We start from the raw sequence: 115343 nt of genomic DNA, 5'->3' as shown, positions 1-115343 counted from the left end.
AGTCGGTTTGTGTCGTTGAATTTTGCGAAACACTTGCGGTTGATGCACTTTGACTGCTGGCAGCACTGGTGACCGAGCTCGAATTAGTATTGCTTTGAGAACTGGTATTTGATACTGAAGTACTTGAGGCACTTGACAGTGAGTCATCATTGTTAGACGAGCTAGCACTAGATGAGTTAGCGCTTTCATTTTGCTGTTTTAAAAAATCGCTTTGACTGGCTGTATTTGCGGCCGAACTGGGGATATTACTAGATGATGATTGTGTTGCTTGATCATCTGTTTCATTTAAACTACTAGAAGCTGATTGGAATTGGGGAGTATCTGTGGCTGTACTACCGGATGCTGCCGCTGAAGAATTGATGGTTTGAACAACTGAACTTTCTGCGGCACTTGTAGTGTCAGCAGAAACGGGAGGGCCCGAAACAAACAAAATACCGCCAGATAATAGGGTGATTCCGGCTGTAAACCAAAATTTTCCCGCTTTATAGGCTTTGTAATGTAATTTTCTTTCCACACTATCTTGATATACCGCTACTTTCTTTCGACTTTCCATAGTTATCTCCTCCATATGACACATGTCTTATAATCCGCGAATATAAAAACATGATTGAATAATCAACTATTAAAAAAGCTTATTGGCGTGCAAGCAAACAAAATTTAATATAGATGTAGGAATAATTACCAACTTTTGGTGACATATCAACTGGATTATAACATGGTTAAGTAGAAAGATAGGTGTGAAAAGACTTTATGGAATTTTATGGTTGATGGTCAAAGTGCAACGCCTGATGATGATAAATATCAGATGGTGATTTCCGGCTTAACCATTTATACAAGACGACTGACTTGATTGTAAAATTGGGGATGGATAACATTATTTTGCTAACGATCAATTTTGTGGCACAAAAAAGAGTACGTTTCTTTTTACAAGCCTAGAAACGTACTCTTGTAATTTTATTTTTTAATGGAATCGCATGCCACCATCAACTTGTAGAGATTGTCCTGTTACATAGCCAGCAGCGTCAGAGGCAAACCAGGCAACAACTTCAGCTATATCAGCAGGTGTTGCTTCCCGACCAATAGCGATTTCACTTAAACAATTAGCCTGTTGTTGAGCAACGGTCTCATGTTTGATACTAGCAGTTTTTTTATCAATTGCATCGCGCATCTTGGTACGCACAATGCCGGGATTATAAGCATTAACCGTAATTTTATCTTCGGCCAGTTCTTTAGCGGCCGACTGTGTTAAGCCACGGATTCCAAATTTTGAAGCAGAATAAGCACTTTGTAAGGCAGAAGCTTCATAGCCAGCAAGGGATGCGGCATTGATAATGCGGCCGCCATGTCCCTGCCTTTTAAATTGTGTGGCGGCAGCTTGAATTCCCCAATAAGTTCCCTTGAGATTGACGTCTAATAACCGTTCGACATCTTTGGGATCGGAGTCGATAAATGAATCAATAAATGCAATACCGGCGTTGTTCACATATACGGCAAGTTCACCTAAGTCAGCAACTGCATCAGCAACTAATTGGAAAACTTGTTTGCGATTTGCGACGTCTACTAAGTAGGCTTTAGCAGAATAACCCGCGTCCTGTAAACTTTGCGCCACTTTTTTTGCGGTGGTTTGATTGATATCGGCAACAGCGATCGCATAACCATCTTTGGCTAAACGATGCGCGATGCCTTCACCAATACCTTGACCGGAACCTGTAATAATAGCTAATTTACTCATATTTTTTCCTCTTTTTCTCTAATTTGAGATATTCATCTAGTGATAATATTTTTTAACAGAATTTATTTCAGCACTATATGGCAGTTAAATTGGTAACACTGAGCTTTATGATTCGTAGTTTCACCTCTATTTTGTAATTCAAAAATAAAAAGCAATTTCACTCTTAATCTTTCAATAGATTAAGGACGAAATTGCTTTTCGCGGTACCACCTTATTTTAAATAACTTTCACAAGTTATTTCTTTTCGAGTACTACTTAATTTTGAATACTCTAGCGTGCTATCGGGCGTGTCCGCTGTCACCTAACTGATTAGCTCAGTGACAAAAAACATTAATTTAGACCATCTTCAATTATTAGTTCCTACTGTCTTACACCAAAATGACAGTTCTCTGTGAAGTCATAATAATCTACTCATCTATTTGTTTGCTTATTTATTAACTTAATACAGCATATTATTATACGGAATAATGTGTGTGTCAAGCACTTGATTATAATTTGATTAGGAACATGTGCGAACTATTTAATTGAAAAAATACACTCTGGAAATAAACTTTAGGTATTTTTGACACTACAGCACTTAAGAAAAAAGTCTATTACTCAATCGTGATGACTATTGACGCAAGTACAAATAAGTATGCAAAAGTAACACTATTGATTCAGACAAGTTTAAAGATGTGTAAGTAGATATTTTGAAAATCATATAAATTTCGTACATTGAAATAGTTCAAAATTAAAAAGTAACCGATATTAGATAACAATTGACGTTGGGTCCTTTACCATGAATACTTCAGGCTTATTTATACTAAATAAAGTAAACCTTTTTAGTTTACGAATTTTTATTATGAACTTTTTTGTAAAATCGCAATATTTTTTGCCAATTTTTCGATTAAAAAAATTGCGGGTACATGACTAGTAATATCGGCTGTTAAGTTCATTTCGATAGATACATAAATTGGAATGTTTACATCGGAAATGTTGGAAATCGAGTTTTTATCACTATTAGTGATAGATACTATGGTTGTTCCTAGGTCTGTAAAATATTCTAAGTTTCTAATTACTTTTGGTGATTCTCCAGACATTGACATGGCAATTATTCCAACTTTTTTTGCTGTTTCTCCAGAAATATTACTGATGGGATTAGCAAGTGGATTGGCTACACTAAGGGAAAAATTAAATATACTTGAGAAATAATATGCACCGTAGTCGGCGATAATTTTTGAAGCTCCCCATCCCAGAAAAATAATGATTTCTTTATCAATAAGTTCTTTACTTGCCTCCTGAATTCTATTTCCAATAAATTCTTCAGTTGTTTGATGCAAAAAACTTATTAAAGCAGTTTCGTCAATTGCTTCACTTATAGCACGTTTTTTCTTTTCTTTGACATATTGTCTCAACTTAAATCTAAAATCAGAATAACCCTCACATTCAAACTTCTTACAAAATCTCCATATACTTGTTTGTCCAATATGCATTTCTTCGGATAATTCCCTTATTGTCATAAAACAAACTTTACTTGAATTCTTAGAGATATAGTGAAATATATCGATTTCTGTAGTATTTAATTTTGGCGAATAATCTAAAAACAGCATAATATCTCCTTTATTTTTGTGAACACTCTGTTTCAATTACGAAATATATTACAAAGTGTGTGATTATATATTCAATAACTAATATCGTATAGACTTTTTAGTTAAGCTATATATAATTGCAGTTGAAGTAAGCGCTTAATTCAAAAGTAGTGTACCAGATTTAACCAAAAATCGGAAGTGAAATAATGCAAAAGAATTCTGAAAATACCGGAGGTGTATTAACTTTTCTCTCAACTTTAATTATTGGAATATTAAATGCGTACTCTGTAGTTTTTAATCAGTCCACTTTAATTAGTGCTCAGACAGGTAATTTAATAAATTTGGGTATAAAACTTTCGCGAGGAGATTTGAAATTGGCATATTCAAATTTTGATTTATTAATTGGCTTTGCTATGGGGTGTATTTTTGCTTCTTTGATGATTAAGAAAAATGCACAAAATTATTTGTATGGTTGGAGTGTGTTTTCTTTGATTATTTGGGTGAATACGTTATTTCAAAACAGTATAGATATCAACTTAAGTATTCTTTCTTTTAGTTTCATTTCTGGTCTTGCGTTGACCTTATTTAGAAATTTTGGTGAAAGTAATCTGAATAATGGGATTATGACTGGAAATCTAAAAAATATGTATGTTAACGCTACGTTGAGTTTTAAAAAAAGAGAAAAGCAAAGCAAAGGTACTTTGAAAGATATTTTCGTAATTGTTTTCACCTTTTTTTCAGGAGGTGTGATAGGCGGATTTGTTTGTAGTTTTGGTAAATTGGCCATTTTGACCTTAACATCAATTTTATGTGTGATTCCTTTCGCTTTGAAAATACAGCAAGGAATCATTCGAAGATAGAAAGGGACAATATTATATGTTGATTAAAAGTAGCAAAGTTTTAATAAAAGATAAACTTCAACCTGCTGTACTAGAAATAGAAAATAGAAAAGTGAAATTTGTGCACAATTCAAAATACAAATGCGATATTGATTATGGTGATTCATTTATAGTCCCAGGATTCATTGATCTGCATATTCATGGTGGATATGATGCAGATGTACTTGACGATAACGCAAATTCATTTGAAAGAGTTAGACAACATTTATTGTCAGAAGGAACAACATCTTTTTTGGCTACCTCGACTACGTTAAAAAAAGATGAATTAATTAAGCGATTAAAAACATTAGGGCATAAAATTAGAGATCAAAATATTGATTCTGGATCCAACTGTCTCGGAATTCATTTGGAGGGCCCATTCATTAACCCTCAATATGCTGGTGCGCAAAATAGAGAGAGTATAATTACGCCAACTATTGAAGACTTTAAATCGTTCAATGATGCAAGTAGTAACACAATTAAACGTGTGACAATTGCTCCCGAAAAAGATAGTAATCTACTCCTTATTCGATATCTTCATGATCATAAAATTTTAGTGAGCATGGGACATTCAGGTGCGAGTTTTCAGGATGCCAAAAATGGAGAGACAGCCGGTGCAAAACTAGTTACACATATGTTTAATGGAATGCCACAGATTCATCACAGAGAACTTGCGTTGTCAGGATATGCATTGTTAAGTGATAGCTTAGTTTGTGAGTTTATTGCTGACGGAATTCATATAAATTTCAACACTGTTAATTTATTAAATAAGATTAAAACTTCCAAAAAATTGATTTTAATCACTGATTCAAATCGTACGAAAGGACTTCCATTAGGCGAATATGAACTACATGGTCGACAAGTGCAATTAAATGTTGATGGTAGTGTTCGTCTCAAAAAAGCCGGGACCTTGGCCGGTAGCATTTTAAAAATGAATCATGCAGTTAAAAACGTGATTCAAAATTCGTCTATTGAACAAGTTGAGGCATTCAAAATGGCCTCTTTATACCCGGCACAGCTGCTAAATATATCAAATTCAAAAGGAAGACTTGATCAAGGTTATGATGCGGATATTACCATTTTGGATTCTAATTATGAAGTGACTGAAACGTTTATACATGGTAAAAGGATGGAACAGAATAAATGAGAAATATACTTGTACTTACACATGGAGAATTTGCAAATGGTATAAAGGATTCACTTAAATTAATTACTGGTGTCTCAAGTCTAAATACATTAACAATCTCAGAAGATGACACTCCTAAAACTATAAAAGAACAAATAGAATTATTTCTAGAAAATAACAAAAATTCTGGAGAAATGATAATTCTAACGGATATACCAGGTGGAAGTTCAACACAATTTGCTTTTCCGTATTTAAAGAATTATCAAAATTTGTATGTAGTTTCGGAACTTAATTTGGCCCTTTTGCTTGAGATAGTTCTAAGTAATGAAGAAAATACTGATAAACTGTTGCACACGGCTATAGATAATGCAAAGGCCTCTCTCACATATTTAAATGATTTAGTAAAAGATAAATAAAAGGAGAAAAATTATGATTTCACTATTGCGTGTGGATGATAGATTAATACATGGTCAAGTTGCTGTGACTTGGACGTCATATCTCAGTGCAGATACCATAGTAGTTTCAAATGATAGGAATGCTAAAGATCCCTTTTTACAAATGGCCTTGACTTTAGCGAAACCACCAAGTGTAGATTTAGAAATTCTGACTACTGAAGACACAATTAAATTTTGTAATGATACTTCAAATAAACAAAGAAAAATGTTTTTGGTGGTTGAAAGTACAGATGATGCGCTAGTATTGACAAAAAGTATTCCCGATATAAAAAAAGTGATTCTTGGTGGTATTCGTAAAGCAGAAAATAGATATCGAATTGATAGACAAGTGTTTCTTTCTCAGAATGATCTTAGTAATTGCGACTCAATGATTAGTTTGGGAAAGCACGTTAGTGTTCAGGTAATTCCTTCGGAAAAGGAATTCTCAATTACTGAGGCTAAAAAAATTTATGCACAAAAACAATAATATCTTGATTGAAGGGGGATAACGTAATGTTTTTTCAAGCTTTAGCGTTGGGGATACTTGCTGGCCTTGCTCAATGGGATTCTCGCATGTTTGGTCAGAATATGTTAGACAGGCCCTTAGTTGTGGGCCCAATTGTTGGATTAATTTTAGGAGACTTTCAGACGGGAATTATTATGGGTGGCTCGCTTGAATTAGTTTGGATGGGTCTTGTAAATATCGGTGGTGCTACACCACCTGATATGGTTACCGGAGGTATCTTAGGGACGGCGTATGCAATTCTTTCGGGATTAGATACAAAAACGGCAATTGCCGTAGCTTTACCAATTGCAATTTTAGCTCAAAGCCTTGGTATCATTGCACGTGTCATTAATACTACTTTAAATAGTAAAGCCGACACATATGCCAAAAATGGAAATGATAAGGGTATCGAACATTTGCTTTGGTTTGGAGCGGCTGTGTTTTTCATATTATCATTTATTCCGGTTTTTTTAGGTATATTCTTCGGAGCAGATTTGGTTCGAGAAGTAGTTAAAGCAATCCCACAAAATATTTTAACTGGTCTTCAGATGTCAGCTGGCATATTACCTGCTTTAGGAATTGCCGTTTTGATGAGATTTATTTACGATAAGGATAGTGCTCCGTATTTATTTATTGGTTTTATTCTAGCTGCAGTTTTAAAAATGAGCATGGTTTCTGTATCCATTATTGGTGCATCCGTTGCGTACGTCACCTATCGAAATGCTGCTAGAGAAAATAAAATTTCATTTTCGTCGAACAGCGAAAGTAGCAGTGAGAAACCATTACGAGTTTTGGACAGAAGGACTTTTTATAAAACTATTTTTCGCTCTCTTGCCTTACAAGGCGCATTTAATTATGAGCGAATGCAGGGTATAGGTTTTTGTTTCACAGTATTGCCAGCGTTAAGGAAAATATATCCTGATAAAAAAGATTTAGCAGAAGCACTAAAACGACATGTTGTTTTTTTTAACACATCACCACAATTTGTTACTTTTATTGTCGGAATCGTTGTTGCTATGGAGGAAGAGAACGCGGCAAAGGAAGATTTTGATCCTTCGGCTATTGGAGCAATCAAAGCTGCTTTAATGGGACCATTAGCAGGAATTGGAGATTCATTTTTCTGGGGAACAATAAGAATAATTGGAGCAGGTATAGGTGTGGGACTTGCTTTGAAAGGAAATATTTTAGGTGCAATACTATTTATATTAATCTACAATATTCCACATTATATTTTACGGTTTGGTGGCTTGAAACTAGGGTACACAGGAGGAATGCAATTTATTCAAAAAGCATACGCAACTGGACTATTTGAAAAATTGACTGCCTCAGCCAAGTTATTAGGTACGTTTGTAGTTGGAGCAATGATTGCAACAATGGTTCAGATATCTACACCTCTTGTTTTCACTTCAAACGGTGCAAAAACAGTATTACAAGATACTTTCAACAATGTTTTACCAGCAATGCTACCATTAGGACTAACTTTTTTGGTATATTGGTTAGTCAAAAGAGGAATCAAGGTAGATTATATTATGCTTGGTCTAATGGTATTCGGTGTAGTGGGTGTACTAGTAGGGGTGTTATAAAAGATGATAAAAATGATTAAATATGTTAAAGAAACACCTGACATTCTGATTAGCATTCTTGAGAATAATGAAAGAATGTTGTCTGTAGTAAATCAGTACCTACACAAAACTACGATTCAACGAATTTATATTGTTGGTTCCGGGACTAGTTGCCATGCCGGAATTTCTGCGAAAAAATTCCTGGAGCATATACTAAAAGTTCAAGTTACACCTTTATTTCCAAATGAGTTTATTAATGAAATAACTGAGGATGGTCCACAAACCTTATTTATTGGGATCTCGCAAAGTGGAGCAAGTGTGTCTACTATTAATGCGTTGAAAGAAGCAAAGGCGAGAGGCGATATGTGTATAACAGTTGTTGGAGAAAAAAATACAGATGTTGAAGAAGTTGGAGACGTAAATGTATTTATGGATTGTGGTATAGAAACATCCTCTGCAAAAACTAAAGGATACGAAGCAACTGTTCTGACTCTCTTTCTTTTGGGATTAAGTTACGGTTTTCAAAACGAATATTTTAGTATTGATGTGTATCACAACTATATCAGAAATATCAGACGTATGATTATTAATTTACAATCGGTTATTGACGAAAGTATTCTGTGGGCTAAAGACACTGCAGTGGAGCTGTTAGATAAAAAAAGCTTTAGAGTGATTGGAGACCAAAATTGTATGGGTACCGTCATGGAGGGCACCCTAAAACTTTTAGAAACGGTCAGAGTAGGAGTAAGTGGTTACGAACTTGAGGAGTTTATGCATGGAGGATATAATGCTATTGATAAGTCAAGTGTCTTGTTAATAATCGAGAATACGCAGGATCAATATTATAAACGACAACTAAAATTAGTGAATTATTTGGCTACCAAAACAGACTATCAGTATTCTGTTAGTTCCGATAAAAACCAAAATGTACGTAGTTTAGTTTTACCGTTTATTAATGATTTGTACTTTTCTGCATTAGAATATATTATTCCATTTCAGTGTTTAGCCTATTATATTTCCACCGAAAAGGGAATTAATCCTGATATTGCGAGTGATCCTGAGTTTCATATGAAAATGGGTAGTAAAAATTTAAAGAAATAATAGAATTGAAAAGCTTCTGAATTATCCTGAAACTGAAAAGATCTTTAAAATGAATTAGTTAATTTAGAACTGGATTATAAATTTATTAATGTAAAAATTTTTACAAAGTGTAAAAAATTAACGTAAGTGTTGAATCGTACAGCGCTAAATTTGATAGTAAAAATAAATAGTCAACTTTCACTGCATTTTTGGGTGAAGGTTGGCTATTTATCAACATTTTGATCGAATACCGTATTATAGTTTATGTTTTTGAATTCTTCGAAAAATAAGAACGTAAATAATCGTTATTCTCACATGTTCTTCTTGTGTTTAAATTTGGAATTGAGTGTTTAAAACAATTTTGTTATGCTTTAATAAGTATTTAAGGAATGCTGATTCAAAATGGCTTAATAAACAGGGGGAGCAAAATGAATATAGAAAAAAGAATTATTTCAAAGCTACATGAAACTTTAGAAAAGCAGAACAAGGAAAGAATAACAACCTCTGATTTCGCTGAGGCAACAGGTCTTTCGAGATCTGTGTGTAGTAATTATCTAAATAAATTATTTAAAGCTGAATTGGTACAAAAGACAAAGAACAGACCGGTTGAATGGTATTTTTCTGAAGTTACTGGTGAGTCAGATAATAATATTGATTATTTTGATAATTACATTGGCAAATACGGCAGTCAAAAAGATATACTTGCAAACTGTATAGCAGCTGTGAAGTATCCACCAAAAGGTTTGAATATTTTAATAACTGGACCAAGTGGAACGGGGAAAAGCTATTTAGCAGAGAATATCTATGAATACACTAAAAATACGCATATTATTAGTGATTCTGCTAAATTTTTAACTTTGAATTGTGCTGACTATGCAAATAATCCTGAATTACTATCGTCGGTTCTTTTTGGCTATAAAAAAGGTGCGTTTACCGGAGCAGTGTCTGATTATGATGGCTTTTTAAAGAATGCTAATGGCGGCATTTTATTTCTAGATGAGGTGCATAGACTTTCTGGAGAAAATCAGGAAAAGTTATTTCAATTTTTGGATACCGGTAATTTTTATCCTGTAGGTGAGAACACAGTTTTAGAACATTCTGAGGTTCGTTTAATTTTTGCAACTACAGAAAATACCGATAATACGTTACTGACAACTTTTATGAGAAGAGTGCCAGTACATGTAAGGCTGTTAAAATATTCGGAGCGACCTTTAATTGAAAGAAATGAATTATTAGAATACTTATTCTTAGCTGAAGCTAGGCGATTAAATAAGTCAATAAGTATTGATGAGGCAACCTGGAAATGGTTTTTGAACAAGGATTTCGAGGGAAACGTTGGAAAAATAAAAAATGAAATTAGAATGATGTGTGCGATTTCTTATAGTCAAATTGCACAGAACATTAAAAAAATAGAAATTGGGCCACAAAAAACACATACCATTCAAATTGATGTTAACGCTAATTTTCTGAATAATATTGAACTGCTAAATTCTTTTTCCTTTTTAGTTGATAAAGCTATAAAGAAAAGTGATGAGATTGATACTGCACGTAATAATTTAATGGAATGTGTTCAAAAAAACATTACGTGTGATCTACTAGATCCAATAATTTATGCGGAAACAAAAGCAATTCTAGAGAAAAATTTACATCAAAAATTTGGCATAAAAATTCAAAAATATTTCAGCGTTCTTCTTGCTTTCATGACTTTAAAAAATGTGATTTTAGATACCGAAACTTTGAAGAAATGGCAAGAGATTTTAAGAACAAAGTGTCCACGAACAATGCACATTGCAAAATATGCGACTAAAAGTCTGCAACCTGATAATCAAGCCGCACAATTAAGTTTGACTATCATTTTGGCAATAATGATCTCTGATCAAACAGATGAGAATATCGGACTTCAAATTTTACTGATTTCACATGGTAGTCAAACAGCCAGTAGTATTCAGGCGGTGGTAAATCAACTAGGAGGTAATTATTTAGTTGATGCAATAGATATGCCTATTGATATATCTATTAATAAAATAGTAGAGAGCACGCTTAAGTTAATTACGGAATTTCAACGTATGACAGGTTTCATTTTAATGATTGACATGGGCTCGTTAAGTCAGCTGTATAATATGATTTCTGGAGAATTAGATAGTGATTTGTTGGTTATTAATAATTTGACGACCGCAACGGCATTAGATGTTGCACTTAAAGTACAAAGCCATCAAGACTTTAAAGAAATATCAAAATATGCAAAAGAAAACTATACTATTGAAAGTCAATACTACAGTGGCTTTTCACAGAAGAAAAATATTATTATATCTTGTATGTCAGGATTGGGTATTTCAGAAAAAATAAAAGATATCATGGAACCATTTATGCCTGAAAAAATTGAATTAAATGTTTTAGAGTATAAAGACTTGAAAGAACTGATTGCAGGAAATGAGGAAAATTATTTTGCTAATACTATTTTTATATTAACAACTTCTTCATTGCCTAAGAAATTTGCAATTCCTAATCTCAATGTTTATGACATTTTGGATCAAAGTGGTAAGGACTTTATTCACAGAGTTATGAATAAATACTTGTCAAAGAAACAACTTTATAGTCTTGATGAAGAATTATTAAGATTCTTTTCGTTAGAGGGAATTGCCGAGAGACTAATGTTTCTGAATCCTAACATCATTATGAATGATGTTGAAACAATTATTTTTAAGTATGAAAATTATTATGAATTTAATTTGGATGGAAAAATCAAACTGAATCTTTATATGCATATTGCATTAATGATCGAACGATTAATGTCAAATAGAACACGATTATCTATAGACAATGTTCCACTTTCTGCAGAGGCAAAGGAATTTTATAAAGTTACAAAAGATATTTTTAAGCCGATAGCTCTTAAGTATAATGTCGTTATTGATGATTACGAAATATCTCTATTATTTGAGATCTTTAAACTCTATATTAAAAAAGATTGAACACAAATTAAATAATTAAACATTAGTATTCAAAAGCCTAAATTCATGGGCTTTTTTTATTTGGCACGGAATTTGCTTTATAAAAGACAGAAGGGATGAGTTAAGGATGAATAGAATACTTGTAGCATCACATGGAAAGTTGGCAAGTGGATTGAAAAGCTCGATTGAATTGCTGTCTGGTTTGGGAGAAAAATTATCAGTAATCGATGCGTATATTGATGATACTGATTATACGGATCAAATAGATTATTTTATCAAACAATTGAAACACGAACCAGGAGTTATCTTAACTGATATAAAAGGAGGAAGTGTAAATCAGCGAGTTGTGCAGAGATTATTAGGACAAGAAAATAAAAATGTATTTGTGATTACGGGAGTAAATTTGCCATTAGTCATGTCTTTTGTTCTTAATAAAGATCCTGTAGATCGCAACCTAGTAGACAAAATTGTTGCAGAAAGCAAACTTGAAGTAATTGATTGGCAAATTCCAGATAATACAGATAAAAGTGAAGAATCAAATAGTGATTTTTTTAATTAAGGAGAGATAAAAATGATTGTACAGTTAAGAGTCGATGATCGTCTAATTCACGGACAAGTAGCACTTGTTTGGACGAAAGAATTAAATACACCAGGAATAGTTGTTGCGAATGATAATGCCTCAACAAGTGCACCGGTGCAAATGACGTTAAAAATGGCTACACCAACAGGCAAAAAATTACTAATTCGATCAGTTGATGAATCAATTAAAGTCTTTAACAATCCTAAAGGAAAGGATATGAGAATGTTTGCTCTAACAAATAATATAAAGGATGCCTTGAAAATTGCACAGAATGTAGACAATATTTTAGGCATTAATGTTGCAAACGTAGGTCGATTTGCAGATAAGTCAGAAGGAGAACCAGAGAAACTTACTAATACAATTATGGTTTCACCATCTGAAAAAAAGGCTTTAGAGGAATTAGTAAAAGTTGGGAAACCTACGTTTACGCAGGTCATTCCAAGTAACAATAAAGTATCTATTAGCAGTTTACTCAAGTAGTTAATTAGATTGGAGGAATAGAAATGTTAAAAGTGGCATTGCTAGCTGCATTAACAGTATTTATTTGTTATGGTGGCAATTGGCTTTTTGGTCAAACGATGATTGAGCGACCATTAGTTGTGGGTATGGTTACTGGTTTCATAATGGGCGATCTACATACTGGTATTATTATGGGTGCCTCTCTTGAAGCAATCTTTATGGGCGCTGTCGATATTGGAGGTGCACTTTCTGCAGAACCTGTTACCGCAACGGTTCTTGCAACAACTTTTTCGATAATTATGAATGTTAATCAAAAGGCAGCTCTAGCGTTGGCGGTTCCAATTGGTGTGTTTGCAGCGTTTATTTCCATGTTTTTAAAGAATGTTGTGATGAATATCTTTGTTCCTATTATCAATAAACAGGCCAGAGAAAATAATCAAAAAGGATTAACTTTCACACATTTCTTTATGTGGTTCTTAAATTATTTTATATTTTCTCTAGTAACCTTCTTTGGCGTACTTGAAGGAGCGCAACCAGTACAAGCATTAATTAAAGAAATACCTGATAATTTAATGGCCGGATTATCTGCAACCGGTGGACTTCTACCAGCAGTTGGATTTGCTATTCTTATGAGAATGTTGTGGAGTAAAGAATTATCTCCATATTATTTTTTGGGATTTGTTATGGTGGCATATTTGAACCTCCCTTCAATAGCTGTAGCGGTTATTGGCGTAATTATTGTGATATTGAATGCCTATAGAGATAGACAGCTTTTGCAAATTGAAAATAATCAGAAGAAAGTAAGCGTAGTTAATACAGAAGATTCGTTAGCTAACTCAGAAGATAAAGAAGAGGAGGATTTCTTCGAATGAAATTAACTAAAGATGTATCAAAAGAAGATAAAAAAATGTTAAACTCTATATTTTGGCGTTCATTTACAGTTTTTGGAAGTCGTGCGGGTGCTTCAATGGCACATGCTCCTGGTTTTATTTATTCGATAATGCCTGCAATTAGAAGGTATTATAAAAATCCAGAAGATCAGGCTGAAGCATTGTCTCGACATACGACATGGTATAACATAACGCAAAATGTGGGTACATTTGTTATGGGACTTGTTGCATCAATGGAAAAAAAGAATAGTGAAGAAAAAGATTTCGATCCTGATTCAATTGTTGCTTTAAAAACTTCTTTAATGGGACCATTATCAGGGATTGGAGATTCAATTTTTTGGGGTGTTCTACGTGTAATTGCAGCGGGTGTCGGTATCAGCTTAGCTGCACAGGGATCAATTCTTGGCCCTATTCTATTTTTGATAATTTACAATGTTCCTTCAATCTTAACTAGATATTATTTGACGTATATGGGTTTTACGTTAGGATCAACATTTATTGAAAATATTTACGAGAGCGGCAGTATGAAACTCTTGACTAAGGCAGCTAGCACACTTGGTTTGTTAATGATTGGTAGTATGACGGCAAGTATGGTTATTTTTAAATCAAAACTTTCCATTCCTATTTCAGATGGTAAACCAATCTTAATTCAGACATATATGGATCAGCTGTTTAAAGGGTTAATTCCACTTTTAGTAACACTTGGATGCTATTGGTTATTGAGCAAAAAAGTTAACGTTAACTGGGTGTTATTAGGCGTACTAGTATTAGCAATTACTTTAGGACTTCTTGGAGTTGTTTAAAATGACGACAACTGTTGGATACGTGGATATAATAGCTCGTTTAGCAGTGAGTATAATTGTTTCGGGAATGATTGGATATGATAGAGAACATAAAAATAGACCAGCAGGTATTAAGACTCATATACTTGTTTGTGTGGGCGCATGTATAATAGCAATGATTCAACGAGAAATTGGATTTCAAGCAATCGTTGCTGCACAACAGTATCCGAAGTTTTCAGGAGTTATTCGTGCTGATGAGGCAAGACTTATAGCACAAGTTGTTAGTGGTGTCGGCTTTCTTGGAGCAGGAACAATTATTGTGACTCATCATAGCATTAGAGGGCTGACAACGGCAGCTTCATTATGGGCAACCGCTGGTTTAGGAATAGCGGTGGGTATGGGATATTATAAAATTGCACTTATAAGTGCTGTCTCTGTAATTTTAGTATTAACATTGATTAGTCGAATTATACGTGTTAATTCGTTTAAGAAAATTGAGATAAAATATCAACACAAAGAGGAAACAAAAGAATTCATACAAGAATATTTTGAAAAAAAAGCTATAAAAATAACTGATGTTAATTTTAGTGCTTCTAAATCAGAATACGATTCTGTTATATATAAGAATATTTACACGATCGAATTACCGAAGAAAGTAAGTTATGCTGAAATTATTGAAGATATTTCAATGAATAAAAATATATTAATGATTCAAACAATCAGTGTATAGAAAATTAAGCCGTCAAATAAGGAAGTAATTCTTATTTGACAGTTTTTTTATCTATTTCCACATTAATCTGGTAATACGATTCGTTGTAAGCGCTTAATAATCCTTTATACTAAAATTGTAGGGATGAAATGGAGGTGAAGTAATGGTTAACTTAAATGCTCGTCAATTAACACTCGTTAAAATTTTATTGAATGTTCGTCGAACTACGGCAGGTGAGTTGGCCAAAAAGGTAGGTGTTTCGGAGAAAACCGTGTACAACGATCTAGAAGTTATTGAACCATTTTTACAGGAATATGATGTCATGGTTGAGCGACAACCGCGAATTGGTATCACAGTACAAGGAAATGTAACTAATCCTCAAGAGTTGTTAAACAAGATTTCCAGAAAACGTTCGGTGCCGGACAATGATAAGGAACGGGTGACGTATATACTAACTCAATTACTTAAAGCAAATAGTTTTCTTACAGTTGAACAACTGTCGGATGAATTATTTATAAGTCCTAAAACCATTGAGCGAAATTTAAAGCAATTAGAATCTCAAATTAAGTCACAAGGTGTTCAACTTGAGAGACATCAAAAAAAAGGTGTGCGTTTAGTTGGTAGTGAGCCACAGAAACGTAAGATACTTTTTAAAACTTTAAATTCATTCTGGGATAATCATTGGGTAGCAAATCACAATCCCTCAGAGAACTTTATGAGCTATCAACAAATTACAAAAGATTCATTGATATCCAGTGAAATGACCGGTAAGTTAGTCAAAATTGTCACACAATTTGTTGAACAACAAAATGTCAAAATGTCAGATTATGCTTTTCAGTCATTAGTAATTCATTTAGCTATCGCAGTTCAACGTGTTACGGATGGAAATGCAATTCCTAAAAGTTTTCAGTTCTTTAAAAAATTAGGTAACCAAGAACGAGATAAAGCCATAATTTTGGCAAATATGATTCAGAAACAGTTAAATATTACGTTACCTAAAGAAGAACTTGGTTATATTCAGTTACATTTGATTTCGGCAACTACGGGTGTTACTAATCTGACACTCAAAAGTTCTCAATCGCCAGTTAAGGATAGATTAAGACTTTTACTTAAAGAATTTGGAATGGATGAGGAATTGTTGGCAGGGCTGACGTTACATTTGGAATCGGCATTAAATCGATTACAAGTGGGTGCTAGTATAAGTAATCCTTACACAAGTATTATTAAACGCAATTATACACAGGCATTTGATGAAGCGTTAAAAATTGCCAAAGACTACGAGAAAAATGAACAGGTTCAGATGAATGATGATGAAGTTGCGTATCTGGCACTTTACTTAGAGGCATTTTTGGAAAGGCAACGAACAAATCATAGCCGGTTACGAGTGATTATTGTTTGCAGTACTGGTCTAGGATCCGCGCAGTTGCTGGCGGCAAAGGTTAGAAAAGAATTTCCTGAGTTGCAGATTGTTGGTGTGTTATCAATTCAAGAACTACAAACAAAATCGTTACAAGATGTTGATCTAGTTATTAGTACAATTCAAATTCAGTTAAGTGGGATTCCAACGGTTGTGGTTTCACCACTATTAGAAAGTGGAGAACTTCAATCAATTAAAAATATGATTCAGCAATCCAAACATGCACAAAAAACTAAAAACTCAGAATTTAAGAAGCTAATTTATCCAGAATTGACTTTTGCTAATAAACAGTTAAACAGTTGGCAAGAAGTTATTCAATTTATTGGTGAAAAATTGATAAAACATGGTTTTGCTCTAAAAGGCGTCACAGAAAGTGCGATTCAACGAGAGCAACTATCCTTCACTAGCTTTGGTAGTTATGCAGTACCACATGCTAATCCAAGTTTTGTTCAAAAACCAGTCATTGCAATTTGTTCATTGGCGCATCCAATAAAATGGGGTAACCAGAATACTTCAATAGTTTTTTTCATTGCAATGACTAAAAAGTTAACGCAACCACAAATTGATAGTGTATTTGATGATTTTTATGATCTGGTTAGTAATAGTCGATCACTAGAAAAGTTAGTTGATAGTTCAACAAATACAGAACTATTTAATAAATTAATTGAGAAGGAGAATTGAGGCAATGGCACTTACAAAGATTATTCAACCGAAATTGGTAAAATTTAATTTGATTGCCAGTGATCGAGATGCAGTTATAGATCAGTTGGCTGATTTATATTTAAAAAACGGAGTGATTACAGATAAAGAACGGTACATTGAAGCTGTTAACGAGCGTGAAACAGAAGGAACTACTGGTATTGGTGGAGGAATTGCCATTCCACATGGAAAATCTGAAGTGGTTAAATCCTCTGCAGTTGCCATCGCGAAACTAGCTAAGCCAGTTGAATGGCAGGCCTTAGACGATAAACCGGTAGAATATGTTTTTCTATTGGCCATTCCGGATGATGGTGATAATGAACACTTGCAACTTTTATCGGAATTAGCTGGAACTTTAATGGATGATGATGTACGTGAGAAATTAGAGTTAGCGGATTCAAAAGAAGATTTAGAAAAAATATTTATGAAATGAGGGAATTATTATGGCAAGAAAATTATTAGCAGTTACGGCTTGTGCAACAGGTGTTGCTCATACGTATATGGCAGAAAAAGCTTTAATCAAAGCAGCTAAAAAAATGGGTGTTTTAATCAAAGTAGAAACACAGGGAGCGACCGGGATTGGACATAAATTAACAGCTAAGGATGTTCAAATTGGAGAAGCTGTTATTTTTGCAACAGACACCAAAGTGAGAGATGCAGAACGATTTGAAAATAAAAAAGTTATGCAGATCAATGTAAGCGATCCCATAAAAGACGCAGAAAAGGTAATTAATGATGCTTTAGCGTTGGCAGATAAAAAGTGAGGAGCTGAGTAAAATGACGTGGAAGAAATTTGGTAAGCAGTTAGAAACACATATTATGACTGGTATTTCTTATATGATTCCGGTTGTAATCTCTGGTGCGGTATTAATGGCAATTAGTCGTGTTGGGGCATCTTTCTTTGGTATTTCAGATATTTGGGATCCGAAGTGGGCAAAAAGTGCCAACATGATCATTAGGTTTTTAAATGTAGATGATGGTTGGGGTGGTATTGCCTTAGGACTGATGTTCCCAATCATTTCGGCGTATATTGCCTATTCAATCGCAGATAAAGGTGGTATTGCACCAGGTATTATTGGAGGTCTCTTGGTAGCCAATATGAATGCCGGATTCTTAGGTGCATTAGCTTCTGGTCTTATTGCCGGATATACAGTTAAGTTCTTAATTGATCATATTCATCTTCCAGAAGCTGCAAAGTCAGTGCTACCTGTATTTATTGTTCCAGTGGTCGGGGCGTTTGTGACGTTATTTCTAATTCAGTATGTAATTGGTATTCCATTTGCCAGTTTGAATACAGGATTAGCTGCCTGGTTGAAAGGAATGACGGGTACAAATAGAATTTTGTTAGCCGCAATCGTTGGTGGCATGGTTGGATTTGATTTAGGTGGACCTGTTAATAAAGCCGCTGTTACAACTGCAATGGCACTTTTAACAAGTGGTGTTTATGATCCTAATAAAGCTGCTCAAGTTGCTATTATTATTCCGCCACTAGGTTTAGGACTAGCAACAGTTTTAGGCAAACGTAAATTCAATAACGAATTAAAAGAAGCCGGAAATGCTTCACTAGTTATGGGACTGATTGGTGTTAGTGAAGGTGCAATTCCTTTTGCCGTTGAATCACCATTGAAGGTTATTCCAGCAAATGTGATTGGTTCAGCAGTAGGTAGTGCGATTGCGCTTGGACTGGGAGCTGTTAACCGAGCACCAATTTCAGGATTTTATGGTTGGTTTGCTGTTGAAAAATGGTGGGTTTATATCTTTGCAATTTTAGTTGGAACCTTAATTGTTACAGGGTTAACACTCTTATTCCGTAAGGATATTAAGGAAGAACAACCAGAAGAAACTGAAGAAAAAAGTGATGATAACGATAGTGAGTACTTTTCTGAAGATCAGTGGGAGAATTAGTTAAAATGTCTAAGAATATATCAACAGTTTACCTTGTTAATCATACTCATTGGGATCGCGAATGGTATTTTTCTGGTCAAGATTCGATAATTTTAAGTGATCTACTTTTTACCAGTGCGATTAAAGAATTAGAGGCACATCCCAAGATGAAGTTTGTACTCGATGGTCAAATTTCTATTCTTGATGACTATCTGAATGTACGACCAGAGCTGCTGTCCAAAATCAAACAATTAGTTGCGGATGATCAGTTACAAATTGGGCCTTGGTATACGCAATCCGATGCACTGCATGTAAAAGGAGAATCCTTACTTCGAAACGGTATTATTGGTCAATTAAAAACTCAAAAATATGGTTCGCGAATGAAAGTAGGCTACTTACCTGATACATTTGGATTTAATAGTCAGTTACCGGTGATTTTGAACGAGTTGGGGATTGATAATTTCGTTTTTTGGCGGGGAATCGATCCAAATAAAACCGATGGCTTCTATTTTAATTGGCAAAGTCTGAGTGGTTCGAAAAATGTGACCGCAATTAATATGCCACAGGGATACGGAACGGGGATGTTGTTAGAACCTAGTCATCATTATGTGGATTATCGATTAGACCCGGCAGTCAATTTTATTGAAAAACATTCAGCTAATTTTGAAAAAGATGTCTTAATTCCAACTGGCAACGATCAAATGGATATTATTCATGATTTTGAGTCTAAAGTAGCCCAAATCAATGAAATCGGTAAGTATAAATATAAAATTGATGACTATGCCGGATTTGTCAAAAAAATTCAGCGTAAAGATCTTTCAAACTATGTTGGTGAATTTCTAGATCCAATTTTTGCACGTATTCACCGTAGTTGTGGATCAAGTCGCATGAATATTAAATTAGCCGTAAGTCATTTAGAAACTAAACTCATTCATGAAGTGGAACCAGTTATGGTGATTGGCAAAGCTTGCGGTATTGATTTGAGTAATGGTGTTTTAGTAGCAGCTTGGGAAAAACTATTAAAAAGTCAAGCACATGATAGTTTAGCAGGTAGTGTGGTTGATTCAGTTGCTGATGACATTATGCACCGTTTAAAAGAAGGCGAGGAGCTTGCTGACAGTATTATTAATACAGTGCAGCGAATGATTAGTCGTCAATTAAAATTAACCACTAACCAAGTTTTATTACTAAATCCTTTGCCCGAAAAAAGAGTGGACTTTCAAAAAATACACGTAATTGCTTCTCAAAAATATATAGAGTTTGATGACGTTCAAGAGTGTTATCAATTGAAACAAAGCTATGTAAAAGAGCGCAAAAATGTGCTAAAAGAAGTTCCAGGAGGTACAGAAGAAGTTACAGAAGCTGGCTATTACGTGACGGATTATTTAATTAAAACGGAACTGCCATCAATGGGATATAAGATTATTAGCTTTCATAGTGTAGAAAATGAATTAAAACCCGAAATTCAGGATGAATTAAAGATTAGTGATTCGAAAGTTGAAATTTCATTTAGAAATCAAAATCTAGTTTTCAGTCGATCGCACGGAGAAAAAATTGAAAACTTCCTGTTCTTAGAAGATCGAGGTAATGCGGGTGATACCTATGATTTTTCGCCTTTACCTGAAGATAAAAAAATCACTTTACATTTTGAATCAGGAAAAGTGGTTAAAAATAAGCATTTTCAACAGTTGATTCTAAAGGGGAGTACATTGTTACCTTTCTCGTTAGAAGATCGTCGTTTACACAAATACAATAAACAATTTAGTTACACGGTTAAGTTAACGTTGCTTGAACTAGGGCAAATTGATGTTCAAATTAATTTTGATAATACAATCGAAGATCATCAACTTACGTTAGGAATTAACACAGGTGCGAAGGAAAATGCTAGAGCCTCTGTACCATTTGGATATTTGACGCGTAATTCTGAGAAAAATGTAAGTTGGCAAAAGAAATATGCAGAGCGTCCTATAAATTACTGGCCACTAGATAATAATGTTTCGGTAACTGATGGATCAAACCAAAACATATCGATTTTTACGGATGATGTGAAAGAATACCGACAACAGAATGAAAAATTATTGTTTACATTGTTAGCCACAACTGATCAACTAGGAAAACCAAATTTAGTTAATCGGCCTGGTCGCGCATCGGGTGATACAACTAAATTGGGACATCCGTTAATTGCAACGCCAAAAGCGGAACTGTTCCAAAAATTTCAATTTAATTTTCATATTTGTTTGACCGATCATTTTGATGAACTAGCGACTGCTAAAAAGTCAGTTCAGTTTTTAAGTAGCGTGTTGAGTTATCAAGTTCAAGAATTAAACCTTTTTGAAAATCGATTAGATAATAAATTACAAGACAGTTTAGTTCCAGATAAAAAATTACCTGTAAAACTTAGCTTGTTAAAAATTCCAAACGACTTAGTGATAAGTGCTTGTTATCCTGATTATTTCGATGAGGATGCAGTAATTGTGCGAGTAACCAATCCAACTAAAGGTACGGTATCTTTTAATTTACCTAGAGGAGTAAAAGTCGTTGATGCGGTTGATGAACCAAAAAAATTTGAAGGAAAAGTAGACCCATATGATATTTTAACTTTGAAATATGCTAGTACAAATAAGTTGATGAATATGGAATAGAAGCATAAATTTTATCAAGATATCGTTGAGTTATTTTGACGCAACGATATCTTTTTTTGTGAGGTTTTTATGATGACAATACTTATTGGATTAATTCCAGCTATTATTTGGGGAATAATGCCAACAATTTTATATTATGTCAAGGGTAGTGCAATCGAACAGTTACTTGGAACTACATTTGGAACGTTGATCGTATCGATTTTAGTGTTTATTTACTTTAAACCACAAATAAATTTGACGACAGGGATGTTCAGCTTAGTTTCTGGAATAGGATGGAGCATTGGTCAGTATGGTCAGTATTGGGCTTATCAACGGATCGGTGTGAGTAGAACCTTTCCTATTTCGGCAGGATTACAGATTATTGGGAATACTTTAATTGGCGGTTTGGTGTTTGGCGAATGGCAAGGTAGTGAGCAATTTGTATTCGGCGTTATCGGTATAACTACTATTGTTGTAGGATTGATTATTGGTAATATGACGCGATCTAATAAATTGGAAACAGACGGCAGTTCCCATAAGATCGACTATTTAATTTTAATTCTCACAACCGTTGGTTATTGGAGTTATTCAGCTTTTCCCAAATTAATTCAAAATGGCAATGCAGTTGCAGAGCTGTTACCTCAAGCAGTTGGGATGACATTAATGGCAAGCGTCCTTGCGGTAATGTTTAATCGAAATACCAACTTACATTTCAATAGAGTGCGATTGAATACACTAGTAGGAACATTGTTTGGTGTTGCTGCAGGGACTTATCTTTGGTCAATGTCGTTGAATGGGTTGGTTAATGCTTTTTTACTGTCTCAAATTTGCCACTATACTGGGAATTGTTTGGCTTAAAGAAAAGCCGGTAGTGGGGATGCTGCGTGTTTTTATGGGATTGGTGTTTATTTTTGTTGGGAGTGTTGTGGTGATTGTTATGACAAATTGATCAATATTTGCAACTTGTTTTAAATAGCTTATACTAAAATAAAACTTTTGGAGGAAGATAATGGCACGTGAACAAGTTACTAATTTGGTTATTATTGGAAATGGATTTGATTTGGCATGTAATATTGAAACATCTTTTAGTAATTTTATTTCTTCAAAATACAATGAACTTAAAAATGAATTTAAAACAGCGTATATTGACTTTCTAAATTTTTCTAAAAACAGCCGAATACATTCAAATACTGAAGAAAATATGATTAAAGAGTTTGAGGAACGTTTTTTAAAATTAAATGGAACGGAAAATTTCTGGATGATTCTTTTGTTACTTAACATGCAAATTCATGCAATACCTAATTGGTGTGATATTGAAGCAGTAATAAGAGATTTTTTGTTAAATAATTCAGAAATAAATATACAAAAACTGATTTTTTATATCACAAAAGAACAAAAAGAAAATAATCAAAACTTTACTATTGGATACTCGAGTGAGAGTTCTCTAAATTTTTTAGAAATATGTGCATTAATTTTGTTGAAAGAAAATCAAAAAATAGATCAATTTATGAAGAGCCCATATCGATATTTGATGTGTCAACTGAAAGATTTTGAGTCGAATTTTCGTTTATATCTTAATGAAGTGGTAAAAGCGAAGGCTACAGAATATAATTTAAAATCCGGAAAGTTATTTGACTTAATAGTTCAAGATGATTTTTCTGCTGTTAATAATGAAGTTGAAAACATTGTGGATTTTAATTATACGATGCCAGCAGTTTTTGACAATCCAACTCAGATTGGCGGAGTAATGACAAAAATTGCACGCGTGGATCATGTTCATGGAGATCTTAAGGATAATAATTTGATTTTGGGAATTGATAGCTCAAATATTAGTGTTGATGACGAAAAATATAAGTTTACAAAAACTTATCGAGAACTTTCATTGCATATTAATCGTACAAAAAATCGACTACTTCCCAATACAGTTAAAAGAATTAATATTTTTGGACACTCCTTGGATGAACAGGATTATTCTTATTTTCAAGCAATTTTTGATAGATACGATCTTTATAGTTCGGAAGTAGTCATCGAATTTGATTACTCAATTTATAATTTAGATTTAAAGAGTCAAATTAAGGGCCAAGTTTACCAAGGTATTATTGACCTAATACAAAAGTATGCAGACACATTAACAAATGTTGCTCATGGTAAGAACCTTTTACATAAATTGTTACTTGAGGAAAGACTGATTATGAGAGAAATTGATATTAATGATTTATAACGATTTGTTTTAAAAAAATAAGTCATCGCAAATTTAAAGTTTTCATTAATTTTATAATTCAAGATTGATTGTATGTACTAGTCTCGATCAAGCTGACAGATGAAATAATACAAAAGTTGAATCTTTTCTAAACGGCTTCATTCCATTAAGGCATTATCAAATAGAATTCTTGATTAATAAACCACTGACAGTTTTCCATTTTGATTCTTTAGAATAGTGTTTGTTACGGTGAACTTAGAAGAGTTTTATGATTACATTAAAATGATACCTAACTTGCCAATCTCTTGTGATAGGGTTTGAAACCAGATGATGTTTGGCAAACTTTTTTAATGATAAGTTTGACTGCTTGAATTTCCCTAATATCTCTAGCTTTCATTTTCTGTGTACTTAGATCTAGGCATAGAATGATAATCAAATGAATTATATTACTTTATCTGACAACTATAAGAGAGATATTACAAAACGCTCAAAAGATACCAAGTGAAAAGCTTTGGTATCTTTTTCTTTCTAAATCGTCACAAACCTCACTTTATAATGTAAAATTGATACTATGGTAATTATCGTATTTGAGTAGGTCTATGAACTATAAAAAATCATCTTAAAAACTTTGGAGAGTGTGATAAAAATGTCACTTTATAAAACCAAGGGAGAAATCCCTTTCGAAAATGAATTTATTGAAACACTATGTCACAATGGATGGACGTATCTTCAAGAATTAGATGAAGCTACTCCGCAGCAATTGGAAAACCATTTTAGAGAAATTCTTAATCAAAATAATCGTGAAGTGCTTTCTGGTGTGGATATTACAGACAGAGAAATGCAAGATATTATGCGTTTTATTGAAGGAATGACACCAATTGATGTTAATCGGTTCTTAACTAAGGGCTATGTAGCTGAAATCAATTTAACACGTGAGAATCCTGACTTAGGCAGAATTCAATTGCGTGCTTTTTGGCGTGATGATGTCGCTGGAGGTCAAATGCGCTATGAGGTAATCAAACAGGCAATTCGTCCGGGAATGGAAAATAAGCCAGATGATCCTAACCGCCGCTTTGACGTTACCTTGTTATTTAATGGGATGCCACTGATTCAAGTTGAGGAGAAGAAGGTAGACGTTAGTCTTAAAACTGCCACTAATCAGATTGCTAAATATAAATCAGAACATAAATACGACGGATTATATACTTTAGTTCAAATCTTTGTTGCTCTTAAAGAAGATGCTAGTCGTTATTTTGCTAATCAAAAATCAGCTGATAGTTTTAACGATAAATTCTTCTTTGAATGGTTAGATGCCTCTAACAAGGCTGTTCGTAATTGGAAGCAATTTACAGAAGAATTTTTAATGATTCCGATGGCACATAACATTGTTAGCAATTTCACTCTTGTGAATAGTGAAAACTTAGTTGTGTTACGGCCATATCAGATTCATGCAGTTAAAGCCATTCGTGAGGCCTTTGCACAACATAAAGACGGTTACGTTTGGCATGCAACCGGTTCAGGAAAAACGATGACGGCATACAAAACTGCAACTTTATTACAACGTGATCCTGCCAATCAGGTGATTTTTTTATCTGATCGAAAAGAGTTAGATTCGCAATCCGGCAAGAATTTTGCAATGTTTTCTAGTGGTAGTGACGATAATGTTTTCGAAATCAATAATACCAATGATTTGATTCGACATCTTAAATCAAATAAAACAGGTGTTATTGTGACTACGATTAACAAAATGAAAATTGCAGTTGACCGTCATAATGCACAGATTGCAGCAGGTAAAAAAGGTTTTCTTGATAAAGTGATGCAACGAAGAATGGTGTTCATTGTTGATGAGGCGCATCGTTCGCAATTTGGTGAAATGCAACGCACAATCAAACAAGCTTTTCCAAAGCAAAATTGGTATGGTTTCACTGGGACGCCAATTTTTGAATTTAATAAAACTTCTGAGGATCAGACAACTGAAACTCAATTTGGGCCAGAGTTACATCGTTACAATATTGGAAATGCTTTAAATGATGGTGCAATTCTTAAATTTAATTCTGAGTATGTAAATTTGGCACAGGTTACGGATCAAAATGGTGATGACATTCAGGAACCTGATTTACCTGACTCATTTTATGACGGAGATTCAGAAGAATCAGATCAGTACAGAAATAAGGTAGTTAAATGGATTATCAAAAATTGGCAGAAAAAATCAGAGCATGGTAGCTTTAATGCAATTCTTGCAACGAGCTCAATTCAACAAGCTCAACGTTTTTACGATATTTTCAAAAAGAAATATGAAAATGGTGAATCCAAACTTAAAGTAGCAATTACTTATTCGTTAAATGAAAATGGCGATAACAATCAAAGTCAACGTAACGGCTTGGTAGAAGCCATGAAAGACTACTCTCAGCGATATACAGACAATAACTCGACATTTAATTTGGATAATATTAATGCTTATATTGAAGATGTGGCTAAAAGAGCTGCGCGTATGGAAGGCCAATACCGTCATCTGAAGCCAGAACAATCAATTGATTTAACAATCGTTGTTGCACGGCTTCTCACTGGGTTTGATGCTCAGCGACTAAATACGCTCTATTTAGATAAATTGTTGGAATATCAAGGATTGATTCAAGCATATGCTCGAACTAACCGAATTTTTGATAAAAACAAATCTCAAGGAAACATTGTTATTTTTCGAAGACCAAAACTGATGGAAGAAAGAACTAAAGATGCATTTGAAAAATATGCTGGTGAAGGTTCTTTTAAAAAAGTATTCCGTCCCGATTTTGATCAAATGCAAAATGAATTTCGTGAAGAAGTGTCGGATTTAAGACGTTACGTGCCACAACCAGAGGATGCTAACGATTTACAAGATGAAACTCAGGATGATCAAATAGAGTTTTTGAATCGGTTTAGAAGTCTTGCTAAAAAGTTACAGTATATTGCTTCTTACTCTGAATTTAATTGGAATGAACAAGCTAATGATTATGGCATAACACAAGAAGAATATGGCTATTATCAGGGAGCTTTTGAAAACATTAAAATAGTTGTGACAGCAGCTCAAGAAGATGAAATTGAAGATCCTAAACAACAAGAGTTGCTAAACTTTGACTTTGATGACGTGGTCATCCATGAGTTAGTCATCGATAAGGAGTATGTCCTTACTTTAGCAACGAAGGCCATACGAGCACAGCATGAGTTTATGAAGTCCCAAACTGAAAGAGATCGACAACTGACAGAAGATACACAAAAAGAATTAGAAACTGCCTTAAATAAATACGCTAAATCGGGACATTCAGCAACTGCTGAGCAAATAAAATCTTTTATTAGTGAAACTGATATAATGCAAGGAGACAAAGATTTTGATGCGATTAGCGCCTTTGCAAGTAGACAAAGTCGAGCTAAACAGCGTGCTATTCTTGATTTTTGTGATGAATGGGGACTTGATCCTAATCAGTTGACACGTTTAAACACGGAATATGTTGCAAGCGGTAAGTTTGACCATGAACGTGATCTACGACAAACAGCAGATCGACAAACGGCAGCTGCAAACGGTCATGTTTTTAAAAATGTCTTGCAATATAAGGCGGCAGCGTCAAATGCGTGGGAAACGTTTATTAAAGAAGATTTAACTAAATACTTGTAGAAAAGGAAGTTTACTATGAAGGACAGCAGTCAAACATTAGAGCAATCACTGTGGAATGCGGCTAATGTGTTACGTGGAAAAATGGATGCCAATGAGTATAAAAACTATCTGCTTGGATTAATCTTTTATCGATTCTTAAGTGAGCGAACATTACAAACAGTTATTGCTGAAACTGAAGAAGATGGTGATCCATTAACAGTGTATAAACGTTACTGGACAGATCAGCATGAAGATATTGTTGAAGTCCTATATGATTCACTAGGATTTATTATTAAGCCAGATGAATTATTTGATAGCATGGTTACTCGAATTCAAAATCATCAGTTTCAAGTATCAGATCTAAAGAATGCGCTGTTTAATTTGGAACAATCAGTTAAAGGTCATGAATCAGAAGAAGATTTTGATGGACTATTCTCAGATATTGATCTGGACTCAACACGTTTGGGTAAGAATCCTAGTCAAGTTATGAATGATACAATTATGGCGCTTAAAGATATTAATTTTAATGAAGGACGCGATGTTTTAGGAGATGCGTACGAATATTTAATTAGTGAATTTGCGATGAGTGCTGGTAAAAAGGCCGGTGAGTTCTATACTCCTAGAACAGTTAGTGAAATTATTTCTAAAATTGTGACTATTGGGCATAAAGCTGGTAAAGAACAAATTCGAAGCGTGTATGATCCTGCTTTAGGTTCAGGTTCTCTGTTATTGACCGTTGCAAGTCAAGTTACGGGTGATCTTCATATTAGTTATCATGGACAAGAATTAAATACCACTACCTTTAACTTGGCACGTATGAATCTGATGTTACATGGTGTTCATTATGAAGATATTTATGTTCGTAACGGTGATACGCTCGATGCTGATTGGCCAACTACTGAACCTTACCAATTCGATGCAGTGGTTATGAATCCACCATATTCAGCGCATTGGGACAATAATGAAAAAAGATTGAGCGATCCGCGCTTCCGTGATTATGGGGCCCTAGCTCCTAAGTCGAAGGCGGATTATGCCTTCCTGTTGCATGGCTTATATCATTTAAAGCCTACTGGAACAATGGGAATTGTCTTACCTCATGGTGTGCTTTTCCGAGGAGCTAAGGAGGGTAAGATTCGCCAACAATTAATTGATAAAAATATGATTGATGCGGTGATTGGCTTACCTGCAAACATTTTCTATTCAACTTCGATTCCAACTTTGATTATGATTTTGAAGAAAAACCGAGAAAATAAAGATGTATTGTTTATTGATGCCTCTAATGAATTTTCGAAAGAGAAAAATCAAAACGTACTTACTGAAGACAATATTAATAAAATTGTGGATACCTACAAAGCACGAAAAAACGTGGATAAATATGCACATGTTGCGAATATAGATGAGATAAAAGAAAATGAATATAATCTCAATATTCCACGTTATGTGGATACTTTTGAAGAAGAGCCACCGGTCGATGTAGACAAATTAAGTGCAGAAATGCAAGAAACAGATACTCAAATTTCTAAGCTAGAAACTGATATTAGCGGGATGTTGGACGATTTAGTTGGCCAAAATGCTGACGCTCAACAGCAGCTTACGAAAATTAAGGAGCTGTTCAAAAAATGAGTGAAAAAATACAACCCAAAGTCCGTTTTTCTGGTTTTACTGATGCTTGGGAACAGCGTAAGTTATCTGATATAGTATCGAGACTAAGTAAATCATCAAACAATAGTGAATTGCCTAGGGTGGAATTTGAAGATATTGTTTCTGGAGAAGGTCGCCTTAATAAAGATGTATCTCATAAATTTGATGATAGAAAAGGTATTTTATTTTCCTCACAAAATATTTTATATGGAAAATTGCGTCCTTATTTGAAAAACTGGTTATTAGCTGATTTTAAAGGAATAGCGCTAGGCGATTTTTGGGTGTTTAAATCAATAAATTCTGATCCTAAATTTGTTTATAGTTTAATTCAATCTAATCATTATCAAAAAGTTGCTAATGATACTTCGGGTACAAAAATGCCTAGATCAGATTGGAAAAAAGTTTCATCAACTGAATTTCAAATTCCCAGTTCCCTTGAAGAGCAGAAAAAAATAGGTTCATTATTCAAACAACTCGATAACACCATCGCTCTTCATCAGCGTAAGTTAGCTAAGCTTAAGGAACTTAAACAGGGCTATTTACAGAAATTGTTTCCCCAAAATGGTAGCAAGTTCCCACAATTAAGATTTGCAGGGTTTGCTGACGCTTGGGAACAGTGTAAGTTAGGCAAATTAGGAAGTTTTATACGTAATAGCATTTTTCCACAAAAATTTTCAAATGATGAATTTGTTGAATACAGCATGCCCGCGTTTGATGATAGAAAAAGACCAAAGGCCGTGTCTGGTATCATGATGCAAAGCGGACGACTAAAAATTTCCGGTGAAGTACTTTTGATTAACAAATTAAATGTGCGCCAACGAAGAATTTGGTTAGTTGAGAATGCAAATCATAATGCTGTAGCATCAGGTGAATTTATGCCTTTTATTTCCGATAAGGTAGTGCTTAGCTTTCTGGAACAGCTATTACTTTCGGATCGGACAACTCGTGATTTAGAGTCCATTTCATCCGGTACTTCAAATAGTCAAAAAAGAGTTACCCCATCTGACCTTTTAGGATACAAAATTCAAATTTCGAGTAGTAAGACGGAACAAACTCAAATCGCTACTCTTCTCAAAGATCTTGATAGCCTTATCGCTGCCAATCAACAAAAGTATAATCAACTTAAAAAAGTCAAAAAGTGGTGTATGCAAAATTTGTTTGTCTAAAATTATCAATATATCCGTGATTACGCAGCGGATGAGCGAAAGCAGAAAAAATATTTTTGCATTAAACCTAGTAAATATGTGCATAAATCTGTATGAATAGATAGGGGATTATTTTCCTAAATATTCATATGGAGGTGTCGTTATGACACAAGAACTAAAATTGCACAAATATTTTCACCAATGGATGAAATTATATAAGCTAGATGCGGTACGACCGGTAACTTACCGAAAATATGAGATGACACATAGACAGCTAATTGGACTTGTACCAGATCTAATTATGTCTGACTTGTCACGTTTAACCTACCAACAACTGTTAAACGACTATGCTGAAACACATGAACGTCAAACAGTTATGGATTTTCATCGACACATCAAAAGTGCACTGATAGATGCACTCGAAGAAGGTTTAATTGATCGTGATCCAACACGTAAAGCCATTATTAAAGGTGTTCAACACCGAAAACACAAAATAAAATTTTTGAGCCAGCATGAAGTTCAAGATTTATTAAATATTTTGGTGTTAGACGAAGGTGTTAACTGGGATTATTTCATTCTATTAATTACGAAGACTGGTTTGCGTTTTGCGGAAGCATTGGCAGTCACACCAAAGGATTTTGACTTTGCACATCAATATCTAAATATAAATAAAACCTGGGATTACAAGTCTGTAAAGTCTGGTTTTGCACCAACAAAGAACAAATCATCAGTTCGTAAAGTACAATTAGACTGGCAAACGGTTATACAGTTTTCACAATTAACGAAAAATCTGCCAGAAGACAAACCTATTTTTGTACAATCAAAAGTCTATAACGACACGGTAAATCATTATCTCGAAAGACTGTGTAAAAAAGCTAAAATTCCAGTCATATCAATACATGGATTGCGGCATACACATGCGTCATTATTGTTGTATGCAGGTGTTAGTATTGCGTCGGTGGCAAGACGATTAGGCCATTCAAATATGACAACAACACAACAAACATACTTGCATATTATTCAAGAACTAGAAAACCAAGATAATGATAAAGTGATGAAGCATTTGGCAAGCTTGATATAAGATAATACTAATGAGTCATGGAGGACCACGAATCCATGGCTTTTTTTGCTGTCGTTGATTGGCAGCGATAAGGCTATCTATGGAAATTAACAATTTAGAAATTTCTAATTCTTCTGCTTTCTTGGTACCATGGACTATCAACTTCGATAATGAGTTGGCGTTAATATGACGAATTGTTGTTCCTGTTACATATCTTAGTATTTGCCCTTTATTTTTATTTATTTCATAAGACAAAAATGAGCCAAAGTCTTTTTGAGGAGAAGCAATTAAAATATCTCCACCAGCAAGAATTCCATTAGTTATCACTGACACAACTCTTGCCAAGCCCTTAGGCGTAACATCTGACATTGGAAAAAGCAGATCACCTTCTTTTAAAACCTTGCCAGTATGTGAGTTAGTGAAATGTAACGTCTGACGCATGATTGGTCCAAATTTATATAAGTCAGCATAATGAATAGCTGGAATTCCGTTCTTCTTTGTATTCAAATATTTCTTAGAAAGGCCTTCACCTCTGGACCAATCAACAACATCTCCCAATTTACGCTGTTCCCAAGGGTCAGTGAACCCCCGGAATCGCCATTCTTGGTCAAAAACCTTTTGCATAGCAAGCTTTTTCACTGTTTTTAGTTCTTCTAACTTACTCTGATTGGCAGCGATAAGGCTATCAAGTTTGGCAAAAATTGCTCCAATCTTCTGCTGTTCCGTCTTACAGGGTATGTTAATTTTTAAGGCCTCAATTGTTTTTTTTGATAGACTTGGCACTCCAGTGGATTCATCAAGTTTCTTCCAGTTAACCAATTGACAAAATGAATAAATAAAAAGTAATGCGAAACCAGGATCAGGGATTAAATAAAATAAAGTATCAACGGTCCAAAATGGAGCTTCTAGTAATTGTGGCGAATCAATAGTACCCTTTCTGCCAATTCCCACTCCATTTTGATCGGATAACCACTTATCGACACTTAGCATATATCCTCCTGTGCCATAAACAGGAACAGTACCATGATTTAAGCTCTTATAATCTTTACCTGAATTAACTTTTACAACTGTTTTGAACTTACGCTGTTCCCAAACGTTACCTGAGAATCAAGGATAAAATATTGAACTTTTGTCAAAGTACACTTGGGAACAGCGTAAGTTAGGAGATATAGGAGCAGTATCAATGAATAAGCGAATCTTTAAAGATCAAACGGCTTCCAGTGGGGATATACCTTTTTATAAAATTGGGACTTTTGGAAAAAAAGCAGATTCATATATCCCCAGAAAGTTATTTAATGAATACAGAAAAAAATTTTCTTATCCAGAGATTGGGGATACTTTGATATCTGCATCAGGAAGTATAGGTAGAACTGTCGAATATAAAGGAGAAGAAGCATATTTTCAAGATTCAAATATTGTATGGCTAAAACATTCCGATGAGGTGGAAAATTCTTTCTTAAGACAATTCTACAAAGTAGTAAAGTGGCCGGGTTTAGAAGGAAGCACAATTAAGCGATTATATAATAAAGATATATTAAAAACGCCTATTTGCTTACCAGTTATTCAAGAGCAACGTAAAGTTGGAGAACTTTTAACTAAACTAGATAGCCTTATCGCTGCCAATCAACGACAGCAAAAATCTGATCGATTCACCAGTAATTGGGACACCTCATGATTCATTAGCCATAACTTATGTACTATCATATAAGTGTTATCGAAAGCCTAAGTACTTTTAATGAATTTTTATAAATAGCAAAAATATACAAAAACTATAGTAAAATTAATAGTTGAGTAGAAAATAAAGGAGAAATCATGAAATTCAAAGAAGCCTCACAAAAAGAACGAGAAAGTATGTTGTTTCCTATTATTTTGAAAGCTTTAAAAAAATTGGGTGGGCAATCCAATATTAGTGATTTAAAAAAAGAAATAGCACTTTATTCAGATGATTTAGGGGAATTTATTACATTTGAAAAAATGAGTCGGGGGAATAACTTATACCGTCCATTTGACTATGTATTAAATTTTTCAATAGCCAGTTTAGCGTTTGCTGATTTTTTGTTTCATCCTGAACGTGGAGTTATAGAGCTAACCGAAAAGGGCCGTACATTTAATTTTGATCATCTTGATGTTGAAGAAGATATTCGAAAGTTATCAAACCCTAAATGGGAAGAACGAAAACAGCAAAAGAAAAATCATATAAAAGTCTCAGCTGACGATGTGGAAAATACTGATGTTGAAATTGAAGATGAACCAGAATCAGATTGGAAAGACGAATTAGCAAAATCCCTTGAAGCATTTACACCTGCAAAATTTGAGTTGTTTGCCAGATTGTTGGTTAAAAAAATGGGTGTGGATCTGGATGAAACCTTAGGAACAAAGCTAACGGGTGATGGCGGAATTGATGGGTTTGGTTATTTGACGACAGGTGATTTTCGAACGGCCAGGGTTGCAATTCAAGCCAAACGATGGAATGGTGCAGTATCTTCTCCAGAAATTGATAAGTTTCGAGGCGCAATGGATAAATATAATGCTGAATATGGTATTTTTATTACGACTTCAGATTATACAAAGGATGCTATTCGCGCATCTAGAGTTGGTACGCGTGTCATTACATTGATTAATGGTGATAAGATAGCAGACTTGGTTTCTAAGCTTGGAATACATGCAAAACCGGTTACCACATTTGTTCTGGATAATTTCTATGCTAGTGATAATTAAAATTTGCGTAGTTAAAATTTATTAAATTAAAAATAGCCTATCAAAGTTTTCTCATAAACTTTGATAGGCTATTAATTTTACAACAAAGCTTTGTCCTTCAGTGTGTCATTATAAACATCTTCCATGTCAAGAATGTCAAAGTGATGATCTTCTGGATTCATTGTACGAAAGACCTGATGAGCAATGCGAATAAGAATTTCACGACAATTTTGATACTCTGATCTTGGTGAATCAGGTGACCGTGGAATGCGTGTATCAAGATAATTATCACTTGGCACAATTCTGACTTCAGAATTGAACTGACCAGCAAGGTATCTAGCGAAATCTTGTTGAAAATCATAATATTTACGCACGGTCACAAGTTTGCGATAAAAATCCTTAAAGTCAATTCGAACATTGAGTCGATAACCACCATTGAAAATTAAAAATAAACGATTTTCATCTTTTGGATCTGGGTAAATATCTTTTAAATGGTGAACTGCAATCCAGTTTGTGTACTCCTTGCTTGGTCCACTAGTTGGTGCAAACTGTGTGTTGCCTAACACATAAGGCCAGCTATTGTTAACTGAAAGTTGTCTTCCCATGGCTTGCATTAATAAAAAGTTTGCCTCTTTTGATCGCGCGTATCTATTGATTAGAGCCTTCGTTGTTTTCTTGGTTTTATGAATACCTCGATGGGCATCAAAAACAATACTATTGTACTCTGTACTCCAATGCGAAGTGTCATGGATATAAAAGGTTGTCTCTTCGCAAATGTCTGTCTTATCGATTGTTTGGGCCATATCTGCGATTTGCTCAAATCGGCTAATGGTTCTTCTTTCGATAACTTCCTGCAATTCGTTTAGTTTCTCCAAATGTATCGTATCCACTCAAACACTCTCCTTATATAATTCATAACTATTTACAACAATTTATAACGTTCTTATGAGTATAACAGATTTATGTTTTTTGTGAACCCCGAAGTTTTATATTGAAAGTGCGAAGTATTTAATGATTAGTTGGAGAAATTACAATATTTGCGTTTTAAATTAGAAGTTTATGATAGAGTCGAATTCTAATTAACCATCAACTATATTATTTTACTCGAAAGGTGTTCTTTATAAATAGTTCGAAAACGTATGTCGTAAGAAATGTACATAAATGAACAACTATTTGTCAACGCGTTCAGAATTTTCCGATTTGAATCGTACTGCTAGGAAATCAATCAGTAGATGAAAAAATCCGGAAAAATAAGGTTCCAACTGTGAACTGTTTTGTAAATGAGATAGTGAGTAAACACAATTAGAATGAGTAGATAGCCAACTATCTAAACTATTTGTAAATGAAATAATTGGAGTTTGAATAAGCGTTGGCAACTTAAGAAAGTCCTTGACGACTGAATTCTCACCTGACGATGAGAATATAATTAGTAAATCATCTGAAGTTACACTTTCTGCAATTTGTTTGTTCAAGATACTACCACTGTTTGAAGGCAATAAAACCATGCTAATTCCTAACTGAAGAAACCGTTGTTGAAGATCTCTAGCCTGATACTGTTGATTTAGTCCGGTTGCTAAGATAAAGATTCGTCGCGCACTTTTAAAGTATTGAACAGTCGTTGTAACTGTTGGTTCACTTAGCGTTGCGATCATCTGAGTTACGCCATTTCCAATCATTTTTGAATTCAAGTTTTCTTGAACTTTTTTAGTATTTTCATTCCAAGATAAAAAATACTTAAAGTCGGAAAATCCGTGAAACCCTAACTTTTGTGCAAATCTCAATACTGAAGAAGTTGATACAAATGCTGCCTCTGCAAGGTTGTTAATACTCATAGCACACACTTTTTCTTGATTAACCAACACATATTTAGCAATCTGTTTGTCAACATTAGAAAAATTGGTTTCGTTTTTCTTGATTAATTCTTCGATTGTTTTATTCATTAAATTCACCTCTTATATACACAAGTAACGTTTATGTTCTCAGCATAAACGTTTTTTGTATTGTTGGAAACCATTTCATTGCCAAAGAAATGGTAAAATTCCCAAACAGAAATAATTGTAATAAAAGTGCGAATAAATACCGTATACTATGAATGTGGATTTCTGAAAGCGCTTTTAGAACCGACCACTAACATATTTGGGAGGCAACATTATGAATAATGCAGAAGTGGCAAATAAAATTATTGACCTTTGTGGAGGTAAAGATAATTTTATTAGTGTTGAAAATTGTATGACACGTCTAAGAATTAAGTTTAAAAATAAAGATCTTATTCAAATTGAAGAATTAAAAAGGGTACCTGGAGTTCTCGGAATCAATGATGCTGATACATTTCAAATTGTCGTTGGACCAGGGAAAAGCACCAAAATTCATGAAGCTATTATTGAAATTTTGGGTTGTGAATATGATGCAGGTGCACAAGAAGAAACAAACTCGCAGGATCAAAATCAGTCAATGGATCAAACGATTCAGGAAACAAAAACGAAAGCAAGAAGTCATACCAGTGGCAGGATGAAGGTCTTTTTAACCACCTTATCCAATATCTTTGTTCCAGTTATTCCAGCAATTATTGCTTCTGGTTTTGTGCAAGGTATTAATAACATTATGACTAGTAATGCTACAAACACAGCTATTAGAGAAGGTGTGAAAGCTTCTGGTCAACTAACCAACACACAAGTAGTACTTCAAAGTTGGCACTTACTTCAAGTTAGTACGGTTTTCGGCATCATCGGCACAGCTGTTTTTAGCTTTTTAGCCATTTATGTTGGAGTAACTTCAGCCATTCAATTCAAAACTGATAAATTACTGGGTGGAGCAATTGGTGCCATTACGTTATCAACAGCTTTACCAGTCCTAGGGCTTAAGGCTGGAGAAGGTGGACTGTTTGGAGTTATTTTGGGTGTTTGGATTTTAGCAGAATTTATGAAATTATTTCATAAAATTATTCCTGATATTTTAGATGTTGTTTTAACACCAACCTTTTCCTTACTTCTGACGGCAATTGTGTATTTTCTAACAGTAATGCCAATAATGGGTATTTTGTCAGATGGATTAATTAAAGGCATTTTATTCCTAATTAATGAATCCGGTGTTGTCGGTGGTTTTGTATTGTCAGCATTAGCACCCGCACTCATTTCAACTGGTTTGCATCAAGGATTAACACCAATTAATTTACAACTTATTGCTCAACATGGATCAACACAAATTAATGCATTTCAAATTATGAGTAATGCTGGTTTAGTTGGTGCGGGACTTGCACTTTGGATTATGTCCAAAAATCAACAAGTTAGAAATGTGGCTAAAGCTGCGTTGCCTGCGACATTTTTAGCAGTTGGTGAACCTACATTATTTGGATTAGTTATCCCTTCAGGTTTTGGTTTTATTACCGCATCAATTGGAGCTGGTTTCGGTGGCATGATGGTTAGTTTGCTGGGTGTTAAGTGTTCCGCTCTCGGTGCTGCCGGTATGTCGGCTATTCCATTAATTGCAGATGGTAAATATATTCAGTATTTAATCGCTTATGCTGTAGCATGTGCTGCTGGTTTTATTTTGACGTATGTCGTTGGCAAGATGCGTCATTATGCATAACAAGTTTTAAAGAGAGGGAGAGTTAGTATGCGAGCCATTATGATTATGTTTGATACTTTATCAAAAAGGTTTCTGTCCAATTTTGGTAATGAATGGATAAAAACTCCAAATTTTCAACGTCTTCAGAAAAAAATGATTACGTTCGATAATTTTTATGGTGGGAGTTTACCTTGTATCCCAGCCAGACGAGAATTGCACACGGGAATGTATAATTTCCCATTTAGATCGTGGGGACCACTAGAGGTTTTTGATCAATCAGCAATTGAAAAATTAAAGAACAACGGTGTCTATGCACATATCGTAACTGATCATTCTCACTACTGGGAAGATGGTGGAGCAACGTATTTGCCACGTTATTCTAGTTGGGAAGGCTTCCGCGGACAAGAAGGAGATCGATGGATTCCTCGAATGGAAGGTGAAGTTAATCAGAACCAGAATGCCTTAAATAAAAAAGGCGTTTCGGTTGAACAACATATGGCGAATATTACAAGAATTAATGATGAAAAGGATATTTCCAGTGTTCAAACTATTAACGCAGGAATTGATTTTCTAGAAAAAAATCGGGACAAAAAAGATTGGTTTCTTCAAATTGAGTCATTTGACCCCCATGAACCATTTTATGTACCGGATAAGTACCGTCAGATATACGACTGTATTAAGTCAGAAGATATTCCATATTGGCCAACTTATCAAAAATTAGTGGATGATCGATTTAAAGATGACATTGAGGACCTTAAAAAAGAGTACGCAGCTCTGATAACTATGTGCGATCACTATCTAGGAAAAATTCTAGATGTTCTAGATCAAAATGATATGTGGAAAGATACCTTGGTAATCGTGAACACTGATCATGGCTTTTTACTAGGTGAACACAATTGGATTGGAAAAAATATTTCTCCTGTTTATGACGAATTAGTTCATTTGCCATTCTTTATTCATGATCCATCGCATCCGGAACGGGACGGAAGTATTTGTGGCCAAATTGCCCAGACAATTGATTTACCAGAAACATTGCTAGATTACTTTAATATTCACGATGATACCGTTCGTGATGGGCAATCAATTTTAAAAGTCCTTGATGAAGCAGCTAAGAGTAATGAAAAACATGTTAAGGAACGTGACATTCTATTTGGTGTAAATGGTAGTTTTGCCTGTGTCTATGATGGCAAATATGTTTATATGCGCGCTTCACAAAATCCAGATAATGAGCCATTAGTGAATTATACATTGGCTTTTACAAAGATGCGTGGATTTTACAGTCCGGAAGATATGAAGAGCCTTGAATTAGTAAAAGGTAATCGATTTACTCAAGGAATGACTGTGGGTAAATTATCTTTACGTAATCATATGGACTCTTACGCTTTAGGAAACTATTTGTTTGATATTGTTAAGGATCCGAATCAAGAACATCCTTTGCATGATGAAGCAATTGAAGAAATTATGGTTGAAAAACTGACCAAATTATTAAAAAAAATTGAAGCACCAAAAGAAGAATTTATCAGACTGGGACTTAAGTGACTTTATGGTGCAAGGAAGGAATTGAGACAGAATTATGTTGAAAGTAAAGGATAAAACAGAATTTAAGATGATATCTGGTGGAAGGTTCGATATGGGAACTAACGATCAAATAGGTTTTCCGGTAGATAGGGAAGGACCGATTACTAGCGTTGAATTAGCTACTTATCAAATTAGTACGACAACCGTTACAATTCGTGAATTTAAAGAGTTTGTAGATGAAACTGGGTATGAAACACAGGCCGAAAAGCTTGGCTGGTCATATGTTTTTTTCAAACTTCTTGATCAAGAAGAGCTAGAAAAAACTAAAGCTACAAAAGATATGCCATGGTGGCGTGCTGTTAAAGGAGCTTGTTGGAATCATCCAGAAGGTCCACAAAGTAGTGTTTCAAACCGATTAGATTATCCAGTAACCCAGGTATCGTTAAATGATGCAATTGCTTATTGTGTATGGGCAGGATATCGCTTACCAACCGAAGCTGAATGGGAAAAGGCCGCACGCGGTGGCAAAGTTGGTCTTAAATATCCATGGGGTAATAATCTGACTAAGAATCACGAATTTCATGCTAATACCTGGCAGGGTAATTTTCCAAGTGAGAATTCGTTAGAAGATGGTTATTTAGGAACAGCTCCTGTAAAAAGTTTTCAACCTAACGACTTCGGTCTGTATCAAATGATTGGTAACGTCTGGGAATGGTGCAGTAATTCGCGCGGTATACCTTTATCAAGTTTTACTGATCATCAAAGTCAGGAGTTTTGGCAGGAAACCTTAAAAGTTCATGAACCACATCAAATGGCAATTCGTGGGGGGTCATTCTTATGTCATTGTAGTTTTTGTAATAGATATCGAGTTGGTGCAAGAAATGGTGAAGTCAGTGATTCAGCTAGTTCTAATCTTGGATTTAGAGTAGTTAAGGATATCTAAAAGAGAGGTAATAAAATGGGTTGGTTTTCAAAGAAAAAAGAAACGATTGAAATTGTGTCACCAGTTGAGGGAGATGTAATTCCGATTACGCAAGTACCAGACGAAGTATTTGCCGGTAAGATGATGGGCGATGGATTTGCTGTTAATCCAACTAATGGTGAAATTGTTGCTCCAGTAACAGGTAAAGTGACGTTCATTGCAGACACTAAACATGGAATTGGATTAACCAGTGATACTGGTGTGGAATTAATCATTCATATGGGAATTGATACGGTAAATTTAAAAGGTGAGCCATTTGATGTAAAAGTCAATTTGAACGAAAAAGTACAAGCAGGGACGCCATTAGTAAGCATTGATCTTAATGCAGTTAAGAAAGCTGATCTGAATCCAGTAATTATTATTGCCATTACTAATTTCACAGATTTAGGGAAAAAACTTGATCTTCAGACTGGATTAATTAAGGCCGGAAATAAAGTAGCCACATTAAGTTAATTCAAAGGAGGTTTGTGATGATCTATATCACGTATGCATTAGTCATCTTCTTTGCCAATGTAATTGGTGCTATTGCGGGGATGGGCGGAGGTGTCATCATCAAACCAATTCTAGATGTCATCGGGGCCCATCCATTAATACAAATAAACTTTTTTAGTAGTGTAGCAGTCTTTACAATGGCGATCACATCAACATATAAACAAATAAATTTAGGAATTCATCTTAAAAAGAAGTTTGTTTTTATAATTTCATTTGGAGCAATTATTGGTGGCTTGTTGGGAAATACGACGTTTAATTGGTTGGAGCAAGTTATAGCAAACGACCATATAATTAATCAAATACAAGTAATACTAACAATTTTGACACTTTTATTTGCTTTGGGTTATTCCATTGCCCCGTATTGGCATTTTAGAATTACCAATTTGTTGTTATTAATGTTAATTGGTATGTTCTTAGGATGGATTTCAACGTTACTTGGAATTGGTGGTGGACCGATCAATGTGGCATTATTAATGCTTTGTTGTAGTTTTCCAATTAAAGAAGCAACGGTTTATTCCATTATTACCATTCTATTTTCGCAATTTTCAAAAATATTGGCTGTTATTTTCTCAGGAATGATTTGGAGCTTCGACTTAAAAACATTATTATTTATTGTTCCAGCAGCAGCTATTGGTGGCATAATAGGTGCCAAATATAGCCATGTAGTTGATGCTCAAAAAGTTGAGTTAGTATATCGCATGGCAATTTTGTTAGTTATTTCGATTAATTTATTTAATAGTTATCAAGTGGTTATGGGGATTAGTTAGTAGAATAACAATAATACGGTACAGGTACTTTTACCTGTATTTTTTTGTCTAAAAAATTCAAATACACACATGATGGTGATTGCATTAATTTGATTTCTAGTTAAACATTAGATTAAATCTTAATCAAAGATATTAATAACACTGTGTTCAGTTATTTCTTTAAAACTGAACAATTTTTTTGGTCTTCTTAAAATGTATGCGCTTGCTTAGAATGAAAATGAAGGTGATAACTTGAATGCAAAAGAAATTCCGACAAGTAAAAAACGCAAATATTTCGTTTTAGTTAGATTACTGAATAATGAACATTTGAGCTACCAAAGATTAGCTGATGATTACTTTGTATCTAGAAGTAGCATTGCTAATGACATTGTATTTATCAAGCAGTTACTTGCAAAGGACAATGTTCCTTTAGTTTTTGATAATTCTGGAACGTACATTGGAGGAGGCGAAGGAAATAAGCAGAAGGTTTTAAAACGGGTTGTTACGAATTTGATGAGCACGGATCAAGCAGACAAATCTCTTTTGAAACTGTTTATTGATCCAGAACTACTGAAAAAAATTCGACACACACTTAAGAAAAAGGCTCGTCAGTGGTCGTTAGAAGTACCGGAGAACTATTTGAAAGATATTGTTGTGACCACCGCTGTTCTTGTTCAACGCGGGAATTCTGGACATCATATTCAACAAATGAAGAGAAATCAACTGGGAAAGTTATTTTTTCAGTTTGAAAAATATCCTTTAGTATACGAATTATTGAAAGCTGTGGAAGAAGAAAAAATCTATCAGTTTTCTCAAAGTGAATTACGCTATCTTTCATATGTTGTTTTAGGTAATGGATTTAAGTTTTTTATGCAAAATGTTTCTATACCAGATTTGTTTAAGAAAAAAGTAAAATCCTTTATAGCTAATGTCGGATACGACATTGGTATTGATCTAACTCAAGATACACGGTTAAATACAGATTTGTTATTGCACTTATATCAAATGATTTTACGCTTACAGTCTGATATGACCGTTATTAATCCGTTATTGAATGAAATCAAAACAAATTATCCCAATTTATTCGGAGTTGTTTGGTACTCATTGAGAGAGTTCGGTAGTGTGAACGATTTAACAATTTCGGATGATGAAGTTGCCTTTGTTACGATTCATTTTCAAGCAGCAATTGAACGATCAAAGGATGTTAAAAGAATTCTATTTGTTTGTCCAAATGGAATCGGAACCAGTTCTTTAATTTCTGCAAAAATGCATCAGATTTTACCTAACGTTTCAATGATTGAAGTCGTTTCTAGAGCGGAGTTAGCTAAACAAGATTTGACAAATGTGGATCTTATTATAACAACTGTTCCTCTTCAAAATGTTTCGGTTCCAATTGCAAAAATCTCACCAATGATGACATTAGAAGATATGAAAACGATTATGAATCAGTATATTGATTTAACGATGAATAATGTTCCGAAAAATGTAGCTATCCACACTGATATTAAACAAGTTTTTCAAATGTTAAAAAGACATGTTTTTTTCGAAAATATGCAAAATCGTGAAAAAGCGATTGATTACTTGCTTAGAACTAGAAAGTGGGAATCAAAAAAAACATTAAACGAATATCGCAAAACGGTTTATCAACGAGAAAATTTACAATCGACATTTCTTGGAAATGGATTTGCGATACCACATGGTGATCCAAAGATGTTAAAGAATAGTTCTATTTCGGTACTGATTCTGGATAAACCAATTGAGTGGGGAAACAACAAGGTAGATGTTATCTCGTTGTTAATGGTACGTGATAAAGACAAGAAAACTGTAGAGCCTTTTATGAATTTAATTATGGAAGGCATAAATAACAAAGAGTGGTTTATTTCTAAAATGATGGAGGTCAGGTAACGGTGGCTAATAAACTTTTAACAGAACAAAATATACAAGTTATAGACAATGCGTCAGATTGGCAAATGGCAGTAAAAAAAGCAAGTGAGCCACTAATAAAATCGAAGAAAATTACGGATCGTTATGTTCAAAGCATGATTACTAGTGTTAAGGAAAATGGTCCGTACATGGTACTTTCAGATTACTTCGCCTTAATGCATGCTCGTCCAGGGGATGGCGTCAATCAGGTAGGAATGAGTTTACTTGTGTCGAAGCAACCAATTGATCTTGCTGGAAAACCAGTTAAAATCTTTTTCATTATGGCAGCTGTGGACAATAACAGTCATTTAGAAAGTCTTCAAAAAATTATGACTATTTTTATGGATGATCAATCTTATAAAACAGTCTTAGACGGAAACAAAAAGCAGATAGTAAATCTATTCGCCAAAATGGAGGAATAAATATGAAAATTTTAGCAGTTTGTGGGTTTGGTGTGGGAAGTTCCATGGTTCTTAAAATGACTTTAGATAAAGTGATCAAGGATTTGGGAGTTACTGGTGCATCCGTGGAGAATACAGATATTGCATCAGCCAAGGCAACAGATGCTGATGTTTACTTTACGAGTGCTGAATTAGCTCCTGATTTGAAAGAATCAACTAGTAAACCCGTTTATACAATTAAGAGATATATGGATAAAAATGAAGTCGGTGAAAAATTGAAGGAATATTTAGCTGAACAGGAGGAAAAATAATGGATATTTTAAAAGGTATAATGGATTTTATTTTAAATAACGTTTTGCAAGATCCACCAGTACTTCTAGGGCTAATTGCAATGATTGGTTTAATTGTTCAGAAAAAACCAATTGCTGAAATAATTAAAGGCAGTGTTTCGGCAGCCTTTGGGATGGTGATATTGACTGAAGGAGTCAATATGTTGACTGGTGTAGTTTCTGCAATTAATACATCTGTTCAAGTAAAGATGGGTGTGGGGGTTGCTAAAGGCCTGTCAGATGTAACTTTCACGGCTGATTATGGTGGTGCTGTGGGAATGGCAATGTTTCTGGCCTTAGTAATTCACTTATTAATTGCACGCTTTACGCCAATTAAAACCATTTTTCTAACTGGACATATGCTTTGGTGGGTACCATTTGTTATTGTAGCTGGTGGAGTTGAAGGTGGATTACGTGGGCCAGTATTAATTGTTATTAGTGCTATTTTATCTGCCTTATACTTTTCAATTGCACCTTGGGTTATGAGAAAGTATGTCTGGGCAGCAACTGGGGATGATTCCTTCTTAATCGGACATCCAACGACAATTTTATCATTGATTTCAGGTTTTGTAGCTAAACGTGTTGGTAATAAAGCTCATTCAACAGAGGATATTAAGGTACCACAGGGACTTTCATTTTTTAGAGAAATCTCTATTAGTGGTGGTATGGTAATGTTCTTGGTTGATATTATTGTTGGATTTATTGCTCCAGCTTTGGTACCAAAGGGCGGTAATTTATTTATGGTTGCGTTAAATGCCGGTTTAACTTTTGGTGGTGGCCTGCTCATCTTATTATATGGTGTACGTTTGCTTGTAAATCAAATTATTCCAGCCTTCCAGGGTATTTCTGAAAAATTGGTTCCTGGAGCAAAGCCAGCATTTGATGTCCCAATTTTGTTTAATTATAAACCAAATGCAGTTATCATCGGATTTATTTCTGCCTTTGTTACTTCGACTATTTTAGTGTTAATAGCTAATACGACAAACATTTTTGGTGTTTTAATTGTGCCAATGGTTATTACTAGTTTCTTTGAATGTGGTGGTGCTGCAATTGTTGGTGAGGGTCAAGGCGGCATTCGTGGCGCAGTAATTGGTACTGCAGTTGCATCATTTGCTATGATTGCGCTTGTAGGAATTTCGTCAGCAATGATGGGCGATACAATTAAAAATTGGATGCTCATTTTTGGTGGTAATGACTTATCTCTATGGGCAATTATTAGTAAGTTTATCGCTTCATTGATTGGAGGATTTTAAATTGTATCAATATATTGATAAAGTAAGAGAACTGTTGAATATCGTAGAGACAACCGAAAAAGATAATATTAATGCGGCAATCAAGTTGATTGTGAATGCTAATGTTGAAAAAAATTCTATTTATTCTTTTGGTGCTAGTCATGCAGGAATTCTTTCTGAAGAAATGTATTACCGGGCAGGTGGAATGATTACAATTAATGCTATTTTTGGACGTGAAGTAATGTTGGATCGTAAACCTATTACGTTTACGAGCAAGATGGAACGTCTAGAGGGATATGGAACAGCATTAGCAAGTACAGTGCATTTTCAGAAAAATGATATTTTGATTCTTCATTCTGTTTCGGGTCGAAATCCGGTTATCATTGATCTTGCATTAGCAGCAAAAAAACAAGGTGTCAAAATAATTGGTTTAACCAACGTGAAATATTCTAAATCAATTGCTAGTCGTCATTCTTCTGGAAAACATCTTTTTGAAGTTGCCGATGTTGTGATTGATAATCATGGTGATATCGGTGATGCAGCTTGTCAATTAAAGGGTGCCCCACAGAAAGTGGGACCCACATCAACAGTAATAGGAGCGTCTATTCTAAACACAATTATTGTGGAAGCAAGTCAACAGTTGGCTGATCGTGGTAAAGGGGATGCACCAGTATTTTACTCAGCTAACCTTGACGGTGGAGATGAAAAGAACAAGAAACTATTTAATGAATATCGAGATATGATCCATTATGAATTTTAAAATTTTGAAAATAAATAAAATTACAAATTAAGATATTAAACGAAACATTCAGTTATTTGGAATGCTTCGTTTTTTGTAAACAATTATTCCATTAAACACTGTGTCATTTTAAAAGCATAGTGTGCATGATACAATGAAGCTGTATTTTGAAAGCGCTTAATAAATATGGAGGTAATAAAATGGATGATAGGGATAGAGAGGTACTTTCAATTGTCAAGAAACAAACAGATAAGTATTTAAAAGACTTACAGTTGAATATGATACCTACAACAGAGAATGTTGCTAACACATTAAAATTATCGCGGACGGTAGCAAGTAGAAAACTGAACCAACTTTATAGAGAAAATCAAATTATCAAAATAAATTCAAGACCAGTATGTTTTCTGCTACCTGATGAAAGAGCACATAAATATTTATTATCTGAGTATGCTAGTTTAACTGAATTTTTACGAGATCTTAAAGAAAAAAGAACTGAATTTAATTTGCATAAAATCATTGGGTGGAATCGCAGTTTACGTAAACAAGTTGAACAAATTAAAGCAAGTTTGATGTACCCGGATAATGGATTACCGGTAATGATTTTTGGGGAATCTGGAACCGGAAAAAGTTATTTTGTAAAATGTGCGCATGATTATGCAATTGCCAGCGGTATTTTAAAAAATAAGGCTCCTTTTGTTACGATAAATTGTGCACAATATGCAAATAATCCAGAATTACTTTCAAGCATACTATTTGGGTATGTAAAAGGGGCTTTTACAGGGGCAGATAAAGAAGTGACCGGTTCTCTTTCTAAAGCAAACGGAGGAATCTTTTTTCTTGATGAAGTGCATAGACTCAGTGCAGAAGGACAGGAAAAATTATTTACATTTATGGATTCAGGAACTTTTTCACCTTTAGGTGATGATGCTCGAAAAATTCGTAGTTCAGCAAGATTAATGTTTGCAACTACAGTAACAAAAAGCGAGTTTTTAGAAACATTTCTTAGAAGAGTTCCGATTAGAATTAATATGCCATCGCTTGAAAAACGAAGCTTTTTTGAGAAAAAACAGTTGATAAATAGTTTTTTCATTACGGAAAGCAAACGCATCCGAAAAACAATTGAAATAAGCAATAAGGCGCTCAATGTTTTATATCGCCATAATTATATAGCAAACGTTGGTGAAGCAAAAAATACAATTAAATCTATTGTAGCGACCGTCTATGCTAATCAGTTAAATGAAAAGAATATTAGAATTTCAATTCGTAATTTACCAACAATTTTTTATGAAGATGCTGAAGGAACAATTACTAATAAAATATTATCTTCAGGTGGAAACAACACATCTTTTTATGGGTACAAAGAGGGTCAATTAGTTGAAGAAATGTCCAATCCAATTGTAAAAAAAATACAACAGGCATGGAAATATATTGAAAAAATGGATAGGTCAAAAATTCGAAGTCGCAGTAAGTATGTTTTTATAGTAAAAAATTTAATGAACCATTTGTATTTTTCCGTTGTTCAGTCTGATGATGTAATTTTTAGACATACAATTACAGAAGTACGAGACATCTTAAAAATAATGCAATATGGTGAAGATTTTTATGATAATAATAATTTTGTTTATGGTATTTCAGTCTATGTTTATTATGTTTTAAATGCTGATATTAAAAAAGCAAATCAGGTTGAAGTATCAAAAGAACTTATTCAACTTTTTTCTAAACAATATGTTTTTATACGACAAATGCAAAGTTTACTTGAAAAAGAGTTTGAGATTAATTTTTCAGATAATGATATGTTATGGATTTCAATGATGATGTCAAGCGAAGAACTACCTATTTTACCTATCCCAGCGATAATAATGGCACACGGTTATGCTACGGCTTCTAGTATCGCCGAAACTGGGAATGAGATATTACATTACCCTGTATTTCATGGAATAGATATGTTACCCACTGCAACGGTGGAAGACATGGTAAGTTCACTACGTCAAACAATTCAGCATATTAGACCACGTGATGGAATTATAGTCATGATTGACATGGGTTCATTGTCTACAATTACTAAACATGTTATGAAGTTTTATTCGTACCCATTGCTTTTAGTTGACAAAGTTAGTACACCGATTGCTATCGAAATTGGAAATCAATTACAACAAGGTAAAGACTTGATTGATATTAAAAAAAACATTAAAAAAATTCAAATTGATTGCACTTATATAAATTCTGAATCTAGTCGACATAATGTTATTATTTCAACTTGTATGACAGGCGTTGGTACGGCTGAACAAATTCAAAAACTACTTGTAAAAAGTTTTGAAGGTGTAATAAAGGTTGAGATTATCACTAGTGAATTTGAAGGCTTGTCAAACGGTTTAACCGAATATGAGAAAGAACACTATAACATTCTAGGAATAATTGGAGTTGATGATCCTCATGTGCCAAATGTGCCTTATCTAGGTCTGGAAGATATAATTTCCGGAAATAAAATGCAAGAACTGAAAAGGATGCTTTTACCAATTAGTTCGGAAGAAGATGTTCAAATTGCAGAGCAGCAATTAATAAAAAACTTTTCATTAAATCGTGTTATGGATTCTTTAACAATTATTTCACCAGAAAAAGTTATGCCTGTATTGGAAAAATTCATAACAAGTATTATGAAAGATTTAGATCTGCCATTGTCAAATAAAAAACAAATTGCATTATATGTTCATCTTGGAAGTATGATTGAGCGATTGATTCGTAGCGAAGGTATTGCAAAGTATAAAGGGAATAACAAATTAATTAGTCGTGACAAGGTGTTTAGTGTGCTGAATAGACATATTAGTGTGATCGAGGAACCTTTCATGATTCAAGTTAGTGACCCCGAAATGGCTTATATTAGGGAGATTATTATTAATTAAAAATAAAAGCGTGTTGACCTTTTTAAGGTTGGCACACTTTTTGCTTATATTAATATGTAAACGCTTTAGGAGGTGTGAATGATGAAAGAAATAATTCTTGCAACACATGGTCGTTTGAGTGAGGAATTTAAAAGAACTGTGGAATTGATTGTTGGAGCTACAACCAATATTCGATGCTTTTGTATGACTAAGGAAAAATCCGAAGATTCAGCAAAGGAGGAATTAGAAAAACTTATTCAGGACAGTAATGAGGATAGATTGATCGTTTTAACAGATTTATTTGGTGGAAGTGCAGCTAATATTTGTGCCGAGTTATTAATGAGAGGACATCATTTTAGACTTTTAGCGGGTTTAAATTTACCCATGTTACTTACAATACTCACAATGGATAATGATGAAATTTCAACAAATAATTTGATTGAAGAATCCTTAAAGGCCGGATCTGAAGGTGTATTAAATGTAAATAATATTTTATTAAAAGGGAGTGATTAAATTGTTAAAGTTAGTACGTATTGATGATCGATTGATTCATGGTCAAGTTGCTGTGGGGTGGACGTCTTCTGCAGAGGCAAACACGATTTTTGTTGTAAATGATCAAGCTCAAAATGATCGAGTAAAGGCAATGGCCTTGGATTTGGCAAAACCAAATGGTGTGAAATTATATATTCGTGGTGTTTCTGAATCGGGGCCAATCGTAGAGAAATTTGCAAATGCAAAAAAAGCTCAGGTATTAGTACTTGTTCGAACTGTCAAAGACGCACTTGAGTTAGTTAAGACTTCGGGGAATGCTATCAAAGTTATTAACGTTGGTGGATTACGGTTTGAAGAAGGGAAAAGAAAATTAAATGACTTTATTTCGGTATCTGCTGAAGATCTAAAAGATTTGGAAGAAATAGAAAATCTGGGTGTTGAATTAGATTTTAGAATGTTACCAAGAGATAAAAAAACCACATTATCTGAGTTATTAAAGAAAGGATGATATCTGATGATTAATGCCTTGTTAATTGGACTTATAGCGGGTGTTGGAATTCTTGATGAACGAGTATTGGGATCTACATTATTTGGAAGGCCACTATTCTTAAGTGTTTTTGTTGGATTGGTGTTGGGAGATTTAAAACAGGGAATCATTATTGGTGCACAGCTTGAATTAGTTTGGATGGGAATTGCGGGAATTGGGGCTTCAACTCCACCAGATTATGTTACTGGAGGAGTAATTGGAACAGCATTAGCCATAATGTCAGGAAAAGGAATTGGAATTGCCTTGGCAATTGCCGTACCAGTGGCTGTTTTGGCTCAGTCATTAGGTGTTTTGGTGAGAGTTGTTAATCTTTACTTTTCACATAAGGCAGATAAATATGCTCAAAAAGCAGATTTTAAGGGAGTAGCATTAATGCTTTGGGTACCAACAACATTATTTTTCTTCAGTACTTTTATACCAACGTTTTTAGCTATGATTTTAGGAGCATCAAGAATTAATGACATTGTTAATGCAATTCCAAAAGTGATTCTAAATGGATTAACTGTTGCAGGTAATTTATTACCTGCAGTAGGGTTTGCACTGCTGTTAGACATGCTTTTCTCAAAGAAAATGATGGTATTCTTCTTTCTGGGATTTTTACTTGCCTCGTATTTAAAACTAGATATTACAGCAATTGCATTATTAGGAACCTGTGTAGCTATCATCATAAATTTATATATGAATCAAAATAATAGTGATAAAGATTTGATCAATGAAACACAAGAAGATAATGCTAACAGTAAGTTAACGAAAGGAGATATCAACATTGAATAAAACTATCGATAAAAAAACATTACACTCAGTGTTTTGGCGTTCTTTTGCGCTTCAAGGCGCGTTCAACTACGAGAAAATGCAAAATATTGGTTATGCTTATGCAATGACACCTGTTATAAAAAAACTTTATGATAAGGAAAATGATCAGGCTGAAGCTTTAAAGAGGCATCTTGCATTGTTTAACTCAACTCCTGCAGTAACTCCCGCAATTATGGGAATTAGCACAGCAATGGAGGAACAAAATGCGAACCATTCTGGTACTTTTGATGCTAGTTCTATAAATGCTGTTAAGGCTGCTTTGATGGCGCCATTAGCGGGTATAGGAGATTCACTGTTTTTTGGAACATTCAGAGTAATTGCAGCAGGAATTGGAATTTCCTTAGCTCAGAAGGGCAGCATACTTGGACCTATTTTATTCTTAGTTCTTTATAATATTCCGAATTTTGCTGCAAGGATTTGGGGATTGAAATATGGCTATAAAGTGGGTGTCAGTTCTTTAGAAAAACTGCAAAAAAATGGATTGATGGATCGAATTATGTCAATTGTTGGAATAATTGGAATGATGGTAGTTGGAGGAATGGTGGCCACAATGCTTGTTGTGCAAACAACAATCAAGTTTAGTATGGCCGGTGCAACTGTCAAGATTCAAAGCATTATTGATCAAATTATTCCTAATTTACTGCCGCTTTTAATTACTTTGTTTGTTTTTTACTTAATTCGAAAAAAAGTAAGTATTTCAAAGTTAACTGTTGGTATATTGATTATCGGGATTTTAGCACATGTTGTTGGAATTTTATAAAGTTTAAGAGGAGATCTAAAAATGAATTTAATTCAAAAGTATATAAAAGAAACACCAAATCAGTTAAATAAAATTATTAAGGAAAATTCAAGTTTGTTTTCAAATGTGATAAATAGAAATATTGACCGAATTATTATTACAGGTTCTGGAACCAGTTATCATTCAGGGGTACAAATGCAACAAATTATGCGAATTAAAAGTGGAGTTGAAGTTGATGCTTACTATCCTTTTTTTATTACACCTGAGTTTTTGCGTGGTAATAATCAAAGAACACTCTTTATTGGCATTTCACAAGGCGGGAGCAGCTTTACAACATATGATGCTATGAAAATTGCAAAAGAAAAAGGATGCATTATTGCCACAATGGCAGGTGAAAAAAATGCCTATATTGATGAATTGGCGGATGAAGTGTTAACGGTAGATATTGGAGAAGAAAAAGCCGGAGCAAAAACTAAAGGATTTTATGCCACAAAATTAAATCTGCTTTTATTGGCAGAACAAATTGGGCTTCATAATGGAACGTTAAATAACGAAATATTTAATCAAGATTTGCAAGAAATTAAACAAACTTTGAGTGTATTCCCACAAGCATACGAAAGAGCAAAAGAGTGGGTTGAGAAAAATAAGAGCAATTTGGCTAAACTAGATAATGTTCGGGTTGTTGGCCCTAGCTCATCTTATGGTGATGTTCTTGAAAGTGCTTTGAAAATTTTAGAAACTTGTCGTGTTCCAGTAACGGGGTATGAATTCAATGAATTTATTCATGGTGTTTATAATGCTATTGATGAGAAATCGACAGTTTTCTTTATGGACGATGGTACCGAACCCAGATTAACCAAGATGTTGGAGATTCTTGGTCAATGGTCAGACAAACTATATATAGTTAATTTTTCTGGAACTGGTGATTCGCATAGCATTGGATATGATGTGAAGGTACCAAAAGATATGCAAACATTTATATTTCCGTTACTATTTCAAATTATGGCATCAACCTTGCCAGAATTACGTGGAGTTGATCCAAGTAAACCCAAAGATCCTAAATTTCATATGGAATTAGGTAGTAAGCGATACAATCACTAAATTAAGATGAATATGAACTGTAAAACATCAAATAAATGTGTGGAGAGAAGAATTTCTTTCTGCATTTTTTTGTTGTTAGTAAACTCCTGCTCAAGAGTTTGTTTAATGACAAGATCAAGTGACACTCTTCAATAAAGCGCTGCCAATTTTAGGACATATACTTAATTCATAAAGAAAGTAGGTGATCAAATGTCACTTGGAGAAAATGAAAATAGAATTTTATCCCTGCTTGCAAGAAGAAACACTTATATGACCTCCAATGACATAGCAAGTGAACTAAAAATTTCTGCACGAACTGTTATCAGGTATGTCAAAGATATTAATGAAAGTAGTGGTCGACCAGTCATTATATCAAAAAGAGGTAAAGGTTATCTTTTAAGATATGAAACTTATTTGGAAAATGAAAATGATACAAAATGGGTTAGTGATTATTCACCAGTAGAACGAAGAAATGAAATTTTGTTAAAAATTTTATTTCATGCACCAAAACTGATATCAAGTGAATCGTTGTTTAGTCCATATTATGTGAGTGATCCAGTTATAAATAATGATTTGATGGACATTCGTAATAGGTTACAGGCATTTCATTTGAAGTTAATTCGAAGGCAACATTTAGTGGGGGCTTCAGGTTCAGAAATAGCTATTAGAGAAGCAATTTTAAAATCAGTAAACAAAATAAATACGATGGACTTGAATGATTTAGAAAATCAATTTCCGGATTCTAATTCATATGATATGAGATTTATCCATCGACAGATTCACCGAATTGAAAGTGAACTAGGATCTATCATCCCTTATCCATATAATATTAACATCTTTTCACATATTTATATTCTTGTTAATCGTTACCGGCAGGGTATTGTTTATAAGAAAAATGAAAATCTAAAACTGAATAAATCTGAATTAGAAATAATTGCGAACAACAAAGAACTTTATCAAATCGCGAGCAATTTTATTGAAAGTTTGTCTGGCTATTTAAATCTAAAAATTGAAGATGTTGAGAAATATTATATACTTCAATATTTGATTTCATCACGTTTGTTTTCGGATAACGACGAAAACAATGGATACTCGTCAGAAGTTAAGCAACTAACAAAAAAATTGATAGAAAAAATTAGTCAAGAGATTGGGATAAGTATTAATTCTGTTCAGATTGAAAAGGAACTTTTGGGGCATGTAAAGCCACTTATTAATCGCATCAATAATCAGATTGAAATAAAAAACAAATTATTACCAGATATTAAAAGAGAGTATCCAACTTTATATATCAACGTTAAAGCTGCGACCAATCAAATTTTTGAAAATCAATATGGTAAAAATCTTTCGGATGATGAGGTTGGTTTTCTTACACTGTATTTTGCAAAGTATTTGGAACAACATCCTAAAAGTGCCAGAGTGCTTATCATTTGTGCAAGTGGAATTGGAACTTCAGAGCTTCTCAAAGTAAAGGTACAGAAGGTGTTTCCACAAATTCATGTAATTGATGTACTGTCTCTTAGACAGTATGAAAATGATAAAGATGCATTTAATAAAAAAATTGATTTTATTATTACAACAATTAATTCGGGTAAAAGTATTGATTCTAAGTCAGTAATATTGGTCAATGCAATGTTTACAGAGAAAGATAGAGAAGCGGTTGAAGGAATGTTAGAGGAGATGAAGTAAGATGACAATCGATTTAAACAATTTTGATATTGGACAAGTTATTACTAAGGATTTAATATCTTTAAGTTTAAAATCAATGAACAAAAAAGATGTTATCAATGAATTAACAGACTTGCTGGTAAAACACGGAGATGTTGAGAATAAACAGAAATTTGTTGATGATGTTTTAGCACGTGAAAAAGAAGGAATGACTGGGTTAGGCGAAGGTGTGGCCATTCCACATGGCAAGTCTATTGCTGTAAAAAATACCACAATCGCAATTGGAATTAGTAAAAATGATATTCAGTGGGAATCACTGGATGATAAACCAGTTAATGTCATTATTCTGTTTGCAGTGAAGGATACCGATGCAAATACTTTACACATTAAACTATTACAAAAAGTTGCTATCTTACTTGCTAACGAAGATTTTATTAAAAATTTACACACAGTTCAAACAAAAGATGAATTAATTGATTTGTTTATCAATACATCAAAGGAGTGAGAAAAATGAAAATTGTTGGAATCGCAGCGTGTACATCAGGAATTGCTCATACCTATATTGCAAGAGAAAAAGTTATGAAAGCGGCCACAGAATTAGGCTATGAGATTCATATGGAAACGCAAGGAACTATTGGAACGGAAAATGAATTAACTAGTGATCAAATCAAAGAGGCCGACTTTGTTTTGTTAGTGGTTGATATCAAAATTGGTGGTCGAGACAGATTTAAGGGAAAAAGAGTTGTTGAAGTTTCTACTAATACAGCAATTAAAGCACCAAAGAAACTACTCGAAGCAGTGGTGACAAAAATTCAAAACGCATAATAATGAATAATTTTTCGAAAAGGAGTAGAAAAATGTTAAAAAAATTACAATTAAAAAAACATGCCATGACGGCTATTTCATACATGTTACCTTTGGTAGTTGCCGCAGGATTATTGATTGCAATTGGAAATTTGACGGGTGGACAAGTAATTACCAATTTTAAGAGTGGATATTCAATACCATCTGCGTTAACGACTTTAGGCGTTTGGGGAATGGGGTTATTAGCACCAGTTATTTCTGCTGCAATTGCATATTCCATTTCTGATAGACCAGGTATTGCTCCAGGTTTATTAAGCGGAATTATTTCTTATAATATCGGTGCTGGATTTTTGGGTGGAATGTTAGGCGGTTTTTTAACAGGTTGGTTAGTCGCATTTTTGGTTAAGTACATTAAAGTACCTAAATGGGCAGAAGGGCTCAAACCAATGATGGTTATTCCATTATTATCTTCATTAATTATGGGAGTTGTTATGTTCTTTGTAATTGGACAGCCAATCGTATGGGCCACAAATGCATTAACTTCATTCTTAAACAGTATGCAGGGTTCGGCAAGGTTTGTCTTTGGAGCGCTTTTAGGTGGTATGGCCTCGTTTGATTTTGGGGGTCCGGTTAACAAAGTAGCTTCGTTGTTTGCCGATGGTTTGCTTCTTCAAGGTGTTAAGCAACCAGAAGCAGTGAAGATTCTTGCGTCAATGGTTCCACCTTTTGGAGTCACAATCTCATGGGTACTTTCAAAAATATTTAAGCATAAAATTTATTCTCAAGAAGAGGAAGACAATATTAAGGTTGCATTTCCAATGGGAATTGTCATGATTACGGAAGGCGTTATTCCAATTGCGGCGGTAGATGTGATAAGAATGGTTGTTTCTTGTTCTTTAGGAGCAGCTGTTGGTGGTGGATTATCTATGACATGGGGAATTGAAAGCCCTGTTCCTTCCGGCGGATTGTTTATTGTGCCAGCGATGAACAAGCCATTACTCTTTTTACTAGCTCTTTTAATTGGATCAGTTGTGACGGGATTAATTCTGTTTGCTTGGAAGAAAAAACCTAGTGAGGAACCTAAGAAAGAGGAAGAATCCGAAGAAGATATCGATTTAGGAGATATTCGTATTAGTTAGGAGGAAAGTAAGTTTATGTATGTTTCGATGGAGAAGATGCTGCAAAAGGCAAATGAAGATAATTATGCAGTAATGGCTATTAACTGTTTTAATTTGGAAAGCTCATATGCAACTATTTCTGCGGCTGAAGAAAAGAAAGCTCCGATTATTATTGATTTGCTAATGGAACATTTGGAAAAACACATTCCTAGGGAGTATGTCTTGCCATCACTAATAAAGATGGCAAAGGATGCAAATGTTGAAGTGGCAATTAATTTAGATCACGGTAAGTCACCGGAATATGTGAAAGAGAGTCTAAAAGAGGGATTTTCAAGCGTCATGATTGATGCATCTGAAATGAATTTTAAAGAAAATGTTGCAACCACGAAAGAAATTGTTAATTTGGCTAAGCAATATCAGGCTACCGTAGAAGCAGAGGTTGGAAATATGGGAGCAGTTGTGGGAGATCACTTTACTAACGCGGATATGTACACTAATCCGGATGATGCAATCAAGTTTATTAATGCCACAAATGTAAACGCTTTATCTATCTCGTTTGGCTCAACTCATGGGGTTATGCCTAAAGATTTTGTACCGGTATTTGATTTCGCAATTGTTTCAAAAATCAAGAAAGCAACAGGAATTCCTCTTGTTTTGCATGGTGGATCAGGCTGTGGTGAAAAGAATATTCGCCAAGCAGTTGCGTGTGGCATTAACAAGGTAAATGTGGGATCTGATGTTATGAAGGCACAAGCAGATGCAGTATATATTTCACAAAATAAAAATAGAAATATGGAATATGTTGATTTGATGAATTCCACATTAATTCCAGCTAAGGAGATGGTTGAATACTATATAAATATTGTTGGTTCTGAAGGAAAATCGTTGGCAAATAAATAATAAAATTGAAGGAGAGATATTAATTATGTTATTAAATATGAATCAAATGTTGTCAGTTGCTAAGAAAAATCATTTTGCTGTTGGTGCTTATAATGTTTCTAATTCTGAATTGCTAAAGTCAGCTGTTGAACAATGTGAAGCAGATAATGCACCTGGTATTATTGCGGTACATCCAACTGAAATGGCATATGCAAAAGATGATTTCTTTGCCTATGTTTTACAACGAATTAAAAATAGTAAAGTACCCTTCGTTCTACATCTAGATCATGGCGATACTATTAATAATGTAGCTCGTGCTATTCATAACGGTTTTAGCTCTGTAATGATTGATGGCTCATTGGCTTCATGGGAAGATAATGTGGCTATTACTAAAAAAACGGTAGATATGTGTCATTTGGTTGGTGTTACAGTTGAAGGTGAATTGGGAACTATTGGACAAACTGGTAATCATATTAAGGAACATTTGCAAAATGGAATTTACACACAACCAGAAGATGCAAAACGATTTGTCGAAGAGACTGGGGTGGATACACTTGCAGTCGGAATTGGAACAGCTCATGGTATTTATCCTTCTGACGTAACACCAAAGATTCGTATTGATATTTTAAAGGAAATCTTATCAGTGGTAGATAATCCGCTTGTTTTACACGGTGGTTCATCTAATCCCGATGATCAAATTGCAGAGGCAGTTAAAACAGGAATTACAAAAGTTAATATCTCTTCTGATTATAAACATGCATTCTTTGTTCAGGCACGAAAGGTTTTAGCAGAAGACGACGGTTGGGATCCAAATAACTTATTCCCATCATGTATTGTTGAAGCCAAAAAAGTTGTGCATCACAAAAACGAACTTTTTGGTGCTGTTGGTAAAGCTGACTTGTATAAGAATACTGAGCCATGGCGTAATGAATTTCTATAAATTAAATAGTATCTAACTATAAACAGCAAAAAAGTTGTGTGAAAAAAATCACACAGCTTTTTTTGTAAAAATCGGATTATATCGTATCGAATTGTTAAAATAAGTTAAACAAGCAAATTGTTAGTAACAGAATGGAGGATTTTTATGAACTTTACGCATGAAATAATTACTTTAGAAGATAATATTCCAGTTAAGCTTTTTGATTTTATTGCAGATAATCCTAATCGTAAAATCCCTAAACACTGGCACAAAAGTCTCGAATTTCTGTATTGCATGAGTGGATCGTTACTTGTTTCAATTAATTCTAATATTTATGAGATGCAGAAAGGTGATTTAATTCTAATCAATTCTAATATTATTCATTCAACTTTTTCACCCGAAAAGAGTCATATTTTTGTTATGCAAATTCCACTTGACCTGATGGTTACATTTACAAAAAATTCTTATAACCATAATATGCTCCTACAACTAAATACTGTAAGATATGGAGAGACAGACTCGTGGCTAGATCAATTGAAGAGAATGTTGAATAAACTTTTGAATTACAGATCAAATCCACAATTAACTTCTACTATACATAGCTTGGGTCTAATATATGATAGCTTAGCATTATTGATTGATGAGTGTGCCATTTCAGCAGATCCCAAAACAATTGATTTAAATTTTAAAAAATTAATGCCATTAAATAATATTTTAAAGTATTTACAAATGAATATTTCTAGAAAAATAACTTTGAATGAAGTTGCGTCACAGTTTAGTTATTCGAATGCGTATTTTTCTAAGTATTTTAAAACTTATATCGGAATGAATTGGACGGAGTACTTGGATATCTTACGTTTGAATGAGGCAAAAAAAGAAATGCTTAATTCAAAGAAAACATTTACCGAAATTGCTTACAGTAATGGATTCGGCAGTTATCGAAATTTTTATAATGTTTTTAAAAAAGCTTATGGTATGTCGCCTAGAAGGTTTGTAGAAACAGAAATTCATGAATGACAATATTTTACATGTTTTTGCTTAATATTTGGAATGAATCATATTTTTTGCCGGTATACAATCAAAGATGAAAAGAAAACGTTTTCTAAAAATAAAAAGAGGAGTTTTTATTATGAAAGAGAAAGTACAAGGATTCTTTGATCGTATTACCCCAACTTTAAATAAGATTGCGGCTAATAAGTATTTGTTGACGATTATGAAATCAATGATGGCAACATTAGGGTTAACAATTATTGGTTCCATGTCAGTGTTACTGGTTGTTTTTCCAATAAAGGCAGTACCGGACTTTATTAACAAAATTGGTTTGACGCCAATTTTAAATTTGACAGATACTATTACTGTGGGCTGTTTGGCCGTTTATATTGTTTTTCTAATGGCTAAAAACCTAGTTCCACATTTTATTAGTGGTGATGATGGCACAATGGCCGGAATCATCGCGTTGATGAACTTCCTAATTTTAACACCCTTAAAGATGGTAACAGAAAAATCAGCTTCATTGAGCACGATACCTACAACATGGTTAGGAACTCAGGGAATTTTTTCTGCAATGTTAGTTGGTTTAATTAGTGCTCGTGTGTATGTGTATATCAAGCAGCATGGATGGACGATAAAAATGCCTGAAAGTGTTCCACCAATGGTATCGGAGGCATTTGAAGCTTTAATTCCATTACTCGTAGAAGGTGTCATTTTTATATTAATTTCTTGGTTATTTACATTTACTTCCTACGGTTGTTTACACCAAGCTATTTATTCGTTAATTCAAATTCCTTTAAAGCACGTCGGAGGATCTGTTCTAGCAATGATATTTATCAGTATTTTACAGCAAATTCTCTGGTTCTTTGGAATTCATGGTACTAATGTTTTATTGCCCTTAGTTACACCGATCTGGTTATCAATGGATATGGAGGATCTGCAAGCTATCAAGGCAGGAAAAGAAATTCCAAATATTATTGGACTGGGGTTCTTTAATATTATTACGTGGAGTGGACTGGCACTTGGATTAGTTTTATTGATGATTTTTGCTAAAAGTCAACAGTATAAAAAACTGGGTCGTTTAGCAGTTGTTCCAGCATTTTTTGGAATTACAGAACCGGTTATTTTTGGTACACCATTAGTTCTAAATTTTGATTTAGCAATTCCTTTCATTTTTAATAATACTATTGCCATCATTATTTCTTATACCTTAATCAAAATCGGTATTGTAGCAAAATTTATTGGTGCACAAGCGGTGTTTGGGCTACCACTTGGATTTCATGCAGCGGTAGAAGGAAGTGCCTCAATTATTATTCTACAGATTCTTATTCAGCTCGTACTCTCACCAATTCTTTGGTGGCCATGGTTCCGTCGTGTTGACCGAAAGGCATATGCCTTGGAACAAAAAAGCGAAGTTAAAAAATAGGAGATAACAAATGCAATTAAAAAAACTAAGAAAACTTTTGAATGAATTGACGGTTACAGAAAAGGTTGGACAACTGATTCAGTTATCAGGAGAGTTCTTTGAATCTAGCAACGATATTGTAGTTGGTCCAGAACAAAAATTAGGAATTTCTCCAAAAATAGTTAATTTGTCAGGTTCTGTTTTAAATGTGGCAGGTGCAAAAAAAACACGAGAAATTCAAGATAGATATATGGCAAAAAGTAAGCATCACATTCCGTTACTTTTTATGGCTGATATTATTTATGGATATAAAACAATTTATCCGATTCCACTTGGACTTGGTGCTACTTGGAATACAAAGTTAATACGTGATGCATATAAAAATACGGCTTCGGAGGCAAAAGCATCGGGAGTTCAAGTGGCGTTTGCGCCAATGGTTGATTTAGTGAGAGATCCGCGCTGGGGACGTGTTCTTGAATCAACTGGAGAAGACCCTTATTTAAATTCGCAGTTTTCTTCTTCAATGGTGGAGGGATTACAAAATGGATTAAATGAAGGACATGGAATGGCTTCATGTATTAAACATTTTGCTGCATATGGAGCTGCAGAATCTGGAAAAGAATACAATACAACGGATATGTCTGAATATCGATTACGTAATCAATATCTACCTTCGTATAAGGCGGCAGTCGATTCAGGGGTAAAAATGGTTATGACTTCCTTTAACTCCTTGAATGGAGTTCCAGCGACTGCAAATGAATGGTTAATGAAAAAAGTATTACGAGAAGAATGGGGATTTGAAGGTGTTTTAATTTCAGATTATGCTGCAGTAAGTGAATTGGTGGCTCATGGAATTGCTGAAGATAATCGTATGGCAACACAACAAGCACTAAAAGCAACTGTTGACATTGATATGAAGTCGCCATGTTACGCTAATGAATTGGAACCACTATTGGAGAATGGTTCGATTAGTGAAGAGAAGGTAAACGAGGCCGTGTGGCGAGTACTTAAGCTTAAGAATGAGTTAGGCTTATTTGAAGATCCATATCGTGGAGCAAGTGAGCAGGCTGAACGTCATGAGCTTGTTTCCAAAAAGCGACGAGAGCTAGCCAGAAAAGTTGCCGATCGTGCAATGGTTTTGCTTAAAAATCAAAATAATATTTTGCCTTTAAACAAAAATCAAAAAATAGCCTTAATTGGTCCATACGCTGATAGTCAAGAACTGATTGGACTATGGGCAGTTCATGGAAATACTAAAGATGTTATTTCGATTTCTCAGGCTTTCAGAGAACATGTGACAAAACAAAATTTGAAGATTGCCGAAGGAACAAATATATTAGAGAATAAAGAGATATTAAACAATACTGGAATTAGTTCAGATGAACAAAAATCATTTGTATTAACTCATGAGGAGGAATCTCAAAAAAATCAGGAGGCAATTGAAGCCGCCAAAAATGCGGATGTTGTTGTTATGGTTTTAGGTGAACATACTTTAGAGAGCGGCGAAGCAGGCAGTAAAACAAACTTAACTTTGCCAGATAATCAATTAAAATTACTCGAAAAAATTAGATCATTAAATAAAAAGATAGTTTTAGTAGTTATTAGTGGTAGACCATTGGTATTGAGTAATATTGAGCCACAAGTTGATGCCATAATTCAAGCTTGGTTTCCGGGTACAGAAGGAGGACATGCGGTTGCGGATGTGATTTTTGGAGGATTTAATCCTTCAGGAAGATTATCAATGAGCTTTCCTTATTCAGTGGGTCAACTTCCGATCTATTATAATCATTTTAGTACGGGAAGGTCTCCCGAAACATCAAAACACAGCACGAGATATACTGCAAAATACATTGATACTCCTGTAAAACCGTTATATCCCTTTGGGTTTGGTCTTTCTTATCATCATGCCATATATAGTAATTTAAGATTGAATAAAAAGACGATGAATAAAGAAGACAATATAAAAGTTTCAGTTGATATTCGAAATGATAGTGAAGTTGCGGGTGAGGAAACTGTTCAGCTGTACATTAGGGATGTTGTTGGAAGTATTGTGAGACCAGTTAAAGAATTGAAGTCTTTTAAGAAGGTAGCATTACCAGCAAATTCGACAATAACAGTAAGTTTTGAAGTAACTAATGATATGTTGAAATTTTATGGTAGAGATCTTAATTATGAATCAGAGCCTGGCAATTTTGAAATTTTTGTTGGGAACAATTCGGAAACAGATTTAAAAGAAAAATTCTCTCTTATAGATGAATAAATGTATGCTTAATAAGCACTGAAGTTTGAAAAGTACAATGAAATTCGTAAATTTCTGATTAAACAGGGATTTACGAATTTTTTTATAAAAATATCAAATGTATATTTAAGAAATGCTGAATAAGGTTGATCAGGCATACAAACTTATAAAAATAAAATATGACGAACGTATGAAGTGTCGTAATTTGTAAAACTGTTTTTTTGTCATGAATTCTAAAAGCAGTGAGCTTTTCACATTGTAAGCTAATCTTAATATAATTAATCATAATTTTTCGTTGACAAAAAATCGGGACGCTGATATCATTTAACTAATCTAATTTTAATTTTCATTTAATATGATTAGATTATAATTAAGGAGGAGATTTTATGGGAGCAAGGTTGAAAAATAAAATTACAGAAGAACCAAAAGAACATTACAAAATGTTTAAAGACGGTAAACAATGGGTAATTTCTGGAATTGTTGTGTTTTCTGCAGGTATGACATTTACAATGTCTCCAGCATCTGTTCATGGTGACACGGCAGTAAATAGTGACGAAACTGCAACTACGGTGGTAACCAGTAACAATGACTCTGCCCATAGTAAAGATGAAGTTAGTGAAGAAAAAACTGATGAAGTATCGAGTAAACAAGTAGTCAAATCAACGGATCAAAATGTTTCAATTGTTGTAGATAACACGACGGTATTGAATGAGGGAAACACGACTGATACAACTACAAACGGGGAACAAACTAGTACCATATCAAGTAAGGCTCAAACGGGTACGGAAGAAGTAACAAGTGGGGATACTACTAGTACAAAGCAATCCCAAAGTAGCGAGAATAGTGTACAACAGAGTAACGAAAATAATGCAGCTCAAACAACTCAGACAAATAAAAATGACGTATCATCTACCACACAGGATGTAAATCGTGCTCAGACAACATCTACTGAAAAAGGTACCCAAAGTGATCCAGAAACAGATGTAGTATCTGCCGACAAATCAACAACGGAACAAGATCATATTAAAGGCAATGTGTCAGCGGCTTGGGAAAAAGGGTATCAAGGCCAAGGTATGGTAGTTGCTGTTATTGATTCAGGGATGGATACAGCAGACAAGGACTTTCGTTTAAGTGATGACTCGACTGCAAAAATTACACAAGAGGATGCTGAAAACGCAATTTCACAACTGGGTTACGGTACATATGTATCATCTAAATTTCCTTTTGTTTATAACTATGTTAGTCATGATAACGAATGGATTGAAAATGATGATTCTCCCCACGGGGCTCATGTTTCCGGAATTATTGCTGCTAATGGACAGGCAAACTCAGAAGGCGATACCTTTACAATTGGGGTGGCACCAGAAGCACAGCTATTAGAGATGAGAGTATTTGCCCAATATGCTGATGAAAAGGCAGACGATATTGCCAAAGCTATTCATGATGCAGTTCTCTTGGGTGCTAATGTTATTCAAATGTCATTAGGAATTGGAACGCCAAATCAACAATTGTCAGATATTGAACAACGTGCGGTTCAATACGCTGTTGACCACGGGGTATTTGTTTCAATTTCTGCTAGTAATAATGGAAACTCTGGTTCTATTTTAACTGATGAGAATGGAAATCCTGGTTCTAATCAATTAGTGTATCAACCAGTTAATAGCAGTACAATCGCCGATCCAGGTGTTTCAAAAGGTGCAATGACAGTTGCGGCTGAGAACTCAGCAACTGGTGAGAATGACGATATGGCTAGTTTTAGTTCATGGGGACCGTTATCCGATTATTCTTTAAAACCTGATATTTCGGCACCAGGCGTTGACATTATTTCAACAGTTAATGACGATCAGTATGAATCAATGAGTGGAACTTCCATGGCCGGCCCATATAATGCTGGAGCAGCTGCTTTGGTGATGCAGGAATTACAAAGTACAACAACTTTACAAGGGGCTAACTTAGTAAAGGCAACGAAGTTAGCACTAATGAATACAGCCACACCAATGAAGGATAATGCATATGGAGCTCTTGTTTCACCAAGACGACAAGGCGCTGGTGAAATTAATGTAGGTAAAGCAGTAGAAAATCAGGTTGTGATTGAAGGTAATAATGAGACTGGTTCGGTTTCACTGTATTCGATTGGAGATCAAACAAAGTTTAGTGTGACATTTACAAATTTAAGTGATCATGAAAGAACGTATACTTTTAATGATTACGGTGGACCGATGACTGAATTGTTGGCAGATGATGGGACCACGTATGACGCATATTTAGCAGGAGCTTCTGTGGTACCCGAACAAACGATAATTACAGTAGCCGCTAATTCAACTCAAACTGTAGGTTTTACGCTTTCACTAGTTGGCTTGAAAGATAATGAGCCAGTTGAAGGCTTTTTAGGATTTACTAGTGATGATACAGAGACGCCTAATCTAGTTGTGCCATATTTGGGCTATTATGGTGATTTAACAGATGAACAGGTTTTTGATAGTTCTACAAATCAAGAAGATAGCATTTTCTCAGGCAGTTATTTTGTAAACGAAGAAAACTGTCCACGAGGAATTGCGGATGAAAACTCATTAAAGACATTAGTAAATCTTGAGGGAAATTATGATTGGTCCCAAGTTGCTAAGCTATATCAGGATGGTAAAGTAGCTTTTTCGCCAAATAATGATTTGCAAAGCGATATTTTAAAGCCATATGAATTTATTAAGCAGAATTTACAAGACTTAACTATTCAAATTTTGAATGACAAAGGTGAAATAGTACGAACGCTGGCAGATGAAAAAGGAATCGATAAATCATACTATCCAGATGGTGGAAGTGGTAACCAAGATATTACGCTTTCACCAAGTATGAGAAATGATTCAACTACCTTGAATTGGGACGGTACGTTATTTGATCAAACAACGGGTAAAAGTGTTGTTGCTCCAGATGGCGAATACCAGTACAGATTTGTTGGTACGTTGGTAACGGATGGAAAACAAAAAACACAAACTGCTACCTATCCTGTAATTATTGACACAACTGCACCAACTATTACGAATCTATCATATGATGCACAAACTCAAACATTGACTGCTAGCTATGCAGATACAGGTTCTGGTTTTACAGATTACTCTTATGCGACACTAACGATTAATGATCAATCGTTCCCTATTGAATTAAATGATACGGAAAATGGCAGTAGTTTCACAGATGCTGCCAAGTTGACGGGACAATTGGTTATAAAGTTAACACCTGACGAATTAAGTGCGTTCAGCGCATCAAAGACTCAGTTGGTATTAGCGTTGAGTGATGTTGCTGATAATACTCAAACTAGCCAATTGATTGTTGAAGGAAGAGAGAACGGCGCACCAATTGCTGTTTGGAATGCTACGAATGGGCTAGCATTTAGTACCCAATCACCAGATTATAACGTACAAGCACAGACATATTATCTTAAAGGATCTGCTCAAGGAGATTTCTATATAAATGGAAAGCTGGTCCAGGTTGTAAATGGTGAATATAGTGTTCCTGTTAATGCAGATTCTAGCGAACCACTAATTTTTTCAAAAGATGCTCAAGAAAATGAAGTGATTGTTAATTGGTCTACAAGTACACCAAAGGCAGAGTTTGCCTGGCAACACGTTAATGGAGCTGATCAGAATTGGGGATTAACTGTATATGGTGTAAGACCAAATTCAAGAACCTTTACCGTGCAAGCATTGGTAAGCAAAGGAGATAATGTAAAAGTATATGCACAAGATTACTTTACCGGTACAGAATATCAGGCTACCGTTAAAGATGGTATTGCTACTTTTACTGGAGAGCTTCCAGAAGATACTAATGAAGTTCTTTTGGTAGGATGGACCGAAGTTGATGGCCCTACTTATAATGATAAACAGGAGTCGGATACGAATAATATCAGTGATAAAAACTATTTTGGTGTGGTTTATAGTCCTAGTGCTGCTGACCTTCCAGTACTAACATCTGCTGATCAATTTGGCGTTACAATTACTAATCAGAGTGCAGATCCAGACACGATTGGTTCTCCTGGAGATTTACCAATGCACAGTACGGCAGATCTCACAACACGGGCAGATCCCAATACGAGTGAACTAACTTTTGATAATGTTAGTGACAATGACTTTATTCGTTATGGTTCAGATGCCATTGATAAAGGCTATTATAACCCGGAGACTAAACAGTTTACTGTGACTGGAAAAGTTACTGATAATGTGGACACCCTAACCATTCTAGGAGACGATTCAGATGCTAATGCTGTTGGCAATCAGGTTAAGATTAATACCGACAATACATTCCGATATAATTTTACTTTGAATAACACAGAGGATCGTGGGGTTTCTTATGTAGTTACAAACAAGGATGGCTCAACAACTCGTGGAATGTTTGATATCATTTTGGATACTCAACAACCCACGTTAACAGTTCCAGTACCTGAAGCTAATTTTTGGACGATAGATGGTAATGGTAATTATGATATTTATACAAATCAACCAAGTGTAACTATTACTGGACAAGGTGATGATAACTTAGATGGCTATCGGATGTTTGTAAATGATGATAATTTTTATCGAGAATATCATAATTCAGGCGTAAACTACATTGCCGATTTCTTTACACAAACAGACGGTACTGTTACACAAACTGACACTAACGGGTATCCTGCACACGATTTTTCTGAAACTTATGCTTTAAAAGTTGCAAATGATCAAGAAGATTTTGAATCATATGATGGGGACTCGGATAATGTATTCTATGTAACGTTAAAAGATCAGGTTGGGAATACCATTACAAAACGAATTATTGTTCACTACAGACCAGAAACTACGGATACGATTGATCTTAAGGTGGTTACACCAGAGTTCGCTGATGCTCAGTTTACGAATGATAGACTTGTTCACGATACAGTTAGTTTTTCGACAGACAATGGCGCAACTTGGCAATTATATGTTGGCAGTAAATCAACAGATGGCAACTATTATCAAGTTCATGATAAGTATGGTAATGAAGTAGCTGCTTATTTGGTTCAAAAACCCGTAATAGTAGTCACTCCTGGTGATGAAAATAATGAATCTAATACAACGTCAAACGAAACACAAGAACCGGGAGTTGTAAATGAAACACCAGATTCGAATAATTCATTAGATGGAGAAAATACTGAAAAAAACCCAGGAACAACGCCAACTGATACGAAGACAGTCGATGAGACAACAAGTGAAAATCCAAATAAACCAGTTAAAGATCCTAGTACAACAGCAAACAAAACTGAAATTTCTACGGATGTAGACAATTCATCTGAAAATTCTGAGTCGACTGTAGTTGAGTCAACAAATACGAATGATCAAACGAAAATTAAGGAAGAACCAGAAATAGTTGATAATTTATCTGATACATTGGTTAGTGATGAGGCATCTAAACACGATACAAGTAATTTAGATGTTGCAAAAGTAGAATCTTCCAAACAAGTATTAGTTGCAATGACGACTACAAATGTTTCGAGAGTTCAGAAGCGTCCTAATTCTGATATGGATGAACAACGAATCGGTAAGTTACCTCAGACTAATGAGCAAACAACTCATGGACTGATTGGATGGATTGGTTCAGTTATGTTAGCAGGTTTGGGCATTCTTGGGCTAAAACGTCGTAAACAAGAGTAACGTGCAAGTAAGAATAATAGAATTTAAGCATGAAAAATGAAAATATTCAAAAAGCAGGCCAAAACGATACAATGCGGCCTGTTTTTTGAATATCCGATTTATTTTCTATTCCGTGTATAATACCTAGTAAGACATCATACTGGTACATTAAAAAAAGGAAATTTTAATGTAAGCGCTGACATTTTAGGAGAGACGTTATATTATTGCGGTATGGTTGTTATATCAACATAACAAGTGGAGAGATTCTTGTGGAACAACATATGTTTACGCTTTATCAAAAGATGGTTAATGAAATTATTAAAAAGATCGAAGGAGGTCAATTAGAAGCAGGCTCAAAATTACCGTCAGAAATGCAACTTGGCCAACAATTTAATGTAAGTCGTATCACTGTGAGAAGGGCCCTGAGTGAATTAGAAGAAAAAGGCTATATATTAAAGCGTCAAGGTCAAGGAAGTTTCGTGCAGAGACGTTCAGATGATAATTCAGAGTTTGAATATGTTGATAATCCCAGTCAAGAGATTCGCAAATCGGGGTATAGAGTAACAATCAAATTAATTAGCTTTCAACTGATTGTTGATGGTTCTGAAGGAGATGTACGAACAGTCTTTGGTATAGATAAAAATGCGTACTTATACAAGATTAGTCAACTTTATTTAGCCAATGACAGACCAATTCTTTTTAAGGATACTTATCTACCGTTTAATAGTTTCCCTATGATTTCAGTCAATGAAATCCAGAATAAAGAAATTGTTATTTTTTTAGCAAATAAGTATAACCTTAATTCTAAACAATTACATCATGAAATTAATGCTAATGTTGCTTCAGAAGAGATGCCACATTATCAAGAGCTGCAACCAAATAAACGTGAACCATATGTTGATATTTTTACTAGAGGCATTCAAAACACTGAGACTGTGTATTACAGTCGCTCGATTGCTTTAAATGATTTACCGATGTTTTTGGTATCACATAAAGGAAGACCGATTATGACAAAACACATATTTTATTAACTAGAATAGATAACCGACTCGTTCATGGACAAGTTGGTGTTACATGGACAAAAACTTTGGGTGCAAATTTAATACTTGTCGCAAACGATGAAGTGGCATCGGATCCTTTGCAACAAAAATTAATGAAAGCTACAGCAGAATCGTCTGGAGCAGAAATTCGATTCTTTTCATTAGAGAAGACAATTCAAATTATTGGAAGGGCAGCAGACCGACAGAAAATATTTATCGTTGTGAAAACACCGAAAGATGTAAAAGTGTTAGTAGATGGTGGAGTACCAATTGATGAAATCAATGTGGGAAATATGCATTTTGCACCAGGTAAAAAAGAATTAACTAAAAAAGTATATGTAGATCAATCAGATAAGGATGATTTGCATTATCTAAAAACAAAAGGAATTAATGTTTATATTCAGGATGTTCCGGGAGATCATAAAACAGAAATTAATTTTTAAAGAAAAAGGGGGATAAAAGCAATGAGTGTAACTCTAACGCAAGGGCTACTATTATTGCTGGTTTGGATTCTTGGCTAGAGGTCTTTTATATTTTTCGACCAATTATTTCATGTACCATTGCTGGTTTTATTTTAGGCGATATCCAATTAGGTGTTATTGCTGGAGGTCTAACAGAATTGGCATTTGCCGGATTGACACCTGCTGGTGGCACACAGCCGCCTAATCCGGCAGTATGTGGAATTATGACTGTGGTAATTGCACATACGACTAGTGTCGCACCAGCTACAGCAATTGGTTTATCGTTACCATTTGCGATGCTCATGCAGTATGTTTTGTTAATCTTTTATTCATTATTTTCAGTATTTATGCCGGTAATGGATAAATATGCTGCTGCAGGAGATACTAAAAAATTTGCCAGAATTCCATATTTAACTATGACAATTGTTTGTATTTCATTCTTTCTTGTGATTTTCTTGTCTGCGTATGCCGCACAAGGACCAATGTCAGAGTTAGTTAAGGCAATGCCAACATGGTTAATTCATGGATTCGAGTTAGCTGGCGGTGCACTTCCAGCTGTGGGATTTTCAATGCTATTAAAAGTTTTATTACGAGTAGAGTATGTTCCATATCTTTTGTTGGGATTTGTTGTGGCTAGCTTTATAAACTTTTCCAACGTATTACCAGCTGCAGTTATTGGAGTAGTGTTTGCAATGATAGAATTCTTTAGAGACAAAAAGAATAGGGAGCTTCAAGAACAAATTAATGAAGCAAAGGCAGTTAATTCTACTCAAGAAGGTGAAGAAGATGGCATCTAAAAAAGATAAACAAGTAACGACGGATCACAAACTGAGTTCAAAAGATATCACGATGCTTGGAATTCGATCGTCACTGTTGCAATCAGCTTTTAGTTATGAACGAATGCAAGCTGGTGGTTGGGCATGGGCTCAAGTACCATTTTGGAAAAAGATTTTTGGTAATGATAAAAAGAGGTTAGGGGCGGCCATGACTGATAACATGGAGTTTATCAATACTTCGCCACCATTAGTTTCAATTTTGATGGGCTTGTTAATGAGTTTAGAAGAAAAAAACGTAGATCGTCAAACTATCAAGGGCTTGAAAAACGGATTGTTCGGTCCGATGGCAGGAATTGGAGATGCAATTTATTGGTTTACAATTATGCCAATTGTTGGAGGAATTGCAGCATCTTTTGCAACAAAAGGAAATCTTCTCGGACCAATTATCTTTTTCATTGTTTATCTTGGAATTTTCCTTTGTCGAATCCCATTTGCCCATTTAGGCTACAATCTCGGAACTCGGGCAATTGATGTTATTCAAGAAAACTCAGAAATTATTTCTAGAGTAGCTACTATCATGGGATTAACTGTTATTGGTGCTTTAATCAGTTCCTACGTTACGCTTTCATTAAAATTAAAGATTGGTAATGTTTCCTTACAAAAAGATTTTTTGGATAAAATTTTTCCAAATATATTGCCATTAGCTTTTACATTTTTCTTGTTCTGGTTACTGAAGAAAAAAGTTTCACCGATTGTTTTAATTGTTGTTGTTTTCTTCTTGGCTATTTTCTGTTCTTACTTTGGTATTATGTGAGGTTTGAAGAAATGACAAAAATAAAAACGATTATTACAGGGCATGGAAATTTCGCCAACGGAATTAAATCATCTTTGTTATTACTTGCCAGTTTACCTGAAAATTATTATTTCGTAGATTTTGAAGAATCAATGTCTCCAGATCAATTAAGTGAAACATTTGAACAAATTTTACAACCAAATGAAGAATTTGTGTTCTTTACTGACTTATTGGGTGGAACGCCGTTCAAGGAAGCCGCTAAGCTATCAGTGAATAATAGAAAAGTAGAAGTGGTTACTGGTTGTAACTTAGGGGCACTGTTAGAAACAATATACAATTCATATGAAAATGTAAGCGATTACGCAAATGACTTGATTAAAATTTCTAAGCAAGGTACACAGCTTCTAAAATTGGATAGCAGTCCTATTCAACCTGAAGACAATACTGAATTTGATGATGGCATTTAACCTATGTCATAAAAAATGACTGAAGTCATATTCTGATTTCTTGAACGTGATGGTTTACTGCTTTGATGTTATTAAAATCATGGCCCTAAATTATCGCGTTTTTATAAAAGAAAAGTAGAATTACGCAAATTTTTGAAATTGTTACGAATTATTACTGTATATATAAAGAAGTTGATTAAAAGTGAAACTTAGCAAAAAGCTACCATTGTATAAACAGTTAGCCGACGCTTTGGAATACAGGATTAAAACAGAACATTTTCATAATAATAAACTTCCTTCAGAACGTGAGTTAATGAAAACATATTCACTAAGCCGAAATACTGTTCGACAAGCTATAGAACAATTAGTAATAGCAGAAATAGTTTTTAGAAAACGAACGAGTGGAACCTTTATAAATACTGTTAAATCTTCAACTGACTCTTCAAAAACGGTGAGTAGGTCAAAAGATATAGAAAAAGATGATAAAGAACAAAAATTGAAATACCAAGCAGAGATATTAGATTACACATTGAAGAGAGCAAATGAGGATATCGCTAAAGATTTGGGTATTAAAAGTGACACTTACTTTATTCGAATTACTCGCGTTTATTTATTGCAAAATAAACCTGTAATGATTGAAAAAGTATATCGTCCCAGAAAAAAATCGTTTAACAACCTTTTTGATGAAAAAAGTAAATGGATAAATGATAAAAAATATAAGGAGGTTAATGCGTTAAGCGATGATTTAAGGATGAATATATACATCTTCACTGAAATGGCTGGTACAAAAGACGCTAAGATTTTACAAGTTACAGAAAAAACGTTTTGTACCGTCATTAAGCAAATAATTCAAACTAAATATGGTAAAACTGTAGAGATGTGTATACAGAAATTCAACGATACTAGCTATGTTTATCAGCTTCACTACAATAATAAATAATACGAAATTTTTAGAGGAGATAGAAAATGTTTTCAAAGAACGATACAGATTTAGAAAAAATTGGGGCCGTAATTACCACTCGTGAAATTCAACAACAACCGGTGTTATGGCAAGAGGTCTGGTCTGATTTTCAGAAAAATGAAGAAAAAATTAACGATTTTTTAGATGAGATCATTCGAAAAGTAAATGGTCCAGTTCGTGTTCTTTTTGTTGGTGCTGGGTCTTCGGCATATGTCGGAGATACAATTGTGCCTTATTTACAATTGAATGGTGATCGTAATAATTTTCGTTTTGAAGCAATTGATACAACTAAAATTGTGTCAACACCATTTGATTATTTAGAAAAAAACACACCAACTTTGCTAGTTTCGTTTGCTCGTAGTGGAAATAGTCCTGAGAGTGTTGCCACAGTTAATTTAGCTGAAAAGATAATTCAGAACTTATGGCAGTTGACTATTTCCTGTGCACCGGAGGGACAACTAGCTAAACATGCTGAAAATGATTCGAATAATCTAGTTTTACTGCAACCAGTTCGTTCAAATGATAAAGGTTTTGCAATGACAGGTAGTTTTAGCTGCATGATGCTGACGGCGTTACTTGTTTTTGATGTTCAACATACAAAACAGCAGAAAGATAACTATGTAAATGAAATTAGTAAAATGGGATCAGAGGTGTTCAAAAGAGAGCAGGAAATTCAGGCAATTGTTAATACGGACTTTAATCGTATTATCTATTTGGGATCTGGCGGTTTAACAGGTTTAACCAGAGAAGCGCAATTAAAAGTTTTAGAACTAACTGCTGGACAGAAAGAAACAATGTTTGATTCTTCTATGGGATTTCATCATGGGCCAAAATCGTTTGTGAATAATAAAGCTCTGGTTTTTGATTTTATAAGTAACAATAATTATACCCGTCATTATGATATTGATATCCTACAAGAAATTCAAAATGATCAGATTGCACCCGTAGTGTGGGGAATTGGTGTGTCTAGTCAGAAAAATTTCAGTGGAGAAGGTTTTACTTTTAAAAATGGGACTGATCAGATACCTGATGGTTACATGGCTTTACCAGATGTTGTTTTTGCGCAAACATTTGCATTGATGACTTCGTTAAAAGTGGGCAATACTCCAGATACGCCGTCAGCCACTGGTACTGTAAATCGTGTGGTTAAGGGTGTTACGATTCATAAACTAAATTGAGCTGAGCAATTAACAATCTAGTTTAATAAAGAACAGATTAAACGATGCAAATTATCGTTTAATCTGTTCTTTTAGTTGTTTCGTGGCTTTCCTGTTGTATCGCCAATTATTAAACTGGCAGTTTCTAATTTTTGAACGGAGTTGCTTCTTTTCTTTATTAATCCGTTCAGCATTTCAAATGCATCCTGTGCAATTTTTTCTTCATTTTGTTGAATATGAGTAAAGCGAACTACAGATTCGTTATAAAAAGTAGGAGAGTCATAGCAAACGATTGAGAAATCCCTAGGTATTTGATAACCCAATTCAGTTAAAATTTGGTAAAGAATTGTAGCTGGATAATATTCGGTTACAAAAAAAGCAGTAATATCTGGATTCTTTTTTAAAAGATTGACTACCTTTTCTTTGAGAGATTTCTTTTCGCTTTGTATCTCCTGTACGTTTCCATAATTAATACCATGTGTATAGAGAACAGAAGTCGAACTTTTTGGAAGACTGTTCAGAAATGATTTTGCATATAGTACTCGATCCTGAATGGAAGTATCTGCAATGTTTTGTTTAGGCACAATACAAATGTGTTGATGACCAAGCTGAACAAGGTGTTCCAAAGCTTTTTTTGTTGCTTCTTGATTATTAGTTACGATGTAACTGGCATTGACATCTTGTATATATCTATCCAATAACACAACGGGATATTCGTCAACGATGAGCTTTAAAATTTCTGTACCAATAACTCTGCCTGGAATTGGCCAAACGATTAGACCATCAGCATATTGTCTCATTCTTTGAATTGCACGTGATTCATCTTCAAATGAGTTATTTCTTGTTTCCGTGTAAAGAAAATTTACATTTTGTTCATCAGCAATATTGCTTAAACTTGATAAAATTTCCGTACCAAAAGAGGGGGCAAGTTTTGGAAAAATCGCACCAATAGTGAGTACTTTATCATTTTTATGGTTAATAGTCTTTGGTTTATCATTACTTAAAACAAATGAACCGCGACCAGGAAAACGCTCAATTAGTTTTTTATTGACTAACATATCTAAGGCTTTACGAGCGGTCATACGGCTAACACTAAATTGTTCCATCAATTCAGTTTCAGTAGGTACTTTATCTCCCCCCTTTAGATCTTTATTGTTAATTTTAGTTTCAAGCTCCTGTTCTATTTTTCCGTATAAAGTGGAACTTTTTCTACTTTCCATATTATTTACCTGATTTCCGAATCAAACTCTAAATGTACTGTTTATTATAACATATGTAACAGACTTTTGATATTTTTACATTTCATGTAAAGAAAAAATATTTCTAAAATTTTATGACCACCTAAAATATTCAATAATGTGTTGAAATAGCGGGCTTTTAACAATACGTTTATTTTGAAATATTAGTACAAACAATACGTTTTAAAAATATATATAGACAAGCAAAACAAATGGTGGTACTTTATACATGTAAGCGATTAACTGATGAGGAGGAATGAGTTGTGAAACGTGTATATATTGTGCCACATAGTCACTGGGATAGAGAATGGTATATGCCTTTTGAACAGCATCACATGAGACTAATCGAATTAATTGATAATTTGATAAAAATTTTTAAAACGGATCCAAATTATAAGTATTTTCATCTTGATGGGCAGACTATTATTTTGGATGACTATTTAAAAGTTAGACCTGAAAATAAGGCGATTATTCAAGATTTAATTAATCAAGGGAAACTGCAAATTGGGCCATTTTATATATTACAAGATGCATTTTTGACAAGTAGTGAATCGAATGCACGAGATATGCTAATAGGGCATCGTGAGTCAAAGCGATGGGGTAAAAATATGGTTCATGTTGGTTATTTTCCAGATACGTTTGGAAATATGGGGCAAACACCGCAGCTATTGAAACAAGTCGGATTACATACCGCTATGTTTGGTAGAGGTGTAAAGCCAACCGGATTTTCAAATGCATCCTCGCCGGATGATAAATTTTCATCCAAGTTTTCCGAAATGAATTGGATAGGACCGGATAAATCTTCAGTTTTAGGAATTTTGTTTGCAAATTGGTACGACAATGGTAAAGAAATTCCGGTTGATTCAGATAAAGCAAAAGTCTTTTGGGACAAAAAACTGAGTGATACCGAAAAGTACGCTGCAACAGATGATCTTTTGTTCTTGAATGGTAGCGATCATGAGCCTGTTCAAATGAATCTATCGCAGGCAATAAAGACTGCCAATACATTATATCCTGATGTTGAATTCATTCATGCCAATTATGATATGTATATTAAACAATTGAAAAAGGATTTACCTGCAAAACTGGATGAAGTTCATGGTGAGCTGACTTCACAAGAAACTAATGGATGGACAACTTTAGCTAACACGGCCTCTAATCGTATTTATATTAAACAATGGAATACGAAAGTATCTAAGCAACTTGAAAATGTAGCTGAGCCATTAGCAACAATTGCCAGTCAAAAAACGAATTTCGAATATCCTCATGATCAGCTACGATATGCATGGAAATGGCTGATGCAGAATCATCCTCACGATAGTATTTGTGCTTGTTCTGTGGATGATGTGGCAGACGAAATGATGACTAGATTTAAAAAGGCTAACCAGGTTGGTAAATTTGTTGCTGATTCAGCACTTGGAAAACTTAGTGAACAGTTAGATACTAATAAAATTACACATGAATCCGGAGAAATTCCATTTACTGTATTTAATACCGGTACTTCGACTAAAACTGGTGTTGTAAATATCGAAATTCCAATTGAAAAAGTGAAATTCAATCCAAATAAAGATGATTCCTCCAAAATATCGCAAAGATTAAAGGCAAAGAAAACACCAACCTATATTATACATGATAGTAGCGATAGAACTGTTTCAATGAAAATTCTTAATACACGAGTTAAGTTCAATTTTGATTTACCAAAGGATCAATTTAGAAGAGCGTTTATTGAAAAAGTTATTAATGTTCAAATGCTAGTAAAAGAAATGGCACCTATTTCTTGGCAAACCTTTAAATTAATGTCTGTAGGAAATCGTGAAGAAAAAGAAACACAAAAAATGATTCATGATAATGTTCTGGAAAATAAATATTTGACAGTAAAAATTGAAAAGAATGGTACTTTAAGTATCACTGATAAACAAACAAATCACATATATCGAAACCAATTACGGTACGAAGATACCGGTGATTTGGGTAATGAGTATGTATACCGAGCACCAGAGAATACGGAACCCATTTATTCAAGTGATTTTCCTAACGAGATTTCTGTAGAAGAAAATAATGATTTTATAGGAAAAGTGAAAATTAAGACGAACATGAAAGTACCCATTTCAATGGATAAAAGACTAAGAGTTGAACAAGAAGAGCATGTTGATTATCGTTTACGAAAAGCGCAACGGGACATTAAGCTTGTCGATTTTCCAATAGAAACTGAATTGACTTTGGATAAAGAGAGTAAACGACTTAGTATTCATACTAAATTTAATAACCAAAGTAAAGATCATCGAATTCGCGTACTATTTTCAAGTGATTTACAGACGACGAATCATTATGCAGACAGTATTTTCGAAGTAGTTAAACGACCAAATAAGGTAAGCAATCGTTGGCAGAATCCTGAAAATCCACAGCATACCCACAGTTTTGTGAATGTTCACGACTCAAATAGAGGAATAACAGTTTCAAATTTTGGTTTAAACGAGTACGAGGTAACTGAAAAAGGTGAGAAGATCGCTATAACTCTGTTGAGAAGTATTGGTGAAATGGGAGATTGGGGGTATTTTCCAACGCCAGGCGCCCAATGCTTGGGAAAACAAGAAGTTGATTTTGGAGTTGAGTTCAGTGATAGTAGTGAAACATCAAAATTACAAACACTCCATGATGCATTTGCCGCACAGGTACCTTTTACAGTATTAACCAATACTTGGCATACCGGATCCATAGAACCTAATGATAAGTTTTTGAAAATTACGTCTAATAAATCTAAAATTACCGCGTTAAAGGTGCAAGAAGATGGTAACGATACAGTAGTAAGACAGTATAACTTAACCAGTCACGTAGCACAAAATAAAATTAGCCTGATGAACTATGTGCCTTATAGTAGCAATATTCTGGAAAAAGCAAGTAATACTGAAACAGAAGAACTTACTTTGCAACCATATGAAATTCATACAACAGTTTGGAGGAAAAAGTCTAATGAGTAAGTTTACTCAAGCGTTAATTAAAAGACAAAAGAGATCATATACGCGGAACCCATTTATAACTTCGCTATTTAATGCTGACCCAGCGGCACATGTGTGGAAAGATGGTCGTTTATATGTATATGCTTCCAGAGATATAGATAAATCAGGTAGTGATTTAACGATGGATTACATGGATCATTATCACGTCTTTTCAACAAGTGATATGGCAAACTGGGTGGATGAAGGTGAAATTTTTAGTTCTGATCGTTTAAGTTGGGGCATTGATGGATTTATGTGGGCTCCAGATGCGGCCTATCATAATGGTAAATATTATTTTTATTATCCGCATCCAAGTGCAAAACCGTGGAATGATAATTGGAAAGTTGGAGTTGCAGTAAGTAATCATCCCGCTTCTGGATTTAAAGATGTAGGTACAATTGATGGCCTTGGTGGACATGCTTTGATTGATCCGTCAGTATTTATTGATGATGGTCAAGCTTATATCTACTACGGAGGAGGTGCACATGCTTACCAAGGAAAATTGAATGAAGATATGGTTTCGCTGGCAGAGCCAATGCAGGTAGTTGAAGGACTTAAAGATTTTCATGAAGCTGCCTGGATTTTTAAAAGGCATAATACTTACTATTTTACGTATTCTGATAACCATCGCGGAGCTAATCATATGTGTTATGCCACTAGTAAGTCACCACTAGGTCCGTGGAATTATAAAGGCTATTATATGTTACCAGTTGGTTGTGAAACAACGCATGGATCTGTAACTGAATATAATGGAAAATGGTATGCGTTTTATCATAACAATGCAGTATCGAATGTGAATGAATTGAGATCAATATGTTGTGATCAGCTACTTTTTAATGAAGATGGCACGATACAAATGGTTGTTCAAACAAAAAATGGAATGTTGCCTACTCAAGAGAATGGATTTGAATCTCCAACAGAATTTCAACCGTATTCAGTGAAGGAAAATAATAATTTAATTGAACTGAGTATTGCAGCAGATGAACGTTCACCATTTAAAAATGTGGTAACTGGTTTTGATCATTTTGGTTCATCTATTCGGTTTGAAAGGGTAAATGGTTTCGGTAGTGGTCGAGTTTCAATAGGCATATATTATGCAACAGCAAATAGACTGTCAAAATTAAGACTAATTGTTAATGGTAAGGATTGGTCATTAATTAACTGCCCATATACCGGAAGTAAACACACATTTGACGGCTATTCAACAATTACAATTCAAATGAAACCTGGTGAAAATAACACAGTAGTTTTAACTGGTGGAGCTGGTGAGTTATCTCTAGAAGGAATTACTTCAGCTATGGTTAAAGAACGATAGAAAGGAAGAATGAATATGCCTGTTGTATTAGCAAGAGTTGACGAAAGATTAGTTCATGGTGTAGTGGTTACGGATTGGTTTGCGGAGTTAAATCCTAAGCGATTTATGATTGTTGATGATGATATTAGTCAAGATGATACGAGAAAAGAAACAATGCGCATGGCAAAGCCGGCTGGTACTGGTATGTCTATTATTAATACTGAAACAGCTATTGATCACTTTAAGAAAGGTCAATACGATGATCAACGTGTTTTTTTGATTGTTAAGGATCCGAAAACAATTATTAAATTAATTGATGCTGGTGTAGAAATTCCTAAAGTTGATGTTGGAATTATCTTTATGGCAGACGGACGGACAAAAGTATCGAGCTATGTTGCGCTTGGCAAAGAAGATGAACTTAAATTAAAAGAAATTCAAAAACGTGATGTACCAGTTGTTCTACAGTACGTTCCAAGAGATACAGAAGAACCGATTGAAAAGTATTATCAATTAATAAAATAGGGGATGAATACAATGCCAATAATGTTACAGAATATTTTAATCACCGTTTTTGCTTTTATTTGGGGAATTGACACGGTAGGTTTTCAAGTTATTAATGTTTTGACTCCGTTGGTTGTGGGTGCTATTACAGGAAATTGGACTGAAGCTATCACGATTAGTGGAACATTTACTTTAATGGGTCTAGGTGCCGTTTCAATTGGTGGCGCATCAGTTCCAAATTATGGATTAGCGGGAATGATTGGTTCGTATATTGCAATTAGATCAGGATCTGGTTTGAACACTGCTATTGCCATTGGGATTCCAGTTGGTTTGTTGGCTATCCAATTAGATATTCTTGTTAAGACTTTGATGAACTTTGTGGCTTCACATGCAGAACATCTAGCAGATAATAAAAAGTTTAAACAAATGAACCGTTTCTTGTATTTGGGTCCCGTTTTATATGGGTTGGAAATTGCGGTTCCAGTTGGAATTGTTGCGTTTCTTGGAACTGCAGTTGTTAAATCAATTTTGGCGGTATTTCCACAATGGTTTATGAATGGTTTATCTATTGCTGGGGCTATGTTACCAGTTGTCGGAATTGGAATTTTGATGCATTATATGCCGTTAAACAGATATATGAACTACCTTATTATTGGCTTTTTGGCAGCTTCATACTTGGAACTTCCAGTTCTGGCGGTTTCCTTACTTGGAGCAGCGTTTGCCTTTAAAGTATTTTTAGATAGTAATAAGAAAGTTACCGCTAATGGTACCGAAAACAAAGATCAGGGAGATGACTATGATGAGTGAAAATCAAACTGTAAAACTTACTAAACGAGACAAAGAAACAGTATTTTGGCGTTATACAGTTATTACAAACAGTCTTTTTAATTACGCATCAATGGAAGCGCCTTCTTTAGTATATGCGTTAAGTCCTGCGCTCCGTAAAATTTACAAAGATGATGATGATTATAAGGCCTCTTTGAAAAACCAATATAAATATTTTAATACGACTCCCATAATGGCTGAATCTTTAGTAGGTGCGTCTTTAGCCATGGAAGAAAAAGATGGTATTAAGGCACTAGAACCGGTTCAATCCTTGAAGACTTCATTGATGGGTCCTTTTGCAGGAATTGGCGATTCCGTATTTAATGTAATGATGAACACTATAATTGGTTCAATTACAGGCTCTCTAGCTTTGTCGGGTAACCTAATTGCTCCTCCATTGATTGGTTTTGTTTGGGCAATGATAATGCTTTTTGCTGTTAAACGTCCCTTATTCTGGGGTGGATATAATTCAGGGGTAGCAATTGTTGAAAAGTTTGGAGATCAATTAAGTCGTTTGACAAATGCGGCCTCAGTATTGGGAGTCACAGTTGTTGGTTCCTTAGTGCCAACGGTTATCAAAATTCAAACGGGACTTGTTATGAAAACAGGAAAAGTATCCACCAATGTACAAACAGATATGTTAGATAAAATTATGCCATCGTTATTACCAGTTCTTGCGACATATATTATTTATAAACTGTTAGATAGTAAAAAATGGACACCAACAAAATGTATTTTCTTAGTAATTGTTTTTGCATTGGTTTGTTCGTACTTTGGTATTTTAACCGTGCCAAAATAAAGGAGATTTATAATAAATGCGACAAATAGTAATAGCATCTCATGATAAACTCGCAAGTGGCATGAAGGATACTTTAAAATTTCTGGGAGTGTCATCTGACACTATTCATGTTTTATGTGCCTATCAAAATAATAAGCCTATTGACGATGAAATCAAACTTTTATTAAATAGTTTTGAAGAAAAGGATGAAATTATTGTCTTTACCGATATTCTGTCAGGGAGTGTTAATCAGGCGATATTTCCCTATATTAAAAGCAATGGAATTAAACTTATTACGGGAATGAATTTACCGTTACTCATGGCAGTCAGTTTGTATCCTCAAAACCAGGAAATAAGTGATAAACAATTTCAAAAAATGATCTCCGATGCGCGTACTCAGATTCAGTTTATGAACGATTATAAACCAGATTTGGATGAGGATGATGAATAAACTTAGAGGTGTCTTGTAGTGAACATTACGTTAATGTGTACTGATTTGGATGGCACATTGTTAGCTTCAAATGGCAAAATCTCTTTTCGGAATATTAAAGCCATCCAAGAACTGGCAAAAAGAAATGTAAAAATTGCTCTTGCATCAGGACGACCAGAAGACTCTTTAAAACAATTTACAGTAAGAGATTTACGTGTTCCAACGTACAAAATATGTTTTAATGGAGCGCTAATCGTATCACCTGAAGGCAAAGTGATTAATGAAACTTTAATTGATTCTGAATCGGTTTTGAAAATTGTTTCATTAGCCGAAAAAAATGCAATTTCAGTTAATTTTTCTACGTTAGATAAATGGATTAACTTTGATCCCATTTATGATATGAGAAAAATTGATAAATATAATGAAACGTTGACTGATATTCGAGTTCATACTTTCGATCAAATGCGACAACTGCTTTCAGATAGAAAAATTCAAATTCTAAAAGTTGGAATGCACATAAGTGATTCAAGTTTATTAAAAAAAATGGATAGCGAACTTAGCCAAATTGCAATCAATGTTTTTCATTCAGATCGTGAGTTTTTGGAAGCAACTGCTAAAAAAGCTTCAAAATTTATGGCAATCAAAGAAATAAGTAGTGTTAATAATTGGAATCTAAAAAATGTAATGGCATTTGGAGATTATGAAAATGATTTAGAGATGATTGCGAACGTTGGTCATGGAGTTGCAATGAAAAATGGCATTAAAAAAGTACAAAAGGCTGCCGAATTTGTGACAGATACGAATGACAAAAATGGTATTGCCTTAGTATTAAATTCAGTAATGAAAAATGGAAATTACCCTAAGTTATAAAAATGGATTTGAACACTTTGAATTTTTTTGAATTGAGGAGAAGTATGACTATGTATTATGGTGGTATTGAGGCAGGAGGAACAAAGTTTGTGTGTGCTGTTTCAGATGAAAATCAAAAAATTATAGCACGCATTAAATTTCCAACAAATTCTCCACAAGAAACTATAAAAAACATCAAACAATTTTTTGAAAAATATCAACTAGAAAAATTAGCTGTAGGTGCATTTGGACCAATTGGAATAAATAAGAAAAATCCAGATTACGGTTATGTTAAAGAAACTCCCAAAGCTGGTTGGCAGCATTTTAATTTTCTTGGAGAATTAAAGAAGTTTATTCACGTACCAATCGTTTGGACAACAGATGTTAATATTGCAAGTTATGGCGAGTATCGCAAAGGAGCGGCGATAAATAAGAGTAGCGCTGTTTATCTAACCGTTGGTACTGGAATTGGTGGTGGACTAATATACAAAGATGATGTATATCAAAATTGGAATCATCCAGAAATGGGACATATTAAAGTTGCTCCTATGAAAGGAGATAATTTTACTGGTGATTGTCCTTATCATAAAAATTGCTTGGAAGGAATGGCAGCTGGTCCTGCACTTGAAGCACGTGCTTGTAAAAAGGCTTTTGATCTAAATAAAGATGATCCAATATGGAGACTAGAAGCTTTTTATTTGGCGCAGGCTGCAATGACGTATACGTTATTATATGCTCCGGAAATTGTGATTTTTGGTGGTGGAGTTTCAAATCAACAGCAATTGTTTCCTTTAATTCGTAAATCATTTGCAAAGCAACTTAACCAATATGTAAATACACCACCATTAGACGAATATTTAGTGCATGCCCAATTGGGTGATGATGCTGGAATAACAGGTGCATTATTGCTAGCCCATGGTAAGTAGAATAAATTTATATGAATATTTAAAAACAAGTGATTGATTGGTTTCATTTAACTAATCTACCACTTGTTTTTGAATCTCTGTAATTTTGTGATGTTTTTTATGATAATATGGTATGCATATAAACCGGTTTCAAAAAATGGAGGGGAGTTCATGGCAAATAGGAGGCCAAAAACAAATCGCGAAAAGGTTATTGAAAGCTTATCTGTATTGAGTAAGCAAGTTATTGGAACGAATCAATTAGGTGTTTCTGCTAATGCAATTGCTAAAGAAATTAAGATTCAACGTAGTACGGTTAGTCTTTATTTAAATGAATTAGTTCGAAATGGCGAAGCAGTTAAAATAAATACACGACCAGTATATTTTTTAGATGCATCTTTCTATCGGAAAAATAAGAATAATATTCCGCAGATGGCTCAATACGTTGAGAATAAAGAACTTATACGGGATGAAATCGATCCATTTGAAGAATTGGTTGGAAGTGATGGTAGCCTAAAAGATGTAGTGGATCAAATTAAGTCTGCCGTGATTTATCCACCGCGTGGATTATCAACTTTATTGGTTGGAGAATCGGGAGTAGGGAAAAGTTTTATTGCAAATCTGGCTTATAAATTTGCTCAACAAGAAGGATTGGTTACTGGTAAATGGGTGGTTTTGAATTGTGCTGAATATGCCGATAATCCAGAACTACTATCGAGTATCTTGTTTGGTAATGTTAAAGGTGCGTTTACTGGTGCAGAGCAGGACAAAGATGGTTTATTGAAAGCTGCAGCTAACGGTTATCTTTTTTTAGATGAAGTTCATAGACTTAATCCAGAAAATCAAGAAAAACTTTTTCAATACATGGATAAGGGAACGTATCGTCGTGTTGGTGAAACAAATACTATCCAAAGATCAAATGCACGATTAATTTTTGCAACAACTGAAAAGCAAAATGCAGATTTTCTACAAACTTTTTTAAGACGAATTCCATTAGTAATTCAAATCCCAGACTTTCAGGAAAGAACAAGAAAAGAACGTATTGATTTAATTACAATGCTTTTCTTTAAAGAGTCACAAACAATTTTACGCGATTTTAAGATTTCTTCAGAAGTTGTACAAACACTGATTCAAAATATTGATAAGGGAAATGTTGGTAAATTAGCCAGTATTGTTAAGTTAACTTGTGCAGAGGCACTTTTAAAGACCAATTCTAAAGAAAAAACGATTCGTATTAAATTGGATAGCTTACCACGAGATTTCTTAAGGGAATCGGACATTAAAAATGTTTCACCTGACAAAAACTACGAAATACAAATCCATTTTGAGTCTGAACATATTAAGAGCCGTAATACAATTGAACGTGATCATTTATATAAATTCACAAACGAATTGATACAATTAGTATTAAAAATAAATATGGAATCATTGTCTGATAAGCAATTTTATAGTGAAATCGGAAAAATTGAAAATGATATTATTGATTATCTTTCTTTTGAGTTGAGAAAAACCAAATCAAATGCTTTTTCTGAATATGTTGAACAAACACTGAAAAGCATTTTATCTAATTTATATCTGAACATTGGTATTAGTCAGTTTAATAGCAGCGCTAATTTATTAACCAAATTGGTTATTTATATTAATGATTATGAAGATGACCAAGAGATTTCTAAGCTTAATGAATCAGTTTTGATTATCAAAAAAAAGTTTCCAGATGAAGCACAACTGGCTGATCGAATTGTTAGTGTAATTCAAAATCAGTTTGAAGTGCATAATGTGGCTTTATATCAAATTCTAGTATTCTCGTTCATTTATTCTCAAAATCAAAAAATGATAGATCGTGAAAATAATGCCATTATTATTACACATGGATATTCTACGGCTGAGAGTTTAGCATCGACAGTGAACCGTTTGCTAGGGAGTTATGTGTACGAGAGTTTCGATATGCCTCTAGACGCTAGTGTGGATGATATTGTGCGAGAAATTAAGACCTATTTCAAGACAATTGATATTGAAAAGCCGTTAATTATATTGGTAGATATGGGCTCATTGAAAGATTTAGATCAACGACTAAAAAAAATCTATCAGGGAACAATTGCCATAATTTCAGGAGTTTCAACAGAGATTACACTTGATATTGGAAATAAGATTGTTCAAAATAATATTAATAAAGCTGCATTGAGAAAGAGCGTTGAATTGGCTGCACCACAACTGACAATGGTAGAACCTCCAAAACGACAAAATGTTATATTAACAACTTGCATTACCGGAATTGGAGCAGCTACATATCTTCAAAAATTGATTCAGGATAATACGAACGGAAAAATTAAAGTAATCTCTAAGGATTTTTATGAACTTAAACAAAATGGATTAAAAGATCGGGTTTTCAATGAGTATCAGGTTCGAATCATTGTGGGTACAGATGATCCCAACATTCAGGAAATCCCATATTTATCAGTAGAAGGTTTGATTAATCGTGATATTGGTGATTCAGTGTTCATGAGTGCCTTTCCGAATAATTTCACCACTGATGGTTTAAAGAAAATGAATCAGCGAATAGTACGTGCATTCACAGTAGATAATATTGCTAGTAATATGACGGCTCTGAGCCCTAATGCTACTGTTCAACAGGTTGAAAATGGTGTAACTAAACTAGAAAGAAGTTTAGGAACTAAGCTGGATGTTTATTTGAAGATAAATTTATATATGCATTTGTGTTTTATGTTTGAGCGAGTAGTGCAAGAAGAACCAAATATGGATTATCAAAATGTCGGACAATTTATTCAACAACATCGACATTTTGTGGAAATCACGGAAGATGCACTTAGTGATATGCAACACTATTATAGTGTTAAGATTCCGGTCTCAGAAATTGGATTTATATATGATATTTTAAAAAATCGGGTTGATTTATCAACCATAGAATAGCTGGAAGCGTGGGATTGGTGCAGCTTTTTAGAAAAGGCTTACACTAGTTGGCACGCTTTTTGCTTATATAAAGGTGAGGACAAAAAAATGAGTGAACAACAAAAGAAGATAGTTTTTAGAGTAGATAATCGTTTGGTGCATGGTCAAATTGCGGTTAATTGGAAGCAGGCTTATCAGTTTAGTGCAATTATTGTTCCAGATAACCAATTAGCGCAAGACAAATTAAATCAGACTTTAATGAAAATGGCCATCAGAGCCGCTGATTTAAAAGGATATTTTGTTAGTGTTGAAGAAGCACCCGATGTCATAAGAAAGCTTTCAGTTGTTCATCAAGGCCTCTTAGCTGATAACAGGTCGAAGGATTCTGTTTTTGTTGTTTGTCGGACACCAGCGGTTGTTAGAAAAATAGTTGAAGGAGGGGTAAAGGCTGATTCGGTAACACTTTGGAATATGTTTAAGCAACCAAAGAAGGAAAAAATTTTCGGAGTAGTTTACATGGATGAATCAGATATTGAAGATGTAAGAGCAATTGAGAAAACTGGGGTATCTGTTGCAATTCAGGAAACTCCGTATTCGAAGAAAATCACCGTACCTCAAAAAATCTAAAGGAGTGAGAAAATTATGCCAGTAGTATTAGCAAGAGTTGATCAACGTTTAATTCATGGCTTGATTGTTAACCAATGGGCTCAATCTTTAAAGGCCAAAAGATTCATGGTCGTAGATGACGTTGTAAGTCAAAATGAAGACTTAAAAGCAAGTATGAGAATGTCCAAACCGTCTGGAACAGGAATGTCAATTATTAACACAGAAAAGGCAATCACAAATTTTAAAAATGGAAATTATGATGCTCAACGTGTGTTTGTACTTGTAAAAGAACCAAGTAAACTATTGGAACTAATAGATGCAGGAATTGAGATTCCAAAAGTTAATCTAGGAATTATGTTTGCTGAAAATGGTAGAACACCAGTTACTAAGTTCATTGCATTAAATGATGAGGAAAAAGCAGATATTAAAAAAATTCAGGAAAAAGGTATTCCGGTTACTGTTCAATATGTGCCCGCTGATCCTGAGGAAGACATTACTAAGTATCTTAAATAAAAGGAGTGGAGTTTTATGCAGTTACTTCAAGATTTATTAATTATCCTGTTAGCCGCTTGGATGTGTATTGACCAAAATGGTTTAGTTATAGTTTCCTACTTCCCCGTAATTGTTGGATTCATTACTGGACTGATTATGGGTGATATCACAACCGCCATGTATATTGCCGGTACTTTTGAATTAATGCAATTAGGTGTTGCTAATTTAGGCGGTTCATCAATGCCTAACTATGGATTAGCTACAATTATTGGAGCATTCTTAGCAATTCGTACAGGTACTGGTGTAAAAACTGGTATTGCAGTTGGATTACCTGTTGGAATGTTAGCTATTCAACTTGATGTATTAATCAAAATTATTAATCAGTTTATCCAACGTAGAATGGAACGTTTAAACCACGAACACAAATGGAAGGCAATGTTACGTCAACCTTGGTATGGAGTTGGATTCTTTGGTCTTGAAACAGGAATTCCAACCGCAATTTTGGTGTTCTTAGGTCCTACCGCTGTTAAAGAAATTTTGAAATGGTTACCAGCATGGTTTACGAATGGATTGACTATTGCAGGTGGACTATTACCTGTTGTCGGTGTCGCTATGTTGTTGCATTATATGCCAACAAAGAAGTTTTTCACTTTTCTTGTCATTGGATTCGTTCTTACTGCTTATCTGAAAGTACCAATTTTAGGTCTTGCTTTAATCGGTTTTGCATGCGCTTACTATTACTTTAATTCAGAAATGAAGAAAGCCGATGAAAAGCAAGAGGTAAAAGCTGCTGGTGCAACAAATGATCAGGGAGATGACTATGATGAGTGAAAATGAAAATAAAACTGTAATCACAAAACATGATTTACGTAAAATGGGTGTTCGTTGGTGTTTTATGGGTGTTAATGCTTTTAATTATGAAACGCAAGAAGGCCCTGGTTACACATATGCAGTTGCGCCTGCCCTTCGTAAAATTTATCCAAATGATGATGATTATGAACAGGCAATTGCTAATCATTTAAACTACTTTAACACCACAACTGCTATGGCAAACATTTTGATGGGTGCAACAACTGCTATGGAAGAAAAAGAAGGCACCAAATCACTTGATGCTGTTCAGGCTTTAAAGACTTCATTAATGGGTCCGTTAGCAGGAATTGGGGACACATTAATCTGGGTACTGTGGCCAACAATTATTGGATCCATTTCAGGATATATGGCTGTTAAAGGGAATCCGCTTGGAGCAATTATTTGGTTCTTATGCAACGTAGCCTTCTTCTTTGGCAAGGTTTGGTTGACTAGTTTAGGATATTTTTCTGGAACTAAATTAATTACTTCCTTAGGAGAAAGAATTTCTATTTTTACTGAATCAGCTTCAATAATGGGGCTAACAGTAGTTGGAGCTTTAGTTGCCAGTGTTGTAAAAGTAACAACTCCAATTACATTTAAGTTTGGTGCAGTTACAATGGGTCTGCAAACAGGCATTTTAGATAAAATTATGCCAGCATTGCTTCCCGTGTTACTTACATGGGTTGTATATAAGCTTATTGGAAATAAAAAATGGACAATGAACAGAATTATTTTACTCTTGATTGTGCTTGCAATGGTTTGTTCGTTTTTCAATATTTTGAAGTAAACTAAGAGTGGGACAAAGGTTTAACAAAGATTACTTTTGTAAAAGAGAAAAAGTGATCGATTGTTGAAATGGTTAATTTGTTGAACTAACCAGTCTTTGTCTCATTTTTTGATATAATAATTGGTTAATCTATAAGAGAAAGAGGATATTACTTATGAAAAGAAATATAGTGATTGCTTCACACGGAAAACTAGCAGAAGGTATGAAAAAAACACTCGAATTTATCGCAGGAAAACAGACGCAATTAACTGTTCTAACTGCATACACAGATAATCAGCCAATTGAAAAACAGGTTGAAAATTTAATGTCACAATTTGTACCAGAGGATGAAGTCGTTATTTTTACTGATATGTTAGCAGGAAGCGTTAATCAAAAATTTTTCCCTTATAGATCAAGACCACACACACAGCTTGTTACTGGTATGAACTTACCCGTTATTTTGGCGGTCACGATGGAACCAACTGACAAGTATTTAACTTCAGAAAAGATGCGCGAATTAATTAAACAAGGTAGAGAACAACTTGCGTATGTAAATGACATAAGTGTTGAGGACGATGACGATGATGAGTGATTCATTGAAATGGTGGCAAAAAAGCGTTGTGTATCAGGTGTATCCGAAAAGCTTTAATGATTCAAATGATGATGGCGTTGGAGACTTAAATGGAATTACAGAGAAACTGAATTACATCAAAGAACTAGGAGCAGATATTATTTGGTTAAATCCAATTTATGATTCTCCTCATATTGATAATGGTTATGATATTTCAAATTATCGTACTATTGATTCAAGTTTAGGTACAATGACCGATTTTGATCAATTGTTAAAAAAAGCTCATGAACTGGGTTTGAAAATAATTCTGGATCTAGTGGTAAATCATACTTCAGATCAGCATCCTTGGTTCAAAGAAAGTCAAAAATCTAAAAATAATCCTTATCATGATTATTATATATGGAAGGATCCTGTGAATAATCATGAACCAAACAACTGGGGATCTAGCTTTGGCGGATCTTCATGGGAATACGTCAACACTGTTGGACAATATTATTTACACTTATTTGCCAAACAACAGCCAGACTTAAATTGGGAGAATTCAAAAGTAAGGCAAGAAGTGTTTGACATCATGCGTTTTTGGTTGAACAAAGGAATTGATGGTTTCCGAATGGACGTAATCAACTTAATTTCAAAAAAAGCAGATTTCCCTGATGGACCAGTTGTTCAGCAGAAAAAGTTTGGTGATTATTATTATGGAGCAGCAAATGGTCCCAAAGTTCACGATTATTTAAAAGAAATGAATAGTCAAGTTTTGAGACATTATGATGTGGTGACTGTAGGAGAAACACCTCATACTAATATTGAGGAAGCAGTAAAATATGTTGACAGAAGACGCCATGAATTAGACATGGTGTTTCACTTTGATCACATGCATCTTGATTATGGTAAGTATGGTAAATTTTCCAAAAATCGATTTAAATTAAAAGATTTAAAAATTGTTTTAAGCCGATGGCAAACAGAGATGGCAAAACATCACGGTTGGAATAGTCTATATTGGAGTAATCATGACCAGGCAAGAGCTGTATCTCGATTTGGTGACGACGGAAAGTATCGTGTTGTTTCAGCAAAAATGTTAGGTACTCTTTTACATATGATGCAAGGAACACCGTATATTTTTGAAGGTGAAGAGATTGGAATGACCAATCTGCATGATACTAGGATTTCCGATTATAATGATTTAGAAACTTTAGATGTTTATAAGCGTTTTCAAAATGACTATCATTTATCAAAAGAAGATATTATGAAGACCATTCACATGAAATCGCGTGATAACGCTAGAACGCCAATGCAATGGAGTGACAGTAAAAATGCCGGTTTTAGTAGTTTTAATAGAACTTGGTTAAAAGTTAATTCGAATTTTAAAGATATCAACGTTGACCAAGCAAAAAAAGATCCTAATTCAGTTTTCTATTACTACCAAAAACTTATATGGCTTCGTCACAATTATTCAATTGTAACCACAGGAGAATATCGATTAATAGATAATAATTCACAGGTGTTTAGTTACGAGCGGGTTAATTCCGATGAAATTCTGTTAGTTATCTGTAGCTTTGCACATGAAACTATTCAATATAAAGTACCAATAGATTTGAAACAATTAAAGCATAAGGTTTTGATTAGTAATGGAGATCATTATGAATGGGATGATAATGGAAACATTATTTTACAGCCGTATGCAGCTGTAGTTTATCTTATCAAAACAAAACAAGAATATTAACTGTTACGAGGAGGAGTGCAATGAATTCTGAAAGTATCATTAAGGGAACCAATTATCGTTTTACAGTTCTAACTGAGAGATTAATTAGATTAGAATATTCTGATAATGGTCAATTTGAAGATCGAACTACACAAGTGGTTCAAAATCGAGATTTCAAAAAACCAGAATTTCAAGTTTTTAAAAATCGTAAAAATCATCAAATTGAAATTATTACTAAATTTATTCATTTATATTATGATGGCGGAAAGTTCACGCCGGGCACTCTCTATATTGATGCTGCCTATAATTACGGTACTTACATGAGTCGTTGGTACTTTGGAGAAAAAATTAAAAAAAATTTGAAAGGAACAGCACGAACTCTTGATAAGGCAGATGGCGAGATTCCTTTGGAAGACGGTTTGATGGCTAAGGATGGCTTTTCTTATTTAAATGATTCTAAATCATTTATTCTATCTGAGGGTAAATTTCAAGTTAGACAGAACTCAGAATTAGATTATTACTATTTTGCATATGGTCATGACTTTGAAGGAACTTTAAAAGACTACTATCAATTAACGGGGTTCACACCATTAATTCCACGCTATGCTTTAGGAAATTGGTGGAGTCGGTACTGGCCATATACACAGACCGAATACAAAGCACTGTTTGAACGATTTAATAAGGAAGAAATTCCGATTTCAGTAGCCGTCATGGATATGGACTGGCATCTCGTTCATGATGTGCCAGCACGTTTTGGTAGTGGCTGGACGGGATACACTTGGAACAAAAAGTTGTTTCCCGATCACAAAAAATTGATTCAGTGGTTACATGATCAAGGCAAACATGTAACGATTAATGATCATCCTGCTGCTGGGGTACGGGCATTTGAAGATGCTTATCCTAAAGTGGCCAAACGCTTAGGCTTAAATGCGGATGAAGAAGAACCAGCTTTGTTTGATTTTCAAAATCCGTTATATCGAAAAACCTACTTTGAAGATGTTCATCGACCTTTGGAAAAGGATGGCATTGATTTTTGGTGGATCGATTGGCAACAAGGCCAAAATCGAAGCGACACTCAGGTGGATCCGCTTTGGTTACTTAATCATTATGTGTATCAAGATAACGCTAACCAGCATTCTGGCAACGGTTTAACTCTTTCTCGTTATGGGGGTCCCGGAAGTCATCGTTACCCATTAGGATTTTCGGGTGACACTGTGGCAAGCTGGAAATCACTACAATTTCAACCATACTTTACATCCACCGCTTCAAACATTGGGTATACTTGGTGGAGTCACGATATCGGTGGTCATATGAATGGGGCATATGATAGCGAATTAACGTTGCGCTGGATGCAATTTGGGGTGTTTAGTCCGATTAATCGTCTGCATAGTTCAGAAAATCCGTTTATGGGTAAGGAACCTTGGAACTATGATGAAAATGCCCGTCAGGTAATGACGCAGTTTCTACGTTTACGCAGTTCTTTGGTCCCTTATTTGGACACGGCTAATGATCTGACGCATCAAAATGGTGTGCCGTTGGTTGAGCCAGTTTATTACAAACATCCTGATGATAAAGAAGCTTACACTGTGCCTAATCAATATTACTTTGGAAGTGAATTGATGGTGGCAGCGATCACTGAACCTAGTGATGAAGTGACCGCCGAAGCACAGGTTAAAGTGTGGTTGCCTGAAGGTGATTGGTACGATTTCTTCACTGGCGTAAAGTATGTCGGTGGTACTTTTATCAATGCTTCTCGTTCAGAAAATGGCTATCCGGTATTTGTCAAAGCTGGTGGTATTGTGCCATTGAACGAAAATTATATGGAGAATATTGAACAACTCCCTGAAAAATTAACGGTTCGTGTTTATCCTGGTAAGGCTAATCAGTATACGTTGGTTGAACATCAAAATGGGGCGGTTGCTAAGACAACGTTTGAGTTTGATGGTGTTAATACGATCAAAGTACAGACGAATGATCCTGAAGCAATCATTCCAACGCAGCGTCAGATTGTCTTTGTACCAAGTGGCAATGTGGTTAACAATGATGAAAATCAGGTTCAAGTGAATGCTTCAAAAGCAGACATCACTGTGTCGCTTAAGTTTGAAGTGGATTCGCAATTAGTGTTGAATTTGATTTACACAAAGTTGCAGCATGCCAAAATCTCTTTCGATTTAAAAAAAGCAATCTGGAATAATTTACGAAAAGATTCTAGTTTAACGCAAAAAGTTAGCTATCTCAATACATTGGAACAACCACGAGTTGCGGAGATGTTGCTGGAATTAGTGGGAGCGTTATAGAAGAATTGTTTTAAATTTTAAAGTCTTATCTCAAGTGGTAAGGCTTTTTTTGATTGAGTTAGGTTTAATCGAATTGAAAGAGCAGACACTAATATACCTATATGGTATATTGATGGTGGGGGTTGATTTAAATGTTGCATCGAGAAAATAAAATTAGAAAGTATCATACATCATCAGCTGCGGATCTAATTCGAGAAACCATGGATTATTATAAAATTACGCAAACTGATTTAGCAGACAGGTTGGGTGTTAGTCAAAAGCATATTTCCGAAATATTACGGAGAAAGAAGTTTATTAGTGAAACGCTTGCTTTGCGAATTGAAACAGTTATGGGAATATCCAGTGTTTTGTTGTTGAATTTAGATTTACATTATAAATTGCGGGTAGCTAAGGAGAACCAACCAGAAGATACGAATGGTAAATCAGAAAAGTTTCTCAAACGCTATGATTGGGTGACCGTTTAACTAGCGAATAAATCAAAAAAGAGTAACTGATTATGATAACTGGAATGAATATAAAAAATCAATTACTAGTATTACCGATGAAAAAATGGTGATAATGGCTACACTTGCTAGATTGCAAACTGAAAGAATTGATCGAGTTATTTCTCACAAAAAAATTACTCAAACCATTAATGTGAAGCAATTTCAGTTAGCGAAATTAGATTCAATGCCGTCTTTAACAATGTTGAATCGATGTGCACGTGAGCCTGAATTAGAAATCGGAGTAAAGTTAGAATCAAAAGAAGCGGCTGTAAACAAAGTTCAGGAACGAGCTTGTTTAGAAGATGTTTTTATTTAGCATTAAATTCACACGTGTAATATGGTATACTTATTTAAAGCAAAATAGAGACTAAGAATGTAAAAAATTCTAGCTTGTTATGTGATTTCTATGGTAGATGAATTTTGGGGGCATTCCATGCAGAAAAAATACCAAAACGTTAAAGCAGCATATCCGGTGATTGTTAAACAAGAAAAGGCTAATTTATATCTGGTTCACATTATTGATTTTGATAGTGATACAAGTGGTTCTACTCTTAGTGAGGCAATTGAAATGGCACGTGACGCAATTTCAGAAGAAGGAGTAGCACGGCAAAATGTTGGGTTACCGCTCCCTAAACCGAGTTTCAATGTAAAAGCTTCGAAAGATACGATTGTAACTTATGTTGACATTGATTTAGCTAAGTTTCGCAGAATGTCAGATAATCGAACGATCAAGAAAACAATTACCATCCCAAGTTATTTGAATGAATTGGGACGTGAACATGACATCAACTTTTCAGAGACGATGACTAATGCCTTGAAGGCTAAACTCGGATTGTAGATTTTGTGTTTTATGACTAATCAGAATAAAACCATCTGTAAAGTGAATTTGCAGATGGCTTTTGTTTTATTCATTTTAATGATACTGATTACTTACACAATCTTGATTTCTAATTCATGTCCCAATCCGTTTGCGTAACGGTTTAACGTTGCAAAAGTTGGAATGCTATCGAGAGCTTCAATCTTTGATAGCTGAGAGGGCTTCATACCAATTCTTTTGCAAATTTAACTGCAGAAATGCCGGAGTTAATACGTTCTGCCATTAAGTCTGTAAGAATATCAATGATTTTATCATCGTGTTTATTAACTAAATGAAGATTTTTTCCTAAATCTTCCCATGAAACTAATTTTCTGGTTTCTGACATCCTTATCCCTTCATTCTTATATTTTCAGTTTTCCTAGTTTATAAAACCTCATCATGCGATCCAGTTGCAAGCAAATACAGTTGTAAAGAACTTTCATCTATTGAATATACTAAGAGCCAATCACTTAGAATGTGCAGTTCCCGTAGACCGTGCATACCAATCAAATGATGATCATGATATTTTGTTCTTAGTAAGTCGGTATTTTGTTCAACTAATGCTGTGATAGCTGTTTTCAAAAGCTGCGTATCATAATGTTTTTTGTTTAGTCGTTTGTATTGTCGTTTAAATGTGGGCACTCGTGTGATCGTTTTAATCATCCTGATTACTGTTATTTAAATCATTCATCAGTGCTTCTACAGAGTCAAATGATCTTCCTTCACCAGCATTCATTTCTGAAATAGCCTGGCTTAAAGGGTTACCTTCTGGACGAAATGGTAAGGCATTTTCCTGTACCATTTTGGTTAAGAAGAGAGAAATAGCAGTTGACATATCCATACCCATATTTTTAGTAACCGTTGTGGCACGTTTTTTTAAATCAGCATCAATACGTGCGCTAACGGTGACTTTCTTTTGTTTAGTGTCCATAATTTGTGAGACTCCTTTAGTTGATATTTTCCACCTACATTATAACATGGTGTAGCCTATTGTAATACAAAGTTGCACTTTTGCACGCAAATCACATTTTTAGAAATCTATTAATGGCGATATTATCGCCATTTAGTTCAGTCGCGATCTATGAGATACTTATGCACGCAAAAAGTATACTTTCATAAGTGTACTTTATTGAATATTTCAAACTAATTTTGCATGGTATATTGAAAACGTATTCAGGAGGTGAATAACATGCATGAATCGATTGAAAATTTAACCGAACAAGAAGTTCAAATTGTTAAATTGATTCTTAACACTGGAACTGTTCATTATTCTGATATTTCCAAAAGTATTGGTAGATCACGAAAAACGATCACAAAGTATTTAGATAATATTGCTGAAACGGTTGTCACCTACAAGATTAACTTAATTCGTAAGCGCAATGTTGGTATTTACTTTGAAGGAGATACGACTGATCTACAAAACGCAATTCAAAACAAAGTTTATCCAGATACGCCTAATACTAAAAATGAACGTGTGATTGCAATATTGTCAAAACTACTACTTTCCAACTATCCACAGACAATTCAAGATCTTGCTGATAGCACGTTTGTAAGTCGAAGTACATTAGAAAGTGACTTTAAGGAAGTTAAGCGCACGTTAGCTAAGTATGATGCTTTGATTGAAACTACCCATGAAGGGATGCAGGTCATTGCATCGGAATCAGCTAAACGTAAATTAATGTCCGAGTTACTGACAATGTATTGGGGTGACACGATGTATTTGGAAAATAAGAAAGGAGAGGTACACCGCGAATTAAAAATACCAACTGATATGCGTTCATTTTTCAGTAAGGATACTTTTCAAAAAGTATTAAGTTCGTTAGATCGCTTTGAACAAGTGAGTGCACTTCATTTTACAGATTATGAGTTTCAATCTTTAGCCATTCATTTAATTATTTCTATGGAAAGAATTATTAAAGATAAAACACTGGAGAAAAGTGATCATCCTGTAAAACTAGAAATGAATACGATCAGTTTGATCAAGATTTTAGAAGCCGCCTTTAAAGTCACAATTCCACAGTATGAACGGCAATACATCAATATTCATATTTTGGCAGCAGAGGGACAACCGATTGGTAAGGATAATTTGGAGAAGGCCGCTTCGCCGATTCAACAAAATACAATTCATCAGTTTTTAGAGGATAACATTCGTAATCATGACGAGATGTTGTTGCGGGGATTAACAGTTCACGTGACATCAGCGTTAAAAAGATTGTATTTAGGTTTGAACCTGCATAATCCATATACAGCAGACATTAAGAAGTTTTTCCCGTTGGCGTTTAATAATGCGATTGATATTAGTGCCAAAATTGAAAAACAATTCAACATTACGTTGAATGAAGATGAAGTAGCGTTTATTGCGTTACACATCGAAGCCTACATTGAGCGGCAAAAAAGTATGGTAAATGCCGTAATTGTCTGCAGTACGGGACTAGGAACGGCTCGATTATTGGAGCAACGGGTGAAAAAGTTCTTTGCGGATAGTATTCAAGTAAATCGGGTGACTTCCATTCAAGAGTTAAAAAATCATCCGATTGTCGAAGATCTAGTGATTAGTACCATTCGAATTGAGGTTCCCAATGCACCGGTCGTAGTTGTACCCCCGTTTTTGGACACTGGTTCTGCCAAACAAATTCGCGGCGTGGCCGATGAAATTTTAACTAATCGTCAAAATTCAGGGAGCTTTAGTCGTTTGTTGGATAAGAGATTAATGTTCTTTGCGAATACGCAAGAAACACGTGCAATGGTCATTAAACGAATTGGGTTACAACTAGAGAAATTTTATTTTGGCCGAAAAGGCATTGTCGATGCGGCGATAGAACGAGAAAAGTTGGCTAGTACGGCAATTGACAATATTGCGATGCCCCATGCACCCATTGAATTTGTGGCTAAGCCGTGTATTGCAGTTTATATCAATTCATATGGCATTGAGTGGAATGGTAATTCAGTGAACGTTGTGTTCTTTCTTGCCATGAACCGGGAAGTACAAACGCAAATTGAACAAATTTATAAGTATTTTAACGACGTTCTTGAGAATAAAAAATTATTAAAAGAACTTGAGGGATGCACGACAGCTCAAGAGGTTTTAAGCAAATTAGGAGGTGATTTGATTGAGTAGTAAGTTAAGTGATTTCATTTCAGAAAAAAATATTGTCATGGATTTGCATGCCAAGACTCGTGACGAAGCCATTCATCAATTGGCTTTGATTTTACAACAAAATGGAAGCGTTTCCGATGCAGATGATTTTTATCATGATGTGTTACATCGGGAGTCCTTGACCACCACCGGTATTGGTAATAACATTGCGATTCCACATGGCAAAAGCACGTCGGTAATTCAATCGACGATGTTGTTTGCCAAGAATTCTGAGCCATTAGCGTGGCATTCGTTAGATGGCAGCGAGGTCAATATCATCTTCTTAATGGCAGTTTCGCCAGAATCAAAAGGGGATGCGCACTTACGGATGTTAGCTAAATTGTCCGGAAAATTGATGGATGATGATTTTGTGAAAGCAATTAAATCGGCACAAACTAGTGAAGAGATTTTAAAAATACTTAAAAGTTAAATAGGAGGAGTTTATCATGGCAAAAAAAATTGTGGCTGTTACAGCTTGTATCGCAGGTATTGCCCATACTTATATGGCGGCCGAAAATCTAAAGAAGTTCGCTAAAAAAGAGGGTTATGACATTAAGGTTGAAACGCAAGGTGCAATGGGAGTTGAGAACCGACTTTCACAATCTGAAATTGATGCTGCAGACGTTGTCATTTTCGCAGTAGATACTAATGTTCAGGAACCAGATCGTTTTGAAGGAAAGAAGACTTTAAAGGTTGGAACATCTGAAGTAGTTAAGGATGGTAAATCAGCAATTGATCAGGCAATTGCACTGATAAATTAAAGGGAAGTGAAAATAATGAATTGGAAAAAATTTGGTAAAGAGTTAGCCAATCATTTTCAAACTGGTGTTTCATATATGATCCCACTGGTTACTGCAGCCGGATTATTAACATCAATTGCGGTAATTTTTGGCGGGACAAATGTTTGGAACCAAACAAGTAATATCTGGGGGAACCTCAGATTGTTAGGTCAAACTGGATTAGGATTTATTCCAGTAATTATTGCAGCTTATATTTCGTATTCTATTGCTGATCGACCGGGACTAGCACCAGCATTCATTGTTGGTTTGGTTGCATCATCAATGGGAACTGGATTTTTAGGTGGTATGTTGGTCGGGCTATTAGTTGGATATTTAGTTCAATGGCTAAAAAAGATTCCAATGCCAGCAAATTTAACAGCTGTAAAGTCACTAATTGTGATTCCATTTTTAGCCACTTTAGTGGTAGGCCTATTCCTGATTTATGTTGTTGGAGATCCGATTAAGGCAATGACGGTTGCCCTAACAGCTTGGTTAAAAGGGATGAGTGGTGCTAATGCAGTTCTATTAGCTGCTCTTCTTGGTGGAATGATGGCTGTTGATATGGGAGGCCCAATCAACAAAATTGCTTATGCGTTTGGAATGGCTGCCTTTACATCTGGTGGTTATCAAGCAAGTACTGCAATGTTGATGGCAATTGGTATTCCACCGTTAGGTATGTTTGTTGCAACGTTACTTGGTGGTAAAAAATTATACAGTGATGCTGAAATTGAAAGTGGTCGTTCAGCATTGGTAATGGGAATTGTTGGAATTACGGAAGGAACGATTCCATTTGCGGTTGCTGATCCAGTTCGAGTTATTCCAAGCATTATTGTTGGAACAGCAGCTGGTTGTGCAACGAACGCCTTGTTTGGAACTTATCAAAAGACGGCACTTTCAACGGTCATGGCAATTCCGTTTTCATCAAATGTGATTCTTTATACCGTTGCTATCTTAGTTGGTGTCATCATTACGGCACTATTAGTAAACTTCTTAAAGAGATTTACGCGACATAACTCAGAAGCGAAAGAAGGGTAATTATGACTCAGACGAATCTCGTTAACCATACTCATTGGGATCGAGAATGGTATTTTACAACTATGGATGCTTTGGTATTGAGCGATCAACTGTTTACCGAGGTTCTAGATGAGTTGGAAAAACATCCAGAAGCCAATTTCTGTTTGGATGGGCAGATTTCAGTTGTTGATGAGTATGTAGAAATTCATCCGGAAGCAAAGAAGCGTATTCAAATGCTAGTTAAAGGGGGACGTTTGTTTGTTGGACCATGGTATACGCAAACAGATGCCTTGATACCAGATACAGAGTCCATTTTAAGAAACTTGATTATTGGGGTCAATGATACTAGAGAAAAGTATGGACAACCAATGATGGTGGGCTATTTGCCAGATACTTTTGGGTTCAATGCACAATTACCAACAATTTTGCATCAAGTTGGGATTGATAACTTTGTTTTTTGGCGAGGAACTAATTTCAGAACACAAATGAACTCAGTGTACTTTAAATGGCAGGGACTTTCTGGAAAAGATGTATATGCAGCTAATTTTCCATTTGGTTATTTCACAGCACAAATTGATGTGGAATCAAAGAAAAATCTTAAAGAGTTTGTGGATAAACGATTTGACCCAGCGGCTGACTTTGAAGCAACCCACGCTAAAAATACAGATGTTTTAATGCCTTCTGGAATTGATCAAATGAATATTATAAAAAATATTCATCAAACCATTTCGGATCTCAACAAATTAAGTAAGAATCATACCGTAATTAGTTCTTATCCGAAATTTATTGATAAGTTAAGGCAACGTACAGATCTACCAACCTATCAAGGTGAATTACGTTTACCAACATATGCGCGAGTTCATCGAACCATTGGGTCAGTTAGACACCAAATTAAAACGGACAACTTTTATTTGGAACAAAAGATTTTACGAAGAGTTGAACCTTTAATGGTAATTGCCCATAAAAATGGACTTAACATTGGTACTGGTTTGCTGATTAAGCTTTGGAAGAAACTTTTAGAATGTCAAGCTCATGATACATTAGGTGGAAGTGTTTCCGATAATGTTGCGGTGGACATCAAACATCGGTTTAAAGAGGCCAATGAAATTGCCGATGGAATTGAAAATATGATCAAAAAGAAATTGGCTGAATTCCTCAACTTGGGTGACCATGATGTGCTTGTGTTTAATACGGATCCTTTTAAATTTAGTGGTAAGAAAATTATCAGTCTTACAACTAGTTCAAAAAATATAGAGTTTGATGGATTAGAGCGGCCCGTCATTATTGAGAGTAAACATTATCCAGTACGTCACCATATTCTGATGATGACGCCTCGTGGCCAAGAGTATACGGATGAACCCGAGTATTATGAATTAAAGTTTGAAGGGAACATTGAGTTGCCAGCCCTTGGATATAAAGTCATTCATTTCAATGAAGGCAAGCAACCTGCTGCTGAGTTATTAATCAATTCCGATTCCAATAAAAAAAATGAAATTCAGTTTGAAAATCAGAGATTGAATTTTGTAAATGGGACTATTAATTATTCAAATCAAGAATGCCAAATAACCGATGCTATTCAATTGTTGGATTCGGGTAATGATGGGGATACGTATGATTATTCACCTTTGGGTGGAGATCATGAACGTGCACTTGATTTTCAGAATGCTCAAGTTGAAGAGATTAATGGCAAAGTAGCGGTTCTGATTGTCAAAGGAACCAGTAAGTTACCATTGCATTTGGAAGATCGCGTGGCTACAAATCCACAATATCAAGCGGTGAGTTATACCTTACGTTTGTCCTTTGATGAACAAGGTTTAATAGAAGGAAAATTAGATTTTGATAACCAAGTTTATTCGCATCGACTGCGATTAAAATTAAATCCTCAAATTAAAAATGCTAAAACGATTGCTCATATTCAAGATGGTTTTGTGCAAACAACCAATCATAAAATTAGTGATGATTGGGAAAAAGAATTTGTTGAAAAGCCAGTGAATATCTATAGCTTTGATAAAACTGTTTCCATTGTGGGAGAAAATAAACACATGACTTTTCTTGGCAAAGGTATGAAAGAGTATGAAGCCAAGAATAATGGTTTGTACGTCACCTTAATGGCTACAACAGGGCAGTTGGGCAAACCTAATTTAGCTTGGCGACCCGGTCGTGCATCAGGAGATACAACTAATCAAGGGCATGTGATGATGGCGACTCCATTAGCAGAAGAGTTGGGTCAAAATCGGTTTGAATTTGCTTTATCGTTTGCAGAAAAGAAATTTTCGGAACACGAGACAAGCATGTTGATGCATAGATGGTTATCGCCTTCAATCTCTTATCAAATGCAGAAATTAAATCTTTTTATTAATCGTTTGGATAACAAGATTTGGCCAACAGAGGATAATCCAGTCATTCCAGATTCATTTTCATTGTTGGAAATCCAGGATTTATTGGTAGCAGCAGTTTATCCTTCGTACTTAGATGCAGATGCCTATATTGTGAGAATCCAAAATCCAACTAAACAAATAGTAAAAATCCCAGAGGATCTATTGAGTAAAGCAGACGTTGTTAATGCTTTAGAGGAACCAATTCAGTCTGATGGGACGATTGGAAAGTATGACATGATTACACTCAAATTTAAATATTAAGCTGTCGATGGTAAAAGGTATATAAGTAGTACCTAAAAATCGTTTACAAGAATAAAAATTTCTTGTAAACGATTTTTTTAAAGCAATTTTTTTCGATTAAGGTATAAGTTGTCTGACTTTAAGAATGATTTATAGAATTATTTTGTTTAGCTGGTTCAATTTTTGCAACATTAATCTAGTAAAAGTAAGCGTTTGCAGAAGACGGAACATATTTTATAGTGATATTAAAGTTAAGACGAGAGAGAAGGTGTATTCAAAAGTAAATGAATGAGCGAGAAACGGAAATTATTCGATATATTTTAGTACAAGGGAAAACTCATTATGAAGAGATTGCAGCACATATGAATCTTTCCCAACGGACAATTGCTAATGTGTTAGATCAAGTTGAGCCAGCAATAAAAAAATTAGGAGTGCAGTTAATTCGACGACCTAATGATGGCATATATTTTACAGGAAAACTTGATAAATTACGGAAGTCATTAAGTTTAACTTCAGCAACTGATTTTCAATCTAAAGGAGGTCGTCAACGACATATATTATTCAAGTTATTATTGAACTCCATGCCCTACACCCTTCAAGGACTGGCAGATGAGTTGTTTGTAAGTCGAAGTACAGTAGAAAATGACTTCTTAATTGTTCGAAAAAAGCTAACTAGTTTAGGAATTGGTGTTGAGATTAGCCACCAAGGTATTAATATTTCTGCAAATGAGGATCAACGACGAGAGGCGATTGCGGAACTCATCAGTCAATATTGGGGTCAAGAGATTTATGCAGAACATGAACACGGCCAATTAATAAGAACCATTAACTTACCACCAAAATTACAGCAATTATTTTCAAAATATATTATTTCACTAGTAATGGATACACTGACAGAGTTTATTGAAAAAAGTCATTTAATTTTTTCGGATTATGAATTTCAATCATTAGCTATCCATCTCATGATTGCATTAGAGAGAATAAACAATTCTTCAATAGATAGTAAAAAACTAGTCAGGTTGGGAAAAAACACAAAGTTATTAAACGAAACGAAGCTTTTGGTGACAATTCTTGAACGTCGTTATCAACATTCAATTCCAATGGTTGAACAAAGATATCTTAATTTGCATATTGTGGCCGCCATGCATAAAAAAATTTCTCTGGCAGACGTAAAAGAGCAACCTAATCTGCAGAAAGATGATAGTGATTTTAAGAATGTTTCTGTTTTTTTGAAAAAAAGATTAGTAAATATTCATCCGGATAAGGAACTTTTGGAGGGTTTGTCTCTTCATCTAGCATCGACAATTAAAAGATTAAAAGTTGGACTTAATATTTATAACCCCTATACAAAAGAAATTCGCCGAAATTTGCCAGAAGCCTTTGATGCAGCAGTTGAGTTACAAGCAGATCTGCAAACAAAGTATGAAATTATTTTGAATGATGATGAATTAGCTTTTATTGCGTTACATTTTGAGTCTTTTTATGAACGGCATTTATCCGATAAACGATTAAGAGTTGTGGTGGTTTGTAGCAGTGGTATTGGGACCTCACAACTTCTAGCACAACGACTAGAAACAAGATTTAATAAGACACTTCAAGTTAACAGAGTTACTACGGTAGCAGATTTGTTTAATTCAAAGCTAACGGAGGATTTGGTTATTAGTACAATTCCAATTAGCAATATAGAAAAACCAGTTATTTGTGTAGGACCATTGTTAGAACCCAATGACATACAAGTAATTCAATCTGAAATTAAGCAATTACAAAAAAATACACAATCACATAATCCTTTTTTTGATTTTTTGAAACCCGAACTTATTTTGATTAAAGATCAATCAGAAGATTATCAGCAAACCATGGAGACAATAACACAAGCGTTAATAAATGGAAAGTATATCAAAAATGTAAAGGAAGTCTTAAAAGCTGTTGATCAACGTGAAGAGTTGGCAAGTACGGCAATGGAACGATTTGCGCTCCCCCATGTGAGTCCAAAATTAATTGAGAAATCGGCTCTGGTTTTATTAATTAGTAAAAAACCAATTTTATGGAAGAAAAGTGAAGTTAACTTTATTTTCTTTATTGGATTAAATAATGAAGTAAAAGGAAAGATGCGTGACATCTTTAAGTTAATCAATGCAATTATTGATGATCATCAGTTGCAAGGTAGGTTATTAAAGGCACAGCAAGAACAACAGGTTATTAAAATATTAAAAGAATGGAATAAGGGAGGACTTTAAAGTGAAAGAGTTTGATTTAAATAATATTTTTACGGATGTTTCGATAACTGGGAATAAAAATGATGCTTTGAAAAAAATGGCAGAGCTCTTTGCACACGAAAACGGTATAGATGCTAAAGCGTTAGTGCAAGGCTTCGAAGCGCGTGAAAAGGAAAGTACAACAGGATTTGGAAATGGGGTTGCAATTCCCCATGCCAAAATTAATGGACTCCAGCAACCAGTCGTTGGTATTGTGACGTTCACACAACCAATCGAATGGGAATCACTGGATGAAGAACCTGTAGAAATTGCGATTGCATTAATTATGCCTCTAGACGATCCCAATAAGGAGCATTTGACTGTGTTGTCAAAGTTAGCTAGAAAATTGATGGACGATGAATTTATTAAAGACCTTCAGAATGGTCGACATGATGCAAAAAAATTGTATGAAGTAGTCACAAATGCGATTGAATTCAAAGCATAAAAAATGAAAGGCAGTGAATGAGTATGGCAAGTTTTGTAGGTGTTACAAAATGTCCAGTAGGTATTGCTCATACCTATATGGCAGCAGAAAAATTACAAAAAGCTGGTGAAGCAAAAGGATATACTGTAAAGGTTGAAACACAGGGTGCTCAGGGAAACGAAAATGAATTAACTGATGCAGATATTAAAGATGCAGACTTTGTTGTTTTGGCAATAGATGTTGCTATTGAGGGAATGAACCGCTTTATTGGTAAAAAAGTATTATTAGCCTCAACGGCAAACGCTATTAAAGATTCAGATAAATTAATAATAGATGCTCAGAAAGCTAAAGTTTACACTGGCGAGAAAAAATCTGCTGAAAAACAAGAAGAACAGACTGAAGAAAATGATGAACATAAACAAAGCCCAATCGTACAGCAATTATTGAATGGTGTTTCGCATATGATTCCGTTTGTAGTTGTTGGTGGCTTATTTATTGCGTTAGCGACTACCTTTGGTGCACATCCAACTAGTGCGGGAATGGTGATTGCACCACATACTGTTTGGAATGCGATGAACCAAATTGGTACGATTGGATTTACCTTAATGATTCCAATTTTAGCTGGCTATATTGCTTATGCAATTTCTGGGCGTGCAGCATTAGCCCCGGCCATGATTAGCGCGATGGTTGCTAACACACCAGCTATTTTAGGTACTAAAGCCGGTACTGGTTTTATTGGCGCAATTGTTGTTGGCTTTGCTGCAGGATATTTAGTTAAATGGTTTAATTCATGGAAAATACCGCAAAGTATTCGCCCAGTAATGCCAATCTTCGTGATTCCTTTGTTAGGTACCGGAATTATTACGGCCGGATTTATTCTAATTTTAGGAGCACCGATTGCTTGGTTAATGACTTCATTGGAGAGCTTATTAAACTTCTTGTCAAAGGATCCATCAACAAGTATCGTTTTGGGATTAGTTTTAGGTGCGATGGTTGCCGTTGATATGGGTGGTGCCATTAATAAAGTTGCCTTCTTGTTTGGTGTTGCTTCCATTACGGCCGGTCATCCACAGATTATGGGAGCAGTGGCATGTGCCATTGCGGTTCCACCACTATCAGTCGGATTGGCAACATTTATTCGAAGAGATTTAAATACAGAGGAAGAAAAAACTGCTGGGATTGCAGCCATATTGATGGGATTGATAGGTATTACAGAAGGCGCAATTCCATTTGCCACTGCTAATCCAAAGCATGTATTTCCAAGTATCATTATTGGTTCTGCCGTTGCATCAGCAGTTGGGATGATATTTGGTATCACGGATGCTGTACCTCATGGTGGTCCAATTGTCGGTGTCTTGGGTGCAACTAATAATATTGGCTTGTTCTTCGTTGCCATTTTATGCGGGATTGCAGTTTCAACAGCAATGCTGGCATTCTTCAAGATCCGTAAAGATAATAAAGAAAAAGCTAAGGTCAAAGCAGCATAATTATTCGTTAAATGAATAATTTTAAACATGGAAAATTTCTGTAATTGTTTCTTAATTGCAGAAATTTTTTGCTTGTTGAAGTAAATTCTGACTTACCCTGCGACATTGTTTGCTATATGAATAACGGCTGTACGGTTTTTCAATTTAATAAAAATTTTTACTGAAATTGACAAGATGAACTATACTCATATTTAAGTAGACAAACAATAATTAAAACTTGTGTAACTTGTAAAAAGTTTGTTCAGTTAAAATGACGAAAGGAGATAATTCAATTATGGATGTGAGTTTGAATGCTGAAAGACTCAGTGAACAGTATTTTTCTTGGTATAAGAATAATACTGACTTTAAACAGGTAAATAAAAATATTATTCAAATTAATTTGCCTTTCACTGACAACTTTGCAGATGAATTAACAATTTATGCGGTGAGTTTACCAGATGGCAGAATTAAGGTAACCGATGATGGATGGACTGTTAATAATCTTGAAAGTGTTGGCGTATCAATAAGTCATTCGCCAACACGAAAAAAATTGTTTGAGACTCAATTGCGTGCATATGGTGTCACAAGTACAGCTAGTGAATTGTCGATTACCGCAGATGTGGCTCACTTTTCAGAAGCTAAACACCGTTTGCTTCAGGGAATGTTATTTGTGAATGATATGTTTATGTTGAAAAAACAGTACACAACTAATTATTTTATTGATGATGTTAATTCGTTCTTTGAGGAAAATAATATTCGCACAATTAAAAACGTTTCGTATATGGGGAGTAGTGGGCTTTCACATAAATTTGAGTTTTCGATTCCTGGAATTCGTAATATTCCTACGCGACTTATTAAAACAATGACGAATGCCAATAATTCGATGTTTGCGATGGCTATTCTTGCTAATGTGGAGCAAACCGAAAAAATTATGCAGCAGCGTACGCGTTTTTATGTTTTTCTGAACGATTTGAACCGTGAAAAACAACAACATTCTGTGAGTCAGGATGTCGTTAATTTATTTGAACAGAATCGAATTAAGGTTGTTCGCTTTAGTGAACGGGAAAGCTATACGGCAGAATTGGCAGAATAATTTTTTTAAGAAAATGATTTGAATGAAGGCAGGATCAGAAATGATTCTGTTTTTTATTTTTTTAAAACTCAGCCCATTATTATGCGTATCAGTATTATGTAGGTATTTTGCTGTTAGTGAGTAAATAAAAACTGTTATTTAAATGCAATTTGTTTTTTGTGAGAAACAGAAGTGCTAAAATGAAATTGAAAAGGTAATTCACATTTTGAAAAAAGTGGACGAAATTAAACGCGAATTAAAAAATATTCAAAGTAGAAGATCCAAATGGTTGATGAGTAATCGCAGGAAAAATATTCATTCTCTTTTTAATTTGGGAATTAACCCAGAGATTGCGTTGGATGAAATATACACAAATTTAAGTTGGAAAAATTATATTGCTGGACCGGAGATTGACGATCATTATCCGCCAATCCCTGGTGCAATCTGGATTTTTGGGCTTAGAATTTTAGAAACGCCTTGTTATCTTAAATTTCAAGATCGACCAAATGGAGTTGTTTTTTGGATATCAGTACATGAAGCAAAATATCCATTAAATTTTCCCTATCTCTAGTGGTTAGTGAACGGTCTTGAAAAAAAGAGGATTTTATGAAAGAAAAAAATTTTTTCAATCCAGAAAAAGGAATCGAAGAACTATATATTGAAAAGTGGATTCCAGAAATAGTAAAAGTTAGAGATATTGATGATTTGCTTGTTATCAACCATTATTGGCAAGATGCTGAAGGTGAACTGTGGAATGATTTCGATCACCCAAATGAAAACTTTGTCAGAACTTTTGATGCTTATAGGGAGCGTAAGGGGTTTATGCAGCCTTCTCAAATTTGTGAACTACGCAAGCAACTTCATTTAAGTGTTAGAGAATTCGCGAAACGATTGGGTATTAGTTATTCGACAGTTTCACAAATCGAGAATAATCAACGTATTCAAGTTCTCTATCAAGAGAACTTATTTGAACACGCTAAAAAAGAATTTGAAACCACAGGTGAATTGCCAGACCATGCAGATAAAAATAGTCAAATTACGGCTAGGCTGAATTTCAGTACGAGTGGGACACCATTTTATATTTCGCATAATTCATATATAAGTGAAGAACATTGTCAATCGAAATCAAACGAATTTCGCGTTATTGAAACTTTAGGAGATGGTATCTAATGAGTGTTTTAACGTTTAATGGTTATACAGTGAAAAAGATGAACTATGAGCGTAATGACAACTATAAAAAAACACAAAATAAAATGATTTTGAGCCCGAAACTAAGCGTTAAAAATCGTGTTTATGGAGATCAAATTAGAATTGTGTTAACTGTGGTTGTAGGGTCACTGACGAAGCCGAATGTGCCATTTAAGGTATCATGTAGTGTAGAAGGAAGCTTCATTTATAATGTTGGCGAGGATAGTAAGCATACTGGATTAAACTCGCTTTTAGAAGAAAATTGTACGGCAATTCTCTATCCATATGTCCGTGCGTTGGTTGCAACATTAACTAATTCATCAAATGAATTTCCTGGTTATAATATGCCGACAGTTAACGTCGCAAGTGTTTTAAAAGAGGACGCTAAATAATAATAATACCGGCCAATATTTTATGGTGACTTCGCTAAGTATTCCTAGTATGCCCAGGGCAACTCATTTTCTGACGCTGCATACTGAGCAGAAGATGCAATTGCAACTAGTGATAACGATCCTTAAGTACAAAAACTTCGTAAATGAAAACTGGTTTTGACTGATTGCCTCACATACATTATAAGGTCAAGACGCTGATGTATTAGAATCAAGCAGCATCAAAAAAGGCAGTTAAAATTAGTTCAAAAATCTCAGTAATTACCATTTTGGTAAATTTACTGAGATTTTTTATTTGTTTTTTCCATGATTAGATTTGCAGATATGATATCATTAACCTATGAAAGTCATGAAAGGGGTTTTATCAATTGAAACAATTTGAAATTAAACTATCTTATGAAAATGGTCGCGTCATTACATTCTATCGGGAATTCGCTAATATCGAGGAAGCAGAAGAAGACGTTTTGGCTCATATTTCATCCGGTTCAACCATCAAATTCAATGAACAAGGTGCAGTTGGTATGTTGTCATTTCGTGGCGCACTTAGTTATTTAATTACACAAAAAGATCGTCCTGAAGATGTAGAAGCCATTACCTGGAACTAATTAAATGGTTTAGAAAAGAGGCTAATTGAATGAGTACAAAAATTTCTATCGAAACTTTAGAAAACGGTTACAAAGCTATTTTTAAAGAACAACCAGCTCGTTTTTATTTTGCTCCGGGCCGAATTAATTTAATCGGGGAACACACTGATTATAATGGTGGTCGCGTATTTCCTTGTGCAATCAGTTTAGGCACCTTTGCCGCGGTAAAACCGCGTACAGATAATGAATTCCACTTATATTCGGAAAACTTTGCGGAACAGGGCATTCAAGTTTTAACTTTAGGAACCGCAGAAATTCAAGAAAAAGTTGGTAATTTATGGACAAACTATCCTAAAGGGATGTTGCACTATTTAATCGAAACAGGTGCCAAAATTACCACTGGCTTGGATGTTTATATTGTGGGTAATTTACCTGATGGCGCAGGATTATCCTCATCGGCTTCTTTAGAAATGCTGTTTGGCAAAATTTTACAGGATGAATTTCATTTGCAGATCGAACCGATCGACATGGTTAAACAAGGCGTGAAGGTGGAAAACCAGTTTATCGGTCTTAACTCCGGAATTATGGATCAGTTTGCCGTTGAAATGGGCAAAAAGGATAATGCCGTTTTACTGGATACGAATACTTTAAAATATGAACATGTGCCTTTGAAACTGGGTAATCACGTGATTATTATCATGAATACGAATAAACGACGTGAATTGGCAGATTCTAAATATAACGAACATCGCCAAGAATGTGATGAAGCCTTGAAACAGCTTCAAACTGGGATTGATGTCTCAACTTTAGGTGCACTGAATAAAGAAACTTTCGATGAATATGCGTACTTAATTCAAAGCGAGCCACTACTCAAACGCGCACGGCATGCAGTATTTGAGAATCAACGTGTTGGTGAAGCAATGTCCGCACTTAAAAATCAAGATCTAGCTAAGTTTGGTCGTTTAGTAAATGCTTCACACATGTCTTTGCAATATGATTTCGAAGTCACGGGCAAAGAACTGGATACACTAGCACATACAGCTTGGCAGCAACCAGGTGTATTGGGTGCAAGAATGATTGGCGGAGGCTATGGTGGATGCGCCATTGCCCTTGTTGAAAAAAATCAGGTTGAAAACTTTGAAGTTAATGTTGGCAAAGTTTACAAAGAAAAAATTGGGTATGCGGCCGATTTCTACGTTGCTGAGATTGCCGATGGCCCAACGCAATTACAAAGAGGTAACCAAGATTGAAAAATGAACAATCGACTAGTTTAGTTGAACGGTTTGTAACAGAAATTCTTAAAAAGGGTACTTATCATGAATTAGATCGCCGTTACCTAATCAACCGAATCTATGCCATGGTTGGGGAACAACCACTAGAAAAAACGACGACTGTCGGCGATCTGTTACAACTTCAGGATGCCTTAATAGAAACTGCGATTCAGAATCATAAAATTGAAGCTAATCCGACTGATCGAGAAATCTTAGGTGCTGATCTTATGGACTTTATGACGCCGACCCCTTATGAAGTTAATACGAAATTCTGGGATTTGTATCAAAGAAGTCCGCAGACTGCAACGGCCTACTTTTATCAGTTGAGTCGTGATAATGACTACATTAAAACGCGGGCGATTGCTAAAAATATTGAATTTCCGGTGCCGACTGATTATGGTAATTTGGAAATCACAATTAATTTATCCAAACCAGAGAAGGATCCGCGGGCGATTGCTTTGGCTCAGAAAACTGTTTCAACAAGCTATCCGCAATGTCAATTATGTTTGGAAAATGAAGGTTATGAGGGTCGTGTGGGATATCCGGCGCGTGGTAATCATCGAATTGTGCGTTTGCAATTAGATGGGGAGACGTGGGGATTCCAGTATTCTCCTTACGCCTATTTTGCCGAGCACTGTATTTTCATTTCTGAGGTCCACCGTCCAATGCACATTGATCGCACAACATTTCAAAATTTAGTCGCGATCACAAAGCTGTTTCCTGATTATTTTGTGGGCAGTAACGCTGATTTGCCCATTGTCGGTGGGTCAATGTTGAGTCACGATCATTATCAAGGCGGCAAACATGAATTTCCAATGGCCGTTGCTGCAATTGAAAAACCGTTTGAATTGAACGGTTTTACGAATGTGTCGGCTGGAATTGTGAAGTGGCCGATGTCAGTCATTCGTTTAAAGAGTGGATCGGAATCAGCCTTAGTGAGTGCGGCAACCAAAATTCTCAAAGTTTGGCAAAATTATGACGATCCTAAACGTGATATTCGCCATGAAACAAACGGCGAGAAACATCACACGATTACGCCAATTGTGCGTCAACGAGCAGGAAGATTCGAGATGGATTTGGTATTGCGGGATAATCAAACTTCCAAGCAATATCCGGATGGCATTTTTCATCCGCATCAAGATGTGCAGCACATTAAAAAAGAGAACATTGGTTTAATCGAAGTCATGGGCCGCGCAATTTTACCGGCAAGATTAAAGGCTGAGTTGCTTGAGGTTCAACGTTATTTATTGAAAAAGCCCAACGAAATGAAGGTATACCATAAAAAATGGGCCAATCAGTTGCAAGAAAAGTACCAGTTTACTGATGACAACGTTCAAAAAATTGTGGATCAAGAAGTTGGCCGGGTCTTTTTGCGCGTTTTGGAAGATGCAGGGGTCTTTAAGCAAACTACTGATGGCCAGACTGGTTTTATGGAATTTATTCATAAAGTTAATGAGACTTAATATTTGTAAGCCCTTTACTCGTTGAAAAAAACAAAAAATGGTAAAATTAAAGTATCAAATAATAAGATATTGGGGGAATTTTAGATGAGCGAAAGCCGCTTAGATCCGAAACGATTTTCTAAAATATTAGTTGGGGTTGATGATTCCCCAGATGCTCAGTTGGCATTTCGATTTGCGATGAACCGGGCCAAACAGGATAATGCTGAACTTGATATTGTGTCAATCTTGGAACAAGACGATATCAATGTTTATCAGGCACTAAATAAAAATTATATTCGCGACAAACGCAACGATTTGGAAAAACATTTGCAAGGCTATCGAAAAATTGCCGAAGAATTTGGTATTCGCAAGGTAGAAACGTACACAGCCGAAGGGGACGCCGGTGAAACCATCGTTAAAGATGTGATTCCACACGTAAAACCAGACTTGCTGGTAATTGGGTCTTCGTCACGTTCGGGTGTTGCTCGCTACTTTGGTAGCCAAGCTTCCTACATGGCTAAGTATTCACCAGTTTCGGTCTTGGTTATCCGTTAGTTTGAGGTCGCTTGAATTTTAGTTTTTAAGTAGTTAGAATGATTATTAGAAACAAATAATTCTAAAAGAAGGCATAAAATAATGGCAAAGCAAGTTTATAACGATTATTTTTTTGATGAACCAGCATGGAATACGCATGATGGTGGATATGTGCCGCTAGAAGAACCAACGACACCGCAACAAAAGCTTCACGTGCCGGCAGTTTTGCAACCAGATAAAGAAACCGACACGGATATGTATTATACGGTAACGGCTGAAGAGGGCGAAACGCAATTACTACCGGGTCCCAAAACGAAGACGTGGGGCTATAATGGCAGTTTATTGGGTAAAACCATTATCTTCAAACGCGGTAAAACGATTCATATCACGTTAAAAAATGATTTGCATGAGCTCACTACTTTTCACTGGCACGGGTTGAATGTACCAGGGCCTTATATTGATGGTGGTTGCCATGCACCGGTTTATCCAGGTGAATCCAGTGACATTAAATTTGTCTGCAATCAACCGGCAGCGACCCTTTGGCTACACGCACATCCATGTCCATCAACTGCCCAGCAAGTTTGGCATGGTTTAGCAACCCCTGTTGTCGTCCAAGACGAGGTTGAAGCCAAACTGCCATTGCCCCGTAATTACGGCGTGGATGATTTTCCACTAGTTTTACAAGACCGTAATTTCCATGAAGACAACCAATGGGATTACCAAAAAGACTACGATCCAGATGGTGTACAAGGGAAAACACCAATGATTAACGGCACGATTAATCCGTACATTGATGTGACTACTCAGCGAGTGCGTTTACGTGTATTAGATGGCGCTAACCGGCGTGAATTCCGTTTGCATTTTAGTGACGGCCTAGAGTTTGCGCAAGTGGCATCCGATGGCGGTATCATGCCAGAACCCGTTTATTTCACTAAGGTCATGATGACCTGCGCGGAACGTGATGAATTTATTGTCGATTTTGGTAAGTATCAAGATGGCGATGAAGTTGCCTTAATGTCAGATGATGTGCCGCTGGTTCATTTCCGAATCCATGAATTTGCAAAAGATGACACCAAGTTACCTGATCATTTAGTTGATGTTCCTGATTTACCTGTCACTGCCGGAACCAAAACTCGACATGTGGTCATGTCAGGCATGGATGAAGAAGTGGCGATTGATGGTAAGAAGTTTGAAATGCAGCGAATTGATGCCCGTCAAAAAGTTGGCGATGTTGTTTTGTGGGATATCACTAACACCAATGACATGGTTGGGGGAATGATTCATCCGTTCCATATTCATGGCACACAATTCTTAGTGGTTTCGCGAAATGGACACGCCCCATATCCAAATGAGCATGGATGGAAGGACACGGTGAGTGTTAATCCAAACGAGCACGTGCAGATTAAGGTCCGTTTTGAGTATACCGGAGTTTATATGTATCATTGCCATATTATTGAACATGAAGATGGTGGCATGATGGCTCAGATTGAGTCCTATGATCCGCAGCATCCAAAGACTTACAAGTTGATGGATATGGATACGTTGATGAACGCCTTTGCTAAGGAAAATCACGTGGATCCTAAAGATCTTTGGCTTGGTGGTATGGGATCTTATGAAAAAATGGGTATGAAGATGTAGATTTTTTAAAACTTATATCCTTCAAATAAGCTATCGAAAATAAATAATAGCTCGCAGTATCTAAGATTTAGATATTGGAGCTATTATTTTATTTTTAACTAAAGGTTGAAAGCACAAAAACGCATCTCATTGTCTGATATAAAAACGTTCATAGTAACAAAATCAGATTAAATTACCGTCTTCCA

At 34.9% G+C, this 115343-nt stretch carries 102 protein-coding genes, 3 pseudogenes and 1 other annotated feature (1 of these 106 running past the window's edge); of the genes and pseudogenes, 94 read left to right on the top strand and 11 right to left on the bottom strand.

Features of this window, described 5'->3' with window-relative positions; translation table 11 throughout:
• The 3 genes from IV87_RS00520 to IV87_RS00510 all read right to left on the bottom strand — a co-directional run.
• On the bottom strand, positions 1 to 553 hold the beginning of the coding sequence (locus IV87_RS00520) for a MucBP domain-containing protein (RefSeq protein WP_057804949.1). It extends 4316 nt beyond the left edge of the window; the window shows 553 of its 4869 coding nt (coding positions 1-553); the start codon lies at positions 551 to 553; its stop codon lies beyond the left edge, outside the window.
• A 408-nt stretch (positions 554 to 961) separates the two neighbouring features.
• A complete protein-coding gene (locus IV87_RS00515) occupies positions 962 to 1732 on the bottom strand; it encodes an acetoin reductase (protein WP_057804948.1) in 771 nt (256 codons plus the stop codon).
• A gap of 178 nt (positions 1733 to 1910) precedes the next feature.
• Positions 1911 to 2164 (bottom strand) — a binding site (T-box leader).
• Between the two features lie 407 nt (positions 2165 to 2571).
• The gene (locus IV87_RS00510; protein WP_057804947.1) at positions 2572 to 3321 is read right to left on the bottom strand and encodes a MurR/RpiR family transcriptional regulator; all 750 of its coding nucleotides are present in this window, start codon (positions 3319 to 3321) and stop codon (positions 2572 to 2574) included.
• 185 nt (positions 3322 to 3506) lie between these two features.
• Between IV87_RS00510 and IV87_RS00505 the strand changes: the two genes are divergently transcribed.
• From IV87_RS00505 to IV87_RS00395, 23 genes are all read left to right on the top strand, one after another.
• Positions 3507 to 4160 carry a YoaK family protein gene (locus IV87_RS00505; protein ID WP_057804946.1) on the top strand — a complete coding sequence of 218 codons (654 nt, stop codon included), beginning with the start codon at positions 3507 to 3509 and terminating at the stop codon, positions 4158 to 4160.
• Positions 4161 to 4176: 16 nt separating this feature from the next.
• Entirely contained in the window at positions 4177 to 5325 is a 1149-nt protein-coding gene (gene nagA, locus IV87_RS00500; protein WP_057804945.1) for an N-acetylglucosamine-6-phosphate deacetylase, read from the top strand.
• Positions 5322 to 5720 (top strand): PTS sugar transporter subunit IIA, encoded by a 399-nt coding sequence (locus tag IV87_RS00495; RefSeq protein ID WP_057804944.1) that lies wholly within the window; start codon positions 5322 to 5324, stop codon positions 5718 to 5720. The genes nagA and IV87_RS00495 overlap by 4 nt, the downstream gene beginning before the upstream one ends.
• A gap of 13 nt (positions 5721 to 5733) precedes the next feature.
• Positions 5734 to 6225, top strand: coding sequence for a PTS sugar transporter subunit IIB (locus IV87_RS00490; RefSeq protein ID WP_057804943.1), 492 nt, complete (start codon positions 5734 to 5736; stop codon positions 6223 to 6225).
• Positions 6226 to 6251: 26 nt separating this feature from the next.
• Entirely contained in the window at positions 6252 to 7826 is a 1575-nt protein-coding gene (locus tag IV87_RS11160) for a PTS system mannose/fructose/sorbose family transporter subunit IID (RefSeq protein WP_083391847.1), read from the top strand.
• 3 nt (positions 7827 to 7829) lie between these two features.
• The gene (locus tag IV87_RS00480; protein ID WP_057804942.1) at positions 7830 to 8906 is read left to right on the top strand and encodes an SIS domain-containing protein; all 1077 of its coding nucleotides are present in this window, start codon (positions 7830 to 7832) and stop codon (positions 8904 to 8906) included.
• Between the two features lie 407 nt (positions 8907 to 9313).
• Positions 9314 to 11854 carry a sigma 54-interacting transcriptional regulator gene (locus IV87_RS00475; protein ID WP_057804941.1) on the top strand — a complete coding sequence of 847 codons (2541 nt, stop codon included), beginning with the start codon at positions 9314 to 9316 and terminating at the stop codon, positions 11852 to 11854.
• A gap of 106 nt (positions 11855 to 11960) precedes the next feature.
• On the top strand, positions 11961 to 12392 hold the full coding sequence (locus IV87_RS00470) for a PTS sugar transporter subunit IIA (protein ID WP_057804940.1): 432 nt from the start codon (positions 11961 to 11963) through the stop codon (positions 12390 to 12392).
• 12 nt (positions 12393 to 12404) lie between these two features.
• Positions 12405 to 12893: a PTS sugar transporter subunit IIB gene (locus IV87_RS00465; protein WP_057804939.1), complete on the top strand. Its 489-nt coding sequence runs from the start codon at positions 12405 to 12407 to the stop codon at positions 12891 to 12893.
• A 23-nt stretch (positions 12894 to 12916) separates the two neighbouring features.
• Complete coding sequence (locus IV87_RS00460; RefSeq protein ID WP_057804938.1) at positions 12917 to 13744, top strand: PTS mannose/fructose/sorbose/N-acetylgalactosamine transporter subunit IIC; 828 nt, start codon at positions 12917 to 12919, stop codon at positions 13742 to 13744.
• Positions 13741 to 14565, top strand: coding sequence for a PTS system mannose/fructose/sorbose family transporter subunit IID (locus IV87_RS00455; protein ID WP_057804937.1), 825 nt, complete (start codon positions 13741 to 13743; stop codon positions 14563 to 14565). Before IV87_RS00460 ends, IV87_RS00455 begins: the two co-directional genes overlap by 4 nt.
• Position 14566: 1 nt before the next feature.
• The gene (locus tag IV87_RS00450; protein WP_057804936.1) at positions 14567 to 15274 is read left to right on the top strand and encodes an MgtC/SapB family protein; all 708 of its coding nucleotides are present in this window, start codon (positions 14567 to 14569) and stop codon (positions 15272 to 15274) included.
• Between the two features lie 142 nt (positions 15275 to 15416).
• The gene (locus IV87_RS00445) at positions 15417 to 17351 is read left to right on the top strand and encodes a BglG family transcription antiterminator (RefSeq protein ID WP_057804935.1); all 1935 of its coding nucleotides are present in this window, start codon (positions 15417 to 15419) and stop codon (positions 17349 to 17351) included.
• A gap of 4 nt (positions 17352 to 17355) precedes the next feature.
• Complete coding sequence (locus IV87_RS00440; protein ID WP_057804934.1) at positions 17356 to 17802, top strand: PTS sugar transporter subunit IIA; 447 nt, start codon at positions 17356 to 17358, stop codon at positions 17800 to 17802.
• A 10-nt stretch (positions 17803 to 17812) separates the two neighbouring features.
• Positions 17813 to 18133: a PTS fructose transporter subunit IIB gene (locus tag IV87_RS00435; RefSeq protein WP_057804933.1), complete on the top strand. Its 321-nt coding sequence runs from the start codon at positions 17813 to 17815 to the stop codon at positions 18131 to 18133.
• A gap of 13 nt (positions 18134 to 18146) precedes the next feature.
• Positions 18147 to 19274, top strand: a complete 1128-nt coding sequence (locus IV87_RS00430) for a PTS fructose transporter subunit IIC (RefSeq protein ID WP_057804932.1) — start codon at positions 18147 to 18149, stop codon at positions 19272 to 19274.
• Between the two features lie 5 nt (positions 19275 to 19279).
• Positions 19280 to 21895 (top strand): glycoside hydrolase family 38 N-terminal domain-containing protein, encoded by a 2616-nt coding sequence (locus IV87_RS00425; RefSeq protein WP_057804931.1) that lies wholly within the window; start codon positions 19280 to 19282, stop codon positions 21893 to 21895.
• A gap of 69 nt (positions 21896 to 21964) precedes the next feature.
• Positions 21965 to 22732, top strand: a complete 768-nt coding sequence (locus IV87_RS00420) for a GRP family sugar transporter (RefSeq protein ID WP_082623474.1) — start codon at positions 21965 to 21967, stop codon at positions 22730 to 22732.
• Positions 22733 to 22883: 151 nt separating this feature from the next.
• Complete coding sequence (locus IV87_RS00415; RefSeq protein ID WP_057804929.1) at positions 22884 to 24095, top strand: AbiH family protein; 1212 nt, start codon at positions 22884 to 22886, stop codon at positions 24093 to 24095.
• A 625-nt stretch (positions 24096 to 24720) separates the two neighbouring features.
• A complete protein-coding gene (locus IV87_RS00410; RefSeq protein WP_057804928.1) occupies positions 24721 to 27723 on the top strand; it encodes a type I restriction endonuclease subunit R in 3003 nt (1000 codons plus the stop codon).
• 15 nt (positions 27724 to 27738) lie between these two features.
• Positions 27739 to 29325 (top strand): type I restriction-modification system subunit M, encoded by a 1587-nt coding sequence (locus IV87_RS00405; protein WP_057804927.1) that lies wholly within the window; start codon positions 27739 to 27741, stop codon positions 29323 to 29325.
• Positions 29322 to 30509: a restriction endonuclease subunit S gene (locus IV87_RS00400; RefSeq protein WP_057804926.1), complete on the top strand. Its 1188-nt coding sequence runs from the start codon at positions 29322 to 29324 to the stop codon at positions 30507 to 30509. Before IV87_RS00405 ends, IV87_RS00400 begins: the two co-directional genes overlap by 4 nt.
• Positions 30510 to 30651: 142 nt before the next feature.
• Positions 30652 to 31569 carry a site-specific integrase gene (locus tag IV87_RS00395; RefSeq protein WP_057804925.1) on the top strand — a complete coding sequence of 306 codons (918 nt, stop codon included), beginning with the start codon at positions 30652 to 30654 and terminating at the stop codon, positions 31567 to 31569.
• Between the two features lie 15 nt (positions 31570 to 31584).
• On the opposite strand, the pseudogene IV87_RS11320 reads toward IV87_RS00395, so the two are convergent.
• Positions 31585 to 32628 (bottom strand): annotated as a pseudogene (locus tag IV87_RS11320) (restriction endonuclease subunit S); the annotation flags it as partial.
• 40 nt (positions 32629 to 32668) lie between these two features.
• Here IV87_RS11320 and IV87_RS00385 point away from each other — a divergent pair.
• Positions 32669 to 33181, top strand: a pseudogene (locus IV87_RS00385) (restriction endonuclease subunit S); the annotation flags it as partial.
• Positions 33182 to 33360: 179 nt separating this feature from the next.
• On the top strand, positions 33361 to 34266 hold the full coding sequence (locus IV87_RS00380) for a restriction endonuclease (protein ID WP_057804922.1): 906 nt from the start codon (positions 33361 to 33363) through the stop codon (positions 34264 to 34266).
• 77 nt (positions 34267 to 34343) lie between these two features.
• Here IV87_RS00380 and IV87_RS00375 read toward each other — a convergent pair whose 3' ends face one another.
• Positions 34344 to 35135, bottom strand: a complete 792-nt coding sequence (locus IV87_RS00375; RefSeq protein ID WP_057804921.1) for a competence protein ComK — start codon at positions 35133 to 35135, stop codon at positions 34344 to 34346.
• Between the two features lie 279 nt (positions 35136 to 35414).
• A complete protein-coding gene (locus IV87_RS00370; protein ID WP_057804920.1) occupies positions 35415 to 36185 on the bottom strand; it encodes a MurR/RpiR family transcriptional regulator in 771 nt (256 codons plus the stop codon).
• Between the two features lie 211 nt (positions 36186 to 36396).
• Here IV87_RS00370 and IV87_RS00365 point away from each other — a divergent pair, with 211 nt between their 5' ends.
• The 33 genes and pseudogenes from IV87_RS00365 (at position 36397) to IV87_RS00205 (ending at position 74028) form a co-directional block, all read left to right on the top strand.
• Positions 36397 to 37830 carry a PTS transporter subunit EIIC gene (locus IV87_RS00365; protein ID WP_057804919.1) on the top strand — a complete coding sequence of 478 codons (1434 nt, stop codon included), beginning with the start codon at positions 36397 to 36399 and terminating at the stop codon, positions 37828 to 37830.
• Positions 37831 to 37857: 27 nt separating this feature from the next.
• Positions 37858 to 39348, top strand: a complete 1491-nt coding sequence (locus IV87_RS00360; RefSeq protein WP_057804918.1) for a sulfatase — start codon at positions 37858 to 37860, stop codon at positions 39346 to 39348.
• 34 nt (positions 39349 to 39382) lie between these two features.
• Positions 39383 to 40270 (top strand): formylglycine-generating enzyme family protein, encoded by an 888-nt coding sequence (locus tag IV87_RS00355; protein ID WP_201783985.1) that lies wholly within the window; start codon positions 39383 to 39385, stop codon positions 40268 to 40270.
• A gap of 15 nt (positions 40271 to 40285) precedes the next feature.
• Complete coding sequence (locus IV87_RS00350; protein WP_057804917.1) at positions 40286 to 40762, top strand: PTS sugar transporter subunit IIA; 477 nt, start codon at positions 40286 to 40288, stop codon at positions 40760 to 40762.
• Positions 40763 to 40779: 17 nt separating this feature from the next.
• Positions 40780 to 41568, top strand: coding sequence for a sulfite exporter TauE/SafE family protein (locus IV87_RS00345; protein ID WP_057804916.1), 789 nt, complete (start codon positions 40780 to 40782; stop codon positions 41566 to 41568).
• 231 nt (positions 41569 to 41799) lie between these two features.
• Positions 41800 to 43452, top strand: a complete 1653-nt coding sequence (locus IV87_RS00340) for a BglG family transcription antiterminator (protein WP_057804915.1) — start codon at positions 41800 to 41802, stop codon at positions 43450 to 43452.
• A 2-nt stretch (positions 43453 to 43454) separates the two neighbouring features.
• Entirely contained in the window at positions 43455 to 43892 is a 438-nt protein-coding gene (locus tag IV87_RS00335; RefSeq protein WP_057804914.1) for a PTS sugar transporter subunit IIA, read from the top strand.
• Positions 43893 to 43894: 2 nt separating this feature from the next.
• The gene (locus IV87_RS00330; protein WP_057804913.1) at positions 43895 to 44182 is read left to right on the top strand and encodes a PTS sugar transporter subunit IIB; all 288 of its coding nucleotides are present in this window, start codon (positions 43895 to 43897) and stop codon (positions 44180 to 44182) included.
• A 20-nt stretch (positions 44183 to 44202) separates the two neighbouring features.
• Positions 44203 to 45453: a PTS ascorbate transporter subunit IIC gene (locus IV87_RS00325; RefSeq protein ID WP_057805008.1), complete on the top strand. Its 1251-nt coding sequence runs from the start codon at positions 44203 to 44205 to the stop codon at positions 45451 to 45453.
• A 1-nt stretch (position 45454) separates the two neighbouring features.
• Positions 45455 to 46192 (top strand): SIS domain-containing protein, encoded by a 738-nt coding sequence (locus tag IV87_RS00320; protein ID WP_057804912.1) that lies wholly within the window; start codon positions 45455 to 45457, stop codon positions 46190 to 46192.
• Between the two features lie 179 nt (positions 46193 to 46371).
• Positions 46372 to 49071 carry a sigma 54-interacting transcriptional regulator gene (locus tag IV87_RS00315; RefSeq protein ID WP_057804911.1) on the top strand — a complete coding sequence of 900 codons (2700 nt, stop codon included), beginning with the start codon at positions 46372 to 46374 and terminating at the stop codon, positions 49069 to 49071.
• A gap of 81 nt (positions 49072 to 49152) precedes the next feature.
• The gene (locus tag IV87_RS00310; RefSeq protein ID WP_057804910.1) at positions 49153 to 49563 is read left to right on the top strand and encodes a PTS sugar transporter subunit IIA; all 411 of its coding nucleotides are present in this window, start codon (positions 49153 to 49155) and stop codon (positions 49561 to 49563) included.
• Position 49564: 1 nt separating this feature from the next.
• Entirely contained in the window at positions 49565 to 50050 is a 486-nt protein-coding gene (locus IV87_RS00305; protein ID WP_057804909.1) for a PTS sugar transporter subunit IIB, read from the top strand.
• 6 nt (positions 50051 to 50056) lie between these two features.
• A complete protein-coding gene (locus IV87_RS00300) occupies positions 50057 to 50863 on the top strand; it encodes a PTS mannose/fructose/sorbose/N-acetylgalactosamine transporter subunit IIC (protein WP_143053123.1) in 807 nt (268 codons plus the stop codon).
• The gene (locus tag IV87_RS00295; RefSeq protein WP_057804907.1) at positions 50856 to 51662 is read left to right on the top strand and encodes a PTS system mannose/fructose/sorbose family transporter subunit IID; all 807 of its coding nucleotides are present in this window, start codon (positions 50856 to 50858) and stop codon (positions 51660 to 51662) included. Before IV87_RS00300 ends, IV87_RS00295 begins: the two co-directional genes overlap by 8 nt.
• Positions 51663 to 51683: 21 nt before the next feature.
• The gene (locus tag IV87_RS00290) at positions 51684 to 52742 is read left to right on the top strand and encodes an SIS domain-containing protein (RefSeq protein ID WP_057804906.1); all 1059 of its coding nucleotides are present in this window, start codon (positions 51684 to 51686) and stop codon (positions 52740 to 52742) included.
• Between the two features lie 189 nt (positions 52743 to 52931).
• Complete coding sequence (locus IV87_RS00285) at positions 52932 to 54407, top strand: BglG family transcription antiterminator (RefSeq protein WP_074693796.1); 1476 nt, start codon at positions 52932 to 52934, stop codon at positions 54405 to 54407.
• 1 nt (position 54408) lies between these two features.
• On the top strand, positions 54409 to 54891 hold the full coding sequence (locus tag IV87_RS00280; protein ID WP_057804904.1) for a PTS sugar transporter subunit IIA: 483 nt from the start codon (positions 54409 to 54411) through the stop codon (positions 54889 to 54891).
• Positions 54892 to 54896: 5 nt separating this feature from the next.
• Positions 54897 to 55211, top strand: a complete 315-nt coding sequence (locus tag IV87_RS00275) for a PTS fructose transporter subunit IIB (protein WP_057804903.1) — start codon at positions 54897 to 54899, stop codon at positions 55209 to 55211.
• 32 nt (positions 55212 to 55243) lie between these two features.
• Positions 55244 to 56329: a PTS fructose transporter subunit IIC gene (locus IV87_RS00270; RefSeq protein ID WP_057804902.1), complete on the top strand. Its 1086-nt coding sequence runs from the start codon at positions 55244 to 55246 to the stop codon at positions 56327 to 56329.
• A gap of 15 nt (positions 56330 to 56344) precedes the next feature.
• Positions 56345 to 57208, top strand: a complete 864-nt coding sequence (locus IV87_RS00265; protein ID WP_057804901.1) for a class II fructose-bisphosphate aldolase — start codon at positions 56345 to 56347, stop codon at positions 57206 to 57208.
• Positions 57209 to 57233: 25 nt separating this feature from the next.
• Complete coding sequence (locus IV87_RS00260) at positions 57234 to 58127, top strand: ketose-bisphosphate aldolase (RefSeq protein WP_057804900.1); 894 nt, start codon at positions 57234 to 57236, stop codon at positions 58125 to 58127.
• Between the two features lie 144 nt (positions 58128 to 58271).
• Positions 58272 to 59123, top strand: coding sequence for a helix-turn-helix domain-containing protein (locus IV87_RS00255; protein ID WP_057804899.1), 852 nt, complete (start codon positions 58272 to 58274; stop codon positions 59121 to 59123).
• 112 nt (positions 59124 to 59235) lie between these two features.
• Entirely contained in the window at positions 59236 to 60522 is a 1287-nt protein-coding gene (locus IV87_RS00250) for a PTS sugar transporter subunit IIC (RefSeq protein WP_057804898.1), read from the top strand.
• A gap of 10 nt (positions 60523 to 60532) precedes the next feature.
• Entirely contained in the window at positions 60533 to 62761 is a 2229-nt protein-coding gene (bglX, locus tag IV87_RS00245) for a beta-glucosidase BglX (RefSeq protein WP_057804897.1), read from the top strand.
• 365 nt (positions 62762 to 63126) lie between these two features.
• A complete protein-coding gene (locus tag IV87_RS00240) occupies positions 63127 to 68394 on the top strand; it encodes a S8 family serine peptidase (protein ID WP_057804896.1) in 5268 nt (1755 codons plus the stop codon).
• Positions 68395 to 68642: 248 nt separating this feature from the next.
• The gene (locus IV87_RS00235; protein ID WP_057804895.1) at positions 68643 to 69404 is read left to right on the top strand and encodes a GntR family transcriptional regulator; all 762 of its coding nucleotides are present in this window, start codon (positions 68643 to 68645) and stop codon (positions 69402 to 69404) included.
• A complete protein-coding gene (gene agaB, locus IV87_RS00230; protein WP_057804894.1) occupies positions 69395 to 69856 on the top strand; it encodes a PTS galactosamine transporter subunit IIB in 462 nt (153 codons plus the stop codon). The genes IV87_RS00235 and agaB overlap by 10 nt, the downstream gene beginning before the upstream one ends.
• Before the next feature lie 21 nt (positions 69857 to 69877).
• Positions 69878 to 70671 (top strand): annotated as a pseudogene (gene agaC, locus IV87_RS00225) (PTS galactosamine transporter subunit IIC).
• Entirely contained in the window at positions 70661 to 71464 is an 804-nt protein-coding gene (gene agaD, locus IV87_RS00220; protein ID WP_057804893.1) for a PTS galactosamine transporter subunit IID, read from the top strand. Before agaC ends, agaD begins: the two are co-directional and overlap by 11 nt.
• A gap of 11 nt (positions 71465 to 71475) precedes the next feature.
• Positions 71476 to 71910 carry a PTS sugar transporter subunit IIA gene (locus IV87_RS00215; protein ID WP_057804892.1) on the top strand — a complete coding sequence of 145 codons (435 nt, stop codon included), beginning with the start codon at positions 71476 to 71478 and terminating at the stop codon, positions 71908 to 71910.
• A gap of 181 nt (positions 71911 to 72091) precedes the next feature.
• Positions 72092 to 72829 carry a GntR family transcriptional regulator gene (locus tag IV87_RS00210; RefSeq protein ID WP_057804891.1) on the top strand — a complete coding sequence of 246 codons (738 nt, stop codon included), beginning with the start codon at positions 72092 to 72094 and terminating at the stop codon, positions 72827 to 72829.
• 26 nt (positions 72830 to 72855) lie between these two features.
• Positions 72856 to 74028, top strand: coding sequence for an AgaS family sugar isomerase (locus IV87_RS00205; protein ID WP_057804890.1), 1173 nt, complete (start codon positions 72856 to 72858; stop codon positions 74026 to 74028).
• A 71-nt stretch (positions 74029 to 74099) separates the two neighbouring features.
• Here IV87_RS00205 and IV87_RS00200 read toward each other — a convergent pair whose 3' ends face one another.
• Entirely contained in the window at positions 74100 to 75227 is a 1128-nt protein-coding gene (locus IV87_RS00200) for a GntR family transcriptional regulator (protein ID WP_057804889.1), read from the bottom strand.
• 281 nt (positions 75228 to 75508) lie between these two features.
• Here IV87_RS00200 and IV87_RS00195 point away from each other — a divergent pair, with 281 nt between their 5' ends.
• The 19 genes from IV87_RS00195 to IV87_RS00105 all read left to right on the top strand — a co-directional run bounded on the left by IV87_RS00195 (position 75509) and on the right by IV87_RS00105 (position 95330).
• Entirely contained in the window at positions 75509 to 78223 is a 2715-nt protein-coding gene (locus IV87_RS00195) for an alpha-mannosidase (protein ID WP_057804888.1), read from the top strand.
• Positions 78216 to 79556, top strand: coding sequence for a family 43 glycosylhydrolase (locus tag IV87_RS00190; protein WP_074693798.1), 1341 nt, complete (start codon positions 78216 to 78218; stop codon positions 79554 to 79556). The genes IV87_RS00195 and IV87_RS00190 overlap by 8 nt, the downstream gene beginning before the upstream one ends.
• A 15-nt stretch (positions 79557 to 79571) precedes the next feature.
• Positions 79572 to 80057, top strand: a complete 486-nt coding sequence (locus IV87_RS00185) for a PTS sugar transporter subunit IIB (protein WP_057804887.1) — start codon at positions 79572 to 79574, stop codon at positions 80055 to 80057.
• 12 nt (positions 80058 to 80069) lie between these two features.
• A complete protein-coding gene (locus IV87_RS00180; RefSeq protein WP_057804886.1) occupies positions 80070 to 80843 on the top strand; it encodes a PTS mannose/fructose/sorbose/N-acetylgalactosamine transporter subunit IIC in 774 nt (257 codons plus the stop codon).
• Entirely contained in the window at positions 80836 to 81660 is an 825-nt protein-coding gene (locus tag IV87_RS00175; RefSeq protein ID WP_057804885.1) for a PTS system mannose/fructose/sorbose family transporter subunit IID, read from the top strand. The genes IV87_RS00180 and IV87_RS00175 overlap by 8 nt, the downstream gene beginning before the upstream one ends.
• A 16-nt stretch (positions 81661 to 81676) precedes the next feature.
• The gene (locus tag IV87_RS00170) at positions 81677 to 82090 is read left to right on the top strand and encodes a PTS sugar transporter subunit IIA (RefSeq protein ID WP_057804884.1); all 414 of its coding nucleotides are present in this window, start codon (positions 81677 to 81679) and stop codon (positions 82088 to 82090) included.
• An 18-nt stretch (positions 82091 to 82108) separates the two neighbouring features.
• Complete coding sequence (locus IV87_RS00165) at positions 82109 to 82939, top strand: Cof-type HAD-IIB family hydrolase (protein ID WP_057804883.1); 831 nt, start codon at positions 82109 to 82111, stop codon at positions 82937 to 82939.
• Positions 82940 to 82983: 44 nt separating this feature from the next.
• Positions 82984 to 83844 (top strand): ROK family protein, encoded by an 861-nt coding sequence (locus tag IV87_RS00160; protein ID WP_057804882.1) that lies wholly within the window; start codon positions 82984 to 82986, stop codon positions 83842 to 83844.
• A 150-nt stretch (positions 83845 to 83994) separates the two neighbouring features.
• Positions 83995 to 86748 (top strand): sigma 54-interacting transcriptional regulator, encoded by a 2754-nt coding sequence (locus tag IV87_RS00155; protein WP_057804881.1) that lies wholly within the window; start codon positions 83995 to 83997, stop codon positions 86746 to 86748.
• A gap of 87 nt (positions 86749 to 86835) precedes the next feature.
• The gene (locus IV87_RS00150; RefSeq protein WP_057804880.1) at positions 86836 to 87354 is read left to right on the top strand and encodes a PTS sugar transporter subunit IIB; all 519 of its coding nucleotides are present in this window, start codon (positions 86836 to 86838) and stop codon (positions 87352 to 87354) included.
• Positions 87355 to 87369: 15 nt separating this feature from the next.
• The gene (locus IV87_RS00145) at positions 87370 to 87846 is read left to right on the top strand and encodes a PTS sugar transporter subunit IIB (RefSeq protein ID WP_057804879.1); all 477 of its coding nucleotides are present in this window, start codon (positions 87370 to 87372) and stop codon (positions 87844 to 87846) included.
• 15 nt (positions 87847 to 87861) lie between these two features.
• Positions 87862 to 88656 (top strand): PTS mannose/fructose/sorbose/N-acetylgalactosamine transporter subunit IIC, encoded by a 795-nt coding sequence (locus IV87_RS00140; RefSeq protein ID WP_057804878.1) that lies wholly within the window; start codon positions 87862 to 87864, stop codon positions 88654 to 88656.
• The gene (locus IV87_RS00135; protein WP_082623471.1) at positions 88649 to 89461 is read left to right on the top strand and encodes a PTS system mannose/fructose/sorbose family transporter subunit IID; all 813 of its coding nucleotides are present in this window, start codon (positions 88649 to 88651) and stop codon (positions 89459 to 89461) included. The genes IV87_RS00140 and IV87_RS00135 overlap by 8 nt, the downstream gene beginning before the upstream one ends.
• Before the next feature lie 154 nt (positions 89462 to 89615).
• Positions 89616 to 90032, top strand: a complete 417-nt coding sequence (locus IV87_RS00130) for a PTS sugar transporter subunit IIA (RefSeq protein WP_057804877.1) — start codon at positions 89616 to 89618, stop codon at positions 90030 to 90032.
• Entirely contained in the window at positions 90025 to 91731 is a 1707-nt protein-coding gene (locus tag IV87_RS00125) for an alpha-glucosidase (protein ID WP_057805006.1), read from the top strand. The genes IV87_RS00130 and IV87_RS00125 overlap by 8 nt, the downstream gene beginning before the upstream one ends.
• Positions 91732 to 91751: 20 nt before the next feature.
• The gene (locus IV87_RS00120; protein ID WP_057804876.1) at positions 91752 to 94007 is read left to right on the top strand and encodes a glycoside hydrolase family 31 protein; all 2256 of its coding nucleotides are present in this window, start codon (positions 91752 to 91754) and stop codon (positions 94005 to 94007) included.
• Positions 94008 to 94138: 131 nt separating this feature from the next.
• Positions 94139 to 94471, top strand: a complete 333-nt coding sequence (locus IV87_RS00115) for a HigA family addiction module antitoxin (RefSeq protein ID WP_057804875.1) — start codon at positions 94139 to 94141, stop codon at positions 94469 to 94471.
• Between the two features lie 94 nt (positions 94472 to 94565).
• Positions 94566 to 94808, top strand: a complete 243-nt coding sequence (locus IV87_RS00110; RefSeq protein ID WP_057804874.1) for a hypothetical protein — start codon at positions 94566 to 94568, stop codon at positions 94806 to 94808.
• A 117-nt stretch (positions 94809 to 94925) separates the two neighbouring features.
• Positions 94926 to 95330 carry a type II toxin-antitoxin system HicB family antitoxin gene (locus IV87_RS00105; protein WP_057804873.1) on the top strand — a complete coding sequence of 135 codons (405 nt, stop codon included), beginning with the start codon at positions 94926 to 94928 and terminating at the stop codon, positions 95328 to 95330.
• A 92-nt stretch (positions 95331 to 95422) separates the two neighbouring features.
• Here IV87_RS00105 and IV87_RS11335 read toward each other — a convergent pair whose 3' ends face one another.
• Genes IV87_RS11335 through IV87_RS00090 form a run of 4 tightly spaced genes read right to left on the bottom strand, consistent with a single transcriptional unit; the run spans position 95423 to position 96279 of the window.
• Positions 95423 to 95536 carry a hypothetical protein gene (locus tag IV87_RS11335; protein WP_143053125.1) on the bottom strand — a complete coding sequence of 38 codons (114 nt, stop codon included), beginning with the start codon at positions 95534 to 95536 and terminating at the stop codon, positions 95423 to 95425.
• Complete coding sequence (locus tag IV87_RS11330) at positions 95533 to 95694, bottom strand: hypothetical protein (protein ID WP_156407362.1); 162 nt, start codon at positions 95692 to 95694, stop codon at positions 95533 to 95535. Before IV87_RS11330 ends, IV87_RS11335 begins: the two co-directional genes overlap by 4 nt.
• A gap of 38 nt (positions 95695 to 95732) precedes the next feature.
• Positions 95733 to 96011, bottom strand: a complete 279-nt coding sequence (locus IV87_RS00095; RefSeq protein WP_057804872.1) for a type II toxin-antitoxin system YafQ family toxin — start codon at positions 96009 to 96011, stop codon at positions 95733 to 95735.
• The gene (locus IV87_RS00090) at positions 96004 to 96279 is read right to left on the bottom strand and encodes a type II toxin-antitoxin system RelB/DinJ family antitoxin (protein ID WP_057804871.1); all 276 of its coding nucleotides are present in this window, start codon (positions 96277 to 96279) and stop codon (positions 96004 to 96006) included. The genes IV87_RS00095 and IV87_RS00090 overlap by 8 nt, the downstream gene beginning before the upstream one ends.
• A gap of 258 nt (positions 96280 to 96537) precedes the next feature.
• Between IV87_RS00090 and IV87_RS00085 the strand changes: the two genes are divergently transcribed.
• The 17 genes from IV87_RS00085 to IV87_RS00005 all read left to right on the top strand — a co-directional run bounded on the left by IV87_RS00085 (position 96538) and on the right by IV87_RS00005 (position 115158).
• Positions 96538 to 98466, top strand: coding sequence for a BglG family transcription antiterminator (locus IV87_RS00085; protein WP_057804870.1), 1929 nt, complete (start codon positions 96538 to 96540; stop codon positions 98464 to 98466).
• A complete protein-coding gene (locus IV87_RS00080; RefSeq protein ID WP_057804869.1) occupies positions 98459 to 98914 on the top strand; it encodes a PTS sugar transporter subunit IIA in 456 nt (151 codons plus the stop codon). The genes IV87_RS00085 and IV87_RS00080 overlap by 8 nt, the downstream gene beginning before the upstream one ends.
• Before the next feature lie 16 nt (positions 98915 to 98930).
• Positions 98931 to 99245, top strand: coding sequence for a PTS fructose transporter subunit IIB (locus IV87_RS00075; RefSeq protein WP_057804868.1), 315 nt, complete (start codon positions 98931 to 98933; stop codon positions 99243 to 99245).
• A gap of 15 nt (positions 99246 to 99260) precedes the next feature.
• The gene (locus IV87_RS00070; protein WP_057804867.1) at positions 99261 to 100298 is read left to right on the top strand and encodes a PTS fructose transporter subunit IIC; all 1038 of its coding nucleotides are present in this window, start codon (positions 99261 to 99263) and stop codon (positions 100296 to 100298) included.
• A gap of 2 nt (positions 100299 to 100300) precedes the next feature.
• Positions 100301 to 102916 carry a glycoside hydrolase family 38 N-terminal domain-containing protein gene (locus tag IV87_RS00065; RefSeq protein ID WP_057804866.1) on the top strand — a complete coding sequence of 872 codons (2616 nt, stop codon included), beginning with the start codon at positions 100301 to 100303 and terminating at the stop codon, positions 102914 to 102916.
• 263 nt (positions 102917 to 103179) lie between these two features.
• On the top strand, positions 103180 to 105132 hold the full coding sequence (locus IV87_RS00060; RefSeq protein WP_057804865.1) for a BglG family transcription antiterminator: 1953 nt from the start codon (positions 103180 to 103182) through the stop codon (positions 105130 to 105132).
• Position 105133: 1 nt separating this feature from the next.
• The gene (locus tag IV87_RS00055; protein ID WP_057804864.1) at positions 105134 to 105595 is read left to right on the top strand and encodes a PTS sugar transporter subunit IIA; all 462 of its coding nucleotides are present in this window, start codon (positions 105134 to 105136) and stop codon (positions 105593 to 105595) included.
• Positions 105596 to 105618: 23 nt separating this feature from the next.
• The gene (locus tag IV87_RS00050) at positions 105619 to 107061 is read left to right on the top strand and encodes a PTS fructose transporter subunit IIC (RefSeq protein WP_057805005.1); all 1443 of its coding nucleotides are present in this window, start codon (positions 105619 to 105621) and stop codon (positions 107059 to 107061) included.
• 274 nt (positions 107062 to 107335) lie between these two features.
• The gene (locus IV87_RS00045) at positions 107336 to 108133 is read left to right on the top strand and encodes a DUF1828 domain-containing protein (RefSeq protein WP_074693801.1); all 798 of its coding nucleotides are present in this window, start codon (positions 107336 to 107338) and stop codon (positions 108131 to 108133) included.
• Positions 108134 to 108347: 214 nt separating this feature from the next.
• Positions 108348 to 108683, top strand: coding sequence for a hypothetical protein (locus tag IV87_RS00040; RefSeq protein WP_236698945.1), 336 nt, complete (start codon positions 108348 to 108350; stop codon positions 108681 to 108683).
• A 35-nt stretch (positions 108684 to 108718) separates the two neighbouring features.
• Positions 108719 to 109282, top strand: a complete 564-nt coding sequence (locus tag IV87_RS00035) for a helix-turn-helix domain-containing protein (protein ID WP_057804861.1) — start codon at positions 108719 to 108721, stop codon at positions 109280 to 109282.
• Complete coding sequence (locus IV87_RS00030; RefSeq protein WP_057804860.1) at positions 109282 to 109692, top strand: protein-export chaperone SecB; 411 nt, start codon at positions 109282 to 109284, stop codon at positions 109690 to 109692. Before IV87_RS00035 ends, IV87_RS00030 begins: the two co-directional genes overlap by 1 nt.
• A gap of 365 nt (positions 109693 to 110057) precedes the next feature.
• On the top strand, positions 110058 to 110294 hold the full coding sequence (locus tag IV87_RS00025) for a hypothetical protein (RefSeq protein WP_057804859.1): 237 nt from the start codon (positions 110058 to 110060) through the stop codon (positions 110292 to 110294).
• Between the two features lie 41 nt (positions 110295 to 110335).
• Positions 110336 to 111523 (top strand): galactokinase, encoded by a 1188-nt coding sequence (locus tag IV87_RS00020; protein ID WP_057805004.1) that lies wholly within the window; start codon positions 110336 to 110338, stop codon positions 111521 to 111523.
• Positions 111520 to 113007 (top strand): UDP-glucose--hexose-1-phosphate uridylyltransferase, encoded by a 1488-nt coding sequence (locus IV87_RS00015; RefSeq protein WP_057804858.1) that lies wholly within the window; start codon positions 111520 to 111522, stop codon positions 113005 to 113007. The genes IV87_RS00020 and IV87_RS00015 overlap by 4 nt, the downstream gene beginning before the upstream one ends.
• An 84-nt stretch (positions 113008 to 113091) precedes the next feature.
• Positions 113092 to 113541 (top strand): universal stress protein, encoded by a 450-nt coding sequence (locus tag IV87_RS00010; protein ID WP_057804857.1) that lies wholly within the window; start codon positions 113092 to 113094, stop codon positions 113539 to 113541.
• Positions 113542 to 113622: 81 nt separating this feature from the next.
• Positions 113623 to 115158, top strand: coding sequence for a multicopper oxidase family protein (locus tag IV87_RS00005; protein ID WP_057804856.1), 1536 nt, complete (start codon positions 113623 to 113625; stop codon positions 115156 to 115158).
• The last annotated feature ends 185 nt before the right edge of the window (positions 115159 to 115343 follow it).

The organism is Pediococcus ethanolidurans (genome assembly GCF_001437405.1).
GTDB classification, from domain to species: Bacteria; Bacillota; Bacilli; order Lactobacillales; family Lactobacillaceae; genus Pediococcus; species Pediococcus ethanolidurans.
Note: the sequence above shows the minus strand (reverse complement) of the source record. Positions and strands in the feature narration are given on the sequence as shown.

What these genes read in the sequence shown, in the direction of transcription:
- IV87_RS00180 (WP_057804886.1), top strand. Translation starts at nt 80,070, where the DNA reads ATGCCAATAATGTTACAGAATATTTTAATCACCGTTTTTGCTTTTATT.
- IV87_RS00410 (WP_057804928.1), top strand. Translation starts at nt 24,721, where the DNA reads ATGTCACTTTATAAAACCAAGGGAGAAATCCCTTTCGAAAATGAATTT.
- IV87_RS00470 (WP_057804940.1), top strand. Translation starts at nt 11,961, where the DNA reads ATGAATAGAATACTTGTAGCATCACATGGAAAGTTGGCAAGTGGATTG.
- IV87_RS00460 (WP_057804938.1), top strand. Translation starts at nt 12,917, where the DNA reads ATGTTAAAAGTGGCATTGCTAGCTGCATTAACAGTATTTATTTGTTAT.
- IV87_RS11335 (WP_143053125.1), bottom strand. Translation starts at nt 95,536, where the DNA reads ATGAAGCCCTCTCAGCTATCAAAGATTGAAGCTCTCGATAGCATTCCA.
- IV87_RS00145 (WP_057804879.1), top strand. Translation starts at nt 87,370, where the DNA reads ATGCCAGTAGTATTAGCAAGAGTTGATCAACGTTTAATTCATGGCTTG.
- agaD (WP_057804893.1), top strand. Translation starts at nt 70,661, where the DNA reads ATGGCATCTAAAAAAGATAAACAAGTAACGACGGATCACAAACTGAGT.
- IV87_RS00465 (WP_057804939.1), top strand. Translation starts at nt 12,405, where the DNA reads ATGATTGTACAGTTAAGAGTCGATGATCGTCTAATTCACGGACAAGTA.
- IV87_RS00035 (WP_057804861.1), top strand. Translation starts at nt 108,719, where the DNA reads ATGAAAGAAAAAAATTTTTTCAATCCAGAAAAAGGAATCGAAGAACTA.
- IV87_RS00285 (WP_074693796.1), top strand. Translation starts at nt 52,932, where the DNA reads ATGTCACTTGGAGAAAATGAAAATAGAATTTTATCCCTGCTTGCAAGA.
- IV87_RS00135 (WP_082623471.1), top strand. Translation starts at nt 88,649, where the DNA reads ATGAGTGAAAATGAAAATAAAACTGTAATCACAAAACATGATTTACGT.
- IV87_RS00420 (WP_082623474.1), top strand. Translation starts at nt 21,965, where the DNA reads ATGATGACAATACTTATTGGATTAATTCCAGCTATTATTTGGGGAATA.
- IV87_RS00030 (WP_057804860.1), top strand. Translation starts at nt 109,282, where the DNA reads ATGAGTGTTTTAACGTTTAATGGTTATACAGTGAAAAAGATGAACTAT.
- IV87_RS00475 (WP_057804941.1), top strand. Translation starts at nt 9,314, where the DNA reads ATGAATATAGAAAAAAGAATTATTTCAAAGCTACATGAAACTTTAGAA.
- IV87_RS00050 (WP_057805005.1), top strand. Translation starts at nt 105,619, where the DNA reads ATGGCAAGTTTTGTAGGTGTTACAAAATGTCCAGTAGGTATTGCTCAT.
- IV87_RS00275 (WP_057804903.1), top strand. Translation starts at nt 54,897, where the DNA reads ATGAAAATTGTTGGAATCGCAGCGTGTACATCAGGAATTGCTCATACC.
- IV87_RS00045 (WP_074693801.1), top strand. Translation starts at nt 107,336, where the DNA reads ATGGATGTGAGTTTGAATGCTGAAAGACTCAGTGAACAGTATTTTTCT.
- IV87_RS00430 (WP_057804932.1), top strand. Translation starts at nt 18,147, where the DNA reads ATGACGTGGAAGAAATTTGGTAAGCAGTTAGAAACACATATTATGACT.
- IV87_RS00260 (WP_057804900.1), top strand. Translation starts at nt 57,234, where the DNA reads ATGTTATTAAATATGAATCAAATGTTGTCAGTTGCTAAGAAAAATCAT.
- IV87_RS00060 (WP_057804865.1), top strand. Translation starts at nt 103,180, where the DNA reads ATGAATGAGCGAGAAACGGAAATTATTCGATATATTTTAGTACAAGGG.
- IV87_RS00200 (WP_057804889.1), bottom strand. Translation starts at nt 75,227, where the DNA reads ATGGAAAGTAGAAAAAGTTCCACTTTATACGGAAAAATAGAACAGGAG.
- IV87_RS00490 (WP_057804943.1), top strand. Translation starts at nt 5,734, where the DNA reads ATGATTTCACTATTGCGTGTGGATGATAGATTAATACATGGTCAAGTT.
- IV87_RS00360 (WP_057804918.1), top strand. Translation starts at nt 37,858, where the DNA reads ATGCGAGCCATTATGATTATGTTTGATACTTTATCAAAAAGGTTTCTG.
- IV87_RS00405 (WP_057804927.1), top strand. Translation starts at nt 27,739, where the DNA reads ATGAAGGACAGCAGTCAAACATTAGAGCAATCACTGTGGAATGCGGCT.
- IV87_RS00355 (WP_201783985.1), top strand. Translation starts at nt 39,383, where the DNA reads ATGTTGAAAGTAAAGGATAAAACAGAATTTAAGATGATATCTGGTGGA.
- IV87_RS00425 (WP_057804931.1), top strand. Translation starts at nt 19,280, where the DNA reads ATGTCTAAGAATATATCAACAGTTTACCTTGTTAATCATACTCATTGG.
- IV87_RS00085 (WP_057804870.1), top strand. Translation starts at nt 96,538, where the DNA reads ATGCATGAATCGATTGAAAATTTAACCGAACAAGAAGTTCAAATTGTT.
- IV87_RS00480 (WP_057804942.1), top strand. Translation starts at nt 7,830, where the DNA reads ATGATAAAAATGATTAAATATGTTAAAGAAACACCTGACATTCTGATT.
- IV87_RS00440 (WP_057804934.1), top strand. Translation starts at nt 17,356, where the DNA reads ATGGCACTTACAAAGATTATTCAACCGAAATTGGTAAAATTTAATTTG.
- IV87_RS00175 (WP_057804885.1), top strand. Translation starts at nt 80,836, where the DNA reads ATGAGTGAAAATCAAACTGTAAAACTTACTAAACGAGACAAAGAAACA.
- IV87_RS00075 (WP_057804868.1), top strand. Translation starts at nt 98,931, where the DNA reads ATGGCAAAAAAAATTGTGGCTGTTACAGCTTGTATCGCAGGTATTGCC.
- IV87_RS00010 (WP_057804857.1), top strand. Translation starts at nt 113,092, where the DNA reads ATGAGCGAAAGCCGCTTAGATCCGAAACGATTTTCTAAAATATTAGTT.
- IV87_RS00115 (WP_057804875.1), top strand. Translation starts at nt 94,139, where the DNA reads ATGTTGCATCGAGAAAATAAAATTAGAAAGTATCATACATCATCAGCT.
- IV87_RS00365 (WP_057804919.1), top strand. Translation starts at nt 36,397, where the DNA reads ATGAATAATGCAGAAGTGGCAAATAAAATTATTGACCTTTGTGGAGGT.
- IV87_RS00215 (WP_057804892.1), top strand. Translation starts at nt 71,476, where the DNA reads ATGACAAAAATAAAAACGATTATTACAGGGCATGGAAATTTCGCCAAC.
- nagA (WP_057804945.1), top strand. Translation starts at nt 4,177, where the DNA reads ATGTTGATTAAAAGTAGCAAAGTTTTAATAAAAGATAAACTTCAACCT.
- IV87_RS00380 (WP_057804922.1), top strand. Translation starts at nt 33,361, where the DNA reads ATGAAATTCAAAGAAGCCTCACAAAAAGAACGAGAAAGTATGTTGTTT.
- IV87_RS00445 (WP_057804935.1), top strand. Translation starts at nt 15,417, where the DNA reads ATGGTTAACTTAAATGCTCGTCAATTAACACTCGTTAAAATTTTATTG.
- IV87_RS00070 (WP_057804867.1), top strand. Translation starts at nt 99,261, where the DNA reads ATGAATTGGAAAAAATTTGGTAAAGAGTTAGCCAATCATTTTCAAACT.
- IV87_RS00330 (WP_057804913.1), top strand. Translation starts at nt 43,895, where the DNA reads ATGAAAATTTTAGCAGTTTGTGGGTTTGGTGTGGGAAGTTCCATGGTT.
- IV87_RS00370 (WP_057804920.1), bottom strand. Translation starts at nt 36,185, where the DNA reads ATGAATAAAACAATCGAAGAATTAATCAAGAAAAACGAAACCAATTTT.
- IV87_RS00065 (WP_057804866.1), top strand. Translation starts at nt 100,301, where the DNA reads ATGACTCAGACGAATCTCGTTAACCATACTCATTGGGATCGAGAATGG.
- IV87_RS00170 (WP_057804884.1), top strand. Translation starts at nt 81,677, where the DNA reads ATGCGACAAATAGTAATAGCATCTCATGATAAACTCGCAAGTGGCATG.
- IV87_RS00495 (WP_057804944.1), top strand. Translation starts at nt 5,322, where the DNA reads ATGAGAAATATACTTGTACTTACACATGGAGAATTTGCAAATGGTATA.
- IV87_RS00120 (WP_057804876.1), top strand. Translation starts at nt 91,752, where the DNA reads ATGAATTCTGAAAGTATCATTAAGGGAACCAATTATCGTTTTACAGTT.
- IV87_RS00350 (WP_057804917.1), top strand. Translation starts at nt 40,286, where the DNA reads ATGGGTTGGTTTTCAAAGAAAAAAGAAACGATTGAAATTGTGTCACCA.
- IV87_RS00515 (WP_057804948.1), bottom strand. Translation starts at nt 1,732, where the DNA reads ATGAGTAAATTAGCTATTATTACAGGTTCCGGTCAAGGTATTGGTGAA.
- IV87_RS00280 (WP_057804904.1), top strand. Translation starts at nt 54,409, where the DNA reads ATGACAATCGATTTAAACAATTTTGATATTGGACAAGTTATTACTAAG.
- IV87_RS00250 (WP_057804898.1), top strand. Translation starts at nt 59,236, where the DNA reads ATGAAAGAGAAAGTACAAGGATTCTTTGATCGTATTACCCCAACTTTA.
- IV87_RS00125 (WP_057805006.1), top strand. Translation starts at nt 90,025, where the DNA reads ATGAGTGATTCATTGAAATGGTGGCAAAAAAGCGTTGTGTATCAGGTG.
- IV87_RS00325 (WP_057805008.1), top strand. Translation starts at nt 44,203, where the DNA reads ATGGATTTTATTTTAAATAACGTTTTGCAAGATCCACCAGTACTTCTA.
- IV87_RS00400 (WP_057804926.1), top strand. Translation starts at nt 29,322, where the DNA reads ATGAGTGAAAAAATACAACCCAAAGTCCGTTTTTCTGGTTTTACTGAT.
- IV87_RS00300 (WP_143053123.1), top strand. Translation starts at nt 50,057, where the DNA reads ATGATTAATGCCTTGTTAATTGGACTTATAGCGGGTGTTGGAATTCTT.
- IV87_RS00255 (WP_057804899.1), top strand. Translation starts at nt 58,272, where the DNA reads ATGAACTTTACGCATGAAATAATTACTTTAGAAGATAATATTCCAGTT.
- IV87_RS00205 (WP_057804890.1), top strand. Translation starts at nt 72,856, where the DNA reads ATGTTTTCAAAGAACGATACAGATTTAGAAAAAATTGGGGCCGTAATT.
- IV87_RS00110 (WP_057804874.1), top strand. Translation starts at nt 94,566, where the DNA reads ATGGCTACACTTGCTAGATTGCAAACTGAAAGAATTGATCGAGTTATT.
- IV87_RS00450 (WP_057804936.1), top strand. Translation starts at nt 14,567, where the DNA reads ATGACGACAACTGTTGGATACGTGGATATAATAGCTCGTTTAGCAGTG.
- IV87_RS00315 (WP_057804911.1), top strand. Translation starts at nt 46,372, where the DNA reads ATGGATGATAGGGATAGAGAGGTACTTTCAATTGTCAAGAAACAAACA.
- IV87_RS00270 (WP_057804902.1), top strand. Translation starts at nt 55,244, where the DNA reads ATGTTAAAAAAATTACAATTAAAAAAACATGCCATGACGGCTATTTCA.
- IV87_RS00140 (WP_057804878.1), top strand. Translation starts at nt 87,862, where the DNA reads ATGCAGTTACTTCAAGATTTATTAATTATCCTGTTAGCCGCTTGGATG.
- IV87_RS11160 (WP_083391847.1), top strand. Translation starts at nt 6,252, where the DNA reads ATGTTTTTTCAAGCTTTAGCGTTGGGGATACTTGCTGGCCTTGCTCAA.
- IV87_RS00510 (WP_057804947.1), bottom strand. Translation starts at nt 3,321, where the DNA reads ATGCTGTTTTTAGATTATTCGCCAAAATTAAATACTACAGAAATCGAT.
- IV87_RS00155 (WP_057804881.1), top strand. Translation starts at nt 83,995, where the DNA reads ATGGCAAATAGGAGGCCAAAAACAAATCGCGAAAAGGTTATTGAAAGC.
- IV87_RS11330 (WP_156407362.1), bottom strand. Translation starts at nt 95,694, where the DNA reads ATGTCAGAAACCAGAAAATTAGTTTCATGGGAAGATTTAGGAAAAAAT.
- IV87_RS00005 (WP_057804856.1), top strand. Translation starts at nt 113,623, where the DNA reads ATGGCAAAGCAAGTTTATAACGATTATTTTTTTGATGAACCAGCATGG.
- IV87_RS00095 (WP_057804872.1), bottom strand. Translation starts at nt 96,011, where the DNA reads ATGATTAAAACGATCACACGAGTGCCCACATTTAAACGACAATACAAA.
- IV87_RS00415 (WP_057804929.1), top strand. Translation starts at nt 22,884, where the DNA reads ATGGCACGTGAACAAGTTACTAATTTGGTTATTATTGGAAATGGATTT.
- IV87_RS00505 (WP_057804946.1), top strand. Translation starts at nt 3,507, where the DNA reads ATGCAAAAGAATTCTGAAAATACCGGAGGTGTATTAACTTTTCTCTCA.
- IV87_RS00185 (WP_057804887.1), top strand. Translation starts at nt 79,572, where the DNA reads ATGCCTGTTGTATTAGCAAGAGTTGACGAAAGATTAGTTCATGGTGTA.
- IV87_RS00455 (WP_057804937.1), top strand. Translation starts at nt 13,741, where the DNA reads ATGAAATTAACTAAAGATGTATCAAAAGAAGATAAAAAAATGTTAAAC.
- bglX (WP_057804897.1), top strand. Translation starts at nt 60,533, where the DNA reads ATGCAATTAAAAAAACTAAGAAAACTTTTGAATGAATTGACGGTTACA.
- IV87_RS00310 (WP_057804910.1), top strand. Translation starts at nt 49,153, where the DNA reads ATGAAAGAAATAATTCTTGCAACACATGGTCGTTTGAGTGAGGAATTT.
- IV87_RS00105 (WP_057804873.1), top strand. Translation starts at nt 94,926, where the DNA reads ATGCAGAAAAAATACCAAAACGTTAAAGCAGCATATCCGGTGATTGTT.
- IV87_RS00435 (WP_057804933.1), top strand. Translation starts at nt 17,813, where the DNA reads ATGGCAAGAAAATTATTAGCAGTTACGGCTTGTGCAACAGGTGTTGCT.
- IV87_RS00150 (WP_057804880.1), top strand. Translation starts at nt 86,836, where the DNA reads ATGAGTGAACAACAAAAGAAGATAGTTTTTAGAGTAGATAATCGTTTG.
- IV87_RS00345 (WP_057804916.1), top strand. Translation starts at nt 40,780, where the DNA reads ATGATCTATATCACGTATGCATTAGTCATCTTCTTTGCCAATGTAATT.
- IV87_RS00160 (WP_057804882.1), top strand. Translation starts at nt 82,984, where the DNA reads ATGACTATGTATTATGGTGGTATTGAGGCAGGAGGAACAAAGTTTGTG.
- IV87_RS00090 (WP_057804871.1), bottom strand. Translation starts at nt 96,279, where the DNA reads ATGGACACTAAACAAAAGAAAGTCACCGTTAGCGCACGTATTGATGCT.
- IV87_RS00265 (WP_057804901.1), top strand. Translation starts at nt 56,345, where the DNA reads ATGTATGTTTCGATGGAGAAGATGCTGCAAAAGGCAAATGAAGATAAT.
- IV87_RS00290 (WP_057804906.1), top strand. Translation starts at nt 51,684, where the DNA reads ATGAATTTAATTCAAAAGTATATAAAAGAAACACCAAATCAGTTAAAT.
- IV87_RS00190 (WP_074693798.1), top strand. Translation starts at nt 78,216, where the DNA reads ATGAGTAAGTTTACTCAAGCGTTAATTAAAAGACAAAAGAGATCATAT.
- IV87_RS00395 (WP_057804925.1), top strand. Translation starts at nt 30,652, where the DNA reads ATGACACAAGAACTAAAATTGCACAAATATTTTCACCAATGGATGAAA.
- IV87_RS00130 (WP_057804877.1), top strand. Translation starts at nt 89,616, where the DNA reads ATGAAAAGAAATATAGTGATTGCTTCACACGGAAAACTAGCAGAAGGT.
- IV87_RS00240 (WP_057804896.1), top strand. Translation starts at nt 63,127, where the DNA reads ATGGGAGCAAGGTTGAAAAATAAAATTACAGAAGAACCAAAAGAACAT.